Annotated in this window: 74 protein-coding genes and 2 pseudogenes; 33 read left to right on the forward strand and 43 right to left on the reverse strand. The window is 64.1% G+C overall.

Translation table 11 applies throughout. The annotated features are described in order from the left end of the window. Positions 1-107 precede the first annotated feature (107 nt). The 3 genes and pseudogenes from APH27_RS12770 to APH27_RS12780 all read right to left on the reverse strand — a co-directional run bounded on the left by APH27_RS12770 (position 108) and on the right by APH27_RS12780 (position 2,176). Positions 108-515 carry an SRPBCC family protein gene (locus APH27_RS12770; RefSeq protein WP_060484999.1) on the reverse strand — a complete coding sequence of 136 codons (408 nt, stop codon included), beginning with the start codon at positions 513-515 and terminating at the stop codon, positions 108-110. 21 nt (positions 516-536) lie between these two features. Continuing rightward, positions 537-1,157 (reverse strand): annotated as a pseudogene (locus APH27_RS12775) (SDR family NAD(P)-dependent oxidoreductase); the annotation flags it as partial. Positions 1,158-1,267: 110 nt separating this feature from the next. Next, complete coding sequence (locus tag APH27_RS12780) at positions 1,268-2,176, reverse strand: LysR family transcriptional regulator (RefSeq protein ID WP_027918543.1); 909 nt, start codon at positions 2,174-2,176, stop codon at positions 1,268-1,270. A gap of 215 nt (positions 2,177-2,391) precedes the next feature. On the opposite strand from APH27_RS12780, the gene APH27_RS12785 reads away from it, so the two are divergent. Genes APH27_RS12785 through APH27_RS12795 form a run of 3 tightly spaced genes read left to right on the forward strand, consistent with a single transcriptional unit; the run spans position 2,392 to position 5,990 of the window. Next, positions 2,392-3,696, forward strand: a complete 1,305-nt coding sequence (locus APH27_RS12785) for an MFS transporter (protein WP_060485000.1) — start codon at positions 2,392-2,394, stop codon at positions 3,694-3,696. Positions 3,697-3,726: 30 nt separating this feature from the next. After that, positions 3,727-4,968: a Zn-dependent hydrolase gene (locus APH27_RS12790; RefSeq protein ID WP_027918545.1), complete on the forward strand. Its 1,242-nt coding sequence runs from the start codon at positions 3,727-3,729 to the stop codon at positions 4,966-4,968. Next, positions 4,968-5,990 carry a histone deacetylase family protein gene (locus tag APH27_RS12795; protein WP_060485001.1) on the forward strand — a complete coding sequence of 341 codons (1,023 nt, stop codon included), beginning with the start codon at positions 4,968-4,970 and terminating at the stop codon, positions 5,988-5,990. Before APH27_RS12790 ends, APH27_RS12795 begins: the two co-directional genes overlap by 1 nt. A 206-nt stretch (positions 5,991-6,196) precedes the next feature. Here the strand turns inward: APH27_RS12795 and APH27_RS12800 are convergent, their stop codons facing one another. The 5 genes from APH27_RS12800 to glcD form a co-directional block, all read right to left on the reverse strand. Continuing rightward, positions 6,197-8,365 carry a malate synthase G gene (locus tag APH27_RS12800; RefSeq protein ID WP_060485002.1) on the reverse strand — a complete coding sequence of 723 codons (2,169 nt, stop codon included), beginning with the start codon at positions 8,363-8,365 and terminating at the stop codon, positions 6,197-6,199. A gap of 152 nt (positions 8,366-8,517) precedes the next feature. After that, positions 8,518-8,916 (reverse strand): heme-binding protein, encoded by a 399-nt coding sequence (locus APH27_RS12805; protein ID WP_060485003.1) that lies wholly within the window; start codon positions 8,914-8,916, stop codon positions 8,518-8,520. After that, complete coding sequence (gene glcF / locus APH27_RS12810) at positions 8,909-10,144, reverse strand: glycolate oxidase subunit GlcF (protein WP_060485004.1); 1,236 nt, start codon at positions 10,142-10,144, stop codon at positions 8,909-8,911. Before glcF ends, APH27_RS12805 begins: the two co-directional genes overlap by 8 nt. Before the next feature lie 10 nt (positions 10,145-10,154). After that, a complete protein-coding gene (gene glcE, locus APH27_RS12815; RefSeq protein WP_060485005.1) occupies positions 10,155-11,207 on the reverse strand; it encodes a glycolate oxidase subunit GlcE in 1,053 nt (350 codons plus the stop codon). Continuing rightward, complete coding sequence (glcD, locus tag APH27_RS12820; protein WP_060485006.1) at positions 11,207-12,706, reverse strand: glycolate oxidase subunit GlcD; 1,500 nt, start codon at positions 12,704-12,706, stop codon at positions 11,207-11,209. The genes glcE and glcD overlap by 1 nt, the downstream gene beginning before the upstream one ends. Positions 12,707-12,901: 195 nt before the next feature. On the opposite strand from glcD, the gene glcC reads away from it, so the two are divergent. Then, a complete protein-coding gene (glcC, locus tag APH27_RS12825; protein WP_027918552.1) occupies positions 12,902-13,666 on the forward strand; it encodes a transcriptional regulator GlcC in 765 nt (254 codons plus the stop codon). A 103-nt stretch (positions 13,667-13,769) separates the two neighbouring features. Here glcC and APH27_RS12830 read toward each other — a convergent pair whose 3' ends face one another. The 4 genes from APH27_RS12830 to APH27_RS12845 form a co-directional block, all read right to left on the reverse strand. Further along, positions 13,770-15,002: a M20/M25/M40 family metallo-hydrolase gene (locus APH27_RS12830; protein WP_060485007.1), complete on the reverse strand. Its 1,233-nt coding sequence runs from the start codon at positions 15,000-15,002 to the stop codon at positions 13,770-13,772. A 123-nt stretch (positions 15,003-15,125) separates the two neighbouring features. Then, the gene (locus APH27_RS12835; protein ID WP_027918554.1) at positions 15,126-15,443 is read right to left on the reverse strand and encodes a DUF2388 domain-containing protein; all 318 of its coding nucleotides are present in this window, start codon (positions 15,441-15,443) and stop codon (positions 15,126-15,128) included. Between the two features lie 107 nt (positions 15,444-15,550). Continuing rightward, positions 15,551-16,150: a hypothetical protein gene (locus tag APH27_RS12840; protein ID WP_060485008.1), complete on the reverse strand. Its 600-nt coding sequence runs from the start codon at positions 16,148-16,150 to the stop codon at positions 15,551-15,553. A 101-nt stretch (positions 16,151-16,251) separates the two neighbouring features. Beyond that, complete coding sequence (locus APH27_RS12845; RefSeq protein ID WP_027918556.1) at positions 16,252-17,160, reverse strand: LysR family transcriptional regulator; 909 nt, start codon at positions 17,158-17,160, stop codon at positions 16,252-16,254. A 348-nt stretch (positions 17,161-17,508) separates the two neighbouring features. Here APH27_RS12845 and katG point away from each other — a divergent pair, with 348 nt between their 5' ends. Next, positions 17,509-19,764, forward strand: coding sequence for a catalase/peroxidase HPI (katG, locus tag APH27_RS12850; protein WP_027918557.1), 2,256 nt, complete (start codon positions 17,509-17,511; stop codon positions 19,762-19,764). Here katG and APH27_RS12855 read toward each other — a convergent pair. After that, positions 19,747-20,172, reverse strand: a complete 426-nt coding sequence (locus APH27_RS12855; RefSeq protein WP_371262711.1) for a hypothetical protein — start codon at positions 20,170-20,172, stop codon at positions 19,747-19,749. The two genes, katG and APH27_RS12855, sit on opposite strands and share 18 nt — an antisense overlap. Before the next feature lie 199 nt (positions 20,173-20,371). Beyond that, a complete protein-coding gene (locus APH27_RS12865; RefSeq protein WP_027918558.1) occupies positions 20,372-20,692 on the reverse strand; it encodes a hypothetical protein in 321 nt (106 codons plus the stop codon). Positions 20,693-21,049: 357 nt separating this feature from the next. Here APH27_RS12865 and APH27_RS12870 point away from each other — a divergent pair, with 357 nt between their 5' ends. Both APH27_RS12870 and APH27_RS12875 read left to right on the forward strand, forming a co-directional pair. After that, positions 21,050-22,261 (forward strand): M24 family metallopeptidase, encoded by a 1,212-nt coding sequence (locus APH27_RS12870; RefSeq protein WP_027918559.1) that lies wholly within the window; start codon positions 21,050-21,052, stop codon positions 22,259-22,261. A gap of 118 nt (positions 22,262-22,379) precedes the next feature. Continuing rightward, complete coding sequence (locus APH27_RS12875) at positions 22,380-23,714, forward strand: MFS transporter (protein ID WP_060485009.1); 1,335 nt, start codon at positions 22,380-22,382, stop codon at positions 23,712-23,714. A 13-nt stretch (positions 23,715-23,727) separates the two neighbouring features. Here APH27_RS12875 and APH27_RS12880 read toward each other — a convergent pair whose 3' ends face one another. Then, positions 23,728-24,720: a GlxA family transcriptional regulator gene (locus APH27_RS12880; RefSeq protein WP_060485010.1), complete on the reverse strand. Its 993-nt coding sequence runs from the start codon at positions 24,718-24,720 to the stop codon at positions 23,728-23,730. A 158-nt stretch (positions 24,721-24,878) separates the two neighbouring features. On the opposite strand from APH27_RS12880, the gene pssA reads away from it, so the two are divergent. Both pssA and APH27_RS12890 read left to right on the forward strand, forming a co-directional pair. Further along, entirely contained in the window at positions 24,879-26,207 is a 1,329-nt protein-coding gene (pssA, locus tag APH27_RS12885) for a CDP-diacylglycerol--serine O-phosphatidyltransferase (protein WP_082435111.1), read from the forward strand. A 258-nt stretch (positions 26,208-26,465) separates the two neighbouring features. Next, a complete protein-coding gene (locus APH27_RS12890) occupies positions 26,466-27,632 on the forward strand; it encodes a GGDEF domain-containing protein (protein WP_081784275.1) in 1,167 nt (388 codons plus the stop codon). Positions 27,633-27,760: 128 nt separating this feature from the next. Here APH27_RS12890 and ppnN read toward each other — a convergent pair whose 3' ends face one another. Together ppnN and APH27_RS12900 are read right to left on the reverse strand one after the other, a co-directional pair. After that, positions 27,761-29,134: a nucleotide 5'-monophosphate nucleosidase PpnN gene (ppnN, locus tag APH27_RS12895; RefSeq protein ID WP_027918564.1), complete on the reverse strand. Its 1,374-nt coding sequence runs from the start codon at positions 29,132-29,134 to the stop codon at positions 27,761-27,763. A 63-nt stretch (positions 29,135-29,197) separates the two neighbouring features. Next, positions 29,198-30,259, reverse strand: coding sequence for a YeiH family protein (locus tag APH27_RS12900; protein ID WP_060485011.1), 1,062 nt, complete (start codon positions 30,257-30,259; stop codon positions 29,198-29,200). Between the two features lie 111 nt (positions 30,260-30,370). Between APH27_RS12900 and APH27_RS12905 the strand changes: the two genes are divergently transcribed. Continuing rightward, entirely contained in the window at positions 30,371-31,261 is an 891-nt protein-coding gene (locus APH27_RS12905; protein ID WP_060485012.1) for a LysR family transcriptional regulator, read from the forward strand. Positions 31,262-31,307: 46 nt separating this feature from the next. Here APH27_RS12905 and APH27_RS12910 read toward each other — a convergent pair whose 3' ends face one another. The 3 genes from APH27_RS12910 to APH27_RS12920 all read right to left on the reverse strand — a co-directional run bounded on the left by APH27_RS12910 (position 31,308) and on the right by APH27_RS12920 (position 34,631). Further along, entirely contained in the window at positions 31,308-32,462 is a 1,155-nt protein-coding gene (locus APH27_RS12910; RefSeq protein WP_060485013.1) for an HBL/NHE enterotoxin family protein, read from the reverse strand. 322 nt (positions 32,463-32,784) lie between these two features. Next, positions 32,785-33,984, reverse strand: coding sequence for a nicotinate phosphoribosyltransferase (gene pncB, locus APH27_RS12915; RefSeq protein ID WP_060485014.1), 1,200 nt, complete (start codon positions 33,982-33,984; stop codon positions 32,785-32,787). Then, positions 33,981-34,631, reverse strand: coding sequence for a nicotinamidase (locus tag APH27_RS12920; protein ID WP_060485015.1), 651 nt, complete (start codon positions 34,629-34,631; stop codon positions 33,981-33,983). Before APH27_RS12920 ends, pncB begins: the two co-directional genes overlap by 4 nt. 137 nt (positions 34,632-34,768) lie before the next feature. Between APH27_RS12920 and APH27_RS12925 the strand changes: the two genes are divergently transcribed. Beyond that, positions 34,769-35,473 (forward strand): NUDIX domain-containing protein, encoded by a 705-nt coding sequence (locus tag APH27_RS12925; protein ID WP_060485016.1) that lies wholly within the window; start codon positions 34,769-34,771, stop codon positions 35,471-35,473. A gap of 435 nt (positions 35,474-35,908) precedes the next feature. On the opposite strand, the gene APH27_RS12930 is transcribed toward APH27_RS12925, so the two are convergent. Beyond that, positions 35,909-36,502, reverse strand: a complete 594-nt coding sequence (locus APH27_RS12930) for a cupin domain-containing protein (RefSeq protein ID WP_027918571.1) — start codon at positions 36,500-36,502, stop codon at positions 35,909-35,911. Between the two features lie 345 nt (positions 36,503-36,847). Here APH27_RS12930 and glnT point away from each other — a divergent pair, with 345 nt between their 5' ends. From glnT to APH27_RS12955, 5 genes are all read left to right on the forward strand, one after another. Continuing rightward, positions 36,848-38,182, forward strand: coding sequence for a type III glutamate--ammonia ligase (glnT, locus tag APH27_RS12935; RefSeq protein ID WP_027918572.1), 1,335 nt, complete (start codon positions 36,848-36,850; stop codon positions 38,180-38,182). 66 nt (positions 38,183-38,248) lie between these two features. Further along, complete coding sequence (locus APH27_RS12940) at positions 38,249-39,154, forward strand: glutamine amidotransferase family protein (protein WP_027918573.1); 906 nt, start codon at positions 38,249-38,251, stop codon at positions 39,152-39,154. 27 nt (positions 39,155-39,181) lie between these two features. Then, positions 39,182-39,856 (forward strand): protein glxC, encoded by a 675-nt coding sequence (locus tag APH27_RS12945; protein WP_027918574.1) that lies wholly within the window; start codon positions 39,182-39,184, stop codon positions 39,854-39,856. Positions 39,857-39,871: 15 nt separating this feature from the next. Next, positions 39,872-41,197 (forward strand): FMN-binding glutamate synthase family protein, encoded by a 1,326-nt coding sequence (locus APH27_RS12950; protein WP_060485017.1) that lies wholly within the window; start codon positions 39,872-39,874, stop codon positions 41,195-41,197. A 145-nt stretch (positions 41,198-41,342) separates the two neighbouring features. Continuing rightward, entirely contained in the window at positions 41,343-42,644 is a 1,302-nt protein-coding gene (locus APH27_RS12955) for an ammonium transporter (protein WP_060485018.1), read from the forward strand. 107 nt (positions 42,645-42,751) lie between these two features. On the opposite strand, the gene APH27_RS12960 is transcribed toward APH27_RS12955, so the two are convergent. Together APH27_RS12960 and APH27_RS12965 are read right to left on the reverse strand one after the other, a co-directional pair. After that, on the reverse strand, positions 42,752-44,164 hold the full coding sequence (locus APH27_RS12960; protein ID WP_060485019.1) for a cytosine permease: 1,413 nt from the start codon (positions 44,162-44,164) through the stop codon (positions 42,752-42,754). Positions 44,165-44,578: 414 nt separating this feature from the next. After that, positions 44,579-45,031, reverse strand: a complete 453-nt coding sequence (locus APH27_RS12965; protein ID WP_027918577.1) for an Lrp/AsnC family transcriptional regulator — start codon at positions 45,029-45,031, stop codon at positions 44,579-44,581. A 112-nt stretch (positions 45,032-45,143) separates the two neighbouring features. Between APH27_RS12965 and APH27_RS12970 the strand changes: the two genes are divergently transcribed. Then, positions 45,144-45,758: a LysE family translocator gene (locus tag APH27_RS12970; protein WP_027918578.1), complete on the forward strand. Its 615-nt coding sequence runs from the start codon at positions 45,144-45,146 to the stop codon at positions 45,756-45,758. Between the two features lie 102 nt (positions 45,759-45,860). Continuing rightward, on the forward strand, positions 45,861-48,023 hold the full coding sequence (locus tag APH27_RS12975; protein ID WP_060485020.1) for an ATP-binding protein: 2,163 nt from the start codon (positions 45,861-45,863) through the stop codon (positions 48,021-48,023). 22 nt (positions 48,024-48,045) lie between these two features. Here the strand turns inward: APH27_RS12975 and APH27_RS12980 are convergent, their stop codons facing one another. The 10 genes from APH27_RS12980 to APH27_RS13025 form a co-directional block, all read right to left on the reverse strand. Continuing rightward, positions 48,046-50,214: an ATP-binding protein gene (locus APH27_RS12980; protein WP_060485021.1), complete on the reverse strand. Its 2,169-nt coding sequence runs from the start codon at positions 50,212-50,214 to the stop codon at positions 48,046-48,048. Positions 50,215-50,331: 117 nt separating this feature from the next. Then, complete coding sequence (locus tag APH27_RS12985; protein WP_027918581.1) at positions 50,332-50,895, reverse strand: NUDIX hydrolase; 564 nt, start codon at positions 50,893-50,895, stop codon at positions 50,332-50,334. A 20-nt stretch (positions 50,896-50,915) separates the two neighbouring features. After that, positions 50,916-51,662 (reverse strand): GntR family transcriptional regulator, encoded by a 747-nt coding sequence (locus APH27_RS12990; protein WP_027918582.1) that lies wholly within the window; start codon positions 51,660-51,662, stop codon positions 50,916-50,918. Positions 51,663-51,752: 90 nt separating this feature from the next. Further along, on the reverse strand, positions 51,753-52,142 hold the full coding sequence (locus tag APH27_RS12995) for a carboxymuconolactone decarboxylase family protein (RefSeq protein ID WP_027918583.1): 390 nt from the start codon (positions 52,140-52,142) through the stop codon (positions 51,753-51,755). Positions 52,143-52,329: 187 nt separating this feature from the next. Then, positions 52,330-52,815 (reverse strand): flavin reductase family protein, encoded by a 486-nt coding sequence (locus APH27_RS13000; protein WP_027918584.1) that lies wholly within the window; start codon positions 52,813-52,815, stop codon positions 52,330-52,332. A gap of 13 nt (positions 52,816-52,828) precedes the next feature. Next, on the reverse strand, positions 52,829-54,310 hold the full coding sequence (locus APH27_RS13005) for an aldehyde dehydrogenase (RefSeq protein ID WP_027918585.1): 1,482 nt from the start codon (positions 54,308-54,310) through the stop codon (positions 52,829-52,831). Next, positions 54,307-55,140 (reverse strand): alpha/beta fold hydrolase, encoded by an 834-nt coding sequence (locus tag APH27_RS13010; protein ID WP_027918586.1) that lies wholly within the window; start codon positions 55,138-55,140, stop codon positions 54,307-54,309. Before APH27_RS13010 ends, APH27_RS13005 begins: the two co-directional genes overlap by 4 nt. A 68-nt stretch (positions 55,141-55,208) precedes the next feature. Beyond that, entirely contained in the window at positions 55,209-55,805 is a 597-nt protein-coding gene (locus APH27_RS13015) for an amino acid synthesis family protein (protein ID WP_003256068.1), read from the reverse strand. Positions 55,806-56,258: 453 nt separating this feature from the next. Next, positions 56,259-57,299 (reverse strand): LLM class flavin-dependent oxidoreductase, encoded by a 1,041-nt coding sequence (locus APH27_RS13020; RefSeq protein ID WP_060485022.1) that lies wholly within the window; start codon positions 57,297-57,299, stop codon positions 56,259-56,261. 75 nt (positions 57,300-57,374) lie between these two features. Next, positions 57,375-57,860 carry a flavin reductase family protein gene (locus APH27_RS13025; protein WP_027918588.1) on the reverse strand — a complete coding sequence of 162 codons (486 nt, stop codon included), beginning with the start codon at positions 57,858-57,860 and terminating at the stop codon, positions 57,375-57,377. Between the two features lie 317 nt (positions 57,861-58,177). Here APH27_RS13025 and APH27_RS13030 point away from each other — a divergent pair, with 317 nt between their 5' ends. Next, positions 58,178-59,584 (forward strand): cytosine permease, encoded by a 1,407-nt coding sequence (locus APH27_RS13030; RefSeq protein ID WP_060485023.1) that lies wholly within the window; start codon positions 58,178-58,180, stop codon positions 59,582-59,584. 137 nt (positions 59,585-59,721) lie between these two features. On the opposite strand, the gene APH27_RS13035 is transcribed toward APH27_RS13030, so the two are convergent. Together APH27_RS13035 and APH27_RS13040 are read right to left on the reverse strand one after the other, a co-directional pair. Further along, the gene (locus tag APH27_RS13035; RefSeq protein WP_060485024.1) at positions 59,722-61,347 is read right to left on the reverse strand and encodes a methyl-accepting chemotaxis protein; all 1,626 of its coding nucleotides are present in this window, start codon (positions 61,345-61,347) and stop codon (positions 59,722-59,724) included. Between the two features lie 234 nt (positions 61,348-61,581). After that, positions 61,582-62,784: an NAD(P)/FAD-dependent oxidoreductase gene (locus APH27_RS13040; protein WP_060485025.1), complete on the reverse strand. Its 1,203-nt coding sequence runs from the start codon at positions 62,782-62,784 to the stop codon at positions 61,582-61,584. Positions 62,785-63,054: 270 nt separating this feature from the next. On the opposite strand from APH27_RS13040, the gene APH27_RS13045 reads away from it, so the two are divergent. Further along, the gene (locus APH27_RS13045; RefSeq protein ID WP_060485026.1) at positions 63,055-63,594 is read left to right on the forward strand and encodes an Rrf2 family transcriptional regulator; all 540 of its coding nucleotides are present in this window, start codon (positions 63,055-63,057) and stop codon (positions 63,592-63,594) included. A gap of 148 nt (positions 63,595-63,742) precedes the next feature. On the opposite strand, the gene APH27_RS13050 is transcribed toward APH27_RS13045, so the two are convergent. After that, positions 63,743-64,648 carry an AraC family transcriptional regulator gene (locus tag APH27_RS13050; protein ID WP_027918593.1) on the reverse strand — a complete coding sequence of 302 codons (906 nt, stop codon included), beginning with the start codon at positions 64,646-64,648 and terminating at the stop codon, positions 63,743-63,745. Between the two features lie 103 nt (positions 64,649-64,751). Between APH27_RS13050 and APH27_RS13055 the strand changes: the two genes are divergently transcribed. The 5 genes from APH27_RS13055 to APH27_RS13075 are packed head-to-tail and all read left to right on the forward strand — an operon-like array spanning position 64,752 to position 69,192. Further along, a complete protein-coding gene (locus APH27_RS13055; RefSeq protein WP_027918594.1) occupies positions 64,752-65,312 on the forward strand; it encodes a carboxymuconolactone decarboxylase family protein in 561 nt (186 codons plus the stop codon). A 50-nt stretch (positions 65,313-65,362) separates the two neighbouring features. Then, a complete protein-coding gene (locus APH27_RS13060) occupies positions 65,363-66,427 on the forward strand; it encodes an acyl-CoA dehydrogenase family protein (RefSeq protein ID WP_027918595.1) in 1,065 nt (354 codons plus the stop codon). Next, positions 66,424-67,245 carry an ABC transporter ATP-binding protein gene (locus APH27_RS13065; RefSeq protein WP_027918596.1) on the forward strand — a complete coding sequence of 274 codons (822 nt, stop codon included), beginning with the start codon at positions 66,424-66,426 and terminating at the stop codon, positions 67,243-67,245. Before APH27_RS13060 ends, APH27_RS13065 begins: the two co-directional genes overlap by 4 nt. Then, positions 67,232-68,437: an ABC transporter substrate-binding protein gene (locus tag APH27_RS13070; RefSeq protein WP_027918597.1), complete on the forward strand. Its 1,206-nt coding sequence runs from the start codon at positions 67,232-67,234 to the stop codon at positions 68,435-68,437. The genes APH27_RS13065 and APH27_RS13070 overlap by 14 nt, the downstream gene beginning before the upstream one ends. After that, a complete protein-coding gene (locus APH27_RS13075; protein ID WP_027918598.1) occupies positions 68,437-69,192 on the forward strand; it encodes an ABC transporter permease in 756 nt (251 codons plus the stop codon). The genes APH27_RS13070 and APH27_RS13075 overlap by 1 nt, the downstream gene beginning before the upstream one ends. 121 nt (positions 69,193-69,313) lie before the next feature. Here the strand turns inward: APH27_RS13075 and APH27_RS13080 are convergent, their stop codons facing one another. After that, entirely contained in the window at positions 69,314-70,000 is a 687-nt protein-coding gene (locus APH27_RS13080) for a GNAT family N-acetyltransferase (RefSeq protein WP_060485027.1), read from the reverse strand. A 73-nt stretch (positions 70,001-70,073) separates the two neighbouring features. Continuing rightward, the gene (argC, locus tag APH27_RS13085) at positions 70,074-71,009 is read right to left on the reverse strand and encodes an N-acetyl-gamma-glutamyl-phosphate reductase (protein ID WP_060485028.1); all 936 of its coding nucleotides are present in this window, start codon (positions 71,007-71,009) and stop codon (positions 70,074-70,076) included. A 114-nt stretch (positions 71,010-71,123) separates the two neighbouring features. On the opposite strand from argC, the gene APH27_RS13090 reads away from it, so the two are divergent. Both APH27_RS13090 and APH27_RS13095 read left to right on the forward strand, forming a co-directional pair. Next, positions 71,124-72,005, forward strand: coding sequence for a LysR family transcriptional regulator (locus APH27_RS13090; RefSeq protein WP_060485029.1), 882 nt, complete (start codon positions 71,124-71,126; stop codon positions 72,003-72,005). Positions 72,006-72,372: 367 nt separating this feature from the next. Continuing rightward, entirely contained in the window at positions 72,373-72,645 is a 273-nt protein-coding gene (locus APH27_RS13095) for a hypothetical protein (protein ID WP_027918602.1), read from the forward strand. 64 nt (positions 72,646-72,709) lie between these two features. Here APH27_RS13095 and APH27_RS13100 read toward each other — a convergent pair whose 3' ends face one another. After that, positions 72,710-73,360 carry a TIGR04211 family SH3 domain-containing protein gene (locus APH27_RS13100; protein ID WP_060485030.1) on the reverse strand — a complete coding sequence of 217 codons (651 nt, stop codon included), beginning with the start codon at positions 73,358-73,360 and terminating at the stop codon, positions 72,710-72,712. A 282-nt stretch (positions 73,361-73,642) separates the two neighbouring features. Between APH27_RS13100 and APH27_RS13105 the strand changes: the two genes are divergently transcribed. After that, positions 73,643-74,986 (forward strand): OprD family porin, encoded by a 1,344-nt coding sequence (locus APH27_RS13105; RefSeq protein ID WP_060485031.1) that lies wholly within the window; start codon positions 73,643-73,645, stop codon positions 74,984-74,986. A 146-nt stretch (positions 74,987-75,132) separates the two neighbouring features. Here the strand turns inward: APH27_RS13105 and APH27_RS13110 are convergent, their stop codons facing one another. Beyond that, the gene (locus APH27_RS13110) at positions 75,133-76,470 is read right to left on the reverse strand and encodes a hypothetical protein (protein ID WP_256250584.1); all 1,338 of its coding nucleotides are present in this window, start codon (positions 76,468-76,470) and stop codon (positions 75,133-75,135) included. Positions 76,471-76,736: 266 nt separating this feature from the next. Between APH27_RS13110 and APH27_RS13115 the strand changes: the two genes are divergently transcribed. Both APH27_RS13115 and APH27_RS13120 read left to right on the forward strand, forming a co-directional pair. Continuing rightward, a complete protein-coding gene (locus tag APH27_RS13115) occupies positions 76,737-76,991 on the forward strand; it encodes a DUF2388 domain-containing protein (protein WP_060485032.1) in 255 nt (84 codons plus the stop codon). 43 nt (positions 76,992-77,034) lie between these two features. Further along, positions 77,035-77,514: a VOC family protein gene (locus APH27_RS13120; RefSeq protein ID WP_027918606.1), complete on the forward strand. Its 480-nt coding sequence runs from the start codon at positions 77,035-77,037 to the stop codon at positions 77,512-77,514. Positions 77,515-77,520: 6 nt separating this feature from the next. Here APH27_RS13120 and APH27_RS13125 read toward each other — a convergent pair whose 3' ends face one another. Then, entirely contained in the window at positions 77,521-77,772 is a 252-nt protein-coding gene (locus APH27_RS13125) for a hypothetical protein (protein ID WP_060485033.1), read from the reverse strand. Between the two features lie 104 nt (positions 77,773-77,876). Here APH27_RS13125 and APH27_RS13130 point away from each other — a divergent pair, with 104 nt between their 5' ends. Continuing rightward, on the forward strand, positions 77,877-78,341 hold the full coding sequence (locus APH27_RS13130) for a M24 family metallopeptidase (RefSeq protein ID WP_060485034.1): 465 nt from the start codon (positions 77,877-77,879) through the stop codon (positions 78,339-78,341). Positions 78,342-78,804: 463 nt separating this feature from the next. On the opposite strand, the gene APH27_RS13135 is transcribed toward APH27_RS13130, so the two are convergent. Then, positions 78,805-79,869, reverse strand: coding sequence for an AbrB family transcriptional regulator (locus APH27_RS13135; RefSeq protein WP_060485035.1), 1,065 nt, complete (start codon positions 79,867-79,869; stop codon positions 78,805-78,807). 125 nt (positions 79,870-79,994) lie between these two features. On the opposite strand from APH27_RS13135, the gene APH27_RS13140 reads away from it, so the two are divergent. After that, a complete protein-coding gene (locus APH27_RS13140; RefSeq protein WP_060485036.1) occupies positions 79,995-80,897 on the forward strand; it encodes a LysR family transcriptional regulator in 903 nt (300 codons plus the stop codon). On the opposite strand, the gene APH27_RS13145 is transcribed toward APH27_RS13140, so the two are convergent. Then, positions 80,894-81,778 (reverse strand): LysR family transcriptional regulator, encoded by an 885-nt coding sequence (locus tag APH27_RS13145; RefSeq protein WP_060485037.1) that lies wholly within the window; start codon positions 81,776-81,778, stop codon positions 80,894-80,896. The genes APH27_RS13140 and APH27_RS13145 overlap by 4 nt on opposite strands. 134 nt (positions 81,779-81,912) lie before the next feature. Between APH27_RS13145 and APH27_RS13150 the strand changes: the two are divergent. After that, positions 81,913-82,484: pseudogene (locus tag APH27_RS13150) on the forward strand (muconate cycloisomerase); the annotation flags it as partial.

The raw sequence follows: 82,484 nt of genomic DNA on the forward strand, positions 1-82,484 counted from the left end.
TCGAGGCTGACACCTGCCCAAGACAGTTCAATTCAGGCGAGCCACCCACTTTCCGCCGCATCCGCCCGCCTTCAATTGCGAATGGGGCGCAAAGCGCCCCCATGTTTTCAATCCAAAGTGGATGCCAAAGCCTGCAGGCCACCTTCATAGATGCCCTTGAACAGCGCCTGCGCCTCTGCATCGCTGACCCCGGCCGGGGTGAATTCGCCGAACCATTCGATCAGGCTGCCCTGGCCATCGGCCTTGACCCGCAGGGTCGACAGGTAGCCCGTCACCGGGAACGGGCTGGTGAGGATCGTGTAGCTGTAGCTGCGTGCCTTTTCGTCGAAGGCCATCAGGCGTTCGACGATGCTGTTGCCGTCTGGGTCTTTCAGCGAGCGCACGCGGCCGCCTTCGCTGGACAGGCTTTCAGGGATGAACGGCAGCCAGTCGGGCAGGTTGTCGAAGCCGCCGATCAGGGCCCAGACGTGGTCAGGGCTGTGTTGGGTGTGCAGGGAAGCGTAGGCAGCTGCCATGGTGTAAGTCTCCAGTTGGATTCAGATAGCGAGGCTGTCGACCACACCGCCGTCGACCCGCAGGGCCGCGCCGGTGGTGGCAGAGGAATAAGGGGAGGCCAGGTACACCGCCAGGTGAGCGACTTCGTCGACCTCGGCGACGCGCTGGATGATCGAGCTTGGCCGTGCGTTGCGCACGAAGTGGTCGGCTTCTTCACGGATGCTGCGCCCGGAGGCCTGGGCGGCGTCGGCCACCAGTGCGGCGACGCCGTCGGTCAGGGTCGGGCCGGGCAGCACGGCATTGACCGTTACCCCGGTGCCGGCCAGGCGCTTGGCAAGGCCGTGGGACACGGCAAGGTTGGCGGCCTTGGTCACACCGTAGTTGATCATGTCGGCGGGGATGGCGATGCCCGATTCGGAGGAGATGAACAGGATCCGCCCCCAGCCTTTGCCAACCATGCCCGGGGCATAGTGGCGAGCCAGGCGCACGCCGGACAACACGTTGACGTCGTAGAAGCGCTCCCACTCGCTGTCGGGCACCTCGAAGAAGTCTACGTCGTCGTAGATGCCCAGGTTGTTGACCAGGATATCGGTCTGCGGGTGGGCGGCGAACAGGGTTTCGGCGCCTTCGGCAGTGCCCAGGTCGGCAATCACGCCGTGCATACTTCAGGGCCTCGCCTGGTCTATCGAGTCGAGGAGGCGCGGATCGTTGTAGTGGTGGTATCCGTTGGCAAGCGCGAGTGGAGTGAGGTCTATCGTGCGGCTCAAAAGCGTTAGATCAAGCACTGTTGCAATGCTTCGATAAACACCTCTTCGGCCCGGCTCAACCGCTGTTCCCTGTTCCACAACAGGTGAATGTCCACATCGGCAATCCCTTCTTCAGGTGGCAGCTTCCACAGCAGCCCCGCCGCCACGTCCGGCGCTACCACATGCTCGGGCAGGCAGCCGATGCCGAACCCGGCAATCACCAGTCGGCGCACTTCTTCAAGGCTCGGCGACGACGCCACGATCCGCCCGGAAAACCCCTGCTGGTCGCGGAAAATGGTCAGCGGCGACAGCATGCCGCCAATCTGGTCGCTGGTGAAACTGACGAAATTCTCCCGCTGCAGATCGCCCTCGGCCTGGCCGAACAAGGCATGGTGCTTGCCGCAGAAAAACGCATAGCGCTGGCGCAGGAACAGCCGCTGTTCCAGGCGTGGTTGCGGCCGGCGATTGAGGCTCAGGCCTGCGGTGGCGGTTTTTTCCTGCAATGCGGCAACGATGTCCGAGCTGCGCATCACGTCGATTTCCAGATCGACCCTTGGGTGCTGGCGATGGAAGTCCGCCAGGAAGTCATCGAACCGCTCGCTGACGATGCGGCTGATCATCAGCAAGCGCACCTTGCCTACCAGTTCGTCCGCCGGCTGCTCCAGCAGGCCGCCGATCTGCGACATCTGCCCATACACCTCACCGGCCAGCTGAAACAGCTGCTCGCCCATGTCGGTGAGCACGAAGCGTGGCCCACGGCGAGCGATCAGCTGGCGGCCGAGCTGTTCTTCGAGGCGTTTCAGCGCTTGGCTCACGGCCGGTTGGGTAAGGTGCAGGCGGGCAGCCGCGCGGCTGATGGACAGCTCCTGGCCGATCACGCGGAAGGTGCGCAGCAGGTTCCAGTCGAGGCGGTCGTTGAGCAGGCGGTCGGACATGGCAGGCTCGATGATAAGCAGGGCTAATAGTGCGAATAATAAATAGAAAATTGACTAATCATAGCCCCAGGACGATAAATCGCAGTCATTGAGGCCTGTGATATCGGTGCTGGCCTCTTCGCGGGCAAGCCAACACCGGCCACCAAGCCAAGCGCCACCAGAGCGCAACCGTGACCCCCTTAACTCCTGCCAGAAAAACAAGCAAAGGAGCCACCATGAAGCCCACCGCTTCGCCCCAGCCGCGTCGTGCCGCCGCCGCCGCGTTCATCGGCACCATGATCGAGTGGTACGACTTCTACATTTACGCCACCGCCGCCGCCCTGGTGTTCGGTGCCTTGTTCTTCCCCTCCGACGACAGCCTGTTCAGCACCATGGCCGCGTTCGGCACCTTCGCCGTGGGCTTCTTCGCCCGGCCGCTGGGTGGCATTGTCTTTGGCCACGTGGGCGACCGCATCGGCCGCAAGAAGTCGCTGGTCATCACCCTGCTGATGATGGGCATCGTGACCGTGTGCATCGGCCTGTTGCCGACCTACGCGCAGATCGGCGCCGCTGCGCCGGTGCTGCTGATCATCCTGCGGGTGATCCAGGGCATTGCCGTGGGCGGTGAGTGGGGCGGGGCCGTGCTGATGGCCGGCGAACATGCGCCCAAGGGCCGCCGCAACTTTTTCGCGTCGTTCGCCCAGCTGGGCAGCCCTGCAGGCCTGATCCTGTCGCTGCTGGCCTTTGGCGCGGTGACCCGCCTGCCGGAAGAAGACCTGATGAGCTGGGGCTGGCGTGTGCCGTTCCTGGCCAGCGCGCTGTTGCTGCTGGTGGGCCTGGCGATTCGCCTGGGGGTCAACGAGTCCCCCGAGTTCATTGCCAGCCGCGAGCAGGCAGCCAGGGCCCAGCGCAAGGAACAGGCACCGGTGCTGGAAGTACTGCGTACTGCCTGGCGCCCGCTGTTGCTGTGCATCGGTGCCAACACCCTGGGTATCGCCGGGGTCTATTTCACCAACACCTTCATGATCAGCTACACCACCCAGCAGTTGCACCTTGAGCGCTCGCTGATCCTCGAATGCCTGTTCTTCGTGGCGGTCATCCAGTTCTGCGTACAGCCGCTGGCCGCCTGGCTCTCGGAAAAGCTCGGAGCCACCCGCTTCCTGGCCCTGGTCGCCCTGCTGGCGATGGCCTCGCCGTACCCGATGTTCGTGTTGGTCAGCTCCGGCGAAGGCCCGCTGATCGTGCTTGGCATCGCCCTGGCGGCGGCTTGCATGGCGTCGTTCTATGCGGTGATCGCCGGCTACGTCAGCGGCATGTTCGACACCCGCGTGCGCTACACCGCGATTTCCATGGCCTACCAGGTTTGTGGCGCCATCGCTGGCGGCCTCACGCCACTGATCGGCACCTGGCTGGCCCACACCTTCACCGGACAATGGTGGCCGATGGCCGTGTTCTACACCCTGATCGCCAGCATTTCCCTGGTCTGCGTGCTTGCCCTGGCACGCCAGTACGCCCGTAGCCAGCGCCTGGAACTGGCCTGATCGATCCACCTGATTCTGGAGTACCCGCACATGTTGAAAAGCAATGGCGAACGCCTGTGGGCGAGCCTGATGGCCATGGCCGAAGTCGGTGCCACCGCCCGTGGCGGCAGCTGCCGCCTGGCCCTGAGCGACGAGGACAAGGCCGGCCGTGAACTGTTCAGCCACTGGTGCCGCGAAGCCGGCCTGACGCTGACGGTGGATGCCATCGGCAACCTGTTCGCCCGCCGCGCCGGCAGCGACCCAGCTGCCGCCCCGGTGATGATGGGCAGCCACCTCGACACCCAGCCCGAGGGCGGCCGATTCGATGGCGTCTATGGCGTGCTGGCGGGCCTTGAAGTGGTTCGCCGCCTCAACGACCTTGGCATCCACACCCGCAAGCCGCTGGAAATCGCGGTGTGGACGAACGAGGAGGGCGCGCGCTTCACCCCGGCCATGTTCGGCTCGGCGGTATTCACCGGCACCCTGGCGCTGGACCAGGCTCTGGCCATCCGCGATGCCGATGGCATCAGCGTCGCTGACGAACTGCAGCGCACCGGCTACGCCGGCCAGCGCCCGTTGGGCGGCCAGGTCGACGCCTATTTCGAGGCGCACATCGAGCAAGGCCCGATCCTTGAAGACAACGCCAAGGCCATCGGCGTGGTCAGCGGTGGCCAGGCCATCCGCTGGCTGGATGTGACCGTCGAAGGCATGGCCGCCCACGCCGGCACCACGCCGATGCCGCTGCGCAAGGACGCCCTGTACGGTGCCGCGCGGATGATCCAGGCGGTCGAGCAACTGGCGGCAGACTTTGCGCCAGAAGGCCTGACCACCGTGGGTGAACTGTCGATCGCCAAATCCTCGCGCAACACCATCCCCGGCGTGCTGCGCTTCACCGTCGACCTGCGCCACCACCGCGACGAAGCCATCGAGGCCATGGAACGCGACCTGACCCTGAAGCTGCAGGCCATCGCCAACCCGCGCGGTCTGCAGGTCCGTATCGAACGCCATTGGGTCAGCCCGGCGACGCCGTTCGACGCCGACTGTGTCGCTGCCGTGCAGCAGGCGGTGGACGGGCTTGGTTATGCCCAGCAGACCATCGTCAGCGGCGCCGGCCACGACGCCATCCTGCTGGCCCGCTACTGCCCGACGGCGATGGTGTTCATCCCCTGCGTCGGTGGCCTGAGCCACAACGAAGCCGAAGACGTACTGCCCGAAGATGCCCGCCAGGGCGTCGATGTTCTGCTCAATGCCGTGCTGGCCCGCGCCGGCCAGGTCGAACAAGGAGAAGCCTGATGCGTTGCTACTTCCACCCCGAACAGCTGCTGCACCATCCGCGCAGCTACTACTCGCGCGGTGCCATGCGCACCCCGCAGGAAGTCCCCGAGCGCGCCCAGCACCTGCTGCAGGCCGCCAAGGACCTGGGCTTCGACATCCGCCAGCCCGACGATGCCGGCCTGGCGCCGCTCAAAGCTGTGCACGGCGAAGCGTACCTGGCGTTCCTCGAAGAGGCCCATGCGCGCTGGAAGGACGTGCCCGAGGACTGGGGCGACGAGGTGATGTCGAACATCTTCGTGCGCGAGCCCAACGCCCTGCGCGGCATCCTCGCCCAGGCTGCGCGCTACCTGGCCGACGGCAGCTGCCCGGTGGGTGAAAACACCTGGCGTTCGGCCTACTGGTCGGCGCAGAGCGCGGTGGCCGCGGCCAAGGCCATTCTCGATGGCCAGCCCGCCGCCTACGCGCTGTGCCGGCCACCGGGGCACCATGCACGGTTCGATGCAGCCGGAGGGTTCTGCTACATCAACAATGCCGCGGTGGCGGCTCAGGCACTGCGCAGCCGCTATAGCCGTGTGGCGATTCTCGACACCGACATGCACCACGGGCAGGGGATCCAGGAGATCTTCTACGAACGTAACGATGTGCTGTACGTGTCGACCCATGGTGACCCGACCAATTTCTATCCGGGGGTGGCGGGGTTCGAGGACGAGCGCGGCAGTGGCGTGGGGGAGGGGTACAACCTGAACCTGCCGATGGCCCATGGGGCCAGCGAGGCGGACTTTATGGGGCAGCTGGAGATCGCGCTGGATGCGGTGAAGGACTTTGGCGCCGAGGTGCTGGTGTTGTCGCTTGGGTTCGATATCTATGAGCAGGATCCGCAGAGCAAGGTGGCGGTGACGACTGACGGGTTTGCGGCGTTGGGTGAGCGGATTCGGGCGTTGCGGTTGCCGTGTGTGATTGTGCAGGAGGGGGGCTATCACCTGGAGAGCCTGGAGGCGAATGCGCAGGCCTTCTTTATGAACAGGGTCGACTGGCGATAAGTGCTGCACGCCGGCAGTGGTGTTGGCGCTGCCGGCTTCCAGTTTGCCTGGGGGCAGGCGGATGCGCTGGGTTCGGCTTTGGAGCGCAAGGGGCTGGGGAAGTAGGGGGGGGCTGGGCTGACAGGTGCTTGCCACAACATTTTCAGCGCTGATGAGCGGCCTTGCCGGTTCGGCGCCCCGGCAAGGCCGCTACTCCAACAGCGGCGTTACCCTTTAACCTCCTGCTTGAACTTCAAGCGCCACCCATGCAGCAGCGGCTCGGTATACCCGCTAGGCTGTTCACGCCCCTTGAACACCAACTCGTGTGCCGCACGGAACGCATGCGAGCCGGCAAGGTTCCCTGCCATCGGCCGGTACGCAGCATCGCCGGCATTCTGCTGGTCCACCACGTTGGCCATGCGCTGCAGCGTCGCCTCGACCTGGTCACTGCTGACCACCCCATGGTGCAGCCAGTTGGCGATGTGCTGGGCCGAGATACGCAAGGTGGCGCGGTCCTCCATCAGCCCGACGTCATGGATGTCCGGCACCTTCGAACACCCCACTCCTTGCTCGACCCAGCGCACCACATAGCCGAGGATGCCCTGGCAGTTGTTATCCAGTTCGGCCTGGATATCGTCCGCGCTCCAGGGCCGGCCCGGGCTTACTGGAATGCTCAGCAGGTCGTGCAGCAGCTGTTCGCGCTCAGCCCCCAGGTCGACCTGCTCCAGCTGTGCCTGCACCGCAGGCACGTCCACCTGGTGATAATGCAGCGCATGCAAGGTCGCGGCAGTGGGCGAGGGCACCCAGGCGGTGTTGGCGCCGGCACGCGGCTGGGCGATCTTCTGTTCGAGCATGGCCGCCATCAGGTCGGGCATGGCCCACATGCCCTTGCCGATCTGCGCCTTGCCGCGCAGGCCGCAGGCCAGCCCGACCAGCACGTTGCTGCGTTCATAGGCCTGGATCCAGGTGCTGCCTTTCATGTCGCCCTTGCGCAGCATGGCACCGGCCTCCATGGCGGTGTGCATCTCATCGCCGGTGCGGTCAAGGAACCCGGTATTGATGAACACCACCCGTGCCGCCGCGCTGGCGATGCAGGCCGCCAGGTTGACGCTGGTGCGCCGCTCTTCGTCCATGATGCCCATTTTCAAGGTGTGCCGGGGCAGGCCCAGCAGGTCCTCGACGCGGCCGAACAGCTGGTCGGCGAAGGCGACCTCGGCCGGGCCGTGCATCTTCGGCTTGACGATGTACAGGCTGCCTTCGCGGGAGTTGCCGCGGCGCTTGAGGTCGTGCAGGCCGATCAGGCTGGTGACCACGGCATCGAGGATGCCTTCGGGGATCTCCCGGCCATCGCGGTCGTGGATCGCCGGGTTGGTCATGAGGTGGCCGACGTTGCGGATGAACAGCAGCGAGCGGCCGGGCAAGGTCAGTGGCTGGCCATTTGCACCGTGGTATTCGCGGTCCTTGGCCAGCGCGCGGGTAAAGGTCTTGCCACCCTTGTTTACCTGCTCGCTGAGGTCGCCCTTCATCAGGCCCAGCCAGTTGCGATAGACGTTGACCTTGTCCTCGGCATCCACCGCCGCCACCGAGTCTTCGCAGTCGATGATGGTGGTCAGCGCGGCCTCGACAAGAATGTCCTTGACCCCGGCGCGGTCGGCCTTGCCGATGGTGCTGGCCGGGTCGATCTGGATTTCGAAGTGCAGGCGATGGTGTTGCAGCAGGATTGCCGTTGGCTGGCCGGGTTCGCCTTGATAGCCGCGCAGTTGCGCGGTGTCTTCCAGGCCGACCTGGCGGCCATCGCTCAAGGTCACCTGCAGCTTGCCCTGGTTGATCGCGTAGGCCTGGGCGTCAGCATGGGAAGCGCCTGCAAGCGCTGCCGAGCGGTCGAGAAAATCCCGGCCGAATGCAATCACCCGTGCACCGCGCAACGGGTTATAGCCTTGGCCGCGCTCGGCGCCGTCATTGTCTGCAATGGCGTCGGTGCCATACAGCGCATCGTACAGCGAGCCCCAGCGGGCGTTGGCGGCGTTCAGGGCATAGCGGGCGTTGCTCAGCGGGACTACCAGTTGCGGGCCGGCTTGCTCGGCGATTTCGCGGTCGACCTGGGTGGTGCTGATACGCGCCTGCTGCGGCGTGTCGACCAGGTAGCCGATGCTGCGCAGGAAGGCCTGGTAGGCGGGCATGTCGCTGATCGGGCCGGGATGCTGGCGGTGCCAGGTGTCCAGTTCGCGCTGCAAGCGGTCGCGTTCGGCGAGCAGCTCGCGGTTGCGCGGGGCGAGGTCGTGGACCAGGGTGCTGAAGCCTTGCCAGAAGCTGGCGGCGTCGATGCCGGTGCCGGGCAGCACTTCATCCTCGATGAAGCGTTGCAGGGTCGGGTCGACCTTGAGTTGATGGGTCATTGTCTTCTCGCTCGGTGTTCAGGTTTCAGAAAGTGTGCCGCTTGTGCCGGCCACTTCGCGGCTGAAGCCGCTCCTACAGGTACTGCGCAACCTTTGAAACCTGTGCGGTCCTTGTGGGAGCGGCTTTCGCCGCGAAGAAGCCGAAGCCGGGTCTAAAGGGCAGCCGCGCCTGCCTTGGCCACCTGGGCATCCTGTTCGGGCTTGACCCCGGACACGCCGATGGCACCTACCACCTGGCCATCGACCAGCACGGGCACACCGCCTTCCAGGCTGGTCAGCAGCGGCGCGGTGACGAAGGCGGTGCGCCCGCCATTGACCATCTGTTCGAAGTCGCGGGTTTCCTTGCGCCCCAGTGCGGCACTGCGGGCTTTTTCCACGGCGATGTAGGCGCTGGACGGCGCGCAGCCGTCCATGCGCTCCAGGGCCAGCGGATGGCCGCCGTCGTCGACCACGGCGATGGTCACGTTCCACTGTTGCGCCTGGGCTTCCTGGCGGGCGGCAGCGAGCAGGCGGGTCACTTCTGCCTGGCCGATCACGGACTTGCTATGCATGGCTGTTCTCCTGGCTCAAAGCTGCTTCGACGATTTCGATCCAGTGCCGCACCGGCGTGCGCCCGGCCCCGTCGAGGTGGGTCTGGCAGCCGATGTTGGCGGTGGCGATGACTTGCGGTTTGCCGCTTTCCAGCGCATTCAGGCGGTTGTCGCGCAGTTGCCGCGACAGTGCCGGCTGGGTCAGCGAATAAGTGCCGGCCGAGCCACAGCACAAGTGGCCGTCCGGCACCGGGGTGAGGGTGAAGCCCAGCCGCGTCAGCAGGCTTTCCACCTGGCCGCCGAGCTTGAGCGCATGCTGCAGGGTGCATGGGCAATGGAAGGCCAGGCGCTGTTCGGCGCACAGGCCGAGCTGTTCGATCGGCTCGTCGCGCAGCACTTCGACCAGGTCCCGCGACAGCGCGCTGACCCGCGCCGCCTTGGCGGCGTAGTGCGGGTCTTTTTCCAGCAGGTGGCCGTAGTCACGCACAAAGGCGCCGCAGCCACTGGCGGTCTGCACGATGGCCTCGGCACCTGCCTCGATGGCCGGCCACCAGGCATCGATGTTGCGCCGTGCGCGTTGCAGGCCCTGTTCCTGGGCATTGAGGTGGTAATCCACCGCGCCGCAGCAACCGGCCTCGCAGGCTGGCTCCACGCTGATGCCCAGGCGGTCGAGCAGGCGCGCGGTGGCCGCGTTGGTGTTGGGCGACAAGGCGGCCTGCACGCAGCCTTCGAGCAACAGGATGCGCCGGGCATGGCGCGGTGCGGGGCGTTCGCCGGCCGGCGCCACCTGGGCCGGCAGCTTGCTCTTGAGGCTGGCCGGCAGTACCGGCCGCAGGGCCTGGCCAGTGCGGGTCAGCGCCTTGAACAGCGCCGGGCGCGGCACCACTGCGCGCAGGCCCTGGCGCAGCAGGCGCTGGCCGAGCGGGCGCGGTACCTGCTGCTCGACCACGGCGCGGCCGATATCCAGCAGGTCGTGGTACTTCACCCCTGACGGGCAGGTGGTTTCACAGTTGCGGCAGGTCAGGCAGCGGTCCAGGTGCAGTTGCGTGCTGGCGGTGACCGGCGCGCCTTCAAGCACCTGCTTGATCAGGTAGATGCGCCCACGTGGCCCGTCCAGTTCGTCGCCGAGCAACTGGTAGGTCGGGCAGGTGGCCGTGCAGAAACCGCAGTGCACGCACGAACGCAGAATGCTTTCGGCTTCTTCGCCGCGGGCCAGGCGCTTGGCGCTTTCGCTCAGGTTGGTTTGCATGGGCGTGGCCTCACAGGTCCGGGTACAGGCGGCCAGGGTTGAACACGCCCTGGGGATCGAGTTGCTGCTTGAGGGCGTGGTGGTAGCGCATCAGTGCTGCGGGCAGCGGAGCGGTGCTGTCATCGCCCGGGGTGTAGCCGGTGACGTGGCCGCCGACCTTGGCGGCCTGTTCACGGATCAGCTGCGCCGGTGCCGTCGACTTGAGCCAGCGTTGCGCGCCGCCCCAGTCGATCAGCTGTTGCCCAGGCAGGTCGAGATCACCGCTGGCCGTCGGCACCGACAACCGCCACAGCGGTGCCCGGTCATCGAAGAAGGCCAGGCGCTGTTCGCGCAGGTCGCTCCAGAAACGGCTGTCGAGTTCGTCGCCGCCCAGGCGCTGGCGGGCCGACTGCACCGAGCCTTCACCGCCTTCCAGGCGCAGGTACAAGGTGTCGCCATCGTGGCAGGCGGCGCTGATCGGCAACGGTTGCTGGCCCCATTCGGCCAGTTCGGCCAGGGCCTGGTGGCGGTCCATCGGTAAGCGCAGGCTGAGGCACGCACGTGGGCGTGGCAGTACCTTCAGCGACACTTCGGTCAACAGCCCCAGGCAGCCAAAGCTGCCGGCCATCAGCCGCGAGACGTCGTAGCCTGCAACGTTCTTCATCACTTCACCGCCAAAACGCAGCAGCTTGCCGTGCCCGGTGATCACCCGCGTGCCGAGCACATAGTCACGTACCGAGCCAGCCCACGGCCGACGCGGACCCGACAAACCGGCCGCGACCATGCCGCCAAGGGTTGCCTCGGCGCCCAGGTGCGGTGGCTCGCAGGGCAGCATCTGCCCGGCCTCGTGCAGCGCCGCTTCGATTTCCAGCAACGGCGTACCTGCGCGGGCCGTGAGCACCAGTTCGGTCGGGTCGTAGCTGACGATGCCCCGGTGGGGGCGGGCATCGAGTATTTCGCCAGCCACCGGGCGGCCAAGCATGGCTTTGCTGTTGCCACCCTGGATGCGCAGCGGCGTGCCCAGGTTCAGGGCCTGGTTGACCTGTTCGAGCAGGTCCTGGCTCATGTCGCGGTCCACGCTCATCAGAATCGCTCCAGCTCGGGGAAGGGCAATTGCCCGTGATGCACGTGCAGGGCGCCGAACTCGGCGCAGCGGTGCAGGGTGGGGATGTTCTTGCCCGGGTTGAGCAACCCTTGGGGGTCGAATGCGGCCTTCACAGCGTGGAACAAGGTGATTTCGTCGCTGTTGAACTGCGCGCACATCTGGTTGATTTTCTCGCGCCCCACACCGTGCTCGCCGGTGATGCTGCCGCCCACCGCCACGCACAGTTCAAGGATGCGCCCGCCGATGGCCTCGGCGCGTTCCAGCTCACCCGGCAGGTTGGCATCGAACAGGATCAGCGGGTGCATGTTGCCGTCGCCGGCGTGGAACACGTTGGCCACGCGCAGGCCGTACGCCTCGCTCAGTTCGCTGATGCCCTTGAGCACCCGGGGCAGTTCGCGGCGCGGGATGGTGCCGTCCATGCAGTAGTAGTCCGGCGAAATGCGCCCCACCGCCGGGAAGGCGTTCTTGCGCCCGGCCCAGAAGCGCACGCGCTCGGCTTCGTCACAGGCCAGGCGTACTTCGCGGGCACCGGCCTGCTTGAGCACCCCGGCTACCCGCTCGCAGTCTTCCTGGACATCGGCTTCCACGCCATCCAGTTCGCACAGCAGGATGGCGGCCGCGTCCACCGGGTAGCCGGCATGGATGAAGTCCTCGGCGGCGCGGATCGCCAGGTTGTCCATCATCTCCAGGCCGCCGGGAATGATGCCGGCGGCGATGATTTCGGCCACGGCCCGGCCGGCGTCCTCGACACTGTCGAAACTGGCCAGCAGCACCCGCGCCACTTGGGGTTTGGGCAGCAGTTTGACGGTCACTTCGGTAACGATGCCGAGCATGCCCTCGGAGCCGGTGAACAGCGCCAGCAAGTCGAAGCCCGGGCTGTCGAGGGCGTCGCTGCCCAGGGTCAGGCGTTCGCCCTCGACGGTGAGGATCTCGACCTTGAGCAGGTTGTGCACGGTCAGGCCGTATTTAAGGCAGTGCACGCCACCGGCGTTTTCCGCGACATTGCCGCCGATCGAGCAGGCGATCTGCGAGGAAGGGTCGGGCGCGTAGTACAGGCCATGGGGCGCGGCGGCCTGGGAGATGGCCAGGTTGCGCACACCGGGTTGCACCCGGGCGAATCGGCCTTGCGGGTTGACTTCAAGGATGCGGTTGAAGCGCGCCATCACCAGCAGGATGCCTTTGGCCAGCGGCAGGGCGCCCCCCGACAGGCCGGTGCCGGCACCGCGAGCCACCACCGGCACGCCACGCTGGTGGCAGAGCTTGAGCAAGGCCTGCACCTGTTCCAGGCGTTCGGGCAGCACCACCAGCAGCGGTACGGTACGGTAGGCCGAGAGGCCGTCGCACTCATAAGGCTTGAGGTCTTCCGCGCGGTGCAGGACTTCCAGATCGGGGAGGGCATCACGCAGCGCCTGCAGCAGCGCGGGCAGATCCACGGCGGGCAGCGCTCCGTCGACACGTTCGTCGTAGAGAATGTTCATCAGGCTCACTCAGCGGCAGTTTTTGTTGTTGTTGGCAAACCGATCACCCTTGCAGCCTGCGCGCCTGGGCGGGATGGGTCGAGGGCTTGGGATACTGGTCCTACCAGTTTTTCCGCGAGGTGCTGGCTATCCATGGGTTTGAGCGGCTAGATTGGAAGGGTCAATGGCAGTGGTCCTACCAGTTGGAGTCTGCACATGGGAGTTGAAGGCAAGGCCAAGGTCGCGGACCAGGTGGCCGAGCGGGTCGAGCGGCTGATCGTCGAAGGCGTGCTCAAGGTCGGCCAGGCCTTGCCGTCGGAGCGGCGCCTGGTCGAAAAACTCGGCTGCTCGCGTTCTGCGCTACGTGAAGGCCTGCGCATCCTGCGCGGGCGCGGCATCATCGATACCGAGCAGGGGCGAGGCTCGTTCGTTGCCGACCTTACCGGGCAGGCCAGCGGCACGCCATTGATGCACCTGTTCAGCTCACAGCCGCGCACGCTGTTCGACCTGCTGGAGGTGCGTGCCTTGCTGGAGGCCGAGTCGGCGCGCCTGGCGGCCTTGCGCGCCACCGATATTGACCGCCTGCTGATCCGCCGGCGCTATGAAGACATGCTGGAGGCCCACGCTGCTGCCGAAACCCTCGACCCCCGCGAGCACGCGCGCCGCGACCATGCGTTTCACCGGGCAATCAGCGAGGCGTCGCACAACCCGGTGCTGGTGCATACCTTGCAGTCACTGAGCGACCTGACCTTGAGCACGGTGTTTGCCTCGGTCAACAACCTGTATTGCCGGCCGGCGCAGAAGCGCCAGATCGACCGCCAGCACGCACGGTTGTATCACGCGGTGATGGAGCAGTTGCCCGAGCAGGCGCAGCGGGCGGCGCGCGAGCATATCAACGGGATTGGCGACAGCTTGCGTGAGATCGAGCAGGAAGAGCAGCGCCTGGTCAGGGCGACGATGCGCATGGATGGTTGGGGTTGATACCAGCCTGTACCGGCCTCTTGCGGCTAAAGCCGCTCCTACAGGTCAAGCGCACCCCTTGCAGGAGCGGCTTTAGCCGCGAGAGGCCGGTACAGGCAGTGGATTACTGTGCCAGGTGCCTGATCATCGCCACGGTCAAATAAAGCCGCGGCGCAATGCTGCCCAGTTCGATGTATTCATCGTCCCCGTGCAACCCGGCCCCGACCACCCCCAGCGTTTCCAGCACCGCGGGCTTGTCGCTGCCCGGCACATAGGCATACCCGGCGTCGGTACCGAAACGCATGGCAATCGGCTCGATCTTGTAACCAGCCTCCGCGTACAGCCGCTGCGCTGTCTCGGCCAGCGCGCTCGAAGCCTGGTTGCGTGCCAGCGGTGGTCGGCCTTTTTCGATCACGACACTGGCCTGGGTGTCGGCCACCAGTTGCTTTTTGACAATGCGCTGGGCGTCGGCCTGCACCCGGTCAGTTTCGCCCAGGTCCGAGTAGCGCATGTCCGCTTCGGCCGTGGCCAGTGCCGGAATGATATTGGCCTTTTCACCAGCCTTGGCCAGCGTCCAGTTCACCGTGGTGCCTTTGCTGGCATCGCCAAGGTCCTTGAGCTGGAGCAACTGGTGCGCGAGCTCGGTCAGCGCATTGCGACCTTCCTCCGGCGCAGAACCTGCGTGAGAGGCACGGCCCTTGACCTCGAGCTTGAGCCGGTTGATGCCGTTGGTGGCGACAGTCACCGCGTCTTTGTCCGGCGGCTCGTAAGAAAACACGTAGTCATGCTTGCGGGCCAGTTCGGCAATGATCTGCTTTGACCCCGCAGACCCCATTTCTTCATCCGGGTTGAACAGCACGGTGAGCGTGCGGTAGCCCTTGAACTGCTGATCGTTCAGTAACTTCAGTGCGTGCAGGATCATCGCTACCCCGCCTTTGGCATCGGCGACACCCGGGCCAAAGGCGCGTGTGCCTTCGACCCGGAAGGGGCGTTTGGCGACCGTGCCGGGGACGAACACGGTGTCGTAGTGCACCATCAGCAGGAAATCCTTGCTGCCGGTGCCTTTGAACGTACCGACGATATTGTCGCCCACAGAAGGTTTGGCGGGCCGTACCTGCACTTCGGCCCCCAGCGCCTTGAGGCGCTTCACCAGCTCGGCACTGACCTGCGTCAGGCCCGCTTCGGTTCCGGTACCGGTATCTACCGAGACCAGCCCCTGGAGGGTCTGCAGGTACGCTGGCTGTTCGTTTTCGGCCTGCTTGAGCAGGTCCTTGGGGGTGACTTCGGCGGCAGTTGCCTGGGTACAGGCGATCAGTAGCGCCAAGGCGATGGCGTGGGGAGGGCGAGGCAATGGCATGGGGGCTTCCTTGTCATGGTGAGTCCTTGAGCCTAGCCATCAAGCTCGATGTTGCCCATGGTCAACCCTCTTCCACAGGCACACCGGCGCTGTTGCAGCCGCAGGTGCGCCCGTGGTTGAGGTTCAATGATGAGCGATCGAGTCATCCTGGGACAGGATTGCCTGGGCCAGCTCTTCGTCACTGGCCTGCAGGCCAGGATTGTCCTTGCGGGCCTGCTCCAGCGCCGACTCCACGTAGGCGCCACGAATGGCACCGCCACTGGCAACGAATGCAGACAGCTCGTCACGGGCGGGGATGATTCGTTTATCGTCTTTGAACGTCGAATACAGCGAAGCGGAAACACCCGCCGAGGTGGCGACGTCGCCCGCATCGACGCGGGCCAGGGCAGCACCGGCAGGCAGCAGGAGCAGCAGCGCAGGGGCGAGGAGTAGGTGGCGCATGTCGTGTTCTCCAGTAACGTGAAGCACAAGGAAATAAACCACTCAGTGTTTAAGAGGGCGGGCGCGTGGTGGGAGTTCCCTGTTTTCTGCCGGAGCGTCGTTTCGCCTTACACCTTGCTGCCCAGCAAGCGCTGCAACGAGGCGTCGAAATCACGCAGGGCATCAGCCTTGGTGGCCTGTTCATCGTCCAGCATCCGCGCCACATCGTTGACCTCCTTGTGCGCGCGCCCTTCGGCGCGGCCGATGTAGGTCAGTTGGCTGTCGAAGAAGCGCGCCACCACCCGGCTCTCGATGTCGGCCGTGGCCAGGCGGCTTTCGCTGTCCAGCAGCACGATCACGTCCGGATGGTCGGCGAGCAGGCTGTCCAGGTCTTCATAGAAGGCTACCTCGGCGAACTGCTGGGCCAGCGAGCGTGCCAGCCAGTCGTAGGCCTGGCTGCCACCGCTGAGGGTAGCCACTGGAATGCTGCGCGGCTGCTGCCTGGTTGCCGCCTCGCCACGGTGCTGCTGCAGGTAGCTGAGGGTGCTTTCGGCATTGCGCCCGAGCAGCACGGCCACGTGCTGCCCCGGGGCCAGCGCGACGCTGGAAATGGCCGTGGCTGAGTAGAAGTGCCCGTAGGGCTGGGCACCCTGCTGGCTAGCCGGCGCGGCACAACCGCCAAGGGCAGCGAACAGGGCGAGCAGGGCAGCGAGCATGCCGGTTTTCATGGGTAGCGCCTCATCGATCAGTGAATGCCGCCATCTTCCGCCCGCAGCGGCGGCGGCGGAACTTGATGACATTCATGGTGGCTATCGATGAAGTCGATGAATCAGCTCGGGCGGGCCATGTACTGCAGGATGCGCTCGCGCAGCCAGCGTTCGGCCGGATCGTTGTCGTGGGCGCCGCTCCACACCATCGACAGCTCGGCCTCGGTGATTTCGAACGGGGCCGGGTCGGCGCGCAGGCTGCCATCGTCGGCCAGGGCGCAGGCGGCGTAGTCCGGCACGGTGGCGATCAGCTCGGTGTTGCGCAGCAGGGCACGCAGGCTGCCGAACTGCGGCACGGCCAGCACCACTTTGCGGCAGCGGCCGATACGCGCCAGGTCGAGGTCGATGTTGCCGCTCATGTCACCGGAGAACGACACCATCACATGGGGCCGCGCGCAGTACTCGTCGAGGGTCAGTGGGCCCGGGCGGTCGTCGGCGCGCAGCACGCGCACGCCGATATCGCGCAGTTTGCGGCGTTTGGCAGTGGCCGGCAGGTCGGTGGTGTAGCTCACGCCCACGGAAATCTCGCCACTGGCCAGCAGCCCCGGCATCAGCAGGAAGTTGGCGCGGCGTACCACCACGCTGATGTCGGGCGCTTCTTCGCGCAAGGCCTGCAGCAGGGCCGGGAACAGGCCGAACTCGGCATCGTCCGAAAGGCCCAGGCGGAACTGGTTGCAACTGTTGGCCGGGTCGAAGTCGCGGGCGCGGCTGATGGCCGACGAAATCACGTCCATGGCCGGGCCCAGCTCGGCGAAGATCTGCATGGCCCGGGGGGTGGGTTCCATGGCCCGGCCGCTGCGGATCAGCAGCGGGTCGTCGAACAGCTCGCGCAGTCGGGCGAGGGCAGCGCTGACGGTGGACTGGGTGATGAACAGCTTTTCGCCGACGCGGGTCAGGTTGCGTTCGATCATCAGGGCTTCGAAAAGCACCAGCAGGTTCATGTCGACGCGGCGCAGGTCGTTGCGGTTCATGGGGCTTGGCTCACCGGGGGCAGAGGGGTTGGCGGTGTATTGAAGCACGGCGGCGGCCATTGCGCCTTGTATGGATGTGCCGGGGCTATCAACCTGGAAGAGCCACTCTATTAGAACTCTGCCCAAGCTCGACTAGTCTTTCCCTGGCCCTGCCAAACACACGTGCGGGCGGCGTGCCAGCACCTGGGTGCAAGACCACGCCGCGCTTGATGTGACAGCTTCGCAAGCCCCGTGTCGGTACGTGACCGACCCGACCTGATGAGGGGTAGGCATGAGCCCATGAGCTCGGCTGAAACAACACCTGGTATACACCGGAAATCTGGATAACCGACCCAAAGGTAACAGCAGATGTCGAACGAATCGAAATGCCCGTTCCATCAAACCGCAGGTGGCGGCACCACCAACCGAGACTGGTGGCCTGACCAGCTCAACCTGAGGATCCTCCATCAACACTCGTCAAAGTCCAGCCCTGACCCGGACTTCGACTACGCCAAGGCGTTCAAGAGCCTCGACTTCCAGGCCCTGAAAAAAGACCTGACCGCCTTGATGACCGACTCCCAGGACTGGTGGCCAGCCGACTTCGGCCACTATGGCCCGCTGTTCATCCGCATGGCCTGGCACAGCGCCGGCACCTACCGCATCGGTGATGGCCGTGGCGGCGCCGGTTCCGGCCAGCAGCGTTTCGCCCCGCTCAACAGCTGGCCGGACAACGTCAGCCTGGACAAGGCCCGGCGCCTGCTGTGGCCGATCAAGCAGAAGTACGGCAACAAGATCTCCTGGGCCGACCTGATCGTGCTCACCGGTAACGTGGCGCTGGAATCCATGGGCTTCAAGACCTTTGGTTTCTCTGGCGGCCGCGCCGATGTGTGGGAGCCGGATGAAGACGTGTACTGGGGCTCGGAAAAGGTCTGGCTGGGTGGCGACACCCGCTACGGCAAGGAGCAGCAGAAGGCCCAGCCGCCAGGCCAGGGTGACCTGGTGGCCGAACCGGCCAAGCACGGGGAAGAACAGAACCGCAACTTGCAAGCCGAGCGCAACCTGGAAAACCCCCTGGCTGCTGTGCAGATGGGCCTGATCTACGTGAACCCGGAAGGCCCCGAAGGCAACCCGGACCCGGTGGCGTCAGGCCGGGATATTCGAGAAACCTTCGGCCGCATGGCCATGAACGATGAAGAAACCGTGGCGCTGATCGCCGGCGGCCACGCCTTCGGCAAGACCCACGGTGCCGGCCCCGCCGACAACGTCGGCCCCGAGCCTGAAGCGGCAGGCCTGGAACTGCAGGGCCTGGGCTGGGCCAACAAGTTCGGCAGCGGCAAGGGCGGCGATGCCATTACCAGTGGCCTGGAAGTGATCTGGACGTCGACGCCGACCCGCTGGAGCAACGAGTACCTCAATAACCTGTTCAATTTCGAATGGGAGCTGACCAAGAGCCCGGCCGGTGCCAACCAATGGCGGCCGAAGGAGGGCAAGGGCGCGGGCACCGTGCCGGATGCTCACGACCCGGCCAAGAAGCATGCGCCATCGATGCTCACCTCCGACCTGGCCTTGCGTTTCGACCCGATCTACGAGCCGATCGCCCGGCGCTTCAAGGACAACCCGGACCAGCTGGCCGACGCCTTCGCCCGCGCCTGGTACAAGCTGATTCACCGCGACATGGGCCCGCTGGCGCGCTACCTGGGCCCGGAAATGCCCGATGAGGAACTGCTCTGGCAAGACCCGCTGCCCAAAGCCGACCAGCCCGCGTTGGGTGAGCAAGATATCACTGCGCTCAAGGCCAAGGTCCTCGGCTCGGGCCTGAGCGTCGGCGAGCTGGTGTCCACGGCCTGGGCTGCTGCTTCGACCTTCCGTGGTTCCGACAAGCGCGGCGGTGCCAATGGCGGCCGTCTGCGCCTTGAGCCACAGAAAGGCTGGGCGGCCAACCAAGGCACCGACAAGGTGCTGGCGGTGCTGGAGAAAATCCGCGCCGAGTCTGGCAACAAGGTCTCGCTGGCCGACCTGATCGTGCTGGCAGGTACCGCCGCCGTGGAAAAAGCCGCCAAGGATGCCGGCTTCAGTGGCAGTGTGGGCTTCCGCCCAGGCCGGGTGGATGCCTCCCAGGCGCAGACCGACGTCGAGTCGTTCGCCGCGCTGGAGCCCCTGGCTGACGGCTTCCGTAACTTCACCAAGGCCCGTTACAGCGTCAAGGCCGAGAAGCTGTTGCTGGACAAGGCCCAACTGCTGACCCTCACCGCCCCGGAAATGACCGTGCTGATCGGTGGCCTGCGCGTGCTCGGCGCCAACCATGGGGGCAGCAAGCAAGGCGTGTTCACCGACAAGCCAGGCACCCTGAGCAACGACTTCTTCCGCAACCTGCTGGACATGGGGGTGGAGTGGAAGCCGACCTCGGCGGACAACGAAAGCTTTGAAGGCCGCGATCGCAAGACCGGGCAGGTGAAGTGGACCGCTAGCCGGGTCGACCTGGTGTTTGGTTCGCATGCGCAATTGCGGGCATTGAGCGAGGTGTATGGCAGCAGCGATGGCAACGACAAGTTCGTCAAGGACTTCGTGGCAGCTTGGGTGAAGGTCATGGAGCTTGATCGTTTTGACTTAAACCGCGGGGTCTAGAGGTGATGTTGTCATAAAGCTGGCATTACTCGCGAAAAGTGCCTCTGCGCGCCCTCCGGCTCCCACGTCAGCGGAGGGCATCCAGCGACCATAAACCTTGGCGATCATGGTCCAGTCCTTGTGACCCATTTGCTGGGCTACCCACATCGGGTTTTCGCCAGCGCTGAGCATCATCGAGGCGTATGTGTGGCGGCTCTGGTAAGGGCGGCGCCACCTTACGCCCGCTTTCTTCATGGCGAGAACCCATATCACGCGATAGATATAACCGGCGTGACGCCACGGCTCTCCAGTGATGGTATTCAGGAACACATGCTTTCCGGCCAGGAAGGTCAGTTCAATGGAGAAGCGCACCTTCATCGGGATGATTGAGGCGGGATAACCCCTGTGGAAGGAGGCTCTGGATGCCATGCGGGCAAATCACCAGGCACAGGATGAAGGGAAGCCCGCTGAGGAGGTCGAGCGGCTGCACCTGCTGGCCGAGTCGCTATTCCAAGTGGTCTGCGATTACCAACTGCGGGTGGTGGCTAAAGCGCGGGGTACAGATCTGCCACCGCTTCACTGAATTTGTTCAGCGGGTAGTCCGGCAAGCAGGCTACCCTGCTGGTGCCTAGAGTTTGTACTGGATGGTGTAGGACTCATCATCTCTAGGCTCTATGGTGATCGGCAAGCCGAATAGCTTCCCGCCACATTCACTGATTACGCAGCGGTATACGGCCCCCTGCTTGAGCTGAGCCCACAACCCTTCGTCGTGTATGACGATTCCGACGACCCGGTTTTGGGGATCCTCTCGAACTTGAGCAACTTGATAATCAAGGTCACACCCGAAATCAGGGGGAGTCAATTCTGGATCGTAACCGATCAGAACCCCATGTCGCTTCAGATCGTCCCTTATCCGCTCAACCACCTCATCTGCTTCTTGTTTTATCATGATCGTCACCTCGTGATAGCCCACTCAAGACTTTAGCTGACCTGGCTGGTTTTCGGGGGGCATGAGCGAATCCAGCGACTTTCCCTCGTTCTTGACGCTACCCACCCTTGCGCGACACAAGGCCTCTCCCACAGCTCTTTGCACCTCTTTGGAAGGTGCTGAGGCCTGCGGGAGCAAATCTTTTGCCCAATTTCTCAAAGCTGGCGCGGCTCCCACCAGTACAGCGCACGCCGGAACGCCGGCGGTAGCGCCAATTCCAGGTCGGATAGATACAAAAGCGTCCTCGTCGGTTCTGTTGCAATGCTTTCCAGGCGGCCGGCCTGAACAGCGTGCTCACAACCACAAGGAACACCGACCATGCAAATGCCCCAGACCCTGAAAATCCGCAATGGCGAAAAGGTCAAACCGACCTTCTCCGCGCAGGAGTACGCCGCCCGTCATGCCCGCCTGCGGGCCTACATGGCCGAACAGGACATCGAGGCGGCCATCTTCACCTCGTACCACAACGTCAACTATTACAGTGACTTCCTCTACTGCTCGTTCGGCCGCCCCTACGCCCTGGTAGTCACCCACGACAAGGTGGTGTCGATCAGCGCCAACATCGACGGCGGCCAGCCTTGGCGGCGCACGGTGGGTACCGACAACATCGTCTATACCGACTGGCAGCGCGACAATTACTTCGTCGCCATCCAGCAGGCCTTGCCGCTGGCCTCGCGCATCGGCGTCGAATACGACCACCTCAACCTGCAGAACCACGCCAAGCTTGCTGCCTGCTACCCAAGGGCCGAGCTGCTGGACATCGGTGCCGCGTGCATGCGCATGCGCATGATCAAGTCGGCCGAGGAACAGGCGCTGATCCGCCATGGCGCACGGGTTGCCGACATCGGTGGGGCGGCAGTGGTCGAAGCACTGCGTGACCAGGTGCCTGAACATGAAGTGGCGCTGCATGCCACACAGGCGATGGTCCGCGAGATCGCCCGCAGCTTCCCTGACAGCGAGCTGATGGACACCTGGACCTGGTTCCAGTCCGGGCTCAACACCGACGGCGCGCATAACCCGGTCACCAGCCGCAAGGTCAACAAGGGCGACATCCTCAGCCTCAACTGCTTCCCGATGATTGCCGGGTACTACACCGCGCTGGAGCGCACCTTGTTCCTCGACCATTGCCCGGACGATCACCTGCGCCTGTGGCAGGCCAACGTCGAGGTCCATGAGGCCGGCCTGAAGCTGGTGCGCCCGGGCATGCGTTGCTGCGACATCGCCCATGAACTGAACGAGATCTTCCTGCGCCACGACCTGCTGCAGTACCGCACGTTTGGCTATGGCCACTCCTTCGGCACACTGAGCCACTACTACGGCCGTGAGGCCGGGCTGGAACTGCGCGAAGACATCGACACGGTACTGGAACCGGGCATGGTGGTGTCGATCGAGCCAATGATCATGCTGCCCGAAGGGCGACCGGGGGCGGGTGGTTACCGCGAACATGACATCCTGATCGTCAATGAGAGCGGTGCCGAGAACATTACCAAGTTCCCGTTCGGGCCAGAGCACAACATCATTCGCAAGTAACCACCGGCGTGGCCTCTTTGCCGCCGCTGCAGCGAAGAGGCCAGCCAGCAAAACAACAACAATCCCTGTATGACCAACAGACCCTGCCTCCAATTAGAAGAATCAGAGGGTATTCGTCATGTCCAGCACCACCTTCAATGCTCCCACCCTCGACGGCGCCGCCCCCGGTGCCGAACGCCAAGCCCTGCGCAAGGCCGCACGTGCCAGTTTCATGGGCAACTTCGTCGAATGGTTCGACTACGCTGCCTACGGTTACCTCGCCACCATCATCGCCGCCACGTTCTTCCCGCAAACGGACAAGACCAGCGGCCTGCTGGCAACCTTCGCGGTATTTGCCCTGTCATTTCTGGTGCGCCCGCTGGGCGGCGTGGTCTGGGGCCACTTCGGTGACCGCCATGGGCGGCGCAATGCCTTGTCGTGGTCGATCCTGATCATGTCGCTTTCGACTTTCTGCATCGGCCTGCTGCCGGGCTACGCACAAATCGGCTTGTGGGCGCCCTGCCTGTTGCTGCTGATCCGCCTGGTACAGGGCTTTTCCGCCTCGGGGGAATACGCCGGTGCGGCGGCATTTCTTGCCGAATATGCGCCGGCAGGCCGGCGCGGGCTGTACACCAGCATCGTGCCGGCCAGCACGGCTGCGGGGTTGCTGTTTGGCGCGGCGTTCGTCGCGGTGCTGCATGAGCTGTTGAGCAACGAAGACCTGCAACGCTGGGGTTGGCGCCTGCCGTTTCTGCTGGCTGCGCCGTTCGGGTTGGTGGGCCGGTACATCCGCATGAGCCTGCAGGACTCGCCGAAGTTTCTGGAAATGGAGCAGCGCCTGGAACGCAAGGCCTGCATGACCCCTGCGCCGATCCGCGAGCTGCTGGCCAACCACCGTCGCAGCCTGGCCATCGGCATCGGTGTCACCTGCCTCAATGCTGTGGCGTTCTACCTGTTGCTCAGTTACATGCCGACCTACCTGTCCAGCGAAATGGGCATGAGCGAGCGCGACTCGTTCATTGCCTCGACGGTGTCACTGGCCACCTACATCGGCCTGATCTTCCTGATGGGGCGGTTGTCCGACCAGTTCGGCCGCAAGGCCATGCTGGTGGTGGCTTCGTTGCTCTTTCTCGGCCTCACCGTGCCGCTGTTCAAGCTGCTGGATGGCCAATCGCTGTTGGTGATCCTGGCAATCCAGATCTTTTTCGGCGCAATGCTGGCCATGAACGACGGCACCTTGCCGTGCCTGCTCGCCGAAATCTTCCCGACCTCTGTGCGCTTCAGTGGCTTTGCATTGAGCTTCAACCTGGCCAATGCGCTGTTTGGCGGCACAGCGCCGTTCATTGCCACGTGGTTGATCCAGGCCACCGGCAGCAAGCTGGCGCCGGCCGGTTACCTGCTGGCGGCGGCGCTGGTGGCCTTGCTGGCGATGTTGATGTGCCGCGAGACAGCACATTCGGCCTTGGAGGATTGAGGCCATAAAGCCGTCAGTGCAACGAAGCCTGCCGCCGCTCGCCCAGCGGCGACAGGCCAAAGAAGCGGCTGTAGCTTTTGGAAAAATGTGCCGGTGAGCTGAACCCGCAGGCCAGTGCCACCTCGCGCACCTGCACGTCGCTGCGCAACAACAGTTCCCTTGCCCGTGACAGACGTAACTCCAGGTAATACTGGCTAGGGGTGCGCTGCAGGTATTTGTGGAACAAGCGCTCCAGCTGGCGCACGGTCACATCGTTGAGGCTGGCCAGTTCCTCCAGCCCCAGGGGTTCCTCCAGGTTCGCCTCCATGATCGCCACTACCTGGCTCAGCTTGGGCTGGGCACTGCCGAGCAAGGTTCGCAATGGCACACGCTGGCGCTCGCGCTCCCCCCGTACACGGTCGCACAGCAACAGCTCGGCGGCCTTGGCGGCAATGCCCTGGCCGCCAGCCTGACGGGCGACCAGCTGCAGCATCATGTCCATGGCCGCCACCCCGCCGGAACAGGTGAAACGGTCGCGGTCCAGCTCGAACAGCTGGCTTGAAATGATGATGTCGGGGAAATGCTCCTGCAGCGCCTGCAGGTCTTCCCAGTGGATGGTGCAACGGTAGCCATCGAGCAGTTCGGCCTTGGCCAGCAGGTAGCTGCCGGTGCAGATTCCGCCCAACGGCAGGCGTTGGCGGGCCAGCTGGCGCAGCCAGTCGATCAGTGCCCGGGTGCCACTGCGGCTGCGGTCGATCGGGTTGGCGCCGACCACGAACAGGGCATCCAGCGCCGGGGCGTCTGCAATGCTGTGATCGGGCAGCACGCGCATGCCATTGCTGGCTACCACCGGCTCTGGGCTGGCGGCAATCAGCACGGTACGGTACAAGGGGAGGCGCGCTGCCAGGTTGGCCATGCGCAGGGTTTCCACTGCCGACGCCAGGCCAATCGTCGTGAAGTTGGGCAACACCAGAAATCCGAAGGTTCTGGTCGGGGGCGTTACGCTGGGAGTAGCGGGGTGGACCATTGCGATCTTCCTGTGCAAGCTGAGGCGTTGTTCGTCAGGGGCAGTGGAAAAACAGGCCTCGCGCGTTTCTTGTTGTTATAGGTCGTTGCCGGGCTGATCTTACACCCCGAGCGCAACGGCCAGGAATGGACCTGATTGCAGAGAGAAGGTGATCGTACGTGAACCCCGAATCCATGCTGGCGGCGCTGCCAGGCGTCGCCATTGCCCCTGAGGCGATCCAGGTGTTGCCCGATGCCGCGGCTTACCGCACCTGCCTGCTCGAACGCATCGCCACGGCGAGACGGCGCATCGTCATCGTCGCCTTGTACCTGCAGGAGGACGAAGCTGGCCAGGAAGTGCTCGATGCCCTGTATCAGGCCAAGGCCGAGCGGCCGAGCCTGGAAATCGTCATCGTGGTCGACTGGTTCCGCGCCCGCCGTGGCCTGCTGGGGGCCGGGCGCCAGCCGGGCAACGCCGCCTGGTACCAGGCCCAGCGCCAGTTGCGCGGGCTCGACGTGGTGATCCATGGCGTGCCGGTGCAAACCCGCGAGCTGTTTGGCGTGCTGCACCTGAAAGGCAGCGTGATCGACGATTGCGTGATCTATACCGGCGCCAGCCTGAACAACGTCTACCTGCACCGGTTCGACCGTTACCGGCTGGACCGTTACCACCTGTTCCAGTCGCCGGCACTGGCCGATGCCATGGTCGACCTGGTCCGGCGCCTGTTGCACCACACCGCCACGCCGCGCCTGGACCTGCCCGCGCCACCCGCTACCCGTAGCCTGCGCGGCGATATCCGGCGCTTGCGCGCGCGCTTGCGGCGCATGGCCTATGAGGCGCCCGCCGCCATGCCAGGGCAGGGGCTGCGGGTGATCCCGCTGCTTGGCGTCGGCCGTGGCAACCCGCTCAACCGTGCATTGTGCGCGCTGCTGGCTGCGGCACGTGCGCAGATCATCATCAGCACGCCGTACTTCAACCCGCCACGGGTGGTGATGCGCGAGATCGACCAAGCCCTGGACCGTGGCGTACGCATCGAGCTGATCGTCGGCCACCGCACCGCCAACGATTTCTATATCGCCCCGGGCGAGCCGTTCAGTGCCAGCGGCGCCCTGCCGTACCTGTACGAGGACAACCTGCGCGCCTTTGCCCGGCGGCGCCACGCCGCCATTGCCAGTGGCCAGTTGCAGATACGGATCTGGAACGACCCGGGGCATACCTTCCACGCCAAGGGCGTGTGGGTGGACCAGCGTTATTCGCTGCTGACCGGCAACAACCTCAACCCGCGCGGGTTCAACCTGGACCTGGAAAACGGGCTGCTGATCGATGACCCGCAAGGGCAGTGGCTGGTGCCGCGGGCGGTGGAACTGGACGGTATTCGCCGGCATGCGCCGCAGATCGGCACGGCGGATGAACTGGGCGAGAAGGCCGAGCACCCCAAGGAAGTGCGCAAGTTCCTGCGCCGCCTGCGCTACAGCCGGCTGGAGCCATTGATCAAACGGGTACTCTGAGGTCGCCTGCCCGGCCTTTTCACGGGGCCAGTGCAGGCGTGCTGTGCAGGCCCCAGACCAATCCCGCTCACCTGCCACAGGCTATCATCTACCTGGGCTAAGCCATGGGCATGATGGCGGGAGCAAGACGACGGATCGCGTCGAGTCTGCATGGGGGCATTCATTTGAATGCAGCGCGACGGTTCGCCCCTCTGAAAAGTCATCTCAAGCGCATACAATCAGCCCTTTTCCACGTTAACCAGAAAGGCCAATCCGTATATGGCGCTTGATCCACCCACGATGCTGACGATCACCATCGCCCTGGCCGCTGCGGCGGCGCTGTACCTGGCGATCGAGTGGCGCAGTGTCCGCGAACCTTCGCTGCTGTTCTGGAGCGCCGGTTTCGCCACAATCACGGTCGGTTCGACCCTGGCCCTGCTGCGCGGCATAGGCCTGCTGCTGATCGGTATCTGGTTCGCCAACGGCTTGCTGGTGGTCGCCCACGCGTTCTTCCTGATAGGGGTTGTGCGTTTCACCCAGGCCCGGCTGTCGTGGGCGTGGCTGCTGATCGTGCTGGTATGGTTCGGCTTGCTGCTGCTGCCGGTGGGGCCGCAGTGGTCGAAAGTGATGCTGATGGTCAACTCGCTGCTGGTGGCGTTGCTCACGCTCAAGGCCAGCTTGCTGCTGCGCCCCCATGGCAAGTCGCTGAGCGTGGGGGCGGTGCAACTGCGCTACGTGCTGCTGATCCATGGCCTGTTCTATGTGGCCAAGGCGATCGTGGCGGTGACGCCGGGCACACTGATCGACCTGGCGACCTTTGGCGGGCTGATCATCCAGATTTCCCTGGTCGAAGGGGCGATGGCGATCATGCTGATCGCGCTGTCGATGACCGGTACCGTGCGTTACCGCCGTGAAGAGCGCATCGCCCGGCTGGCCGCGCGCGACCCGCTCACGGCACTGTACAACCGCCGAGCCCTGGAGGTGCGCGCCACGCACCTGTTCAAGGCGGTCAGCCCGAAGCAGCCCGGGGCGTTGCTGCTGATCGATATCGACAACTTCAAGCTGGTCAACGACCTGCATGGGCATGTAGCGGGTGACCGGCTGTTGATTGCCTTGAGCGAGATGATTCGTGCGGTACTGCCGGAGCGGTCGTTGGCAGCGCGTCTGGGTGGCGATGAGTTCGTGATACTGCTCAGCGATGCCAGCAGCGAGAAGGTGGTGGAACTGGGCAGCCAGTTACGCGAGCAGTTCCAGCTGTATGCAAGGGAGGCGGTGCCCACCCCGCAGGCGGTGACCCTGAGTATTGGTGCCAACCTGTTCGACCAGCCACCGGCCAGCCTGGCGGCGCTGATCGAGCAGGGGGACGTGGCGTTGTACCAGTCCAAGCGCGGGGGGCGTGACAGTATTCGCCTGGTGGACCGGACCTTGGTCAGTGCTGTGAAATAGCAGGGGGCCGCTGTGCGGCCCTTTCGCGACATGAGGCCGCTCCTGCAAGGGACCGTGATCCGTTGTGGGAGCGGGCTTGTCGTTGCGGCGCAGTGCCGCGAAAGGGCTGCAACGCAGCCCCGGCGATCTCAGGTCACTACTTGGTAGCAAGGCACATAGGCCGCACCACCCGGCAACTTCATCCGGTGCTGGTCGACAAACGCCTGCAACAGGCGCCCTAACGGCTCCAGCACCGCCGCATCCCCACGGATCTGATACGGCCCGTGTTCCTCGATCAGGCGAATGCCCTTGTCCTTTACGTTCCCCGCCACGATCCCGGAAAACGCCCGGCGCAGGTTGGCCGCCAGTTCATGGGGCGGCAAGTCACGGCGCAATGCCAGTTCGGCCATGTTGGCGTGGGTCGGGTCGAACGGGTGCTGGAAGCCCTCGGCAATCTTCAGCAGCCAGTTGAAGTGGAAGGCGTCGTTGCGCTCGCGGCGGAACTGCTTGACCTCCTTGAGCCCCTCGACCATCTGCCGGGCCACTTCGGCCGGGTCATCGATGATGATCTGGTAGTGGCGCTGCGCAGCCTCGCCAAGGGTAGCGCCGACAAAGGCATGCAGCTGTTGCAGGAAGGGTTCGGCGCTGCGCGGCCCGGTCAGCACCACCGGGAAGGGCAGGGCATGGTTGTCCGGGTGCATGAGGATGCCGAGCAGGTAGAGGAATTCCTCGGCGGTACCGGCGCCGCCGGGGAAGATGATGATGCCGTGGCCGACACGGACGAAGGCCTCCAGGCGCTTCTCGATGTCCGGCAGGATCACCAGCTCGTTGACAATCGGGTTCGGCGCCTCGGCGGCGATGATGCCCGGCTCTGTCAGGCCCAGGTAGCGGCTGCCGTGCATGCGCTGCTTGGCATGGGCGATGGTCGCGCCCTTCATCGGGCCCTTCATCACGCCCGGGCCGCAGCCGGTACAGACGTCCAGCTTGCGCAGGCCCAGTTCGTGGCCGACCTTCTTGGTGTACTGGTACTCCTCGCTGCTGATCGAGTGGCCGCCCCAGCACACCACCATCTTCGGCTCCACGCCGGGGCGCAGGGTGCGGGCGTTGCGCAGCAAGTGGAAGACGTAGTCGGTGATGCCCTGGGAGCTTTCCAGGTCGATGCGCTGGCTGGCCAGCTCGCTTTCGGTGTAGACGATGTCGCGCAGGGCGCTGAACAGCATCTCGCGGGTGCTGGCGATCATTTCGCCGTCGACGAACGCGTCGGCTGGCGCGTTCAACAGCTCCAGGCGCACGCCGCGATCCTGTTGGTGAATGCGGACTTCGAAGTCCTTGTACGCCTCGAGAATGGTCTTGGCGTTGTCGACATGGGCGCCGGTATTGAGAATGGCCAGGGCGCACTGGCGGAACAAGGTGTAGAGGCTACCGGTACCGACTTCACTCAGTTGCTGGACTTCACGTTGCGACAGCGTCTCCAGGCTGCCTTTGGGGCTGACGGATGCATTGATGACATGGCGTTGGGGCATCTAAGTCGTTCCTGTGCAGGTAAAAACATCCTTGCAAGACAACACCATACCGATCAATGCGCGTCAACCTAAAAGGCGTTGCACGCCCAAGGTGATTGCCAGGCCACCCGCGACCAGCCATACGTTGAGAACCGCCCCCGTGATCAGCGCCTTGGGCCCGGCCTGACGAATCTGGCTCCAACGGGTCTCCATGCCCAGCGCGGTCATGGCCATGGTCAGGGCGAAGGTGTCCAGGCTGTTGACCGCCTGGGTCACGCTGCCGGGCAGCACCTGCAGCGAGTTCACCAGCACCAGTGCAAGGAAGCCGAAGGCGAACCAGGGCATGGCGATGCGGCCGTTGCCTTGTGCCTGGCCTGGCCGGCGCGAACGGCTGATCCACAAGCCTACCACCAGCAGCACCGGCACCAGCAGCATCACCCGGGTCATCTTGACGATGGTGGCGATGTGCGTGGCTTCAGGGCTGACGTTGCTGGCCGCGCCCACCACCTGGGCCACTTCGTGAATGGTGCCGCCCAGGAACAGGCCGGCCCCCATTGTGTCCAGGTGCAGCCAGCCGGCGTTGATCGCCAGCGGGTAGAGGAACATCGACAAGGTGCCGAACAGCACCACGCTGCCCACCGCCATGGCGCTCTTGTGCGGGGCGCTGCGCAGTGCCGATTCGAATGCCAGCACGGCGGCGGCGCCGCAGATCGCACTGCCGGCCGCGGTGAGCAGGGCAGTGTCGCGGTCCAGCTTGAACAGTCTGGTGCCGCACCACAGGCCGATCAGCAGGGTGCTGGTGACCACCAGCAGCGACACGCTCAACCCGGACCAGCCGACTTCGGCGATTTCTTGCAGGCTGACGCGCAGGCCGAAGAAGGCCACGGCGATGCGCAGCAGCCCGCGGGCCGAGAAATTGATGCCGGCTGCCCAGCTGGCTGGCACGCCATCGCGCAGGGCGTTGCCGTACAGGGCACCGGCGACGATGCCCACGATCAGCGGGCTGATGCCCAGGCTGGCGATGGCAGGCAGGGCCGCCAGCTGAGTGACGGCAAGTGCGAACAGTGCAACGAACAGGATGCCATTGAGCCGCCCTCGGGTGGAGAGGGTGGGCGCCAACGCGGGGTTGGAAGTTGCCGTGGCCATGTGAGTCCTCCGGGAAAGTGTTTCGACATGGCCTACGTTAATCTGGTTATAAGCTTATAAAAAATCGTAATTTAGGATGGCAAATATCCGAATTGCTGATACTTTTAACAAATGACCCCGGAACAACTGATAACTTTCGCCACCGTAGCCGAGCACGGCAACATCAGCCATGCGGCCCAGGCCCTGCATCTGTCGCAGCCGGCAGTGTCCGGCCAGCTGAAGTTGTTGCAGGAGGACTTTGGCGAGCCCCTGTACCAGCGTGCCGGCCGTGGCGTGCGCCTGACCGCTGCCGGCGAGCAACTGCTGGCCCATGCCCAGCGCCTGCGCGATACCTTTCGCCAGGCCCAGGCACTGTGTGAGGCCATGCGCGGGCTGGAACGCGGCACCTTGCGTATCGGTGCCAGCACCACACCGGCCAGCTACCTGCTGCCTTACCTGATCGCCGATTTCCATGCGCGTTTTCCAGAGGTGCTGGTGACCACCTCCCACGGTAATACAGCGGAAATCGTCGCGGCGCTGGGCAGTGTCGATATCGCCTTGATCGAAGGGCCGCCCGGGCAGGAGCTGCCACTGGGCACTGGCGTCACGGCATGGCGGGAAGATGAGATCGTGGCGATCGTGCCCAGTGGTCATCCGCTGGCTGGCGACAATGAGCAGACATTATCGTCGCTGGGGGCCTTTGCGTTGGTGCTGCGGGAAAGTGGCTCGGGGGTGCGCCAGATCGTCGAGCGGGCGTTTGCCCGACAGGGCGTTGCCATGCGCGTGGCGCTGGAAATCGCCGGGGTGGAAGGGGTGAAGGAGGCGGTGCGGGCCGGGATGGGGATTGGCTTTGTCTCGGCCATGTCGATCCGCCATGAGGACGGCGTATTGCGGCAACTGAGGATTGCGCCGGAGCCGTTGGTGCGGCGGTTTTCCATCCTCTTGCCCCATGCCGCCACGCCGTCGCGGGCGGCAGCACGGTTCATGGAGCTGTGCACGGGCCAGGCCACTGGCGCGGCATAGCCCGTGCCTGCTGCCAGCAACAGCGGCAGCAGGCATGGGCCAGCGGTTACTGGATGTTGGCCTTGGCCGGCGTGGCCTGGTTGTACTTGATCGACGCTACGCTGTTGCATAGCCCGACCAATGTCTGCCAGTCCTGGTTGGCCAGGTTCAGGTTGCGTTGCAGCTCGGGCAGGTTGAGGGTGTCAACATTGCCTTTGCAGTTGTTGAGGTCGGTCACAACGGTATTCAGCTCGCCCTCCAGCTCCTCCCACACCTTCAGTAACAGGCCGATCAGCGAGCCTGCCGCCTTGGACAGTTCGATCAGCGTGTTCAGCTGGTCATTCAAGGCTGCCAGGCTGGCAGATTGCTGGGTCACCGCGTTCATCCGCGCTGTGTCGGCCTGGATCTCGCTGTTCAAGGTCTTGATCTTGATTTGCGCAGCCACCATCGTGGCGATTCCTGCCGCTGCGCCGACAATGCCGAAGGCCAGGCCGAAACCGAGGCTGAAGATGGCGATCACGGCACCGGCGAAGAAGGCTACGCCAGCCCCAATGGCCGAAGCGGTTTCAACCACTTGCCAGGTCTTGACCTGCTTGCGCATTTCTTCGATCTTGGCCCGATACTGCGCAACCTGGTCGCGGTTGACCTCCTGCTGCTTGGTCGAGTCGGTGACGGCCTTGGCGAGGACCTGGCTGTCGGCGATCAAGGTGTTGGAGTAGTCGGTAATCGACTGATGTACCGACACCGCGCTTTGGCTGAAAGCGCGAAGCTGCGAAATCAGCCCGCTGAACTGCTGCTTGAGCGCGCTGATGGCCTGGGCATTGCCCGGGTCGGTCTGCAGCACCGCGACCAGCGAGTTGATCGTCGACATGCTGACGTTGAAGGCAATGCCATAGCCGGCAATGGCATTCGGGATACTCACCAGGTTCGCGGATATCCCGTACCAGGCGTTGGCGTGGATCTGCGCGTTGCTGAACGCAGTCTGGAAGGTGCTGTACCAGGTGGGTGCCGGGCTGATGGTCGGCAGTTGGGTGTTGGTGATGCCGAGCACATAGGCCATCACATCGTTATTGGCATTGAAGGCATCTGCCAGCTGCTGATCGATGGGCAGGTCGTTGGACGCCCTCGGCGCGGCAGAGACGCTGCCCAAGGCAGCGATGCTGACGACGTTCGACAGTGGGTTGAGGGTGAACGGGAAAAACTGTTTCTTCAGTGCATCCATGACACTTCTCCTTGAACAGTGAACCGAACGACCGGTACTGATTGTCGGGGTGTTGTGTGTGAGGCAGCTTCCTTCTGGCCGGCACGGGAGTGCCGGCAATCCACTCCCAGAGGCCCGAACAGGCTTGGATAGCGAACTCATTTAAGCAGCGCCAAGGGTCACGGCAAGGTGATATCAGGTGAGTTTTTCGCTCTCGAACGGTTAACGAAAAAGCACAAGCAGACAGAACAGCGTCTTAGCGTTGGTGCCTGCACAAGGCCTGCAAAAGCGGTGCTTTTTCGACGCAATCGGTGTGCATGCAAGATGGCCTGCCCAGGCCGGGTCAATTCACCTTGAACACATGCTTCAGGTAAGCCACGAAGTTCTCGTCCCGGCACTGGGTCTTGCCTGGGCTGTCGGAGATCTTCGCCACCGGCGCGCCATTGCAGTCGGTCATCTTGATCACGATGTTCATCGGCTCCACCCCCGGGATGTCGCAAGTCAGCCGGGTACCGATGCCAAAGCTCACATTGATCCGCGCGTGCAAGGCCCGGTACAGGTCCAGCGCCTTGGCGAAGTCCAGCCCGTCGGAGAAGATCAGCGTCTTGCCCTTGGGGTCGATCCCCAGCCGCTCGTAGTGGGCGATGGCCTTTTCCGCCCAGACCAGTGGGTCCCCGGAGTCGTGGCGCAAGCCATCGAACAGCTTGGCGAAGTACAGGTCGAAGTCGCCCATGAAGGCATCCATGGTGATGCAATCGGTCAAGGCAATGCCCAGCAAGCCACGGTACTCGCGCACCCAGCCTTCCAGTGCGGCAGCCTGGCTGTCGACCAGGCGCGGGCCGAGTTGCTGGTGCGCCATGAACCATTCGTGGGCCATGGTGCCGAGCGGCTTGAGTTCATACTCGCGGGCCAGGTGCACGTTGCTGGTGCCGACGAAGCGGCCGGGGAAGTCGTGCTTGAGGATGTGCACCACTTCTTCCTGCACCCGGTAGGAAAAGCGCCGCCGCGTGCCGAAGTCGGCCAACTGGAAGCCGGCCAGTTCCTCGGCACTGGCCTCGGCCTTGAGCCAGTCGAGCTTTTGGTAAAGGCGTTCGCCCACCTGTTCGATCACCACATCACGGTAGCGGTTGCGGTTACGCACCTCGCTGATGATCGCCAGCAACGGGATTTCGTAGAGGATCACGTGCAGCCATGGCCCGCGCACGCGAATCGCCAGCTGCCCGGCAGCATCCAGGCCGACCTGCACATAGCGCAGGTTGAAGCGGAACAGGCTGAGAAAACGGATGAAGTCCGGCTTGAGGAACGGGATCTTTTCCAGATAGGCCAACTGGTCGTGGGTGACGGTGACTTCGGCCAGCTGCTCTATCTGATAGCGGATCTGCGCCAGGTAAGGCGAGAGGTCTTCGCCATTGCGGCAGCGAAACGCCCATTCCACCTCGGCGTTGGGGTAGTTGTGCAGCACCGCCTGCATCATGGTGATCTTGTAGAAGTCGGTATCCAGCAGGTTCTGGATGATCCTTGGTCCAAACACGCTTTCGCTCATGGGCGGTCTTCCTTGATCAAAGAGAGCTGGTGGTCGAGCGCCGCTTCATCGCCGCACAGGATTACGCCTTCGGCGGCCAGCGCACCGCAGGCGCTGATGGCGCCTTCCTGGGTGAGGGCGCGGCAGGCTGGCAGGTACAGCAGTACCTTGAAGCCTGCCTGGCGCAGTTGCCGGGCAGTGGTCTTGACGCAGTAGTCCAGGGCCAGGCCGCCGACGATCACTGCGCCCACTCCCTGCACCTTGAGGTATTCGATGACCCCCGTGGAGCGGCGTTCGGCCAGATCGTGATAGCAGGCATCGTAGGGGTGCAAGTCGGGCTCGACACCTTTCCAGACGAAGTAGTCGTATTCGATGGGGGCGGGCAGGCCGGGCAGCAGCTCGAAGCCAGGGGTACCGGGGACGCAGTGGCTGACCCAGGTCAGGTCGGCGTTGGCCAGGGCCAGCGGTTGCAGCATCTGGCCGGGTTCGGCCACCACCCAGGCAGCGTTGGCCGGGTGGGCGTCCTTGCTGCCCAGGCGCAGGTCGGCACGCAGGGCCATGGCGTTGAGGTCCGGGGCGATCTCGTTGCCTTCCGGCACTGGCAACTCCTGAGGGGCATTGGCGGTGAAGCCGTTTTGCGCGTCGACATCGAAACTGGCGATCTTCATGGCGGGTCTCCTCGCTGGAATGGCTATATAATTCACCTGGTGTATTAAGTATGTCAAGTGACAATTGCTTAGCTGTTGCGGGTTGCCCTACTTAGCTGCTCTGGTGGATTATTGCGCTGATGAACAAGGAGTCCCCGGTGAGTACAGTCGAAGTTTTGGCCAGCGTCGATATCGTCGCCTTGCGCCTGGCCCCTGATGCACAGCATCTGCAAGTGTTGTTGCACCGTCGTGAGCGTGAGCCCCATACCGGCCAGTGGGCCTTGCCCGGGGTGATCGTCAATGGCCGCACCCCGGATACCAGCCTGGAGGGCGCTGCCGAACGCGCCCTGCGCGAAAAGGCCCTGGTGCTGCCACGCTACCTCGAACAGGTGGGCACCGAAGGCAATGCTTTCCGCGACCCACGTGGCTGGTCGCTGAGCACCTATTACCTGGCATTGCTTGACCCGCAACAGCAGGTCGAGGGTGACCAGCTGGCGTTTTTCGACCTGGACAGCGTGATGGACCGCAAGGTGCTGCTGCCGTTCGACCATAACCTGCTGGTCGAGCGTGCGCGCGAGCGGTTGGCAGCAAAGACGGTGTACAGCAGCTTGCCGCTGTACCTGCTGGGGCAAAAGTTCACCGTGCTCGACGCACTGGGGGCGGTGCAGGCGTGCCTGGGCCAGGCGGTGAACAACACCTCGCTGCGCAAGCGCCTGGAGCGCCTGCGCGAGCTGGGTTGGGTGAGGGATACCGGGGAGAAGAACCAGCCCAGGCTGGGCCGGCCGCAGCAGTTGTATCACTACACGCCGCAGGGCGAGCGGGTGTTCATGTTCGACCGCAGCCTGTTGCCTGAAGGCGCTTGAGCGACGCTTTATTTGTGGGCGCGCTCCTACAGACGGTCGCGTTCTGTCAGGTCAATGCGCGCAGCGGCGAGGTGGGCAGCGCACAGGGCGTTACGGAGGCCGGTGGCAGCACCGGCTACGGGGATTGAAGTCGCGATCAGGGCAGTCAAATCGTCACAATGTGGCGCGCGCAAACACTCCCGATCGGCGCGTCGCGGGTCTTTAAAACGGGGCGTTTTATCGTTATGAGCCCGGGCGAACTGCCCGGTGCAAAAAGGCGCCACAGCGTTGGAGTTGTGAAGCGAGGCTGTTTTACTCGCGAATACCACACCCGCCAGCCCACGGTGCGGGGCCGGTCGATGTATGTATTATTTTTGTAGACACGGTTTGCAAGCCGATTGCGGGCGACGCGTGCTTGTCTGATCGCGACATCGGTTGTTGCCTTGCTGCGCCGCGTTACTCGTCGCCATAGTTCATGATCGACAGCAGGCGAATCGGCACCTGCACCAGTTGCTCCGGGCCGTGCGGGGTTTCGCCATCGAAGGTCAGGCTGTCGCCGGCCTGCATACGGTACAGCTGGTTGCCGTGGCGGTAGACCAGTTCACCTTCCAGCAGATGCAGGAATTCGGTGCCGGGGTGGGCGAAGGTCGGGAACTCCTCGCTGGCGTCGTCCATGGTCACCATGTATGCCTCGAAGTTCTTTTTCGGCCCCCTGGCGTGATTGAGCAGATGGTAGGTATGGCCCTTCTCGGTGCCACGGCGCACCACTTCCAGCCCTTCACCGGCCTTGACGAGCAAGGCATTGCCATCGGGCTGGTCGTACTGGCTGAACAGCTTGGCCATCGGCATGCCCAGCACATCGCACAGGCGGCTCAGGGTATCGAGGCTGGTGGACACCTGGGCATTCTCGATCTTGCTCAGCATGCCCTGGCTGATGCCGGCGATGCGTGCAACATCGGCGAGCTTGAGCGACTGGGCCTGGCGCTGGCGCTTTATCTGCAGGCCCAGGTACTGCTCCAGGCGAAGGCGCGGTTGGGTTTCGGTTGGCATCGAGTGTCCTGCACGGTTTCAGTTCAAGAATAAAGTTTTCGCACTGGGAAAGTGCGAGGCGCAGTTGTTGTGGCTGCTTCTTTCCTCAGGTGAAACCAAGTTTCCCATAAATAGGGCATAAAAAGCTGCATGGGATGTGGGCTGTCTGTGCGGGCCCCTTCGCGGCTAAAGCCGCTCCTGGCGGGCTTGCGCGGTCCCTGTGCAGGAGCGGCTTTAGCCGCGAAGAGGCCCGTACAGGCAATACACACCCGCGTCCTGGAAAGAGTTGGCAAGCACATTGCATTCCTGTGAGGAAAGTAAGTTTCCCATGCGGAATTAGTGCCCCTCACCAGGAGTGATCAACCCATGTTGCCAGCAGAAACCCAGCGCACCCTCGACCAGTACGGCATCAAGTATGTGTTGGCGCAGTTCGTCGATATCCATGGTTCGGCGAAGACCAAGTCGGTGCCGGTCTCGGGCCTAAAGATGGTGGCTGAAGAGGGCGCCGGCTTTGCCGGGTTCGCCATCTGCGGCATGGGCATGGAGCCTCATGGCCCCGATTTCATGGCCCGTGGCGACCTGTCCACGCTGATCCCGGTGCCTTGGCAGCCGGGCTATGGCCGGGTCGTGTGCGTCGGTCACGTCAACGGCCAACCCTGGCCCTACGACAGCCGTCATGTGTTGCAGCAACAGGTACAGCGCCTGGCCGACAAAGGCTGGACCCTGAACACCGGCCTTGAGCCCGAGTTCAGCCTGTTCCGCCGCGACGAAAGCGGCAAGCTGCAACTGGTGGACGCCTCCGACAACCTCGACAAGCCCTGCTACGACTACAAGGGCCTGTCGCGCTCACGGCTGTTCCTCGAACGCCTGACCGAGGCGCTGCAGCCCGTCGGCTTCGACATCTACCAGATCGACCATGAAGACGCCAACGGCCAGTTCGAGATCAACTACACCTACAGCGACGCCATGGAGTCGGCCGACCGCTTCACCTTCTTCCGCATGGCCGCCGGCGAGATCGCCAACGACCTGGGCATGATCTGCTCGTTCATGCCCAAACCCGACCCCAAGCGCGCCGGCAATGGCATGCACTTCCACCTGTCGCTGGCCAGCAGCAGTAACAAGAACCTGTTCCACGACCCGTCCGACAGCAGCGGCATGGGCCTGTCGAAGCTGGCTTACCACTTCGCTGCCGGGCTGCTGGCCCATGGGCCGGCGTTGTGTGCCTTCGCCGCGCCGACGGTCAACTCGTACAAGCGCCTGGTGGTCGGTCGCTCGCTGTCCGGCGCCACCTGGGCTCCGGCCTTCGTCGCCTACGGCGCCAACAACCGCTCGGCGATGGTGCGCATCCCTTACGGCCGGCTGGAGTTCCGCCTGCCGGACGCTGGCTGCAACCCGTACCTGGTCACCGCTGCGATCATCGCCGCCGGCCTCGACGGCATCGACCGCCAGCTGGACCCGGGCGAGATGTGCAACGAGAACCTCTACAACCTGAGCCTGGAAGAGATCGCCGCACGCGGCATCAAGACCTTGCCGCAGTCGCTCAAGGAAGCCGCCGACGCCCTGGAGGCCGACCCGCTGTTCCGTGAGGTGCTCGGCGCCGAGATCGTCGACGAGTTCATCAAGCTCAAGCGCATGGAGTGGGTGGAGTACTGCCGCCACGTCTCCGACTGGGAAATCCAGCGCTACACCGAATTCTTCTGACCGCCAACCCTATCCCTGGGTAGCGGTAAATGCAGCGGCTACCCACTGCCTAGAAGGAGTATCACCATGTGTGGAATCGTAGGTCTGTACCTGAAGAAGCCAGCGCTGGAAGCCCAGCTCGGCAAACTCTTCGAACCCATGCTCGAAGCCATGACCGACCGTGGCCCGGACAGCGCAGGCTTTGCCATCTACGGCGACGAAGTGGCTGATGGCTGGGTCAAGCTGACCCTGCAGGCGACGGACATCAACTACCCCTGGGCGGCCTTGATGGGTCAGCTGGAAGGGCGTTTGGGTTGCTCGCTGGACTGGTTCCAGAACGCCAGCGCCGCCGTGCTCAAGGTGCACACTGGCGAGGCAGCGGCCCGCCAGGCCCTGAGTGAACTGGCCCCCGAAGTGCGCATCATGAGTGCCGGGCAGAGCATCGAGATCCTCAAGGGCATGGGCCTGCCGGCGGAAATCTCCAGCCGCTTCGGCCTGGCTGGCATGAAAGGCAGCCACATCATCGGCCATACCCGCATGGCCACCGAAAGTGCCGTGACCCTGGAAGGCAGCCACCCGTTCTCCACCGGCGCCGACCTGTGCCTGGTGCACAACGGCTCGCTGTCCAACCACTTCCGCCTGCGCCAGGAGCTCAAGCGCGAAGGCATCAGCTTCGAGACCGACAACGACACCGAAGTGGCCGCCGGCTACCTGGCCTGGCGCCTGCAGCAGGGCGACAGCCTGGCTCAGGCCCTGGATGGCGCGCTGCAAGACCTGGACGGCTTCTTCACCTTCGCCATCGGCACCCGCAACGGCTTTGCCGTGATCCGCGACCCGATCGCCTGCAAGCCGGCCGTGCTGGCCGAGACCGACGACTACGTGGCCATGGCCTCCGAGTACCAGGCCCTGGCCAGCCTGCCGGGTATCGACAAGGCCAAGGTCTGGGAACCGGCGCCGGCCACCCTGTACGTCTGGGAGCGCGAAAGCGCCTGACCTTCCACCGAATCACTGGAGACATTCATGAAGACGATCGACCTTTCCAGCGCCTCGGTGCGCGTACTCAACCAGTCCCTGCACGGCGATGTGCAGGATCGCGAATGGCGGGTGACCCACCCCGACGGCAAGCACAACCTGGCCGTGGGCATCAATGCCGCGGTGTCGGTGGATATTGAAGGCCACGCCGGCTACTACTGCGCCGGCATGAACCAGCAGGCCAGCGTCACCGTGCACGGCAACGTCGGCGTGGGCGTGGCCGAGAACATGATGTCTGGCTCGGTACGGGTCAAGGGCAGCGCCTCCCAGGCAGCCGGTGCCACCGCCCATGGTGGGTTGCTGGTGATCGAGGGCGATGCTGGCGCGCGTTGCGGCATCTCGATGAAAGGCGTGGACATCGTGGTCGGCGGCAGCATCGGCCACATGAGCTGCTTCATGGGCCAGGCCGGGCGCCTGGTGGTGTGTGGCGATGCCGGCGATGCGCTGGGCGATTCGCTGTACGAGGTGCGCATTTATGTCAGGGGTTCGGTGCAGTCGCTGGGCTCGGACTGTATCGAAAAAGAAATGCGCGCCGAGCACCTGCAAGAGCTGCAGGAGCTGCTGAACAAGGCCGGCCTGCAACACAAGGCGGCCGATTTCAAACGTTACGGCTCGGCCCGCCAGCTGTACAACTTCAAAGTCGACAACGCCAGCGCGTACTGATCCAGGAGCATTCCCATGAGCGAGCAATTCCCCCCGGTACTGCGTGAGTCGGCCACCTTCGATCGCCTGACCATCCAGGAAATCCAGCGTGCCGCCGAAACCGGCATCTACGACATTCGCGGTGGCGGCACCAAGCGCCGCGTGCCGCACTTTGATGACCTGCTGCTGCTGGGCGCCAGCGTGTCGCGCTACCCACTGGAAGGCTACCGCGAAAAATGTGGCACCGACGTGGTGCTGGGCAACCGCTTTGCCAAAAAGCCGATTCACCTGAAGATCCCGGTGACCATCGCCGGCATGAGCTTTGGCGCGCTGTCGGCCAATGCCAAGGAGGCCCTGGGCCGTGGCGCGACTATTGCCGGCACCAGCACCACCACCGGCGACGGTGGCATGACCCCGGAAGAGCGCGGCCAGTCGCAGCACCTGGTTTACCAGTACCTGCCGTCGCGCTACGGCATGAACCCGGACGACCTGCGCAAGGCCGACGCCATCGAGATCGTCCTGGGCCAAGGTGCCAAGCCGGGTGGTGGCGGCATGCTGCTGGGCATGAAGGTCACCGAACGGGTGGCTGGCATGCGCACCTTGCCGATCGGCGTCGACCAGCGCAGCGCCTGCCGCCACCCGGACTGGACCGGCCCGGACGACCTGGCGATCAAGATTGCCGAGATCCGCGAGATCACCGACTGGGAGAAGCCGATCTACGTGAAGATCGGTGCCAGCCGCCCGTACTACGACGTCAAGTTGGCAGTGAAGGCCGGCGCCGACGTGATCGTGCTCGACGGCATGCAGGGCGGCACTGCGGCCACCCAGGAAGTGTTCATCGAACACGTCGGCATTCCGATCCTGCCGGCCATTCCCCAGGCGGTGCAGGCGCTGCAGGAGATGGGCATGCACCGCAAGGTGCAGCTGATCGTCTCCGGTGGCATCCGCAATGGTGCCGACGTGGCCAAGGCCATGGCCCTGGGCGCCGATGCCGTGGCCATCGGCACGGCGGCGCTGATCGCCCTGGGCGACAACCACCCGCGGCTGGACAGCGAGCTGAAGAAGATCGGCTCGGCCGCAGGCTTCTACGACGACTGGCAGAACGGCCGCGACCCGGCCGGCATCACCACCCAGGACCCGGAACTGGCCAAGCGCCTGAACCCGGAAGAGGCCGGCCGCCGCCTGGCCAACTACCTGCGGGTGCTGGTGCTGGAGGCGCAGACCATGGCCCGCGCCTGCGGCAAGTCGCACCTGCACAACCTCGACCCCGAGGACCTGGTGGCACTGACCGTCGAGGCGGCGGCCATGGCCCGGGTGCCGCTGGCTGGCACTGCCTGGGTGCCTGGTCAGGGCCAGTACTGATCCGATATTTCGGGGCCGCTTTGCGGCCCTTTCGCGACGCAAGGCCGCTCCTACAAGGGATCGCAATTTCTTGTAGGAGCGGCCTTGCGTCGCGAAAGGGCTGCGAAGCAGCCCCAGATGCCCCCATTCGCAAAGGAGTGACCCCATGAAGCTTGCCCTTGCTGTTGTGCTGTTGGCATTGACGCCGTTGGCCCACGCCGCCGAACCCACCCTGGACACCGGCAACACTGCCTGGATGATCTGCGCGGCGATGTTCGTGCTGATGATGTGCATCCCGGGCCTGGCGCTGTTCTATGGCGGCATGGTGCGGGCGAAGAACTTCCTCTCGGTGTTCACCCAGCTGTTCGCCGTGGCCGGGGTGATCGGCATCCTCTGGGTGCTGTTCGGTTACAGCCTGGTGGTCGACACCAGCGGCATGGTCGAAGGGCAGTTGACCTTCAACAGCTTCATCGGCGGCCTGGACAAGGCGCTGATGCTGAACATCGGCCACGACAGCCTGGTGGGCAGCATCCCGGAAGGGGTGTTCGCGGTGTTCCAGCTGACCTTCGCGATCATCACGCCAGCCCTGATCGCCGGTGGGTTTGCCGAGCGCATGAAGTTCAGTGCCTCGCTGCTGTTCATGGCGGCCTGGTTCGTCCTGGTGTACGCGCCCATCGCCCACATGGTGTGGGGTGGGCCTGGGGCGCTGATGGTCAACTGGGGTGTGCTGGACTTTGCCGGCGGCACGGCAGTGCATATCAACTCCGGTGTGGCAGCGCTGGCAGCGGCGTTGATGCTGGGCAAGCGCAAAGGCTATCCGCAGACGGCCATGCCGCCGCACAACCTCGGCTTCACCCTGGTGGGCGCTGGGCTGCTGTGGGTCGGTTGGTTCGGCTTCAACGTCGGCTCCGGGCTTGCGGCCAACGAAGGGGCAGGGGTGGTGATGCTGGCGACCATGGTCGCGGCCTGTGCCGGGATTGTCGGCTGGTTGCTGACCGAGAAGATCATGCATGGCCGGCCGACGGCCCTGGGGGCAGCATCCGGTGCATTGGCCGGGCTGGTAGGCATCACGCCGGCCTGCGCTTTTGTCGGGCCATTGGGTGCGGTGGTGATCGGCTTGCTGACCGGCGCGATCTGCTTTTTCGCCGTGACCCGGCTCAAGCAGGCACTGGGGTACGACGACAGCCTCGATGTGTTCGGGCTGCATGGGGTTGGCGGGATGGTCGGGGCGGTGCTGACTGGGGTATTTGCTGCGCCGTCGCTGGGCGGCTATGTAGAAGGGGCCTCGCCGATCGGGCAGGCCTTGGTGCAGCTCAAGGGCGTGGCGTTCACCTTTGTTTACTGCTTTGTGGTGAGCTGGGCGATTCTCGGGGCCATCAAGCTGACCGTGGGGCTGCGGGCCAGCCGGGAAGAGGAAGAGCAGGGGCTGGACCTGGCCGAGCACAATGAGCGGGCTTACAACCTCTGACAGCGTGTTTCGCCGGTGCTGGCCTTTCGCGGATAAAACCGCTCCTACAAGGAATCGTCCATCCCTGTAGGAGCGGATTTATCCGCGAGAAGCCAGTACAGGTTGAATCAGTGCCCCATGGCCAACTTGGCACCCATCTGCCGGCGGCGGTAGGCGCTGTCACGCGAAGCCAACCACCCGTACAGCGGCGAAGTGACGGCCAGGCCCACCAGCCACGACAGGTCGGCCCCGTTGATGTGCTCGGAAATCGGCCCGACATACAGTGGTGTGTTCATGAACGGGATCTGCACCACAATGCCCACCGCGTAGGCAATCAGTGCCTGCGGGTTGTAACGGCCGTAGATACCGCCATCGACCTTGAAGATCGACTGGATGTCGTAGTCGCCCTTGTGAATCACATAGAAGTCGATCAGGTTGATCGCCGTCCACGGAACCAGCACCACCAGCAGCACCAGCACCATGTCGACGAAGTGGCCGATGAAGTCGGCCGAGGCGAACACCGCGACCACGCAGCAGGCTGCCAGCACGATCAGCGACAGCACCGCACGGCTCTTGGCGGTGGGGATCCAGCGGTAGGCGAAGGTCTGCACCAGGGTGATGATCGACAGCACCGCACCGTACAGGTTGAGGGCGTTGTGGCTGATCACGCTGAGCAGGAACAGCACCAGCATCACCGGGCCCAGGCTGCCGGTAGCGAGCTTGACCGCGTCCATGGTGTCGACGCCAGCCGGGATCGCCAGCACCGCCACGGCGCCGAAGATGAACGACAGGCTCGAACCCAGGGCCGCGCCCAGGTAGGTGGTCCAGAAGGTCGAGCTGACTTTCACATCAGCCGGCAGGTAGCGCGAGTAGTCCGACACGTAGGGGGCGAAGGCGATCTGCCACAGCGCCGCCAGTGAAACGGTGGCAAGCCAGCCGGCCAGGTTGAAGCCGCCGCGGGTCAGGAAGTCGTCACTTTGCACATGGCTGAAGATGTAGCCGAAGCCGACCACGATACCAATGCCCAGCACCCAGGTGCCAATGCGGTTGAGCACATGGATGAAACGGTACCCGATGATGCCGATGATGCCCGAACCCAGCGCACCGATGACGATGCCCACCGATACCGGTACGGCCTCGACCACGCCATGCAGCGACTTGCCGGCCAGCACGATATTGGAGGCGAAGAAGCCGATGTACATCACGCCGGCAATCACCACCACCAGCAACGCGCCAAGGGTGCCGAACTGCGCGCGGCTCTGGATCATCTGCGGGATGCCCATCTGCGGGCCCTGGGCCGAGTGCAGTGCCATCAGCACGCCACCGACCAGGTGGCCGACCAGGATGGCGACGATGCCCCACACCAGGTTCAGGTGAAACAGCTGCACGCCCAGCGCGCCGGTGACGATGGGCAGTGGCGCGATATTGCCGCCGAACCACAGTGTGAACAGATCCCTTACCTTTCCATGGCGGTCTTCCGGCGGCACATAGCCGATCGTGTGTTTTTCTATGAGGGGGGCCGAATTGGCTGCACTGGTCATGACTGACTCCAAGGCAAGGTGGGGCATCGGGTGCTGCCCGGATGCGTGCCGGCGAAGGGCGACGCGTTCTTGTTGGAGCGATGATGCGGGGCGCGGGGATAACGAGAAATTAGTAAATATGTGCCCATAAACCTTAAAAAACCTAAGGCTGACAAAAGGTTAAGCGGTGGACGGTAGCAAGGAGGGTGCCAGCTGGCTGGAGGGCTTGAGGTAGAGGGGGTAGGCGTTGTGTGAGCGGCGGAGGGTGAGCTTTGGTGGTGCACAGTGTGCATTAACAGGGCAAGGCAAATTTGTTGGCTGTGCTGGCCCTTTCGCGGGTAAACCCGCTCCCACAGGTACAGCACAATTTTCAATATCTGCGGTGAACCTGTGGGAGCGGGTTTACCCGCGAAAGGGCCCGTACAGGCAATACAGCTACATCGGCAACAACCGGTCCTGAATCACTTCTTTCATCACCAGGGTCGAGCTCAGGCGCTTTACATTGGGAATGCTGGTCAGCTGCTCGTCATACAGCTTCTGAAATGCCGGCAAGTCCTTGGCCACCACATGCAGCAGATAATCCGGGTCGCCGAACAAGCGCTGGGCCTCGACGATCTGCGGTATCGCCGCCAACGCCGCCTCGAAATCCGCCACGGGCTGGCGGGTCACCTCGCGCAGGGTCACGAACACCAGCGCAGCGAAGTTCAGCCCCAGCGCGCTTGGCGCCAGGCGCGCGTGGTAGCCAAGGATGGCACCGGACTCCTCCAGCGCCTTCAGGCGCCGATGGCAGGGCGACAGACTCAGCCCTACACGGTCGGCCAGCTCAGTCACCGAGAGGCGACCGTCTTTTTGTAGCTCGGCAAGGATCTTTCGGTCTGTTCTGTCCATCTAGAAGAATCTTCCAACATGAATGGCAATAGGGGAAATATACGAAAGAAAATCCCCCGGCGGAATCCGTAGGCTTTCTTCACCACCCAAACTGTGTGTAAGGAAGACTCAAGTGGCAATCAGTGTGCTGACGGCGTTCTGGGCCGTGTCGTTGCTGTTCGTGATCACCCCCGGTGCCGACTGGGCCTATGCCATTTCTGCGGGCATGCGCGGGCGTTGGGTGATGCCTGCCGTGGCAGGCATGTTGTCGGGGCATTTTCTTGCCACCCTGGTGGTGGCGGCAGGGGTGGGCAGCCTGCTGGCCGGTCACCCGCTGGCGATGACCCTGCTGACCCTGGCCGGTTGCGCCTACCTGCTGTGGTTGGGTGGCAACCTGCTGCTGAGCCCGGCGGCGCCGGAGGCGGGGCAGGCCAACGTGGGCGATTCGGGGCCGCGTTGGGCGCTCAAGGGCCTTTGCGTAAGCGGGCTGAACCCGAAAGTGTTCCTGTTGTTCCTGGCCTTGCTGCCGCAGTTCACCGACCCGCAGTCGAGCTGGCCGGTGCCCCTGCAGATCCTGCTGCTGGGGCTGGTGCACCTGTGCAGTTCGCTGGTGATCTACTCGCTGGTCGGCTACGGCGCCAAGGCCGTGCTGAGCAGCCGGCCCGGTGCAGCTCGATGGGTAGGGCGGGTGTCGGGGACGGCCATGGTTGCGGTGGCGCTGGGGTTGATTGTCGGCCAACTGCACTGAACGCAGCGCCACTGATCGTTCGGCCAAATCCTGCGGAACGAACTGCTGATTGCCGATCTCCTATCCAGAGATGGATGGAAATGTGCCCGGGACTTCCCAGACATGAGATCGCTTCAGCAACACCACAAGGACACCGTGACCGCGCCGCCGAGCTTCCTGTTCAATGGCGGCAGTATTGGCAGCCTGCTGCAGTCGATGGACTGGAGCAGCTCGCCACTGGGCGCGCCACACACCTGGTCGCCGCACCTGCAGGCGGTGATGGCCACGCTGCTGCCAGCTCAGGCGCAGTTCGTGCTGTTCTGGGGCGATGCCTATGTGGCCCTGTACAACGATGCCTACGCCCCGACAATCGGCACCAAGCACCCGCAGGCCCTCGGGCGGCCAGCGCAGGAGCACTGGAGTGAATTGTGGGACGACCTCGAGCCGCTGCTGCGCGGCGTGCGCGAGACTGGCCAGACCTTCTGGGCCAAGGACCGCCCCTTCTATATAGAGCGTCGAGGCCTGGGCGAAACCGTCTATTTCGATGTGTCCTATTCCGCCGTGCACGAAGCCGACGGCAGCGTCGGCGGTGTGTTGTGCCTGGTGGCCGATACCACCGAACGGGTGCGCTTCCAGCAGCGCCAGGCGTTCTTGCTGGAACTGGGCCGAACCTTGCCGGGGCTGGGCGAGGCGGAGCGCATCGAGGCCTACGCAGTGCAGCGCCTGGCCCAGGAACTGGGCGCTTCTCGTGTCTTTTTCGGCGAAGATCAGGGCGATGGCAATGGTTTTCGGGTGGCCCAGGAGTGGGTCGACGGCCTGCCTTCGAGGGTCGGTCAGCATGACTACGCCAGCGTCGGAGCGTCGTTGCGTGAGCAGCTGGCTGCGGGCAAGGTGGTGCAGCAGGCCTATGAGGCCCAGCTCGATGGCTTGTGTGCCACGCTGCACGTTCCCGTGCTGCGTGCCGGGCGCCTCGAAGCGATGCTGGGCGTGCATTTCCATACCCCTCGCCAGTGTTTCGAGGGCGAATGCCAGTTGATCGAGGAAACCGCCAAGCAAACCTGGGCCGCAATCTCCCACGCCCGCGCCGAACGGGCCTTGCACCTGCTCAACGAAAGCCTTGAGGACCGCGTCGCGGCGGCGCTTGCCGAGCGCGAGGCCGCCATGCTGCAGCTGCACGAGGCGCACAAGCTGGAGATGATCGGGCAACTGACCGGCGGCATCGCCCACGACCTCAACAACATGCTGACGCCCATCATCGCCTCGTTCGAGCTGCTGCGCCGTAACCCGCAATCGGAGCGCGCCCCGCGCCTGATCGAGGGCGGCCTGCAGGCGGCCGAACGGGCGCGCAGCCTGGTGGCGCGCCTGCTCAGTTTCGCCCGGCGCCAGACCCTCAAGCCGCAGCCCTTGTCGCTGGCGGCCTTGGTGGCCGACATGCGCGAGCTGATGGCCCGCTCGCTGGGGCCGACCATCGAGGTGCAGGTGCAGATAGACCCGGCACTGCCCGCAGTGGTGGCCGACCCTCACCAACTGGAGCTGGCGGTGCTCAACCTGGTGGTCAATGCCCGTGATGCCATGCCCGACGGCGGCATGCTGAATATCACTGCCGGGCTCGACAGCGCCGGCCCGCCCAAGGCGGACAGTGTGAGCGCGGCGCGCCAGATCTGGCTGCAGGTCCGTGACAATGGCTGCGGCATGACTGAAGAGCAACTGCGCCGCTGCATCGAGCCGTTCTATTCGACCAAGGGCGTGGGCAAGGGCACCGGGCTGGGTCTGCCGATGGTCCAGGGCCTGGCGTTGCAGTCGGGCGGCAGCTTTGCCATCGAGTCGCAGCCGGGGCAGGGCACCACGGCAACCCTTTGGTTGCCGCTCAGTGATGTGGCGGCACCCTGCAGGGACATTGAGTTGCCCGAGGCGCCGCAGGCCGATCGGCCGTGCCGGGTACTGCTGGTGGATGACGAGGAGATCGTGCGCCATGCCACCGCCGCCCAGCTGCGCGACTTGGGTTATGACGTAACCGAGGCTGGCAATGCGGCGGCGGCCTTGCATCTGCTGGACAAGGGCTGGCTGCCGGATGTGCTGGTCACCGACCATGTCATGGCCGAGATGACCGGTGTGCGTCTTGCCCAGCAATTGCGCGAGCGGCAGGCGGATCTGCCGGTGCTGATCATCACCGGCTACGCCAACCTCACGCCGCGGGAGCTCAAGGGCTTCGAGGTGCTGCGCAAGCCTTACCGGCAGGCGGAGCTGGCGCAAAGTGTGGCCAGGTTGTTAGCCCGCTCGCGCTGATCGCCGGGGTGCAAAGCTGCAATCAAGCGTCGAGCACTTTGCCAAGCATCTGGCACACCTGCTCCGCAGAATAGGGCTTGGCCAGGAAGGCAAAACCCTGGTGCCCGCCCTCGGCGATCGCCTCGCTGTAGCCCGAGGTCAATATCACCGGCAGCTGCGGGCGCTGCTTGCGCAACTCCCTGGCCAGGGCCAGCCCCCCTATCCCTGGCATGACCACGTCGGAAAACACCGCGTCGAAATTGCCATTCGGCCCGTTCAGCTGGGCCAGTGCCTCTTCGGCCGAGCAGGCCCAGCTGATGTGGTAGCCATGGTCATGGAGAATCTGCGCGGTAAAGTTGCCGACATCGGGGTTGTCCTCAACCACCAGGATGCGCCGCCGCTCGCCCACCGGTTGGACCTGCGTGCCGCTATCTGCGTCGCCCGGCAGCTGCGCGGCCGGCGCGGGCGCTTGCGGCAGGTACAGGGTAAAGCTGGTGCCCTGGCCCTGTATGCTGCTGACCTTGACGTCGCCCCCGGACTGCTTGGCGAAACCGAACACCTGGGACAGGCCCAGCCCGGTACCCTCGCCAGGCGCCTTGGTGGTGAAGAACGGGTCGAAGATGCGTTCCAGCAGCTCGGGGGCGATGCCGACACCGCTGTCGGTCACCGAGATTGCGGCAAACACCCCGGGCTGCTCGGGCATGTGCTGGTCGGCCAGCAAGCGTAGCCGCAGCGTACCTTCACCGGCCATGGCATCGCGGCCGTTGAGCATCAGGTTGATCACTGCTGTTTCCAGTTGGCTGAGGTCGGCGCGGATATGGCAAGGTGCTTGGGGCAGTTGCAGCTTCACCTGGACCCGCGCCCCCGTGGCGGTATCGAACATGTCGGCCATTGCCTCCAGCCGTGGCCCGGCTTCGAACACCTGCGGGCTGAGGGCCTGGCGCCGGGCGAAGGCGAGCAGTTGGCCGGTGAGCTTGGCGCCACGGTCGACCGAGTCGGCCATGGTCTTGAGGTAGCGCTCGCGCCGCTCGCCATCGAGGTTGGGGCGCTGCAGGAAGTGCAGCGACGAGCGGATGATGGTCAGCAGGTTGTTGAAGTCGTGGGCCACACCGCCGGTCAACTGGCCGATGGCTTCGAGCTTCTGGGTCTGGCGCAGCACAGCTTCGGTATGCAGCAGCTGGGTGGTGCGCTCTTCGACCCGGTGTTCCAGGGTGGCGTTGAGTGCCTCCAGCGCCGCCATCGCCTCGCGCACTTCGGCATTGGCCTGAACCCGCTGGATATGCGCCCAGCAACGTTCGGTCACTTCGCTGATCAGCGCTTGTTCATAGTCAGTCCACACCCGTGGCACACGATCGTGGATGGCCATCAGCGCGGTCAGCCTGCCGCCTTTGATCAGCGGCATGCAGATGGTGGCAGTGATGCCTATGGCCTGAAATGTCGCCGCCTCGTCAGCGGCCAGTTCGCGCAGGTTGTCATTGATTACCAGGGGCAGGCCGCTGCGTAGCCGGCTGACCGCCAGCCGGCCGAAGTCATGCAGGTGATACTGGCCGACCAGGCGGGGAGAGCCGGGCGCCACCGCATCGCCGCAGATGGTGAAGCCGTCCTGGTCAGGCGCCATCACCGCATAGGCGCAGCTCGACAGGCCAAGATGCTCGACCAGCATGCCCGTGGTGATGGCCAGGATCTGGTCCGGATCGGTGGCTTCGGTCACGGCGCGGCCGAGGTTGTCGAGAAAGTTCAGGCGCTGGTTGGTGACCACGCTTGAGGTGGTTTCGGTGACCGTGTCGAGCATGCCCAATACCTCGCCATCATGGCCGCGAATGGGGCTGTAGCAGAAGGTGAAGTAGGCACGCTCGGGGCCACCGTTGCGGTTGATTGTCAGCGGGAAGTCTTCGATGTACACGGCCTCGCCGGCCATGGCGCGGTCGGCCATCATGCCGATGTCGGCCCAGGCTTCCTGCCACACTTCGCTGAAGGGTTTGCCCAGGGCCAAGGGCTTTTGCCCAAGGATCGGGATGAACGCGTCGTTGTACAGGGTGAGCAGGGCCGGGCCCCAGAGTATGGCCTGCGGGAAGCGCGAGGCCAGGCACAGGGCCACCGTGGTTTTCAGGGCGTCGGGCCATTGATCAAGCGGGCCCAGGGGGGTAGCTGCCCAGTCATGGTTGCGGATGCGCTCGGCCATCTGCCCGCCGCCGTCTAGCCATTTTGCCATGTACGCTGCCGGTCCTCTTGCATAAGGCCTTTAGGGTGCACCGAGAATAGACGGTTGGCGAGGGTTTTATGCTCGCTTGCGCTGGCCTTTTCGCGGGCACGTCGGGGCCAGTGCAGGTCAGCGCATGAAGTGCACCTTGCCTGTGTCGTCGTTACCCATATAGATGCCATACACCCCGGCCTGGCGCTCGAGGATGTAGCGCTCGAGAATCTGCCGGATCGCCGGGTAATAGATTTCATCCCAGGGTATCTCGTGCGGCGCGAAGAATTTGTACGCCAGCGTTTCCGGCCCGTACTGCCCGGTCTCTTCGGTGGCGATGGCGCGGAAGATGATGTACACCTCGCTGATTTTCGGCACGCTGAAGATCGAGTAGGGCGAGACGATGTCGGCGCGCACGCCGCTTTCTTCCCACACCTCGCGCAGCGCCGCCTGCTCGGTGGTCTCGCCGGCTTCCATGAACCCTGCCGGCAAGGTCCAGGTGCCGGGGCGCGGGGGGATGGCGCGCTGGCACAACAGGTACTTGCCATCGCGCTCGATGATGCAGCCGGCGATGATCTTTGGGTTGATGTAATGAATGTAACCGCAGCCGGTGCAGTGCAGGCGCTCGTGGGTGTCGCCTGTGGGAACGCCCCGGGCCAGTTCCGTGGTGCAATGCGGGCAGTAGCGCGGGGCGTTGGGCATGTCAGCGGCCTATAAGGGTCTTATATACGTGGGTCCTTCAGGGCCAAGGGTTCGACCATGTCGCGCACCTTGGTGTTGTCGTCCTGTTTCTGGCGCAGGTAGTCCAAGGCTACCTTGGCGGCGGCGCGTACGTGGTCGACCGAGGCCTGGTGAGCCACAAGCGGGTCGCCGCCCTTGATCGCCTCGACGATCTTTTCCATCTCACGGTTGCTGGCACCGCGGCGGTTTTCTTGCGATACCGAGGTGGCGCGCAGGTAGCTGATGCGTGCCTGCAACTGGCGCAGCTGCTGCGCTGCGACCTGGTTGCCGGAGCCTTCCAGGAGCACGTCGTAGAAGCCTTGCACCGAGTCCAGCACCTGCTGCAGCTCGCCTTCTTCCAGGGCTTCGCGGTTGACCTCGAGGGCGCGCTCCAGTGCACGGATGTCCTTGGCCTTCGCGTTGAGAGTGAACAACTGCACGATCAGGCCTTCGAGCACGCAACGCAGCTCGTAGATATCGCGGGCGTCTTCCAGTGTGATGATGGCCACGCGCGGCCCCTTGGCGTCGGCGAATTCCACCAGGCCTTCGGATTCCAGGTGGCGCAGGGCCTCACGCACCGAGGTACGGCTGACGCCGAGGCGGTCGCAGAGGTCGCGCTCGACCAGGCGGTCACCCGGCAGCAGGTGGAAGTTCATGATCGCGCCGCGCAGCTTGTCGAGCACGATTTCGCGCAGGGTAACGGGGTTGCGGTTGACCTTGAAGCTGTCGTCGAGGGGCTGGCGTTTCATCAAGTGCGCTCTGAATGAGGCTGCCCGGCCGCAACCGCAATAGCACCACGAACCATCGGTGCTCCTTGCGTGGGTTCGGACAGCCCGCTGTTAACGGGTTGACTCCGCATCGGCTTCAGCGAACGCTTCACGGGCCAGGCGGAAACTGTCCACCGCCGCGGGCACGCCGCAATAAATGCCGACCTGGAGCAGGATCTCGCGAATCTGTTCACGGCTCAGGCCATTACGCAATGCGCCGCGAATATGCAGCTTGAGCTCGTGGGGCCGGTTGAGCGCGGAAATCATGGCCAAGTTTATCATGCTGCGCTCTTTCAGCGAGAGGCCTTCGCGGCCCCAGACGTGGCCCCAGCAATACTCGGTGACCAGCTCTTGCAGCGGCTTGGTGAACTCGTCGGCATTCTGGATCGAGCGGTTGACGTATTCCTCGCCCAGCACCTGGGTGCGGATCTGCAGGCCTTTGTCGTACTTTTCGTTGCTCATGCGCAGTACTCCGAATGAAAAAAGGGGCCGCAACCGAGGGTGAGAGGGTGGGCGCGGCCCCTGAAAAGAGGGGCTGATATCTTGGGGCTGCTTTGCAGCCCTTTCGCGACACAAGGCCGCTCCTACAAAGGACCGCAATCTCCTGTAGGAGCGGCCTTGTGTCGCGAAAGGCCCAAAACCTTAAAGGTCAGCCCAGGGGCGGCAGGGCGCCCAACTTGCCCTTGTGGTAGACCATTGGTGTTACCGGCTCGGCCGGCAGCACCAGGTTCTTCACCGCGCCGACAATGATCGCGTGGTCACCGCCGTCGTATTCGCGCCACAGTTCGCACTCGATGATCGCCGTGGCCTTGGTCAGCAGCGGGTTGCCCAGCGCGCTCAGTTGCCACTCGACCCCTTTGGCCTTGTCCTTGCCCTTGCCGGCAAAGGCATAGGCCTCGGCGGTCTGGTCGGCAGACAGCAGGTGGATCGCGAACTGCTTGCTGTCCCGCAGGATCGGGTAGGTGTCCGAAGCGTAGTTGGGGCAGAACAGCACCAGCGCCGGGTCGATCGACAGCGCGCTGAACGCGCTGGCGGTGATGCCGACGATGCCGCCGTCGGCGTCCAGGGTGGTGACCACGGTGACGCCGGACGGGAACGAGCCCATCACGTCTTTGTAGATGCCTGGTTCGATCATCTCGTGCTACCTCTTAGCGCATCACAAACGGGTCGGGCATCGGCGCGGTGGACAGGTTGATCCACACGGTCTTCAGCTCGGTATAGGCCAGCACCGAATCGATGCCGCTCTCGCGGCCGTAGCCGCTGTTCTTGAAGCCGCCGATCGGCGCCATGGCCGACACGGCGCGGTAGGTGTTGACCCAGATGATCCCCGAACGCACGTCGCGGGCCAGGCGGTGGGCGCGGCCCAGGTCACGGGTCCAGATGCCGGCGGCAAGGCCGAACTGCGAGTCGTTGGCGATGGCCAGGGCCTCTTCCTCGGTCTTGAAGCGGATCACGGCGGCGACCGGGCCGAACACCTCTTCCTGCATGATGGTCATCGAGTTGCTGTCGCACTCGAACAGGGTCGGCTCGTAGAACCAGCCTTCACCTTCGACTTCGGCACGCTTGCCGCCCATGTGCAGCTTGGCGCCTTCGGCCTTGGCCGCAGCCACCAGGCCTTCGACCACGGCCAGTTGCTGGGCGGTGGCCATCGGGCCCATTTCGCTGGCATCGTCCTGCGGGTTGCCGATGCGAATGCGCTTGGCGCGGGCAATCAGGCGCTCGACGAACTCGTCGAAGATCTCGTCCTGCACCAGCAGGCGCGAGCCGGCCACGCAGCTCTGTCCGGAGGCGGCATAGATGCCGGCCACGGCGCCGTTGATGGCGCTGTCCAGGTCGGCGTCGGCGAAGATGATGTTCGGCGACTTGCCGCCCAGCTCCAGCGACAGCTTGGCGAAGTTCTCGGCACTGCTGCGCACCACGTGGCGAGCAGTGGCGGCGCCGCCGGTGAAGGCGATCTTGCGTACCAGCGGGTGGCGGGTCAGCGCCGCGCCGGTGCTTGGGCCGTAGCCGGTGACCACGTTGACCACACCGGCCGGGAAGCCGGCTTCCAGGGCCAGGCGGGCCAGCTCGAGGATGGTCGCCGAGGCGTGCTCGGACGGTTTGAGCACGATGGTGTTGCCGGCGGCCAGCGCCGGGGCCAGCTTGATCGCGGTCAGGTACAGCGGGCTGTTCCACGGGATGATCCCGGCCACCACGCCGATGGGTTCGTGCACGGTGTAGGCGAACAGGTCCGGCTTGTCCAGCGGCAGGGTGCCGCCTTCGAGCTTGTCGGCCAGGCCTGCGGTGTAGTGGAAGAACTCCGGCAGGTAACCGACCTGGCCGCGGGTTTCGCGGATCAGCTTGCCGTTGTCACGGCTTTCCAGCTGGGCCAGGTGTTCCTTGTTCTCGGCGATCAGGTCACCCAGGCGACGCAGCAGCTTGCCACGCGCGGTGGCGGTGATGCTGCGCCACGCCTTGCTGTCGAAGGCACGCTGGGCGGCCTGTACGGCCAGCTCGACATCGGCTTCATCGGCGTCGGGCAGTTGCGCCCAGGCTTGGGCTGTGGCCGGGTTGAGGCTGTCGAAGGTCTTGCCGCTCTGGGCATCGAGCCATTGGCCGTCGATGCACATCTGGAAACGAACGAGGGTCATGCAACAATCCCCTTGGCGGATTCGGTGAGGGTGCGGGCTTGGGCGAGGAAGTCCAGGAGCATCTTGTTGACTTCACGCGGTGCTTCCACAGGCATCATATGCCGTTGCTCGGCCAGGACCACGCTTTGCGCACCAGGGATGCTGGCAGCGAGCTGGCGGGTCATGGCCGGGGTGGAGCCCGAGTCGAGTTCGCCGGTGGCGATCAGCGTCGGCACCTGGATGCTGCCCAGGTCGCCTGCGCGGTACATGTCCTGGGTGGCGAACAGCGAGTAAGTGGTGTGGTAACCCTGCGGGTCGTTGTTGGCCAGCACTTGGCGAATGGCGGCGACCTGCGCCGGGTTGGCAGCCTTGTATTCACGGCTGAACCAGCGGTCGAGCGCGGCGTCGACGTTGGCGTCGGGGCCGAGCTGCGCAGCCTGGGCGGCGCGGGCGATGACGCCGGCACTCTGCTCGGGGGTGCGGTTGAACACGCTGTTGAGCACTACCAGGGCAGCCAGGCGCTGCGGGTAGTTGAGGGCAAAGGCGCGGGCGACCAGGCCACCCATGGAAAAGCCGATCACGATGGCTTGTTGAAGCTGCAGGTGGTCGAGCAGTTCGGCGAGCTGGGCGGCGTAGCCTTCCAGGCCGGTGTCGGCGGCGGGCAGTGCGCTCTGGCCGTGGCCGAGCATGTCGTAGGCGATGACGCGGTAGTCGTTGGCCAGGCCAACGATCTGACCGCCCCACATTTCCTTGTTCAGGCCTACGCCGTGGATCAGCACCACGGGTTGGCCCTGGCCGACGGACAGGTAGCTGGTGCCGGCAGGTGTACGTTCAGCGACAGGCTGAATCATGGAGGGCGCTCCTTGAAGGTCGGGCGCGGCGGGTAAGCTCGCCGCGCCCCGGCCCGTCTTGGTTGTTGTTATTGAGCGTTGGCTTTTTCGGCAGCCAGTTCTTCCAGGTCGATGTAGCGGTTGCCGATGCGCGGGTGCAGGCGGCCACCGTCGGCTGCGCCCAGGACCACGACGATTTCATCGGCGCGCGGGGCGTCTTCGATCTGCATTTCCAGGGTGATGTAGTGCGAACGCAGGCCTTCGTCGTCCTTCTGCATCATCGGGATCTGGATCGAGGTGCCTGGGCCGCCGCGCTTGTTGGTGAAGCTCAGGTAGCTCTTGGCCTGTACCGCTTCGCGGTAGTGGTTGCCGAAGCGCAAGGTGTGGATCACCGCCGAGGCGTGCTCGATCTCGCCATCGGCGCCGACCACAGCGGCCTTGCCGTAGGCTTCGATCTTGTCGGCACCGCCGATGGCAGCGGTCAGGCGCTCGACCATCAGGGCACCGAGCTCCGAGCAGTTGGCGCGGATTTCCGGCTTCAGATCTTCAACGAAACCGCGACCGGCCCATGGGTTCTTGATCACCACGGCCAGGCCGACCATGGTCACCGGCTTGTCGGTGGCCTTGCCGCCTTCGATGCGGGTCTCTTCGGAGTAGGTGACGATCTTGCGGATTTCGAAACTCATGGGTGGCTCCTGGTGAGGGTTATCAGCTCTTGTTGTCTGATGGTATACCATAATATTTGTTGTGCAAGAGGTGTCTGGAAATTTCTATTGCCGCGGGGACGAAAGGTGGTGGCGTGCCTTGGGGTTTGTGGCGCCTGTGAGACCGAGCGCCGCTCGCGGATGAATCCGCTCCTACATTTTGTTGCAACGTCCCAAACCTGTTACGCCATGGTTGCCAGCCCCGGCGCATGACTTGAGCCCTACAAACAAGGCTGACAGCCATGGCCTCACAGGCATGGCCACGTTGCAACAGATGTAGGAGCGGATTCATCCGCGACGCGCCGCGCGGGCGGCGCGCGATATCGAAACCCCTACAGACCTAAAGGCGTACACTCGCAAAAAAAAGCCCGCTCACGCGGGCCGCAAGGGCCCACGGGAGCGGGCGCGTCCCGCAATGTCTCAGGCAATGGGAATTCAGGCGAACGCTGGCACCACTTCCTTGATGAACAGCTCGAGCGACTTCTTCTTCTCGGCGTGGGGCAGGCTGTTGTCGCACCAGAAGCTGAACTCGTCGACACCGAGCTCCTGGTAGTACTTGATGCGGGCGATGATCTCTTCCGGCGTGCCGATCATGGTGTTCTTGCGGATGTTCTCCAGCTGGAACGCCGGTACTTCGGCGAACTTGGACTCAGGGCTCGGCTCGAGGAAGCCGTTGACCGGGATGGTCTTGTTGCCGAACCAGGCATCGAAGGTGCGGTAGAAGCGCGAGATGGCCTGTGCGCCGATTTTCCAGCCTTCCGGCTCCGACGGGCTATGCACGTGGGTGTGGCGCAGCACCATCAGTTGCGGGCGCGGCACGTCCGGGTTGTTGTCCAGGGCGGCCTGGAACTTGTTCTTCAGGTCCAGCACTTCCTCGTCGCCTTTCATCAGCGGGGTGACCATGACGTTGCAGCCGTTGGCCACGGCGAAGTTGTGCGAGTCCGGGTCGCGGGCGGCGATCCACATCGGCGGGGTGGCGTTGAACGGCTTTGGCACACTGGTGGAGGTGGGGAACTTATAGACTTCGCCGTCATGGGCGTAGTCGCCTTCCCACAGCTTGCGCACCACCGGGACCATTTCGCGCAGGGCCTTGCCGCCGTCGGTGGCCGGCATGCCACCTGCCATGCGGTCGAACTCGAACTGGTAGGCGCCACGGGCCAGGCCCACTTCCATGCGGCCGTTGCTGATCACGTCGAGCAGGGCGCATTCGCCGGCGACGCGGATCGGGTTCCAGAACGGCGCGATGATGGTGCCGGCGCCCAGGCGGATCTTTTCGGTGCGCGCGGCCAGGTAGGCCAGCAGCGGCATCGGGCTTGGCGAGATGGTGTATTCCATGGCGTGGTGCTCGCCGATCCACACGGTGCTGAAACCGCCGTGCTCGGCCATCAGGGTCAGTTCGGTCAGGTCTTCGAACAGCTGGCGGTGGCTGACCTGTTCATCCCAACGTTCCATGTGCACGAACAACGAAAATTTCATGGGGCATTCCTCAACGCTTGAAAGTGTCTGTCGCCAGGCAGGGTTGGCGCCAGGTGTCTCGATTCAGAATAGGCTTCAGGCAAAGGCCGGCAGGCTGGCCATCTTGCCGCGGCAGTAGACCATCGGCCGGGGGGCTTCCTCGGGGACGATCAGGTTGTGTACCTTGCCGACCATGATGGCGTGGTCGCCACCTTCATATTCGCGCCACAGTTCGCACTCGATGACGGCGGTGGCGCCGGCCAGGATCGGGTTGCCCAGCTCACTCAGGCTCCACTCGATGCCGCTGGCCTTGTCCTTGCCTTTCTTGGCGAACGCGTAGGCTTCGGCCTGCTGTTCACCGGAGAGCAGGTGAATGGCAAAGCGCTTCTGCTTGATCAGCACCGGGTAGGAGTCGGAGGTGTAGTTGGGGCAGAACAGCACCAGCGGCGGGTCCATCGACAGGGAGGAGAAGGCGCTGGCGGTCAGGCCGACGACCGAGCCGTCGTCGTCCAGGGTGGTGATGACGGTAACGCCGGACGGGAAGGAGCCCATGACGTTCTTGTAGAGGGTTGCGTCGATCATCTGGTGTACCTCTAAACGGCTGCGGTGGTCCGCGGTTTTTATCGTTGATGTGTCTGATGGTATACCGTAATACCTATTTTGCAAGCGGAATTTTCAAGCCCGGCTATTGCGCGATGAACGGCTCAAGGCCACGTGAACCGTGGCTTTGAGTGGTGGGGCGGTTTGTCGCAGGGGTTCGGCAAGCAGATCAGCGGGCGTTTTTTACTACGGATCAGTGTTGTCAAAAGTTTGGAATACCATAATATGGTCCGCAGCTGAGAGGCCGCCTAGATGCGGTTTCCTTACAAAGATAAAAATGACCTTTCGAGCTGAATCCTATGTCCCAACCGTCATCGCAACACCAGTTTGTCGAGAATCACACGGTCGATTACGTTCCACCTGCCGAGCGCCACGGGAAGGCGCGCGACCTGTTCACCCTCTGGTTCAGTACCAACATCGCGCCACTGCCAATCGTCACTGGCGCCATGGTGGTCCAGGTGTTCCACCTGAACCTGCTGTGGGGGCTTGTCGCAATCGTGCTGGGTCATCTCATCGGGGGCGTGTTCATCGCCCTGGCCTCTGCGCAGGGACCGCAGCTGGGCATTCCGCAGATGGTCCAGAGCCGTGGCCAGTTCGGCCGTTACGGCGCGCTGCTGATCGTGTTCTTCACTGCGCTGATCTATGTCGGCTTTTTCATCTCCAACATTGTCCTGGCAGGCAAGACCATCCATGGCATCGCCCCGAGCGTGCCGATGCCGGGCGCGATCGTCATCGGTGCGCTGAGTGCGACGGCCATCGGCGTGATCGGCTACCGCTTCATCCATATCCTCAACCGTATCGGCACCTGGGTGATGGGTTCGGCACTGCTGGCCGGTTTCATCATGATGTTCGTCCAAGAGCTGCCGGCCGACTTCTTCAGCCGTGGCGCGTTCAACCTTTCGGGCTTCATCGCCACGGTGTCGCTGGGCATCATCTGGCAGATCAGCTTCTCGCCGTACACCTCCGACTACTCGCGCTACCTGCCGCGTGAAGTGGGCATCGCCAAGCCGTTCTGGGCGACCTACTTCGGCGCTACCCTTGGCACCATCCTGTGCTTCAGCTTCGGTACGATCGCGGTGCTGTGCGTGCCGGAAGGCACCGATGCGATGGATGCGGTCAAGCAGGCCACGGGCTGGCTGGGCCCGATCCTGATGGTGCTGTTCCTGCTCAACATCATCAGTCACAACGCCCTCAACCTGTATGGCGCGGTGCTGTCGATCGTCACCGCGATCCAGACCTTCATTGCCCAGTGGACACCGAGCATCAAGCTGCGGGTAATCCTGGCATCGGTGATTCTGGTGGGCTGCTCGATGGTGGCGTTGAACGCCTCGGCGGGCTTCATCGGCCAGTTCATCGGCCTGATCCTGGCGCTGCTGCTGGTGCTGGTGCCGTGGGCATCGATCAACCTGATCGACTTCTACCTGATCAAGAAGGGCCAGTACGACATTGCTTCGATCTTCCGAGCTGACGGCGGCATCTATGGCCGCTTCAACCACCACGCGATCATTGCCTATGCCTGCGGGATCCTGGTGCAGCTGCCGTTTGCCAACACATCGCTGTATGTGGGGCCGTATTCGAACATTGTCGAAGGGGCTGACCTTTCTTGGCTGTTCGGTCTGATTGTGACGGTGCCGCTTTACTACTGCCTGGCGACTCGCGGCAAGGCCGCCGAGAAGGCAGGGCGCGTTGTAAGTGTCAACGACTGATAGATTGGTGTTGCTATAACAGGGGCCGCTTTGCGGCCCTTTCGCGACACGAGGCCGCTCCTACAGGGAAACGCAAACACCTGTAGGAGAGGCCTCGTGTCGCGAAAGGGCTGCAAAGCAGCCCCGGCTATTTCAGATCAGACCTTGAACTGCGCAACCATGCCGTTCAAATCTACCGCCAGGCGCGAAAGGTCCTGCGCCGCCGCACTGGTCTGATTCGCCCCCGCCGATGTCTGCATCGCCAGGTCGCGAATGTTCACCAGGTTGCGATCCACTTCCCGCGCCACCTGCGCCTGTTCCTCAGAGGCGCTGGCGATCACCAGATTGCGCTGGTTGATCGAAGCGATCGCCTCGGCAATTACCTCAAGCGCCTCTCCTGCACCTTGCGCCACTTCCAGCGTGCCGTTGGCCCGGCCCCGGCTGCTGTGCATCGCCGACACTGCCCGTTCGGTGCCGTTCTGGATCCCGGCGATCATCTGCTCGATCTCTGCCGTCGACTGCTGGGTACGGTGGGCGAGGGCACGCACCTCATCGGCCACCACGGCAAAGCCGCGGCCCGCCTCACCCGCACGAGCGGCTTCGATCGCCGCGTTGAGCGCCAGCAGGTTGGTCTGCCCGGCAATCGCGCCGATCACATCCAGCACCCGGCTGATCTCGTTGGCGTTGCTGGCCAGCTGTTCGATCTCGCTGGAGGTGCCGGTCACGTCATTGACCAGATGCTGAATGGAGGCCAACGCCTGGTTGACCTGGTCACGGCCATCGCGGGTGGTCTGGTCGGCACCTTTGGAGGCGTCGGCCGTGCTCACGGCGTTGTTTGCCACTTCTTCCACGGCGGCGGTCATCTGGTTGACGGCAGTCGCAGCCTGGTCGATTTCTGCGCTCTGCTGGTGCAGGCCGCGGCTGGTGTCTTCGGTGACGGTGTGCAGCTCTTCCGAGGCCGAGGCCAGTTGGTCGGAGGAGGCGGCGATCTTGCGGATGGTGTCGCGCAGGTTGCCTTGCATGCGGCTCAGGGCGCGCAGCAGCAGGGCTGGCTCGTCATGGCCAAGTACGCGGATGTCTTGGGTCAGGTCACCGGTGGCGACGCGCTCGGCCACGGCCACGGCATCGGCCAGGGGCACCACGATGCTGCGGGTGAGCAGGGTGGCGATGGCGGCCAGGGCGAGCATGATGATCACCAGCGAAGCGATGATCGCGGTCAAGGCTTCGTCGGCCACATCGCTGCTGCGCTGCGAAGCGTCCTCGGCGCCTTTGCCGTTGTAGGCGATCAACGCGGTCATGGCTTTCATCATGGTGTCGGCGTACTGGGTGAGAGGGCCACTGATCTGTTGCTTGGCCTCATCCATGCGGCCGGCGGCGATGGCCTGCAGCACGCGGTTCTGCAGGTCGAGGTATTGCTGGTGGGCTGAATTGAAGGCGTTGAACAGGGCGCGGTCATCGGCGGCGATGATGGTGTCCTCGTAATCTTTGAGGCTACCTTTGAGCCGCTCGTTGATGCCATTGGCCAGGTCGATGTTGCGGGCGCGTTCGGCGGGGTTGTCATCTAGCGCTGCGCGCAGGGTGATGGCGCGGGCGCGGCCGAGGTCGGTGCTGATGTCGCCGAGGGCGACCACGGCGGGCATCCAGGTGACACGGATTTCGTCCGTGGCAGTGTCCATCTGCCGGGTTTCATAGAGTGTAATAAGGCCCATGGCCAGGACCAGTGCCCCCAAAAGGGCAAATACGCTGGTAGCGCGGGTGCCGATCTTCATATTCCGTAACTGCATGGAATGCTCCTTGACGTTGGCGTGCAGGCGTCAAGAGCATGGACGTGTAGCCGGGTCACCGGGGATGGCGCCAGGCTCTCGATGCGCTGCGGATTTAAGTGTGTGCCTCACCCTCTTGAATCTGTTTTTTATTTGAATGATGCCATATGGCCATCAATATTGACCAGTCATTCAATGTAACGACAAGTTCCGACAAATCCGTCAATTTCTGACGGACTTGTCAGGATTTTGCGCTTAAACGATCGCGATCATGGGGTCAGCCGCAGCCAGCGCCAGTGCCCGATCGGCGGCCGGCGGGTAGATCCACACCGAGTTGATCTGGCGCTTCAGGTTCTTGCCTTCCTGGCCCTCCAGCTTAAGTTCGCGCTCCCAGCCTTCGCTGTAAGCCGCGCCCCATTCGCCCAGATCGAGGCAGGTCACGTACTTGGGCTGGCGGTATACCACCGGCGCCACGCCGAGCAGGTCAGCCATGGCGTTGTTGCCCGCGTGGCGGCCCATGGGGATGGCGTGCTGGCAGGTCATCAGGGCGTGGTTGCCCACTTCGTCGACGGCGGCCCAAGCGGTGTCGCCACTGGCGTAGATGTGCTCCTGGCCGATGACGTTGAGGTGATCGTCGACCTTGAGGCGGCCGAAGTGGTCGCGCTCGCCTTCCACCTGCGCAGTCAGCGGGCTTGCCTTGACCCCAGCGGTCCAGATCACGGTCTTGCTGGCGATGTACTCGCCGTTGTTCAAGGTCACGCCACCGGCATCCACCGCCACAACCGAAGTGCCGGTCAGCCATTGGGCACCAGCCTGTTGACTGGCTGCGACGATCGACGGCGTGATACCTGCGCCCAGTGCCGCGCCGACGTGGGTGCCGCGATCGATCACCAGCACCCGTATCGCTGCGTCGCTGCCAAGGATGGCACGCAGCCGGACCGGGATTTCAGTGGCGGTTTCAATACCGGTGAAGCCACCCCCGCAGACCACCACGGTATTGCGTGCCGGCGAGGCGGGCCGGGTAGCCAAGGCGACCAGGTGCTGCTCGAGCTTCACGGCCGACTCCATCTGGTCGACATCGAAGGCATGTTCGGCCAGGCCCGGAATGGCAGGGCGTGCCACCTGGCTGCCGGCAGCGAGGATCAGCCGGTCGTAGCCGATCTGCCGGGCTTCGCCGTTGGCGTCGGTGTAGCGGACGCTGTGGCCCTCGGCATCGATGGCTTGGGCATTACCGGCAATGAAGCGCACGCCGACCGCATCGAACAGTTCACCTACCGGTGCCTTCAGGTTGTGCACGTCGGCTTCGTAGAACCGCGGGCGGATGCGCAGTTCCGGTTGCGGGGCGAGCACGCTGATGCTCAGGTCGTCGCGCTGGGCCTGGTCGAGCAGGCGGGCGGCACTCAGGGCGCTCCACACACCGGCAAAGCCGGCACCGATGATCAGGATGTTCGATTTCATGAAAGTGCTCCGCAAGGTTGAAGAGGGCTTCGAGAGCGTTGGCTGTGCCGCTCGAATAACTACGACTGTATTGATCGTAGTTTAAAGCGGCAAGCTTTTTTTGCGACGGGGCAGCTCGCGACGCGCGGTCGAAACCGGGCTAATGCCTGTTCTTGATGGCTTGCAGGGGTGAAGTCTGAGCGATGAATGGCGACGAAGAATGCCAACCGTCTTTGCGCAGCTTCGTCGATAGGCGTACTATTTGCGACAATGTTGGTCGGAGATCTGCGTATGTCGCTTTACAGTGCTGGCGTCGAATATGGCATCCATTGCCTGCTGTACCTCGTGGATGAGCGAGGTGATACCCGTGATTCCAGCGTGCGCGACCTGGCGGAGCTGCAGGGCGTGCCGCAGGAATACCTGGCCAAGGTTTTCACCAAGCTCGCCCGGGCCAGGCTGGTGGTGGCCACGGAAGGCGTGCGCGGCGGTTTTCGCCTGGCGCGGCCGTCGGACGAAATCACCGTGCTGGATATCGTCAACGCCATCGACGGGCCGAAGAAGATCTTCGATTGCCGCGAGATCCGCGAGCGTTGCACCTTGTTCGAAGGTTCAGCGCCAGGTTGGGCGACCGAGGGTACCTGCGCGATTCACGCGGTGATGCTGGGGGCGCAGAAGCGCATGGAGGAAGCATTGGCGCAGCAGACCATTCTCGACCTGGCGCGGCGTTTCGGGCGCAAGGCACCGGCCGAGTTCGGGCAGCAGGTCAACGACTGGATGAGCGAGCGGCGTGATGGCAAAGGGGCAGGGGACATTCCGGTCAGCCAGGTCTGAAACTATCGCCTGCAGTGGCCTCTTCGCGGGTAAATCGGATCGCCGCACCGCCGCTCCCACAGGCATTGCACAAGTATCGAAATCTGTGGCGAACCTATGGGAGCGGCGGTGCGGCGATCCAATTTGCCCGCGAAAGGGCCGCTACAGGTCAACGCCGTTCATGTTGGCGACGATAGGCCCCCGGCTGCACCCCCATGGCCTTGGCAAAGGCGCGGGTAAACGCCGCCACCGACTGATAGCCGGCCTGCGCGCCCACCTGCTCCACGGTATTGCCCGCCTGCAGCAAGCGGCAGGCATGGCGCATGCGCAGCGCCAATAGCACCTGCCCCGGCGACTGCCCGGCCAGCTCATTGAAGCGCTTGAAGAATGCCGAGCGCGACAGCCCAGTGCAGGCCGCCATGCTTTCCAGTGTCCAGGCCTGCCCTGGCTGTTCGATCAGTTGCTCCAGCAACCCGGCAAACGCCGGTTGGCGGGCGAGAGCGACCAAGCCGCCCAGCGACTGCCCGGTGTGCACCTGCTGGCGCAGCACATACAGGAACAGCAAGTGAGTCAGGCGCTCCAGCAGCGTTTGCGAGGGCGTGCGCTGGCACTCCTCAAGGATCAGCCCGAACAACGCCCGCGCCGCCTGCCCGGCCGGCTCGTCGGCGCGCATCACGATCCAGTCGGCCAGCCCCTCTACGATCAGCGCTGACAACCCCGCGCGGAAGTCGAAGAACCCGCATACCAGGCCCACACCATCGCTCGCCGTCGCATCCAGCGCCTGCATTTGCCGGCGTGGCTGGGCGCAGGCGGCAATCGGGTCCTGGTCGCTGGACAGCCGGTAGCCCTGGTCGCGCAACAGGAACACGGCATCGCCGGCCGCCAGCCGCACGGCCCCGGCCTGGCCATCGATGTGCAGCCAGCAATGCCCCTGCACAACCAGGTGAAAGCTGGCGCGGCCCATGCCCTGGGTGCTGGCATGCCAGCCGCCGCAGTAGCGGCCGACATGAAACAGGCTGGCGTCGAGTTCGACGCTCTCTAATAACCAATCGACAAGAGGGCTGGATGAAATCATCTAATGCAAAGACTCAGGAGCAAGGAAAGGCGACTGATGAATATGGAGGGTAATTCTTATAACCAACAGACTGTAGGGACACACATCAAAGGGAGACCACTCCATGACCTCGCGCATTACTCTACACACTCTGCAGAGCGCCCCGGAAGCGGCCCGTCCATTCCTCGAAAACGCCCAGAAAAATTCAGGCTTCATTCCCAACCTGCTCGGCGTGCTGGCCAATGCCCCGGCGGCACTGGAAACCTACGTCACCGTCTCGGCGCTCAATGGCAAGGCGGAGCTGACCCTGGCCGAGCGTGAAGTGGTGCAACTGATCGCCGCCACCCAACACGGTTGCGACTTCTGCGTCGCTGGCCATACCGCCGTGGCCCTGAACAAGGCCAAGCTGCCTGCCGAAGTGGTCGAAGCCCTGCGGGCCCGTGGCGAACTGCCGGATGCTCGCTACGAGACCTTGGCCGAATTCGCCCGTGAAGTCATTGCAACCCGCGGCAATGTCAGTGACACCACCTACCAGGCCTTCCGCGCAGCCGGTTTCACCGAAGGCAACGCCCTTGAAGTGATTCTTGGCGTGAGTCTCGCAACCCTGTGCAACTTTGCTAATGTGTTCGCCCAGACGCCGCTCAACGACGAGCTGAGCAAGTACCGCTGGCAGCCAACTGCGTAATTCTTGCGCCTGGCGCTGGTGGCGCCTGCGATTTCAAAAGGAGTAGGGACATGCTTGATGCTGCATTTCGTCAATGGCTGGATGCCAATGCCGAGGCAATCGACCAGGGCCAGTGCGACCCACAACTGGTGCTGGCGCACATCGCCGAATCGCAACTGCTGCGCATCGGCGTCGACCCGGCACTGGGCGGCAACGGTGGCGCGGTCACCCATGCGGTCGAAGCCATCGCCGCCATCGCCAGCCGTTCACTGGCCGCAGCCTTTGTCTGCTGGGGCCAGCGCGCGTTCATCGAATACCTGCTGCAAAGCCCCAACCAGGCCCTGCGCGAGCGCTTGCTGCCCGGCTTGCTGACTGGCGAGCTGGCCGGTGCCACCGGTTTGTCCAATGCCATGAAGTTCCTCTCCGGGATCGAGGCGTTGCAGGTGCGTGGCCGCCCAGACGCGGCGGGCTGGACGCTGGAAGGCCGCCTGCACTGGGTGACCAACCTGCGCAAGAGCGGTTTCGTGGTGGCGGCGGCCATCGAGGACGACGCCGGCGGTTCGCCCTTCGTGCTGGCCATCCCCTCCGAGAGCCAAGGGCTGGAGCGCTCCGACGACCTGCAACTGATGGGCCTGCAATCGAGCAATACTGCAGCGCTGGCGTTCCACCAGGTCGAGCTGGGCCGCGACTGGCTGCTGCACGAAAACGCCCGCGAGTTCCTGCCCAAGGTGCGCCCGGCGTTTCTCGCCTTGCAGTGCGGCATGGCCATCGGCCTGGCACGGCGTTCGCTGCACGAAGTGCATGAGCATCTGCACGGGCGCCTGTCGTTCCTCGAAGAGCACCGTCAGGTACTCAAGGAGCGCCTGGAGAACACTGTGGCCGAGCTCAAGCAGGGCCTGCTCGAAGGCCGCTTCCAGGGCCAGCCGGCGGCGCTGTTCAAGCTGCGCATCACCCTCGCCGAGTGCGCTGCCGACGCGGTGCAGCTGGAGCTGCAAGCCAGCGGCGGCAAGGCGTACCTGGATGAGTTCGGTGCCGGCTTCGCCCGCCGCTGGCGCGAGTCGGCGTTCGTGCCGATCGTTACCCCAAGCCTGGTGCAGCTGCGCGCCGAGCTGCACCGCCAGGCCGCCAGCGCATGAGCCAAGCGTTGCTCGAAGCCCGGGAAGTCAGCCTGGGCTACCCGCGCGAGGGCGGCTGGCAGGAAGTGCTGGCGCGCTTCGACCTGCAGCTGGCGCCAGGGGAGGTGGTGACCATCCTCGGCCCCAGTGGCGTAGGCAAGTCCAGCCTGCTACGGGTGCTGGCCGGTCTGCAGCAGCCACGCGGTGGCAGCGTGACCCTGCGTGGCGAGCCGCTGCAGGGGCCGCACCCGCGCCTGGCGGTGGCCTTCCAGGACCCGAGCCTGCTGCCTTGGCTGAGCCTGGAAAAGAACGTCGCCTTCGGGCTGGATTTCGCCCGCCAGCCCAAGCTGGCTGCGGCCGAACGGCGTGCGCGCATCGACCATGCAATCAGCGCGGTAGGCCTGGCCCATGCGCGCACCCAGTATCCGGCGCAGTTGTCCGGCGGCATGGCCCAGCGCACTGCACTGGCCCGCTGCCTGGCACGCCAACCTGAAGTGCTGCTGCTCGACGAGCCGTTCGGGGCGCTTGACGAGGTAACCCGTGCCGACATGCAGCAACTGCTGCTGCAACTGATCGCCACCCATAACACGGCCGCCGTGCTGATTACCCACGATATCGACGAGGCCTTGTTGTTGTCCGACCGGGTGCTGCTACTGGGTAACCACCCGGCGCACATCCTCGGCCAATGGCACATCGACCTGCCGCAACCGCGTACGCAGCGGGTCGAGGAGCTGGGCGCGCTGCGAATCGACATCCTCAAAACCCTTCGGCGGGCCAGCCGCACCGCTGCACCTTCCCCTACCTCGTTGCCTTCGGAGCCTGCACATGTGCATGGATGACTGCTGTTCCTCCACTTCGCGTCGTGATTTCCTCAAGCTCAGCGCCATGCTGACTGCCGCCGGGGCCGTGCCGCTGCTGTCCAGCCTGCAGGCTCGCGCCGCCGCCGAACCCGACGCGCCGGTGCGCATCGGCTACCTGCCGATCACCGACGCCACGCCGCTGCTGGTGGCGCACAACAATGGCCTGTTCGAGGCCGAGGGCATCAAAGCCGAACGGCCGGTGTTGCTGCGCAGCTGGGCGCAGGTGATCGAGGCGTTCATCTCTGGCCAGGTCAACGTCATTCACCTGTTGTCGCCGATGACCGTGTGGGCACGGTATGGCAGCAAGGTGCCGGCCAAGGTCGTGGCCTGGAACCATGTGGGTGGCTCGGGCCTGACCGTTGCGCCAGACATCACCGACATGAAGCAGCTGGGCGGCAAGACCGTGGCCATCCCGTTCTGGTACTCGATCCACAACGTGGTGCTGCAGCAGATGCTCAACGACAACGGCCTGACCCCGGTGTCGAAGCCCGCCAATGCCCAATTGGCGGCCAACGAGGTCAACCTGCTGGTGCTGCCGCCGTCGGACATGCCACCGGCACTGGCCAGCAAGCGCATCGCCGGCTACATCGTCGCCGAACCGTTCAACGCCCTGGCCGAGAACCTCAAGGTCGGCCGCGTGCAGCGCTTTACTGGCGATGTCTGGCGCAATCACGCTTGCTGCGTGGTGTTCATGCACGAACACGACCTGAACAACCGCCCCGAGTGGTCGCAGAAGGTGGTCAACGCCATCGTCAAGGCCCAGCAATGGACCCGCGACCACCGCGCCGAAGCGGCGGCGCTGCTGTCCAAGGCGGGCCCCAACAAGTACACCCCCCATGAACCCGCGGTGCTGACCAAGGTGCTGGCGCCGGCTGCCGAAGACCGTGCCGGCTACATTGCCAGTGGTGCCATTCAGCACCAGCAGTGGGACGAAAAGCGCATCGACTTCCAGCCATACCCGTACCCCAGCTACACCGAGGAGCTGGTCAAGCGCCTGAAAAACACCCTGATCGAGGGCGAGAGCAACTTCCTTGCAGGCCTGGACCCGGCGCAGACCGCGCGCGACCTGGTCGACGACCGCTTCGTGCGCAACGCGATCGCTGCCGTCGGCGGCCCTTCGGTGTTCGGCATTGCCGAGAACTTCCAGCGTAGCGAGGAGTTCGCGGTCTGATGCGCAAGCATGTCGTACATGCCGGCCTGGGTCTGGCCGGCCTGCTGGGGTTGCTGTTCCTGTGGTGGGCGGGTGTGCAGCTGTTCGGCGAAGCCGATGGCCTGTCGGCGCGCTTCTCGCCACAGGCGACCCTGGCCAGCCTGGTCGAGTTGCTCGGCCAGGGCGAGGTCTACGGGCATGTCTGGGTGAGCCTCAAGCGCATTCTGGTCGGCTTGTTGCTGGCGTTGCTGATCGGCGTGCCGTTGGGGCTGCTGGTCGGTAGCTACCGTCATCTGGAGGCAGCGACTACGCCGGCGTTCCAGTTTTTGCGGATGATCTCGCCGCTGTCGTGGATGCCCGTGGTGGTGATGCTGATGGGGGTGGGCGACCAACCGATCTACTTCCTGCTGGCCTTCGCCGCCTTGTGGCCGATCCTGCTCAACACCGCTGCCGGCGTGCGCCAGCTCGACCCGCGCTGGCTGCAGCTTAGCCGCAGCCTGAGTGCCACGCGCTGGGAAACCCTGTGCAAGGTGATCATTCCCGGGGTGATCGGCCATGTGCTGACCGGGGTGCGCCTGGCCATCGGCATCCTGTGGATCGTGTTGGTACCGTGCGAAATGCTTGGAGTCAGTGCGGGGCTGGGCTATTTCATTCTCGATACCCGCGACCGCCTCGCCTATTCGGAGTTGATGGCGATGGTGCTGCTGATTGGCGTGCTGGGGTTCATGCTCGATGCCCTGGCCCGTGGGCTGCATCGGCGCTGGGTGCATGCCTGAAAGAATGCCGGGGCCGCTTTGCGGCCCTTTTCGCGACACAAGGCCGCTCCTACAGGTGGTTGCATTCCCCTGTAGGAGCGGCCTTGTGTCGCGAAAAGGGCTGCAAAGCAGCCCCAGAACGTCAATGCACTGACTTGCGCTCCCGCACACAGGCGTTCGCCTGGGCGGTCAATTCATCCAGCCATTCATCACGCTGCTGCTCGGCATCGAGCATGGCATCCTCACCCTGCTGATTGAGCAGGTAGGTGTGAATCTGCAGCACTTCGGCAGTCTGGTAGATCGGCGCAATGTCCAGCCGACCGATCAGCGCACCACTGGCCAGGCCGGTGCTGCTCATCAACACTTGCGGCCCGCTGGCGGCTACCACCTGCATGCCCATGCTTTCGAACCATGGCACTTGGTCGGCAAAGGCATTCAGCTCGACGCTGGCATAGCGCGCCTGCGCGTCACCCAGCAGGGCGCGGGCAATGCCTTGGCGGCGGTGGCTGTGCACTACGGCAAGAAACGCCAGGGCACAGGCCTGGGGGTTGTCCTGGGCCGGCAAGCTCAGGGCGAATCCGAGCAACTGGTCGGGTGCATCGGCATCCAGGGCCAGGGTTAGCTGCACGGCCAGGCCGCGGGTGCCGTCCATGGCTTGCAGGTACTGGTGCACCTCCATGCCGACGCCGTACTGATACAGCGGATAAAGCGGGTTTTCGGCACGGATGGCGACGCTGCTCAGTGCGCCGACGTTGTGGATCACCAGCTCGCGGATCTGGTTCTGGAAGGATTCGGGCGGCACGCTGTCGAGGCGGCTCAGGATGAACATCGGTGGACGGGCTCCGGCTGCGGTTGGCTCACCCCGCGCCGGGTTGGCGCGGGGTGCACAGTCTAAACCCTTTTTAGCCGCGCATCGCGGCAAGCATCAGGTCGAGGTTCTGCACCGCTGCGCCCGAGGCACCCTTGCCGAGGTTGTCAAACACCGCAGTCAGCACCACCTGGCCATGTTCGGGGTTGGCGTACAGTGCCAGGCGCAGGTCGTTGCTGTCATTCAGCACCTCAGGGTCGAGCGGGGTGGCCGGCCCCTGCTGGTGCAGGGGCATCACCTGTACATGGCGGGCGCCTTGGTAATGCTGTTCCAGGCAAGCCTGCAACTGTTCGGCGTCGGGCTGGCCGGGCAGCAGGCGCAGTTGCAGCGGGATGCTCAGGACGATGCCCTGGCGATAGGCCGCGTAACCCGGCAGGAAGATCGGCCGTGCCGACAGGCCGGCATGCAGCTGGATTTCCGGCACGTGCTTGTGCGCCAGCTCCAGGCCATACATTTGCAAGGTCGGTGCCTGTTCGGCGCCCGGCATCTCGTGCCGCTCGACGGCGGCACGGCCGCCACCGGAATAGCCGGAGATGGCGTGGATGGTCAGCGGGTAGTCGGCCGGCAGCAGGCCGGCCTTGACCAGCGGGCGCAGCAGGGCGATGGCCCCGGTGGGGTAGCAGCCGGGGTTGCTGACCCGCTTGGCCTGGGCGATGCGTTCGGCCTGTTGCCCGTCCAGTTCCGGCAGGCCGTAGACCCAGCCTGGCGAGGTGCGGTGTGCAGAGCTGGCGTCGATCACCCGTACGGCGGGGTTCTCGATGGCGGCCACGGCTTCGCGGGCGGCGTCGTCGGGCAGGCACAGCAAGGCGATGTCGGCGCTGTTGATGGCGTTGGCGCGGCGCTGTGGGTCCTTGCGCTCAGCCTCCGGCAAAGTCAGCAGGCGCAGGTCGCTGCGGCCTTGCAGGCGGGCGTGGATCTGCAGGCCGGTGGTGCCTTGGTCGCCGTCGATGAAGACAACTGGGGTGTGCATGGTCGGGGTCCGGTCAGGGGAGGGGATGGCCTATGCTCGCTTGTGGCCTTGAGAAAGAAAATTTGAATATCATGACGCTGACATTCAGTTTTGATGAATCAAGGATCGCCACCCATGCGCGAAATCAGCCTCGACCGCCTCCGCACCTTGGTAGTGATCGCCGACCTGGGCTCCTTCGCCGAGGCCGCCCGCCAGCTCAACCTCGCGCCGCCCACCATCAGCCTGCACGTGGCCGAGCTGGAGGCGCGGGTTGGTGCGCCGCTGCTGACCCGCAACCGCAACCAGGTGCGCCCCACGGCCATCGGCGAGACCTTGCTCACCCGCGCTCGCCGCCTGCTGGTGGATGCCGACCTGGCCCTGGACGAAGTGCGCCGTCAGGTCGAAGGCCTGACCGGGCGGGTGCGCCTGGGCGCTTCCACCGGCGCCATTGCCCATCTGCTGCCCAACGCCCTTGAGCACTTGCGGGTGGCGCACCCGGGCATCGACGTGCAGGTTCAGGTGCTGACCTCCCAGGCTTCCTTGGCGCGTTTGCGCGAAGGCACCCTGGATATCGGCCTGGTGGCGCTGCCGCAGGTGGCAGGCAAGGGCGTCAGGCTCACGCCCTGGCGGCGTGACCCGATCCTGGCGTATGTACCGGCCGAGTGGCAGCCGCCTGCCAAAGTCACCCCGGCCTGGCTGGGGCAGCGTGCGTTGATCCTCAATGACAGCAGTACCCAGTTGTCGCGGGTGACGGGTGAGTGGTTCGCGGCGGCGGGGTTGTATCCCGAGCCGCGGATCGAGCTGAACTACAACGATGCGATCAAGAGCCTGGTAGGGGCTGGCTACGGCGCGACCTTGCTGCCCCAGGAGGGCGAGGCCGCCGAACTGGACCGGCGAATTGCGCGCCGGCCGCTACGGCCGGGGTTATGGCGGCAGCTGGGGATTGCCTGCCGCGAGGGGGAGGTGGAGCGGGCTACGGGGTTTGTGCTGGAGGCGCTGGAGCGGTTGCGCCAGTAGGGTTGGAAGGGTTCGGCACGGCATTTTAGGTGTGTTTGAGATCGAGCGCCGCCCGCGCGGCGCATCGCGGATAAATCCGCTCCTACACCTGTTGCAACGTGCCGAACCTGTTACGCCATGGTTGTCCGCCTTGGCGTATGACTTGAGCCGTACAAACCGGCTGATAACCATGGCCTCACAGGCATGGTTACGTTGCTACAGGTGTAGGAGCGGATTTATCCGCGATGCGCCGCGCGGGCGGCGCTCGATCAGATAAGTGCTAAAAATTCTGTGGCAAACACAACCGTTCCCCATCGAGGACTATGCTTTTCCCTGCGTCGAGCCAACGTCTCTCGATGACCATTCCGATTTCCCAGGAGAACGCTCCATGAAATCCATGAAATTCGTGCCTCTGTTAGTAATGGCTTCTGTATTGAGTTTTGCCGCCCACGCTGACCCGGCAAGCAACTGTGCAGCCAAGATCAAGGAACTGGAGGATTTCCACAAGGCCAGTGGCCAAGCCATGCATGGCGGCATGGCCCATGATTTCAAGATGCATCTGCAAAACGCCAAGGATGCCCAGAAGGCAGGCGACATGGCCCAATGCCAGTCTTCGGCTGACCAAGCCAAGACCATCTATAACAAGGCACGCAGCAAGTAACCATCCGCTGTGCCGGCCTCTTCAAGCTTACGGTTGCAAGAGGCCGGTACAGGCGCTGGAATCCTCAGAACCAGCGGTCGTTCTTCTTCCGTCCACGGGTCAGCGCCGGCAGGATCAGCCCCATCAGCAGCCCCGCACCGGCGATGCTGCCGCCGTACACCATGTAACGCATCATCACCTGCTTGTTCTCGTCGCCCAGGCGTGCCTGTGTGTCGCGCAGGCTCGACTGGCTCTGGTCGAGTTGTTCGTTGAGGGCCTGGTTGCGCGCTTCCAGTTCATCGATGAGCTTCTTGCGCGAGTCGAGGGTTTCCTGCATGCCCTGCACGCGGTTTTTCCAGCTGTCATCGATGGTCTTGAGCTGCCCCGACAGGTCCGCCACCTGTGCATCGAGTTGCGGCAGGCGCTCGTTCTGGCCCGGCACAGATTGCAGGTCGCTGGTGAGGATCCACACCAGGTCGCCATTCTGGCCACGCACCTGGCTGTAGTTGCCCTGGCTGCCGATCAAGGTGAGTTTCTGCCCCGACTTGAGCGTGCCGACAATGCGGTGGCCATCGGTCGGGCCACTGCGCACGTAGGTACTCAGGCTGTCGCTGACCCAGCGCGCATCGCTGGCCGGCTCTTCGGCATGCGCGGGGACGGCAAGAGCCACCAGGGCGGCGAGCAGGCTGCCGCGCAGGGCAGTGAGGGCAAGAGAGGCTTGGCGGGATTCAGGCATGTTGGGTCTTCGCTGCAACAGGGAAAATAGGCCCGGTAACTGTAGATCAGCAACGGGGCCGGCGAACCGGTCGGTGAGTTGACCGTCAGGGACAGACCGCAATTTTGTAGGCAGGTTCACTGCTGCACGTAGGAATTACCTACAGAATGTTGCAAAAGCCGGGCTAGAGCCGCTGCGCCCGCATGACGCGATTGTAATGCGCCAATCACCTTGGCGTTATCTGCCAGGCCCCACTCTCCGACTCCGCCGACACAACAATAATCGTCACTCAAGGAGCCTCGGATGACCCGAACCGCCCCCCTGTCCCTGGCGGCATGCCTGACGCTGTCTGGCGTCAGTGCACTGGCCAGCGCCGCCGAAGCAACACCCGAAGGTTTCATCGAAGGCAGCACGCTCAACGTGCTCAACCGCAACTTCTACTTCAACCGTGACAACCGCGACGGGCCAGCCCCGGTGCAGAGCACTACCAAGCCAGCGAGCAATGGATATTCCGAAGCGTGGGCGCACGCCATCATCAGCCGCTTCGAGTCCGGCTTCACCCAAGGCACGGTGGGTTTCGGCCTGGACGCGTTCGCCATGCTCGGTCTCAAGCTGGACACCGGCGGTGGGCGCAACGGCGGGCGCAGTTCGTTCGATGTGCTGCCGGTGGAGCACGACGGCCAGGCGCGGGACGAATACACCAAGCTGGGCGGTGCGGCCAAGCTGCGCCTGTTCGATACCGTGCTCAAGGTGGGTGATGTATTCCCGGCCAACCCGGTCGTGGCTGCTGGTGATTCGCGTCTGTTGCCGGAAAGCTTTCGCGGCGTGACCTTGGAAAACACCAGTCTCAAGGACCTGACCCTGCAGGCCGGCCGCCTGCATGCCATGAGCCAGCCGGTCTCCAGCGACATGCGCGAGAACTTCGTGACCTTCTACGGCGGCCCGGTGGATTCACCCTGGATTGCCTACGGCGGCGGTGACTACGACCTCAACGAGCATGTGAGTGTCAGCCTGTTCAGCAGCCGGCTCAAGGATGTATGGAACCAGTACTACGCCGGTACCAGTGCCAGCTGGCCGCTGAGCGACGACCTTGCCCTGATCGGCGGCATCAACTACTACAAGGCCGTCGATGAAGGCCAGCAGCGCCTGGGCGCGTTCGACAACGACATCTGGAGCGTGAAAGCCGGGGTGCGCTTTGGTGCTCACACGCTAGGGCTGAGCCACCAGCGCAACAATGGCGATGATGATTTCGACTACCTGCGCCAGTCCGACTCGATCTTCCTCGACAACTCCATCCAGTACAGCGACTTCAACTCGCCCAAGGAGCGCTCGTGGATGCTGCGCTATGACCTGGACATGGCAGCCTACGGGGTACCGGGGCTGTCGTTCATGAGCCGTTACGCAAAAGGTACCGACGCCGACTATTCCAACGCCAACGCCTTCTACATGCGCCGCGACGCGGACGGCACCCCGTTGACCGACCAGAAGCGCTGGGAGCGGGACATCGAGGTCAAGTATGTGGTGCAGAGCGGCGCAGCCAAGGACCTGTCATTGCGCGTGCGCCAGGCGACCACCCGGGCCACCGCGTTCGAGGCGGACCTGGACGAAGTGCGGCTGATTGTCGAGTACCCGCTGTCGGTGCTGTGAGTTCACCTGTGGAAGCGCGTCAGCGCCTTTGGTAAGAGGTGGAATGGTTTGGCGCCCCGGTCGGGTCGCCCTTTTTCAGGTTTTTGCCCCCAACCTTACTGTCCTCGCCAGCACTGACCTGAGCGAACCGGGCATGCAGATGCTGGCTAGGTAGACACCAAGGTCTTGGCCAGGCAGTCCTTGCAGTTGACGATGGTTTCCCGGAGCCCTGCCTGCACGTGCACCAGGTTCGACCCGCACATGGCGCAGAACAGCCCACAGCCGCTGGCATCAGCCTGCCCCGGCAGAGCTGCGATGTAGTCACAGACCCTGCGGCACAGGCCATGATCATCCTGCTGCAGCAGCACGTCGAACAGCGCCCGGCTGAAGCCCGAGCGTGGGGCATGGGTGTCGTAGCTCGATACCGTGAACTGCCATTGCTCGCGAATGGCACGTTCGCTCAGCGACAGCATGCTCCCGGGAATGGTGTTGGCAGCGTGACGCTTGCTGACCTGGGCGCGTGCAACGAATGACAACGCCCCGCGCACGGCGGTGTTGGCCAGCGACCAGATGTGCCGTACGGGGTGCACCTCGAGCAACTGAGTTGCGACTTCCGCGGTTTTTTTCCTGGCCTCGAAGGGCAGGCCGTGTTCCGCACTGCGGCTGGCTATGTAGGCACAAACCTCTTCATTGCAAAGCCGCTCGATGGCTTCGGCGATCTCATCACGCCATTGCGCCTGCGGGCCATTGGACAGGGCCTTGTGCAGGGCACGATACAGGGGGCCGACGCCAGCCCGCTGGTGGCCGTCCAGGCTGACATTGGCGATCCAGCGTACCTTGTTCTGCCAGGCCTTCGGGGTGGGGTCTTCGCTGAAGGCATCCAGTGGCGAATCGGGGTCGACCAGCAGGATCTGATCCTCGTGCAGCGCCAGCAGTATGCTCGCATCCATGCTTGGGGATGGGCTGACTAGCGCATCCCCGGTGGATTTTTCCGCAGCGTGGATGCAATCGCTCTGCGCATCCATGCGTATCGCCAGCATGGCCAGCAACTGCAACTGCCGGGTAATCGACAACGTGTGCAACGGCACGGGCTGGTGCTTTGCCAATGACCAGAGCTCCTTGATGCGTTTGCGCTGTTCGATGGCCTGTGCCTGCCGGGTGCGTTCACGCGCCGCCAGGCAAGGCTGGCAGGCGCAATCTCGCTGCCATTGGTTGCGCCCGGGGAAGTAATGGCGATGCGCGCAGTTCGGGCAGTAGGCCAGGTTGTCGTTCCAGCTGTAGGCCGAACGGCTTTTGCGTCGCTCGTACAGGCTGACTTCGCAGTAAGGGCACTTGAGTTCGGCGCAAGGCACCGGAGGGAAGGCCTTGATCAGGCTGCTTGGGGCGATGTCGATGGCATAGCGTTCGAGCAGCAGTGCAATTTTCTCACCGCCGATGTATTCGTTGTACAGCGCCTCGATCTGCTCGGCACTGAGGTGCTGCAACTTTGATTTGAAATCCGACAAACCTGTATCTCCTTGCGAAAAGTCGCTTATGAGGCTTGCCGACAATGATGCAGTGCCGGGAATTAGCTGAGTTGTGGGAGACTTCTCCGGTATCGGTAGGATTTTTCTGAGTCTTTATCGATTTTGCAGGCCATTGCTCGCCATGCCTGTGGTTGCTGTTCTGGCCTCTGTGCACAACTGGCATTTTTATCAGGTGGGCTTGCCACGTGAAGCGAACCGGTTTATCGAGCACCCCGATCCTGCGGTGTTGCAGTCAGGCTTGGGCCATGGATGGCAAGGGCAGTGTGGCTGACCATTTCACCATTGGCAGCAGCGTGGGTACGGCGGCGCTCAGCGAGTCCACCCGCCATCCGTTGAGCCGCACCGCAGCGGCGCGCGACGATGCCCTGACGTACGTCGCGACCAACGGTCGCCTGTGCGGGCCGCGCCTGCAGCAGGCGCTGCGCGACTACCGCCAGGCCCATCCGCAATCGGCGTTGAGCGACGCTGCGCTGGCTGCGGCCATCGCCAGCCAAGCCTGACGGGCTAGACTCAAGGCTTTCTGCTCTCCCATGGAGCCTTGCCATGACTGCCAAAAACACGATCTGCCTGTGGTTCGACAAGGATGCCGAAGAAGCGGCGAATTTCTATGCCAGGACCTTCCCCGACAGCAAGGTGGTGGCGGTGCACCCCGCACCCGGCGACTACCCTTCAGGCAAGGCCGGCGAAGTGATTACCGTCGAATTTACCGTGATGGGCATTCCCTGCGTGGGCCTCAATGGCGGCACCACGTTCAAGCATAGCGAGGCGTTTTCGTTCCAGGTCAGCACCGAGGACCAGGCCGAGACCGACCGGCTATGGGATGCCATCGTCAACAACGGTGGCAGCGAGAGCGTCTGCGGCTGGTGCAAGGACAAATGGGGCATCTCCTGGCAGATCACCCCGCGCATCCTCATCGAAGCCATTGCCAACCCCGACAAGGCCGCAGCCAAGCGCGCGTTCGACGCCATGATGACCATGGGCAAGATCGACGTGGCCAGGATCGAGGCTGCGCTGAAGGGGTAGGGTCGATTACGCCTGGGCCCAAGGCAGGCTGCCGGCCTCTTCGTGCAGTGACCAGTCGAACTGCTCGACCAGCCAGTCACGCAACTTGCAGCAACTGGCATCACGGCGCTTGGCCTCGCTGAGGCTGAGGTAGTGGCGAGTGTCGCGGTGCACCAGGGTGTCACTTTCCGGCCGCACCAGCAGGCCCTGTTGCACCAGCGGCGCGACCAGGTAATACCAGCCCAGTGCCACGCCCTGATGGTTCTGCGCCAGTTGCATCAGCAGGCTGTAGTCGTTGGCGTTGAACAGTTGCGGTGCATCCGCGTCACGCTGGTCAAGGTCGATGTCCTGGTAGGCGAGCCAGACCCAACCGCCGCCTGGCCGTGGACCGAATCGAAGTGGCCGGCCTGCGCGCCCTCGGTGCGCTGGGCGTGCAGATGCACAATGGGCAGGAAGTCACCGAATTCGCCCGCATGATCAAAGGGCCGGACGAGATCCTCGCCATGCACGTCAACGCCGACATGGTCAGGCCCGGTGTGCGCTTCACCGAGCTCTCCCGCAACGGCCATTGCCTGCCGCAGAGCTGCCGGGCGCAGCGTTATGGCGTGATGTTCCATGGGGTGGAGCTGTGTGATGAGTACCCGTGCATTCGCTACCCGGAGGACCTTGAATCCTATGGCTATGAAGGGGCACTGCAGGCGGGTATGGCGCTGTGTGTCGAGGCTTATGTCGGCGTGGTGGGTGGGCGTGACGGGATCAAGCTGGAGAACCCGTTGCTGGTGACCGAGACCGGGTTCGAGCTGTTGACCCATTATCCGTTCGAAGACTTCTGCGTGATTAGTGGGTAGGTGCCTGCCTCGAGGTTTGTGGTGCCTGGGAGATCGAGCGCCGCCCGCGCGGCGCATCGCGGATGAATCCGCTCCTACATTTGTTGCAACGTGCCGAACCTGTTACGCCAAGGTTGCCAGCCCTGGCGCATGCCTTGAGCCTTGCAGACAGGGCTGACAATCATTGCCTGTCAGGCATGGCCACGTTGCCTGTTACGCCATGGTCGCCAGCCCTGGCGCATGCCTTGAGCCTTGCAGACAAGGCTGACAATCATTGCCTGTCAGGCATGGCCACGTTGCCTGTTACGCCATGGTTGCCAGCTCTGGCGCATGCCTTGAGCCTTGCAGACAAGGCTGACAACCATTGCCTGTCAGGCATGGCCACGTTGCAACAAATGTAGGAGCGGATTCATCCGCGATGCGCCGCGCGGGCGGCGCTCGGTCTCCCAGGCGCTACAACCCTCCAGACATGCACGCCAGCCCTCTACACCCGGGTCAAGCGTATGATCTGCCGCGCACAAAAGGCCCCGGTCAGAATCACCCCGAACAACCGCAACGTCTGCATCGCCAGCACCAGCCCGACATCCGCATGGGTTTCCACCGCGATGATCGCCATGGCATCCAGCCCGCCTGGGCTGGTGGCCAGGTACATCGACAGGAAGTCCGTGCCCATCGCCAGGGCCAGCACATAGGCGCAAGCGGCGCACAGCACGATCAACGCCACCGCCCCGGCAATCATGGTCGGCAGGCGCTTCCACACATAGCGCACGGTCTGCCGGTCGAAGCGCAGGCCGATGTAGCAGCCGATGGCGCCGTAGGCAGCGGCCAGCAAGGATTCGGGCAAGCGGATGGTCAGCAGCCCGCTCAGTTGCAGGGCGCCGCCAAGCAGCAGTGGCGTCAGCAAGGCACCGGCAGGCAGGCGGCTACCAAGGGTGATACCCACCAGCACCACGGCAAGGCTGAGCAGGCTGTCAAGCAGGTGCGGGCCTTCCAGTACCGCTGGCGCATTGGCCACCGCGCCCGCGCCAGGCGCGGCGCCGAGCAGGTGGCTGACCAGCGAGCCGATCATCACCACGCACACCACCCGCACATATTGCATGGTCGCTACCACGCGGCCATCGGCGCCGTTTTCCTCGGCCATCGACACCATTGCCGAAGCCGCCCCCGGCGCGGTTCCCCAGGCGGCGGTGCTGCCAGGGATGCCACCGAAGCGTACGGTGCCGAGGCCGACCAAGGCACTGAGCACTACCGTGATGAAGGTCGCGACCAGCATCAGGTGCCAGGACTGGGCCATCGATACCAGCACGGCCCAGGTCACCGAGTGGGCGACCAGCAGGCCGACGCAGCCTTGACCGAAGCGAAACACTTGGCGATGCAGGTGCAGTTGCGCGCCCGAGACGCCGAACACGATGGCCACCAGCATGGGGCCGAGGAACAACCCGGCCGGTACGGCCAGGGCATGCAGCAACTGGCCGATGGCACCGGCGCAAATCAGCAGGGCGAGCCATAGGAAGATATTTCTGGAAGAGCCGGGTAGGGCGGTCTGCAACGTGGATACTCCTTGCGCAGCGGTATCGCGGGGGCTGGCAGCGCCAGCGGAGAAAATTATCGACGGCGCAATCGATCAAGTCTATTTTCTACTTTTGATGAATCCATAACTGAAATTCATGAATCATGGACCTGCGTGACCTTACCTACTTCGAAACCATCGCCGAACTGGGCCACTTGGGCCGGGCGGCGGAAAAGCTCAACCGCAGCCAACCGGCGCTGAGCAAGAGCATCCAGCGCCTGGAGGAATCACTGGGTACCCGGTTGTTCCAGCGCGATGGCCGGCGAATCAAGCTCACCGATGTCGGCAAACTGCTGCTGGCGCGCGGCAAGCAACTGCAATTGAACATCGCCGAGACCGAACGCGAAGTGCGTGACTTTGCCAGCGGGCTGGTCGGCAACATCCGCCTGGGCTGCGCGGCGAGCATGGCCGATCACCTGCTGCCGCACCTGACCGCGGCGCTGCTGGAGCGGGCGCCGGACGTGACCCTGAAACTGTCGATCGCCCAGGACGATGTGCTCAAGGAATCCCTGCGCGGCGGGCGGCTGGATGTGATCATCTCACCGCAGATCAGCATGGACCCTGAGTTCACCACATACCCCATCCTTGAAGATGAAGCGATCGTGGTTGCCAGTGCCGAGCACCCGATTTTCGCCGGCCCCATCACCCTGCACAGCCTCTGCCAATACCGCTGGGTGCTGGCGGGGCCGACGGTGACCGCCCGGCGCTGGATCGACAATGTGTTCATCGCCCATCAGTTGCCGGCGCCGCAGGTGCAGATCGAGACCAATGCCATCTCACTGCTGCCACGCCTGATCGCCCGTACCCAGTTGCTCAGCTTCGCCGCGCGGGAAACTCTGGAACATGGGCTCGGCATGTCGTGGCTGCGCGAAGTGCCGCTGAAGCAGACCACCATGCGCCGTACCGTCGCCGTGTCGGTGCGCACGGAGGGCTACCTGTCACCGGCGGCAGGGGCGCTGGTGGCGCTGCTCAAGGAAAAGGGCAGCAGTTTTTTCGAACGTGACTAAACCGCTGCCGCCACTGCCTGCTGGGCAATCAGCGCCAGGCAACGCTGCACGATCGGGCTGCTGTCGCCCTTGCGCCGGCTGAGAATGATCGGGCTGACCGCGCTGCGGTCGAGCAGGCTGGCGTACTCGATGTCGGTGCGGTGCTGCTGTTGCACCGACTCCGGCACCAGGGTTACGCCCAGACCGACGGCGACCAGGCCGATGGCGGTCTGCAGTTCGTTGGCCCACTGGCTGACCTTGAGGCTCATGCCGTGGTGGGCGAACAGCGCGAGGATGTGGTCGGCGTAGCTCGGCCTGGGGTTGGCGGGGTAGAGGATGAACGCTTCCCTGGCCAGTTGTTCGAGGGTCAGCGGGGCACCGGCCAGGGCATGGCCCTTGGGCAGCACGGCCACCAGCGGGTCTTCGCGCAGCACTTGCTGCTGGATTGCCGGGTCGTCGATGCGGATGCGGCCGAAGGCGATGTCGATGCGCCCGCTTTTCAGCGCCTCCACCTGTTGCAGGGTGGTCATTTCGCTCAGGCCCAGTTCCAGCTCGCTGTCCTTGCGCAGTTCGCGGATCAACTCTGGCAGTACCGTGTACAGGGTCGACGGGGCGAAGCCGATGCCCAGCCACTGGCGCTGGCCCTGGCCGATGCGCCGGGTGTTGTCGCTGATGTTATCCAGTTGCTGCAGCAGCGTGCAGGTCTGTTCATAGAAGAAGCGCCCGGCCTCGGTCAGTCTTAGTGGGCGCTCGCGCAGCACCAGCATGGTCCCGAGCTGCTCCTCCAGCTGGCTGATTTGCCGGCTCAGCGGCGGCTGGGCGATGTGCAGCAACTCGGCGGCGCGGGTGAAGTTCAGGGTTTCGGCCAGGACCTTGAAGTAGCGAAGGTGGCGCAGCTCCATCAGACCTCCTGGGTATGGTGGGAGATTCATTTGATATTGGACGGCACTCAGGGTCTCGCGCAATGCTTGAATAATCAAGTAAATGTAGTATCGGGTTTGCAGACTGCGGCCTGATTTGACGGGACCTTCGCACCATGACAAACGCCCTGATCGAGCGCATCGACGCAATTATTGTCGACCTGCCAACCATCCGCCCGCACAAGCTGGCCATGCACACCATGCAGCAGCAGACCCTGGTGGTGCTGCGCCTGCGCTGCAGCGACGGCGTGGAAGGCATCGGCGAGGCCACCACCATCGGCGGCCTGGCCTACGGCTACGAAAGCCCCGAGGGCATCAAGGCCAACATCGACGCGCACCTGGCGCCGGCGCTGATCGGCCTGCCAGCGGACAACATCAATGCCGCCATGCTCAAGCTCGACAAGCTGGCCAAGGGCAATACCTTCGCCAAGTCCGGCATCGAAAGCGCCTTGCTCGACGCCCAGGGCAAGCGCCTCGGCCTGCCGGTCAGCGAGCTGCTCGGCGGGCGGGTGCGTGACAGCCTGGAAGTGGCCTGGACCCTGGCCAGCGGCGACACCGCCCGCGACATCGCCGAGGCCGAGCACATGCTGGAGGTGCGCCGCCACCGGGTGTTCAAGCTGAAGATCGGCGCCAACCCGCTGGAGCAGGACTTGAAGCACGTGGTGGCGATCAAGCGCGAGCTGGGCAA

The sequence above is a fragment of the Pseudomonas sp. NBRC 111123 genome, from assembly GCF_001320205.1.
GTDB classification, from domain to species: Bacteria; Pseudomonadota; Gammaproteobacteria; order Pseudomonadales; family Pseudomonadaceae; genus Aquipseudomonas; species Aquipseudomonas putida_J.

Bases quoted from the DNA above. Each gene is read 5' to 3' on its own strand.
- APH27_RS12945 (WP_027918574.1), top strand. From the start codon at position 39,182: ATGAAGACGATCGACCTTTCCAGCGCCTCGGTGCGCGTACTCAACCAG.
- APH27_RS12780 (WP_027918543.1), bottom strand. From the start codon at position 2,176: ATGTCCGACCGCCTGCTCAACGACCGCCTCGACTGGAACCTGCTGCGC.
- APH27_RS13120 (WP_027918606.1), top strand. From the start codon at position 77,035: ATGACTGCCAAAAACACGATCTGCCTGTGGTTCGACAAGGATGCCGAA.
- pncB (WP_060485014.1), bottom strand. From the start codon at position 33,984: ATGAGCGAAAGCGTGTTTGGACCAAGGATCATCCAGAACCTGCTGGAT.
- APH27_RS12960 (WP_060485019.1), bottom strand. From the start codon at position 44,164: ATGACCAGTGCAGCCAATTCGGCCCCCCTCATAGAAAAACACACGATC.
- APH27_RS13090 (WP_060485029.1), top strand. From the start codon at position 71,124: ATGCGCGAAATCAGCCTCGACCGCCTCCGCACCTTGGTAGTGATCGCC.
- APH27_RS13095 (WP_027918602.1), top strand. From the start codon at position 72,373: ATGAAATCCATGAAATTCGTGCCTCTGTTAGTAATGGCTTCTGTATTG.
- APH27_RS12805 (WP_060485003.1), bottom strand. From the start codon at position 8,916: ATGCATAGCAAGTCCGTGATCGGCCAGGCAGAAGTGACCCGCCTGCTC.
- APH27_RS13100 (WP_060485030.1), bottom strand. From the start codon at position 73,360: ATGCCTGAATCCCGCCAAGCCTCTCTTGCCCTCACTGCCCTGCGCGGC.
- glnT (WP_027918572.1), top strand. From the start codon at position 36,848: ATGTTGCCAGCAGAAACCCAGCGCACCCTCGACCAGTACGGCATCAAG.
- APH27_RS13010 (WP_027918586.1), bottom strand. From the start codon at position 55,140: ATGATTCAGCCTGTCGCTGAACGTACACCTGCCGGCACCAGCTACCTG.
- argC (WP_060485028.1), bottom strand. From the start codon at position 71,009: ATGCACACCCCAGTTGTCTTCATCGACGGCGACCAAGGCACCACCGGC.
- APH27_RS12880 (WP_060485010.1), bottom strand. From the start codon at position 24,720: ATGGTCCACCCCGCTACTCCCAGCGTAACGCCCCCGACCAGAACCTTC.
- APH27_RS13025 (WP_027918588.1), bottom strand. From the start codon at position 57,860: ATGATCGACGCAACCCTCTACAAGAACGTCATGGGCTCCTTCCCGTCC.
- APH27_RS12790 (WP_027918545.1), top strand. From the start codon at position 3,727: ATGTTGAAAAGCAATGGCGAACGCCTGTGGGCGAGCCTGATGGCCATG.
- APH27_RS12800 (WP_060485002.1), bottom strand. From the start codon at position 8,365: ATGACCCATCAACTCAAGGTCGACCCGACCCTGCAACGCTTCATCGAG.
- APH27_RS12965 (WP_027918577.1), bottom strand. From the start codon at position 45,031: ATGGACAGAACAGACCGAAAGATCCTTGCCGAGCTACAAAAAGACGGT.
- glcD (WP_060485006.1), bottom strand. From the start codon at position 12,706: ATGAACATTCTCTACGACGAACGTGTCGACGGAGCGCTGCCCGCCGTG.
- ppnN (WP_027918564.1), bottom strand. From the start codon at position 29,134: ATGCCCCAACGCCATGTCATCAATGCATCCGTCAGCCCCAAAGGCAGC.
- APH27_RS12795 (WP_060485001.1), top strand. From the start codon at position 4,968: ATGCGTTGCTACTTCCACCCCGAACAGCTGCTGCACCATCCGCGCAGC.
- APH27_RS13015 (WP_003256068.1), bottom strand. From the start codon at position 55,805: ATGAGTTTCGAAATCCGCAAGATCGTCACCTACTCCGAAGAGACCCGC.
- APH27_RS12770 (WP_060484999.1), bottom strand. From the start codon at position 515: ATGGCAGCTGCCTACGCTTCCCTGCACACCCAACACAGCCCTGACCAC.
- APH27_RS13045 (WP_060485026.1), top strand. From the start codon at position 63,055: ATGTCGCTTTACAGTGCTGGCGTCGAATATGGCATCCATTGCCTGCTG.
- APH27_RS13075 (WP_027918598.1), top strand. From the start codon at position 68,437: ATGCGCAAGCATGTCGTACATGCCGGCCTGGGTCTGGCCGGCCTGCTG.
- APH27_RS13040 (WP_060485025.1), bottom strand. From the start codon at position 62,784: ATGAAATCGAACATCCTGATCATCGGTGCCGGCTTTGCCGGTGTGTGG.
- APH27_RS13000 (WP_027918584.1), bottom strand. From the start codon at position 52,815: ATGATCGAACCAGGCATCTACAAAGACGTGATGGGCTCGTTCCCGTCC.
- APH27_RS13070 (WP_027918597.1), top strand. From the start codon at position 67,232: ATGTGCATGGATGACTGCTGTTCCTCCACTTCGCGTCGTGATTTCCTC.
- APH27_RS12890 (WP_081784275.1), top strand. From the start codon at position 26,466: ATGGCGCTTGATCCACCCACGATGCTGACGATCACCATCGCCCTGGCC.
- APH27_RS12875 (WP_060485009.1), top strand. From the start codon at position 22,380: ATGTCCAGCACCACCTTCAATGCTCCCACCCTCGACGGCGCCGCCCCC.
- APH27_RS12840 (WP_060485008.1), bottom strand. From the start codon at position 16,150: ATGAAAACCGGCATGCTCGCTGCCCTGCTCGCCCTGTTCGCTGCCCTT.
- APH27_RS13145 (WP_060485037.1), bottom strand. From the start codon at position 81,778: ATGGAGCTGCGCCACCTTCGCTACTTCAAGGTCCTGGCCGAAACCCTG.
- APH27_RS12920 (WP_060485015.1), bottom strand. From the start codon at position 34,631: ATGAAGATCGCCAGTTTCGATGTCGACGCGCAAAACGGCTTCACCGCC.
- APH27_RS12995 (WP_027918583.1), bottom strand. From the start codon at position 52,142: ATGAGCAACGAAAAGTACGACAAAGGCCTGCAGATCCGCACCCAGGTG.
- APH27_RS12940 (WP_027918573.1), top strand. From the start codon at position 38,249: ATGTGTGGAATCGTAGGTCTGTACCTGAAGAAGCCAGCGCTGGAAGCC.
- APH27_RS12830 (WP_060485007.1), bottom strand. From the start codon at position 15,002: ATGCCATTGCCTCGCCCTCCCCACGCCATCGCCTTGGCGCTACTGATC.
- APH27_RS12905 (WP_060485012.1), top strand. From the start codon at position 30,371: ATGACCCCGGAACAACTGATAACTTTCGCCACCGTAGCCGAGCACGGC.
- APH27_RS12870 (WP_027918559.1), top strand. From the start codon at position 21,050: ATGCAAATGCCCCAGACCCTGAAAATCCGCAATGGCGAAAAGGTCAAA.
- APH27_RS13065 (WP_027918596.1), top strand. From the start codon at position 66,424: ATGAGCCAAGCGTTGCTCGAAGCCCGGGAAGTCAGCCTGGGCTACCCG.
- APH27_RS12835 (WP_027918554.1), bottom strand. From the start codon at position 15,443: ATGCGCCACCTACTCCTCGCCCCTGCGCTGCTGCTCCTGCTGCCTGCC.
- APH27_RS13140 (WP_060485036.1), top strand. From the start codon at position 79,995: ATGGACCTGCGTGACCTTACCTACTTCGAAACCATCGCCGAACTGGGC.
- APH27_RS12985 (WP_027918581.1), bottom strand. From the start codon at position 50,895: ATGCCCAACGCCCCGCGCTACTGCCCGCATTGCACCACGGAACTGGCC.
- APH27_RS12955 (WP_060485018.1), top strand. From the start codon at position 41,343: ATGAAGCTTGCCCTTGCTGTTGTGCTGTTGGCATTGACGCCGTTGGCC.
- APH27_RS12865 (WP_027918558.1), bottom strand. From the start codon at position 20,692: ATGATAAAACAAGAAGCAGATGAGGTGGTTGAGCGGATAAGGGACGAT.
- APH27_RS13105 (WP_060485031.1), top strand. From the start codon at position 73,643: ATGACCCGAACCGCCCCCCTGTCCCTGGCGGCATGCCTGACGCTGTCT.
- APH27_RS13050 (WP_027918593.1), bottom strand. From the start codon at position 64,648: ATGATTTCATCCAGCCCTCTTGTCGATTGGTTATTAGAGAGCGTCGAA.
- APH27_RS12855 (WP_371262711.1), bottom strand. From the start codon at position 20,172: ATGGCATCCAGAGCCTCCTTCCACAGGGGTTATCCCGCCTCAATCATC.
- APH27_RS12980 (WP_060485021.1), bottom strand. From the start codon at position 50,214: ATGGCAAAATGGCTAGACGGCGGCGGGCAGATGGCCGAGCGCATCCGC.
- APH27_RS13020 (WP_060485022.1), bottom strand. From the start codon at position 57,299: ATGAAATTTTCGTTGTTCGTGCACATGGAACGTTGGGATGAACAGGTC.
- APH27_RS12910 (WP_060485013.1), bottom strand. From the start codon at position 32,462: ATGGATGCACTGAAGAAACAGTTTTTCCCGTTCACCCTCAACCCACTG.
- APH27_RS12845 (WP_027918556.1), bottom strand. From the start codon at position 17,160: ATGAACCGCAACGACCTGCGCCGCGTCGACATGAACCTGCTGGTGCTT.
- glcE (WP_060485005.1), bottom strand. From the start codon at position 11,207: ATGAGCGTGGACCGCGACATGAGCCAGGACCTGCTCGAACAGGTCAAC.
- APH27_RS13080 (WP_060485027.1), bottom strand. From the start codon at position 70,000: ATGTTCATCCTGAGCCGCCTCGACAGCGTGCCGCCCGAATCCTTCCAG.
- glcC (WP_027918552.1), top strand. From the start codon at position 12,902: ATGGGAGTTGAAGGCAAGGCCAAGGTCGCGGACCAGGTGGCCGAGCGG.
- APH27_RS12930 (WP_027918571.1), bottom strand. From the start codon at position 36,502: ATGCCAACCGAAACCCAACCGCGCCTTCGCCTGGAGCAGTACCTGGGC.
- APH27_RS12900 (WP_060485011.1), bottom strand. From the start codon at position 30,259: ATGGCCACGGCAACTTCCAACCCCGCGTTGGCGCCCACCCTCTCCACC.
- APH27_RS13030 (WP_060485023.1), top strand. From the start codon at position 58,178: ATGTCCCAACCGTCATCGCAACACCAGTTTGTCGAGAATCACACGGTC.
- APH27_RS13115 (WP_060485032.1), top strand. From the start codon at position 76,737: ATGGATGGCAAGGGCAGTGTGGCTGACCATTTCACCATTGGCAGCAGC.
- APH27_RS12975 (WP_060485020.1), top strand. From the start codon at position 45,861: ATGAGATCGCTTCAGCAACACCACAAGGACACCGTGACCGCGCCGCCG.
- APH27_RS13035 (WP_060485024.1), bottom strand. From the start codon at position 61,347: ATGCAGTTACGGAATATGAAGATCGGCACCCGCGCTACCAGCGTATTT.
- glcF (WP_060485004.1), bottom strand. From the start codon at position 10,144: ATGCAAACCAACCTGAGCGAAAGCGCCAAGCGCCTGGCCCGCGGCGAA.
- APH27_RS12785 (WP_060485000.1), top strand. From the start codon at position 2,392: ATGAAGCCCACCGCTTCGCCCCAGCCGCGTCGTGCCGCCGCCGCCGCG.
- APH27_RS13060 (WP_027918595.1), top strand. From the start codon at position 65,363: ATGCTTGATGCTGCATTTCGTCAATGGCTGGATGCCAATGCCGAGGCA.
- APH27_RS12950 (WP_060485017.1), top strand. From the start codon at position 39,872: ATGAGCGAGCAATTCCCCCCGGTACTGCGTGAGTCGGCCACCTTCGAT.
- APH27_RS13005 (WP_027918585.1), bottom strand. From the start codon at position 54,310: ATGACCCTCGTTCGTTTCCAGATGTGCATCGACGGCCAATGGCTCGAT.
- APH27_RS13125 (WP_060485033.1), bottom strand. From the start codon at position 77,772: ATGCAACTGGCGCAGAACCATCAGGGCGTGGCACTGGGCTGGTATTAC.
- APH27_RS12990 (WP_027918582.1), bottom strand. From the start codon at position 51,662: ATGAAACGCCAGCCCCTCGACGACAGCTTCAAGGTCAACCGCAACCCC.
- APH27_RS13055 (WP_027918594.1), top strand. From the start codon at position 64,752: ATGACCTCGCGCATTACTCTACACACTCTGCAGAGCGCCCCGGAAGCG.
- katG (WP_027918557.1), top strand. From the start codon at position 17,509: ATGTCGAACGAATCGAAATGCCCGTTCCATCAAACCGCAGGTGGCGGC.